This is a genomic window from Halorubrum rubrum, assembly GCF_024494685.1.
Lineage (GTDB): Archaea > Halobacteriota > Halobacteria > Halobacteriales > Haloferacaceae > Halorubrum > Halorubrum rubrum.
Map to the genome: position 1 here is coordinate 286,932 of NZ_JANHDM010000002.1, position 108,067 is coordinate 394,998.

Genomic DNA, 108,067 nt, shown 5'->3' on the forward strand with positions numbered 1-108,067 from the left:
AGGTCGCGATCGCCATCGGCGACGCGGCGAAGAGGACGGCCGCGGCGAGGCCAGCCCGCCGGCCGAACGTCAGCGACCCGAGCAGGTACACGAGCGCGGCGTTGCCGGCGGCGATCGCCGCGAGCGTCACGCGCGGCTCGCCGAACAGCCCCATCGAGACCGCGAACGTCGCCGCCGGAACGGGGTTGTACTTCGGGTAGAGCCGGCCGCCGTCCTCGACGAAGAACCACGGGTGGAAGGCGTCCGCGAGCGCGCCGGCGTGGAACTCCAGCTGGCCGCCGAGGAGGAGCGCGGCCTGCGTGAGGTAGACCCCCTCATCGTGGTTCGCGGAGTGGTGTGAAAAGACGGTGGCGGCGATCGCGAACGTCAGGACGCCGGCCGCGAGCGAGACGAGCGCCGCGGCCGCAGTGACCCGGTCTGCACGGGCGAGCCGCTCGCGGAGGCGGATCGCGAGGCGGCGCGGACGGAGACCGGAGAGAGAAGTAGACACGGGCGGTAGAGTGACCGTTCAGACCTGAACGCCGGCCTCGCGCATGAGGTCGATCGTCGGCTCGAGGTCGGACAGCTTCGTCAGGTCGATGTCCGGCACGTCGAGCTCGTCGATCGTCGGGAGGTCACCGATCGGCTCGACCTCGGGAATGAGCGGGTACTCGAACGTGGAGCGCGCGAAGTAGTCCTGTGCCTCCGCCGACAGCAGGTGGCGGACGAAGTTCGACGCGAGGTCGGCGTCGCTCGCGGTGTCGACGACCGCCGCGCCGGCGACGTTGAACATCGCCCCCGCGTCGCCCTCGGTGAACGCGGTGGCGATCGGCGCGTTCGGGTTGCCGTCGAGCACGCGCTGGATGTAGTAGTGGTTCGTGAACGCCGCGTCGATCGCGCCGTCGGCGATCTCCTGACAGGTCCGGAACTCGTCCGGGTACGCCGTGGCGCCGGACTCGACCATCGCCTCCAGCCACTCGAGCGTCTCTTCCTCGCCCTCGAGCAGCCGCATCGCGGTCACGAACGCCTGACAGGAGCCGTACGACGGGGCCCATCCCAGGTCGCCGTCGAACTCCTCGGGGTACGCCATGACGTCGTCCGGCACGTCGCTCTCGTCGTACTCGTCGGTGTTGTACGGGACCGTTCGGGCCCGTCCGGAGGTACCGACCCACTGTTCGGTGCGGAACTCGGATCGGACCTTCTCGGCCACGTCGGAAGGGAGCGCCTGCGTGCGTCCGGCGTCGGCGAGCGCGCCGAGCGCGCCCGAGTTGACAGAGTAGAACACGTCCGCCGGCGACCCCTGTCCCTCGTTGGCGATCTGGTTGACGAGGTCGGTCGAGCCGCCGTAGCGAACGGTCAACTCGAGGTCGTCGTAGAGGTCGTCGATGTAGCCGACCAGTTCGCCGACGAGGAACTCGCCGCGGCCGGAGTAGACGGTGAGCTCGCCCGACAGCTCCGGCATCTCGGCCATCGGCGTCCCGCCGGGAGCACCGCGACCCTCGCGACCCGAGCCGATCTGGCCGAGCGAGTCCTCGGCGTCGCCGCCGCCGTCTCCGCCACCGTTTCCGTCGCCGCCCTCGCCGTTACCGCCGTCGCCCGCGTCCTCGTCCTCGCTGCCGGAACAGCCCGCGATCCCGGCGACGCCGACCGAGCCGGCCGCGGCGAGGAACCGCCGTCGTCGCACGTTTCTTCCGTCGTCGTGTCCGTCGAGTTCGTGTCCGGTCATGTGTTTTAGGCTTACCTAAATACGTTTAATCGTGTCGATTCAGTCGTCCGCGGGCGCCGGCGTCCGCCGGATCGCGTCGAGGCAGTCGAGCCAGTCGCGCATGTACTCGCCACAGTGGTTGAGGAACGCGCCGTTGTTCCACTCGGAGAAGTCGCCCTCCGCGAGCGCGTCGGCCGTCTCGTCGAAGACGGCCGCGTACGAGTCGGCGTCGTCGCCCGCCCCGTCGACGACCTCCCAGACGTGTTCGTTCAGCTCCAGCCCCGCCACCTCGTTCGCGAGGTCGTCGAACGTCGACCGCGGGGCCTTGTTGTGCTCACAGAGCGGCCCGCCGTTGTAGATCCGCTTGCCCAGCACGTCGCAGGCGCGTTTTAAGAACAGCCCCGACCAGATGTCGTCGAAGCGGCCGACGTCCCACTCGTTGTCGTCCATCGGCAGCTGGTAGAACGCGGGGATCACCTCGCGGCGGAACGCGAGGTTCATCGAACAGACCGTGAGGTAGTTGCCGCGGGCGGCGACGAAGTCCTCGCCGAAGTCGTCGGCGGTCGTCCGGGTCTGCGCCTGCCCCTCCAGGTCCCCGTCCATCAGGATCCGGACGGCGTCGAGGTCGGGAACGTTCGTCCACAACCCCTGTGAGGCGACGACCTCGCCGGACTCGACGTCGGCGGTCCCCGTCTCGACCGTCTCGTCCATCGCGGAGTAGGGGTAGCCGCGCGGGTAGAGCCCGTGTTCGTCGGCGTTCTGGTAGAGGACGTTCACCCAGTGCTCGTCCGAACTGACGCGCTCGATCTCCCCCTCGAACGCGAGGTTCGCCATGTGACGGCCGAAGTAGTCCTCGTCGTCGTGCGGGAGCGTGTCGTCGTCGATGAAGACCCCGTACTCGAACTCGGGGTTCGCCCACATGTAGAGGAGGCCGAAGCTCGTCTCGGCGTGGCTGGCGGCGGGCACGACGTGGCCGTACTCCACGACCCCGTTGTCCGCGTACCACTCCTCGCGGCGCGCCCCGTCGAAGACCTCGCCGGAGACGCCCAGCTCGTCGAGCATCTCACGCATCTCCGCGACGTCACAGAAGTCCTCGGTGACGAGCACGAAGTGGAGCCGCGAGACGTCGAACCCGTGCGTGCGGGCGTTTTCGACGTACGCTCGAATACACTCGTACTCCCGGATCGTGGGGACGATCACGCAGATATCCCCGTTCGCGGCTGACGGTCTGTGTTCTGCCATACTCCACAATTTTTAGGCCAGCCTAAAATACTGACGATTCGTCGTCCGCCGCGGTACCCCCGCCGCCGGCGTTCACCACGAGTCGTCGGTGAGACTGCCGCCGTCGGCCTGCACCGAGGGGGTCGGCTCGCCGTCCGCGGCGGGGCCGGCGGTGGGTGAGAGACCGAGCGCGAGCGCCGCCACCCCGCCGCCCGCGAGCGTCACCGCGTTCTTCAGCGCGTGGTCGAGGATCGCCGCCGCGAGCGCCGTCTCGACGGGCAGCCCCGTAGCGCTCACGACGAGACCGGTGAACGCCGCCTCGTAGAGGCCGATCCCGCCCTGCGAGAGCGGGAGCACCTTCGCGAGGTTGCCGACGCTGACCGCGAGCGTCCCGACGACGAGCAGCGTCGGCGTCGGGACGACCCCCCCGACCCCGCCCGTGAGCGCGGCGAGCACGAGGACGGCCGTGAGGACGTCGAGCGCCCAGACGACGGCGCTCCAGAGGAACACCGTACCGAGGCGTCGGGGGTCGGCCGCGACGACCCGGACGGACGAGCCGAACCGGACGACCGCGTCGACGGCCCGCGAGAGACGCGGCCGCGAGACGCGGGCGCGGAGCGCGGGGCCGAACCGCCGGTCGCTCCGGGCGACCGCGACCGCCGCGACCGAGAGGGTTCCGGCGACGGCGGCGATACCGGCCGCGGCCGCGAGCGCGGTCGACGGCGCGACGGCGCCGATCGACTCGCCCGATCCGGGCGACCGACCGGTCAGGAGCAGGATGCCGAGCGCGACGCCGCCGAGGGCCCCGATCGCCACGAGGTCGAACGCGCGCTCGACCGCGAGCGACGCGACCCCCGTCGGGTACGGCACGTCCCGATGCTCCTTGAGCAGGTACGCGCGGACCGCGTCGCCGGCCCGCGCCGGGATCACGAGGTTCGCGGTCTGGCTCGCGAACACCGTCGCCGTGAGGAATCCGACCCGGTAGCGCCGCCCCATCGCCGCGAGCACGTCCCCGTACCGGCGGCCCCGGATCGGCCACGAGAGGAGGTAGGCGACGAGCGCCGCGACGAGGAGCGTCGGGTTCGCGGTCGCGGCCGCTTCGACGACGGCGTCGAGGTCGAGCGTCCGCGTCAACACCGCTCCGCCGATCCCGAGGACGAGGACGGTTCCTGCGATCGTGAGCCACCCCCGAGGGAGGCGGTCACGGAGTCGAGCGACGGCGAGGCGCGGATTCATACAATTGTTTAGGTCGACCTAAATGATTTAACGCTGGCGGTTCGCTGAGACGGACCGGCACGACGCGTTTGTTCATGGGAGCCGAACGACCACGCATGAACGAAGCCGCGACGGGCCGCGAGGACGAAGCGGAGCGCGACGGGTCTAACGGAGACGAACGGGCCGAGTTCGCCGGTTCGGAGCGGACTCGGATGTGGCTTGTCGAGCGAACCTACTCTGACGACGAGCAAAATATGGTGATCCTCACCTACGCGACACCGGACGGCGCACAATATTCCGAAAGGAACGCGCGCTGCCCTCGTTTGCGGACGTGCGCGACACGACCGCCGCCGTCGACGCCGACGATCTGAGTCGCGATCGGTGCGGGGGCGGTCGAGTGGGCTCGTCCCCTCCCGACGCACGCACCTTTTCACCGCGCGCACCCAAATCGACCCGATGCGTGCCACCCTGGAAACGCTCGGGATCGCCCTCCTCGTCGGCGCCGTACAGACCGTCCTCGGCGTCGTCGGCCTCGTCGGGCTGTTCGCGCTGTCGACGCCGCTCTCCGCCGCGCCGTGGACCGTCGTCACCAGCGTGTACGCGCACGGCTCGATCGGCCACCTGCTGGCGAACGCGCTCGCGCTGCTCCTCGTCGGACCCCTCGTCGAGCGCCGGACGGCCCGCCCCCGATTCCACGCGTTCGTGGTCGGAACCGGCGCGCTCGCCGGGATCGCACAGGTGACGCTCGGCGGCCTGCTCGGTCCCTCGCTGCCCGTGTTGGGACTCAGCGGTGCGGTGTTCGCGCTCGGCGGCTATCTGCTCGCGGGGAACGTCGTCAGCGCGACGCTGTTCGACCGGCTTCGGCTCTCCGCACGGGCACAGTTCGCCCTGTTCGGGCTCGCCGCCGTCGTCCTCACCGCGGCGACGGCGGCGCCCGGCGTCGCGCTGATCGCCCACGCGACCGGCGCGTTCTGCGGGCTCGTCGCCGGGCGCGTGCGGCTGCTCGACGTGCGGTGAACGCGTGGGTGGAACGGGTGGATACGGCCTCGGCTGGGCGCGTCGAAAAACGAAAGGGTGAAAGAGAAACGCCTTAGCGCTTAGTCCTCGAGAACGATCTCGATGCTGACGTCGTTTGGCACCTGAACGCGCATGAGCTGACGAAGCGCGCGTTCGTCGGCGTCGATGTCGATCAGCCGCTTGTGAACGCGCATCTCCCAGTGCTCCCACGTCGCCGTCCCCTCACCGTCCGGGGACTTCCGCGACGGGATCTCCAGCGTCTTCGTCGGCAGCGGGATCGGGCCCGACAGGGCGACTCCCGTCGAGTCCGCGATCTCGCGGACGTCGTCGCAGATGGCGTCGAGGTCCTCGGGGCTGGTACCGGCGAGGCGGACGCGTGCCTGCTGCATCGATTATCGCTCGTTGACTTCGAGCACTTTCCCGGCCGCGATGGTCTGACCCATGTCGCGGATGGCGAAGCTGCCGAGTTCCGGGATCTCGCCGGACGGCTCGATGCTCAGCGGCTTCTGCGGGCGGACGGTGACGACCGCGGCGTCGCCCGACTTGATGAAGTCCGGGTTCTCCTCGGCGACCTCGCCCGAGGAGGGGTCGATCTTCTGATCGATGGACTCGATCGTACAGGCGACCTGCGCGGTGTGCGCGTGGAAGACCGGAGTGTAGCCGGCCGTGATCACCGACGGGTGCTGCATGACGACGACCTGCGCCGTGAACGTCTCGGCGACGCTCGGCGGGTCGTCGGCGGGACCACACACGTCGCCGCGACGGATGTCGTCCTTACCGAGACCGCGGACGTTGAACCCGACGTTGTCGCCGGGCTCGGCCTTGGGCACCTCCTCGTGGTGCATCTCGACCGTCTTCACCTCGCCGCCCACGTCGGACGGCTGGAAGGAGACGTTGTCTCCCGTGTTGAGGATGCCGGTCTCGACGCGTCCGACGGGGACGGTCCCGATCCCGGAGATGGTGTAGACGTCCTGGATGGGGAGTCGGAGCGGCGCGTCCGTCGGCGGCTCGGACTCCGGCAGGTCGTTGAGCGACTCCAGCAGCGTGGGGCCGTCGTACCAAGGCGTGTTCTCGGACTCCTCGGCGATGTTGTCGCCCTCGAACGCCGAGATCGGCACGAACGTCGTGTCGTCCGTCGCGAAGCGGACCTGGTTGAGCAGGTTCTTGACCTCCTCGACGACCTCGTCGTAGGAGGACTCCTGGTAGTCGACCAGGTCCATCTTGTTGACGCCGATGATGAGCTCGTTGATGCCCAGCGTGCGGGCCAGGAATACGTGCTCTCGGGTCTGGGGCGCGACGCCGTCGTCGGCCGCGACGACGAGCACCGCGTTGTCGGCCTGCGAGGCGCCCGTGATCATGTTCTTCACGAAGTCACGGTGGCCCGGGCAGTCGACGATGGTGAAGTAGTAGGAATCCGTGTCGAACTCCTGGTGGGCGATGTCGATCGTGACGCCACGCTCGCGCTCCTCGGCGAGGTTGTCCATCACGTAGGCGAACTCGAAGCCGCCTTTGCCCTTCTCTTCTGCTTCCTCGCGGTGCTGCTCGATTACGTGCTCGGGGACGCTCCCCGTCTCGAAGAGGAGTCGACCCACGAGCGTACTCTTGCCGTGGTCGACGTGGCCGATAATGGCCAGATTCTGGTGCGGTTTGTCACTCATGGGGTAATCACGCGCTAAGGCGCTCTGTGAGTACGTTTTCGGTTGATTCCACTAAAACGGTTTCGATACGGCTTACGCTCGATCGCGACGCTGTCGCCTGATTCCTGTGATCGGGGAACACGGCAGGCCAACGCACGACGGGGGTCGATCGAGCTGCCTCGCTCGGGGGGCGCCCGCCCCGAGTCAGCGCAACCGACCCACGTCGCCGAGGATCGCGCTCGCCGTCTCGGGGCCGCCGGCGCCGCGCCCGGAGATGTTGAGCCTCCCCGCGTGCGTGGTCTCGATCTGAACGATGTTCTGCGTGCCCGAGACCGCGAGCGTCCCGTTCTCGTGGACGAGCCGCGGGGCGACGCGAACCGTCTCGCCGGTCGCCTCGCCGATCAGCCGGACCGTCCGGCCGTCCTCGGCGGCGAGCCGGAGGACCGATCCGGGCACGTCGCGGATCCCCTCGACGGACGCGTCCGCGAGCGAGAACTCCCGCGCGTCCGCCGGGTCGTCCGCCCCGCCGAACGAGAGCACGTTCGCGAGGATGACGCACTTGAGCGCCGCGTCGGTCCCGTCGACGTCGAAGGAGGGGTCCGCCTCCGCGACGCCGAGGTCCTGCGCCTCCGAGAGCACGTGGTCGTAGTCGAGCCCCTCCGCGGCCATCCGCGTGAGGATGAAGTTCGCGGTCCCGTTGAGCACGCCCCGCACCGCGGTGACGTGGCCCGGTTCGATGTCCTCGACCGTCGACACCGCCGGGATCGCTCCGCCGACGGTCGCCTCGAAGCGCACGTCGCCGGCGCTGTCGGCGGCGAGCGCCTGGACGTCGCCGTACCGCTCCGCGACCGGCCCCTTGTTCGCCAGTACGACGTGGCGGTCCCGCTCCAGGGCGGTCCGGACGTGTGAGAAGCCCGGCTCGGCGTCGCCGAGCGTCGTGGGCGTCGCCTCCACGAGGACGTCGTAGTCGGCCGCGAGCGCGTCCGCCGGGTCGGCGTCGCCGACGATCCCGCGTTCGGCCTTGCGGGTCACGACCGCTTCGGCGTCGACGCTGCCGGAAGAGTCCGCGACGACCGCGCTCGAGGAGTCCGCGACCGCGACGACCTCGTGGCCGTGCTCGCCGGCCAGCTCGACGACGGAGCGCCCGACCGCGCCCGCGCCGACGACGGCGAGTCTCACGCCTCCACCCCCGCGAGCGGCGCGACGACGCGAAGCTCCTTCTCGTCGGCGATCTCGCGGACCGCCGCGATCGCCTCCGCCGTCTCGCCCGAGCGCGCCTCCAGCCGAAGCCGAGCGCTCGAGACCTCCTCGGTCCCCTGCGGGGCCGCGAGCGACACGTCCGCGACCGACGCCGACGCGGACGCCTCGATCCGCGAGAGCGTGTCCGAGAGGTCGGTGTCGATGAGGTGGCCGAACAGAACGAGGGTGATCTCCTCGGCGTACCGCTCCGTGCCCGCCTGCATCACCGTGATCCCCTCCGCGCGGAGCGCGTCGACTATCCCCTCGAAGCGCTCGGTCGTCGCCTCGAAGTCGACCTCGACCGGGATCCGGCCGCGCGGGGTCTTGTTCCCCCGCTCGTGGTAGATCGACAGCAGGTTGCCGCCGTTGTTCGCGATCGGCTGGAGCGCCGCGAGCAGCTGTCCCGGCTCGTCGACGAGCTCGAGCCGGACCGTGTGGGTCGACGGCGAGGGGTCGTGACCGCCGTCGGCCGCCGGGTCCGTCTCGCCTTCCGCGTCCGCCGACTCGCCGTCGACCGCCTCCTCGGGCGCGCCGTCGCGGGTGTCGCTCACGCGATCACCCCCCGCGAACTCGCCGCCGTCAGGCACGTTCCTGTCGGCGCGGAGCGGCCGCTTGCTGGCTCCGTGCCGATGCGCCGAGCGGGAGTCGTGCCCGTCTGCATACCCGAAAGGAGTCGCCGGGATCGGTATAAGCCTTCGGCGATGGCAGTCGTTGCCTTCGAGACGTGTGAACACACGTGAACGTGCTCGATACAGGCGAAGGAGTGAGCGATCGCGGTGGCGCGCCGGTGAGCGGGCCGAAGGCTCGCGAACCCGACCGCGAGGGACGCCGCGAACGAAGTGAGCGGCAGCGAGGCGCTACGCGCCTCTGGCAGCCGGACGTAGTCCGGCGACGAGGCTGGGGAGGCGTGAGGTGCGGGGCTGTGCGGTCGAGTGGGGCTCAAAGGAGCAGCCGCGAGGACGAAGCACGGCGCAGTAAGCACCGCAGCGAAGGAGCAAAGCGACTGAGCGAGGCGCACAGCAAGCCGCACGAGTCCTCGCGGCTGGGGCTTTGGAGGTGTTCACCGCCCCAGCAACGATCCCGTTCTACTCACCCCGATCACCATCGAAACACCCGTTCTACAACCACTCTTCATCGATCAACCGTTTCGGACGGAGAGACATCTGAAGAGGAGGATTTCAACGAAGCCGAGAGAACGGAAACGGTCGAAAAGGGAGAGAGCGAAGAAAACGGAAAAACCGCGATCGGATCCGCCGACGTCAGCTCAGATGTAGTCGATAGAGCTGGGCAGTTCCAGTTTCATCCCCTTGCGCTCGCGGATCTCCATGATCTTCTCGCGCTGGAGGTTGTCCACGAGCACGCGGAAGCCCGCGTTCTCCGTGTTCCAGGAGGCGCGGCCCTCGGTGGCCGAGCGGATGTCGGAGGAGAACCCGATCATCTCCTCGACGGGCGCGATGCCCTCGACGACCATGAGGTCGCCCTCCTGATACATGTCGTCGACGCGGCCGCGGCGGCCCTGGATCTCGCCGGAGGCGGCACCCATGTGCTCGCTGGGCACGTCGATCCGGACGTCCTGGATCGGCTCCAGCAGGCGCACCTCGCCGTCGATCAGCGCGCGGTGGACCGCGTCGCGGACGGCGGGAATGACCTGTGCGGGACCGCGGTGGATGGTGTCCTCGTGGAGCTTCGCGTCGTGGAGGCGGAACAGCGACCCCTGGACCGGCTCGGCGGCCAGCGGGCCGTCGTCGAGCGCTTCCTGGAGCCCCTCCAAGACGAGCTCCATCGTCTCGTTGAGGTGCTGGATCCCCTTCGTGTCGTCGATGAGGATGTTCGTCCGGTGGATATCCTCGACGTTCTGGGAGGTGTCCTTGTCCATGCCGGCCTCCTGGAGCGCCTCGCGGCGCTCCAGCTCGGGCATGTCCATCGAGACCTCGCCGAGCTGGATGGCGTCGACGATCTCCTGGGCCATCGGCTCGACCGTGAGGTAGAACTTGTTGTGGCGGTTCGGCGAGACGCCCTCGACCTCGCGGGACGCCTCCTGGGGCTGCTCGCGGTAGACGACGATCGGCTCGCCGGTGATGACCGGAATGCCCTGGTTGTCGCGGATCCGCTGGGTGATCACTTCGAGGTGGAGCTCGCCCTGCCCGCTGATGAGGTGCTCGCCCGTGTCCTCGTTGATCTCGATCTGGATCGTCGGGTCCTCCTTGGCGACCTGCTGGAGCGTCTCGATGAGCTTCGGCAGGTCGTCCATGTTCTGCGCCTCGACGGACTTCGTGATGACCGGCTCGGAGATGTGCTCGATCGACTCGAACGGCGTCATCTCCACGGAGGAGACGGTGGAGCCCGCGATGGCGTCACGCAGCCCGGTGACCGAGGCGATGTTCCCGGCCGGGACGTGCTCCACCTCCTCGCGCTCCGATCCCATGAAGAGGCCGACGCTCTGAATGCGGTTCTTGCCCGCCGTGCCGGAGACGTACAGCTCCTGGCCCTTCTCGAGCGTGCCGGAGAAGACGCGGCCCGTCGCGATCTCGCCCGCGTGCGGGTCCATCGAGATGTCGGTGACCATGAAGACGACCTCGCCGTCCTCGTCGACCAGCTGCATCCCCTCGGCCAGGGAGGAGTCCGGGTCGCCGCGCCAGATGCGCGGGACGCGGCGGGGCTGGGCGTCCACGGGGTTCGGGAAGTGCTCACAGACCATGTCGAGCACGACGTCCGAGAGCGGCGTGCGCTCGTGGAGCTCGTCGCGCTCGTCGTTCCGCTCGAGCTCCATGATGTCGCCGAAGTCCATGCCGGTCCGCTGCATGGAGGGCATCGAGACGCCCCACTTGTACAGCGCGGAGCCGAACCCGACCGTCCCCTCCTCGACTGAGACGGTCCAGTCGGTGGGGATGTCGTCCATGTTCTCGGCCATCCCGCGGATGAGTTCGTTGACGTCGGCGATGACGGACATGAGCCGCTCCTGCATCTCCTGGGGCCCCTCCTGGAGCTCCGAGATGAGGCGGTCGACCTTGTTGATGAACAGCGTCGGCTTCACGCCCTCGCGGAGCGCCTGGCGGAGCACCGTCTCCGTCTGGGGCATCGCGCCCTCGACGGCGTCGACGACCACGAGCGCACCGTCGACCGCGCGCATCGCGCGGGTGACGTCGCCCCCGAAGTCGACGTGGCCCGGCGTGTCGATGAGGTTGATGAGGTGGTTGGTGTCCTCGTACTCGTGAGTCATCGAGACGTTCGCCGCGTCGATGGTGATTCCCCGCTCCTGCTCGTCCTCCTTCGTGTCCATCGCGAGCTGCTCGCCCGCGGTGTCCTGGGAGATCATGCCCGCACCCGCCAGCAGGTTGTCGGAGAGCGTCGTCTTCCCGTGGTCGACGTGGGCGGCGATGGCGATGTTCCGGATGTGCTCCGGATTGTCCATCAGCCGCTCGCACTCTTGAACGATCTTCTTGCGTCGGCCCATTATACCGCGTGTTACCGCCAGCAGGGTCAAAAGGGTAGTGTTTCTCCGCGACCGTTTCGCCGGGGATCACCCCGGATCGCCGCCGATTTCGTGTCGATCGGTCGCACGATCGATCGGGTCTCGACCCGCGGAGCCGGTCGCCGATCCACGGCGGACGGATTTAAGTAACAGGTCGGGAACGGAGACACATGAACGAGACGCTCTCACGGATCGTCGACAGCGGCGTCGTCGCGGTGTTGCGTGGAGTCCCGGCCGACCAGCTCATCGGGATCGCGGAGGCGCTCCGCGAGGGCGGCGTCACCGCCGTCGAGATCACCGCCGACACGCCGGGCGTCGCCGACCTGATCGAGGACGTCTCCGGCTCCTTCGACGACGACGAGGTGGTGATCGGCACCGGCACCGTCCTCGACAGCGAGACCGCCAGAACCACCCTGATGGCCGGCGCGGAGTTCGTCGTCTCGCCGAGCCTCCACGAGGACGTCATCGAGACGTGTAACCGCTACGGGGCCGTGAGCGCGCCCGGCGTCATGACGCCGACGGAGGCGGTCCGCGGCTACGAGGCCGGCGCGGACTTCGTGAAGGTGTTCCCCGCGAAGACCGTCGGTCCGGCCCACATCGGCGCGATGAAGGGGCCGCTCGGGCAGATCCCGATGATGCCGACCGGCGGCGTCGGCCCCGACAACGCCGCCGACTTCGTGGAGGCCGGCGCGTTCGCCGTCGGCGCGGGGGGCGCGCTCGTCGACTACGACGCGGCCGAACGCGGGGAGTACGAGGAGATCACGGAGGCGGCCCGCGAGTTCACGCGGATCGTCGAGGAGGCGCGCGCGGACGGGTAGAGAGCGGAAGAGAAGAGAGCGAGAGTCCCGATCGGCGCGTACCCGTGTGACTACCGCGACCGGAACGCTTTCGGAGCCGTCGCCGGACACCTCCATCCGTCGATGATCGTACTCCACGCGGTCTTCCCGATCGAGCAGGACCGGCTCGACGAGGCGCTCGATCACGCGAGGACCCTCGTCGAGGAGTCGAACCGGGAGGACGGGACGATAGAGTACCGGGCGGCGACCGACGTCGAGGACGGGACCACGCTCCGCTTCTTCGAGCAGTACGAGGACGCGGCGGCGTTCGAGGCCCACACGGAGACCGACCACTTCCGGGCGTTCGAGGCGGCGCTCCCGGACCTGCTCGCCGGCGAACCGGAGGTACGCCGGTTCGACGTGGAGTCAGCGGCGGAGCTCGACCTCTGAAGGACCGGCGAAACTGGTTTCAGGTAACTGTCGATCGAGTACCCTTCACACGACCTGCTCGCCGTCGTCGTCGTACACAGCGATGGCGTCGACGGGGCAGACCCGCGCAGCGAACTTCGCGTCGAGCTCCTCGCCCTCTGGGACGTCGACGACGAACACGTCCTCGTCCGCCTCCTCGCCCCCGACGAGGTCGGCCTTCCCGTCGTTCAGATCCTTCTCGAAGCCGTCCCACTCGGCGACACACTGGTACATCCCGATACAGGTGTCCCGATCGAACTCGACGCGCATACGCCGGCTACGCGAGGCGGGTACAAAGCGGTGGCGGCGGGCACACGGGACGGTCGCTCACCGGCGATCGGCTTCGCCGGTCGCGGCCGGTGGTTTAACTGCCCGACGTGCGGACCGATCGGTACATGACCGCAGTCTGGCTCGTCGACCGGCAGTTCGACTCGAAGGGGCTCGTCCGGCTGACGTACGCGACCGAGGACGGCGAGCGCGTCCACACCAAGGAGCTGGCCGAACAGCGGCTGGTCACGGGCGGCGGGGTGACCGCCGGCCGCGACGTCGACGAGGACGCGCTCGGGGAGGCTCCCGCCGACGAGGTGGAGCGGTTCGCCGCGGAGGCGTCGCGGATGGCCGCCGAACACGACCTCGACGACACGGTGTGAGCGGTCCGGCGGCGTCCGGTCGTGATCGGCCGGGTCACTCCCCGACCCGCCGACGCGGGGAACCTATTTCCGAACACCGGGCGACGAACGACCATGAGCGACGCGCGGGACGGAAGGACCATCCCCGTGAACCACGCGGTGTCGGTCGTCGTCTCGGCGGGCGCGGTCGGCGGGGCGGTCGGGTACCTGTTCACCGTTCACCTCCTCGAGCCGGCCGCGTCCGAACTCGAGGCCGTGTGGCTCACCACGGTCGCGTTCGCCGTCGTCGGGCTGTACGTGTGGGGCTTCCTTCGGTCGTAGGCCCCTGGTCCGTTCGCTCCGGCGAGCCGCCGGTTCATCCCGATGTCGGACCGAATATCGCGGAAGCCACGGATGCTGTCGTCGGCGACCGCATCCCGCCCCGCACCTCACGTCCCCAACCTCGCATCGACCGCGCCGCCGGAAACCGCTCGGCGGCGCGGCCGCTGCTCCCTCGCACGCGTTCCTCGGGACTCCGTCCCTCGTCTCACGCGCGCCGAGCCGCGTGTTCGGGGCGTCGTTCCCGCCCCTCCCGCCCCGTTCCGACGGTTTAAATCGCGTCGGCGACCAAGGGAGGCCAATGCAACCGACCGCCCTCTCCGGGCTCCCCGCGGGCGTCGGCGAGGCGCTCGAGGCCGAGGGCGTCGCCGACCTGTACCCGCCCCAGGAGGCCGCCGTCGAGGCGGGCGTCCTCGACGGCGAGAGCCTCGTCGCGGCCGTCCCCACCGCCTCCGGCAAGACGCTGATCGCCGAACTCGCCATGCTGTCGGCGATAGAACGCGGCGGCAAGGCGCTGTACATCGTCCCGCTTCGCGCGCTCGCCAGCGAGAAGAAGGCGGAGTTCGAGCGCTGGGAGGATCACGGCGTCACGGTGGGCGTCTCGACGGGCAACTACGACTCCGACGGCGAGTGGCTCGCGACCCGCGACGTCATCGTCGCCACCTCGGAGAAGGTGGACTCGCTGATCCGCAACGGCGCGCCGTGGATCGACGATTTGACCTGCGTCGTGAGCGACGAGGTTCACCTCGTCGACGACGCGAGCCGCGGCCCGACCCTCGAAGTGACGCTCGCGAAGCTCCGGCAGGTGAATCCCGGCCTCCAGACCGTCGCGCTGTCGGCGACCGTCGGCAACGCCGACGTCATCGCCGAGTGGCTCGACGCCGAACTCGTCGAGTCGGAGTGGCGGCCGATCGACCTCCGCGTCGGCGTCCACTTCGGCAACGCGATCAACTTCGACGACGGGAGCCAGCGGGAGGTGCCAGTCGACCGCGGCGAGGAGCAGACCGCGCGACTCGTCGCGGACGCGCTCGACACGGAGGAGGAGGGACAGGGCGGCTCCTCGCTCGTGTTCGTCAACTCCCGGCGGAACGCCGAGTCGTCGGCGCGGAAGCTCGCGGACGTGACCGGACCGCGGCTCACGGTCGACGAGCGCGACCGGCTCCGCGAGCTGGCCGCGGAGATTCGCGGCGTCTCCGACACCGACACCTCCGAGGACCTCGCCGACGCGGTCGAGGACGGGTCCGCCTTCCACCACGCCGGGCTCGCGGCCGAACACCGGAGTCTGATCGAGGGCGCGTTCCGCGACCGACTGATCAAGTGCGTCTCCGCGACGCCGACGCTCGCGGCCGGAGTCAACACCCCCGCACGGCGGGTCGTCGTCCGCGACTGGCGGCGCTACGACGGCGAGTTCGGCGGAATGAAGCCGCTCGACGTGCTCGAGGTCCACCAGATGTGCGGTCGCGCCGGCCGCCCCGGACTCGACCCGTACGGCGAGGCGGTGCTGCTCGCGAGCGACGCCGACACCATGGACGAGCTGTTCGACCGGTACGTCTGGGCCGACGCCGAGCCCGTGCGCTCGAAGCTCGCCGCCGAGCCCGCGCTGCGGACCCACGTGCTCGCGACGGTCGCCTCCGGCTTCGCCTCGACCCGCGGCGGCCTCCTCGAGTTCCTCGAGAACACGCTGTACGCGACCCAGACCGACGACGCGGGGCGGCTCGCCGCGGTCACGGACAGCGTCCTCGAGTACCTCGCGGCCAACGGCTTCCTCGAGCGCGACCGCGAGGGCGGAACGGAGTCGCTCTCGGCGACGGGGATCGGCCACACCGTCTCGCGACTCTACCTCGACCCGATGAGCGCGGCGACGATGATCGACGGGCTCCGGGACGTGTGTGCGGTCGACGACGCGGCGGTCGAGGGGGCGGCCGCCGGAGCGTACGAGCGGTCGGCCGCGGCGGACGCGGCGGACGACGGCGAGGATCCCGGCTTCGGGACGTACAGCCGGGTCGGTGGCGATGACGGCGGCGAGACCGACGCCGACGATGCCGACGTCGATGCCGCCGGCGATCCCGCATCCGACATCACCCCGCTCGGGCTGTATCACCTGGTGAGCAGAACGCCGGACATGTACGAGCTCTACCTGAAATCGGGGGACCGCGAGACGTACACCGAGATCTGCTACGAGCGCGAGGCGGAGTTCCTCGGCGACGTGCCCTCCGAGTACGAGGACGTCCGCTTCGAGGACTGGCTCGCGGCGCTGAAGACCGCCCGGCTGCTCGAGGACTGGGCCGACGAGGTCGACGAGGACCGGATCGCCGAGCGCTACGGCGTCGGTCCCGGCGACATCCGCGGGAAGGTCGACACCGCGGAGTGGCTGTTGCGCGCGGCCGAGACGCTCGCGGCCGACGTGGACGGTGTCGACGGCGACGCGGTCCTCGCGGTCCGACGGGCCAGAAAGCGGGTCGAGTACGGCGTCCGCGAGCAGCTGCTCGACCTGGCCGGCGTGCGCGACGTCGGTCGCAAGCGCGCTCGCCGGCTGTACGAGGCGGGCGTGGAGACCCGCGCCGACCTCCGAGAGGCGGACAAGGGCGTCGTGCTCGGCGCGCTCCGCGGCCGCGAGCGGACCGCGGAGCGGATCCTCGAACACGCCGGGCGCGAGGACCCCTCGATGGACGGGATCGACGCGGACCGGTCCGCCTCCGCGGCCGCGACCGCCGGGAGCGGCGACGGCGACGACGAGGGGCAGGCCAGCCTCGGTGACTTCCGATGACCGGCTCCGGCGATCCGGTCGACTCCGACGCTCCAACCGACTCCGGCGGCTCGGTCCGCGACCTCGACCCCGCGACGACGCCGAACCACCCCGCGCCGCGTCCGGAGACCCGCCTCGTCGAGGGGGTCCTCGTCGTCGACGACCTCGACGCGTTCCTGGCCGACCTCGAGGCGATCCGCGAGGAGACGGGCGCGGTCGTCCAGGCGTTCGACGCCGACCGCGTCGTCGACGCCGCGCACCTCCGGCTCGCGACGCGCCTCGCCGCCCGATCGATCGCGCGCGGCGAGGCGGTCGCGCGCGATCCCGCGGTCGAGATACTGGTGTACGCCGCGGGTCGGCGACAGATCGACCGCGCGCTCGACCTCGGCGTCTCGCCGGGCGAGCGACGGGCCGCCCTCGTGGTCGCCGACTTCGGCGACGTCACCGGCGCGGATGGCGAGGACGACGACGCCCACCCGCCAGCGGACCTCGAGTCGGCCGTCGCGTCGGTCGAGGATCTCCTCTCGGCGGGGCCGGAGCCGACGCTCGGCGCGTTCGACGAGGAGGCGGTCCGCGACTACTACGGGGTCACCGACCGCGAACTCGACGCGACCGTCGGCGACCTCCCCGACGTCGTCCGCGAACGCGTCGCGCTGCTCGACGTCGAGAAGTGACCGACGGACGGCGCGATGCCGCGGCTCTCGACCGCGAGGTGGGTCCGGTCGTCACGCCAAACGTACCCCCTTCCTTCAGCTGGAAACCGCAAGACTGGGTCGGTGTGTCGTTCCAGTAGAAGCGAAAGAAACGAAGGATCGAAAGCGGCGACGGGACGGGAAACGGAGAGCGACGCGGCGTGAACGGAGCGTCGGTCGGTCGCGGAGAAGACGGATAGTCCATCCTGGATTCGAACCAGGGTCGAAGCCCCCAGAAGGCTTCAGGATTGGCCACTACCCCAATGGACTGTGTGCACCACCGCTACTCAACGCGTGTTTGTAAGCGTTGCGCGTCGCGTGCTCCCTGTCACGCGCTCGCACACGACTCCGCTCTATCACCGCTCGTTCCCTCGATCGATCCGTCGCTGTCGTCGGACGTGGATCGATCGACGTTCTTTAACCGAGCGAATACCCACGGCCGTGTATGTACATCGGACGGTTCGTCGTCGTCGGTCCCGGAATCGGCGCGTATCGAGTCTCCTCGCGGTCGTTCCCGAACCGTCGAGTGGTCGATCGGGACGACACGCTGACCGTGGGGCCCACGCCGGACGCGCCCGAGACGGACAACCCGTACGTCTCGTACAACTGCGCGCGCCGCGTGGAGACGTCGACCGGTGGACCGCTCGCGGTCCTCGGGAACGGCTCGCACGTCGACCCGATAGCCGAAAAGCTCGAGGTCGGCTATCCCGCCCGCGACGCGCTCGCGACGTCGCTCCTCGCGCTCGACTTCGAGAAGGACGACTACGACACCCCGCGGGTCGCGGGCGTGGTCGGCGCGGAGACCGCGACGGTCGGCACGGTCCGGCGGGACGCGCTGCTCGTCGAGTCGGTCGACGCGCCGACGCTCGTGGCGACCTACGAGCGCGACGCGCCCGCCGCCTACGACCTCGCGGCCGCCGACGCCGACGCCGCCGCGAGCGAGGTCCTCGACGCCGACTTCGAGCATCCCGTGTGTGCCGCCGGCGCGGCCGTCGACGCCGACGGCGTCTCGCTGGCGTTCGACAACGGGGAGTGACCGCCCGACCGGCGGGTCCGCTCCCGTCGATCCCGACCGCGGCCCCGTCGGCCCCGGCTCCGGCGAGGACCGGCCGAGCCCCCTACGTCTCGTCGGGGTCGAACGCGTCGATCGACTCGTGGACTCCGGCGACCCACTCGTCGAGCGCGCCGTGGAGGAGCCGCTTCGCCTCGGGGACGGGGATCGCGGTGTACTGGTAGACGTACCCGCCCGAGTCCAGTAGGCGGCGACGACGCTCGACGAGCCCCTTCTCGCGGAGCGTCGACAGGGAGCGGTTCACGTTCGAGCGGTCGCGATCGAGCGTGTCCGCCAGCTCGGCGACGGTGCTACCCCGATGCTCGATGAGCGTCAGGTACGTCCGGCTCTCGTGGTCGCGGATGCCGAAGACGCACGAGAGCACGTGTTCGAACGACGGGGAGACGTCGCCGACGAGGTCCTCGATCTCTGCTTCGGCCATGGGAACGTGTCGTCCGCGACGGGATTAAAGGTCAGTTTTCGGCGGCGTACCCCATGCGGTCGAGGCAGGCGCGCATCTCCGCCTCCTCGGTGTGCCTGTGGAGGCTCGTCGGGGTGTCACAGTGGTACGTCTCGCCGTCGTACCGGAGCACCACCTCGTGGGCGCTTCCGGCCACCTCGACGTCGAGGACGACCCGTCGTCCCTCCCGTAACGCGGCGATGATCTCGTCGGCGGGGCGCTCGCCGGGCTCGATCCGGAGCGGAGGCGTCATGGACGCGATTTCGAGGGGTCGATGGATAAAACTCCCGTGCCGAGTCGATTCCGTCCTCGCGTCAGGTCATCGTCGACTCGGGGCCGCCCTCCTCCTCGGGCGGCTCGACCCCCTCGGCGGCCGCGACGTCCTCGGTCCGTTTCTCGGTCTCGACGTGCCAGCGGTCGATCTCGGACTCGTACTCCGCGAGAATGTCGCTCACCTCGGCTTTCAGCTCGTCGTCGTTGACGTTCACCTCGAACTCGAACGTCTCGCCGTCGTCGCCGCGAGCGACCTCGGTGACGTTGGCGCTGATGAGTTCGTTGTCGAAGTAGTACGGGGCCATCTGGGTCATCACCTTCCGGTACACCGTGTCCTCGACCTTCCGGATCGCCTTTCGGCCCGCCGAGTCGGCGGCGCGGGCGACGTGGTTTATCGACTCGCCCCAGCGCTCCACCGCGCCCTCCGTGTCGTCCTCCTCGACCTTCTCGTAGGACTCGGTGAGCTTCTCTCCGGCCGTCTGGAGGTCGTCTCCCGGCGTCTTGCCGGCCTTCTCGCCGTTGCCCTCGCTCACCGACGCCTGCTTCGCGGTCTTCTCCGAGACGTCCTCGTCGATCCGCTCGTGGGTCTTCGGCCGCCAGTCGTCGAACTCGTGGAATGCGTCGCCGTCCACGCCGGCCTCCCGGAGCGCGAGCGTGATCCGCTCGCCGTGCTCGACGACGTCTCCCCAGTCCCCGCGTTGTTTGAACCCGGAGATGCTCTCTTCCATTGGTTGTACTAACGAACGTGTCGAACGACTATAAGTCTCCCCGTCGGCGTCTCAGTGCTGATACGTGCGTGCGACGTGTCGACGGTGCTGCCGCCGCACGCGACGGTCTACTTCTCGTAGGCAAGCCGACGCGCGACGTCGTCGAGCCGCGATTTGAGATCGCCGAGGAACCCGGCGGGGGACACCCGGCGGATCGCGGACTCGTCGACCTCGATCCGCTCGCCCGCGAACGGGTCGCGCTCGGCGCGCTCCTCGGGCGACTCGTCGCCGTTCACCGCGTCGACGACGGTCGACATCGAACACCGGCCACACGCCTCGGTCCGTTTCGCGTTCGATTCGTCGGTCATGGCGCTGTCTGTTCCGATCGTGTGTTCGAGTTCACTAAACCGTGTCGGCGGTGCGCGCGGCACGCACGACCGGTTTCGGGCGGTTCGGAGGATCCGGTCCCCGTCGCGTCGCCCGACGCGCTTTTATGACGGGTGTGGAATCATCACGCATGGGATACCGCGTCGTCGACACGGCGTCGATCGAACCGGAGCCGGATCGCCCCTGCGAGTGCCGGAAGCTGACGGGCCCGGCGGGCCTCGAGGAGCTGGCGATGAACCGCTTCCGTGCCGATCCCGGCGAGCAGGTCCCGCTCGCGTACCACTACCACGAGACCCAGGAGGAGGCCTTCTACGTCCTCTCCGGTACGCTCGCGGTCGAAACGCCCGAACGGACCTTCGAGGTGGACGCCGGCGGGCTGTTCGCCGTCGACCCCGGAAGCCCCCAGCGTGCGCACAACCCCGCGGACGCCGACGGGGCGGTCGAACTGCTCGCGATCGGCGCGCCGCCGGCGTCCGGCGACGCGGTCGCGTACGATCCGACGACGGACGCGGACGCCGACGACGACGCCGGGGGCGACGAGTGACGATGGCCGGCCACGACGCGTCCGACGACGCGACGGAGTCGAAACCGGGGACGGCCTCGCGTCACGATCACGAGGAGTTGCCGGCCGAGATCCGCGAGCGCGTCCCCGACTACGACGACGAGTATCTGGATCGAGTCTCCGACCGACTCATGTACAGCTACGACCTCTCGGCCGACTACGCCGTCGACGGCGAGCGGTTCGAACTGTACGCCGAGATGCGGATGCGCAACCAGAAACAGTTCCTCCACCCCGCGTTGAGCTACGCGGACCACGAGACGAAGGAGTACCTGTTCGCCCGGCGGGTGTCGACCCCGACCGTCGGGGAGCTGGAGCGGCTCGTCGAACTCGGTCACGAGATCGCCGACGAGCGCGTCGAAGGCGACGAGCAGCACTACGGCACCGACGTCACCTTCGTGCTCGTCGGCGACCGCCTCCCCGAGGACGTCGCCGACTTCGTCGACGGCTTCCGCGACCGCACCCTCCTGAAGTTCGGCTACTACGGCCACTACGAGGTGAACCTGATCGTCGTCGCGCCCGAGACGGAGTCGATCGTCGCCAGCGAGGCGGCGGAAATCGCCGACGCCTTCCGGCTCTGGGAGCCGGTCGAGGAGCCCGACGAGGGGTTCCTCTCGCGGTTCGCAAAGCGGTTCTGGCGGTAGCGGTTCGGTCGAAAAAAACGGACCCCGCGAACCGGTTCGCGAGCGGTCGTCCGTCGCGGGCGGTCGGTCGTCCGCGGCTCGGTCGCTGCGAGTCAGTCGTCGCCGGGTTCGGCTGTCGGCCGGCTGCCGCCCCGAACCGACTTCAGGTTGCCGTACCCGAGCCGGAGGAGCGACAGCGCGAGCCCGACGAGCACGAGCGCGAGGACGATCTGGACGACCGAGGAGATCTGCGCGCCGAGGGTTCCGGCACCGCCCTGGATGAGGTTGAGATAGAGGTTCTGGAACACCGCCAGCCAGAGCAGCCCGAGCACCGTGATCGTCACCATCACCGCCATCGGGACGCCGGTGGAGACGAGCTGTTTGGAGTCGTCCCAGTTCGCGATCCAGACGGTCGCGGTCAGGAGCGCCAGGGCGGCGAGCAGCTGGTTCGCGCCGCCGAACAGCGCCCACAGCGTCGCCCACTGCCCGGAGATCACGAGGAGGTAGCCGAGCCCGATCTGGATCAGCGGGTTGGTGTACCGGCCGCGGGCGAACGAGCCGATGCCGCCCGAGAGGCCGGTGTCGGTGACGCCGCTCGGCGTGCCGACGATCTCCTCCATCATGTAGCGGCCGAGGCGGACGGCCGTGTCGGTGGAGGTGAGGAGGAAGCTCACGAGCACGAGCGCCATGAATACCGAGCCGATCGTCTGGGGGATGTTGAAGCTCGTGAGGATCATGCCGCCGCCGCTCGCGAAGTTCGGGAGCGCGCCGCCGATACCCCCGCCGGCCGCGTCACCGGCGAAGCCGGCGACCGCGAGCGTCGACAGCGCCAGCGCGGCGAGCAACCCCTCGCCGAGCATGCCGCCGTAGCCGATGAGCCGGGCGTCGCTCTCCTTGTTCAGCTGTTTCGCCGTCGTCCCCGAAGAGACGAGCGAGTGGAACCCGCTTATCGTCCCGCAGGCGATGGTGATGAAAAGCAGCGGGAACAGCGGGTACAGTCCCGCTGCCTCGACGCCCCAGAAGCCTTGGAACGCGGCGATCGACGAGTCGATGACCAGCGGCTCCGCCGAGGTCGCGAACAGCGTACCGACGATGATCGCGAGCACGCCGCCGCCGACGCCGGTGTACAGCAGGAACGACGAGAGGTAGTCCCGCGGCTGGAGGAGCACCCACACCGGGAGCGCGCTCGCGATGGCCCCGTACACCATGATCACCGGGACCCACGCGGCGGTGTTGCCGCCGAGCGCGGCCGCGCCCGGCACCCACGATCCGGTCCCGCCGAACAGCACGAACGTGCCGGCGGGGTGGCTCCCCTCGGCCAGCTCGAACAGCGCGAACGGGTACTGGATGCCGACCCAGACGCCGGCGAAGACGCCGGCGACGAAGAGCACGGTCCCCGGAACGAACGGTCCGTTGAGCTGGTAGAGGTACAGCCCGAACCCGATCGCGAGCAGGACGTACAGGAAGCTCGCGGTCGTCACCTGCGGGAACGCGTTGAAGACGATCCCCACCACGAGGGCGAACACCGCCACGACCAGGATGATCGTGAGGAACGCGAACCAGAGGAGGAGGTCCTTCCCCCGGTCGCCGACGTACTGGCCGACGATGTAGCCGATCGACCGCCCCTCGTGACGGATCGAGCCCGAAAGCGAGATGAAGTCGTGGACCGCGCCCATCAGCGGGTTGCCGATGGCGACCCACAGAAGCGCCGGGACCCATCCCCAGATCGCCCCCGCCGTGATCGGGCCGACGATAGGCGCGCCGCCCGCGATGCTCGAGAAGTGATGCCCCAGTAGCACCGGCTTCTTGGCCGGCACGTACTCCTGTCCGTCCTCGTATTTGTGTGCCGGCGTCTCCCGGTCGTCGTCGAGGTCGACGAACCGCGAGAGGTACCGCGAGTATCCCATGTACCCGACGGTGAACGTGGCCAGCACGGCAACTACGATCCAAATTACGTTTGTCATTGGGTAACTGCCTCGTGCTACGAATTTTCGAAGTACGTGTTAAATATTCCCATCATCCGTGATAGTTGCGGGGAGGACCGCCGCGTAATCGGGGTACCTGACGGCGTCTCAAATTGTTTTCTCTCAGTGAGATATTGTTTTCTTTTCGTGTGCTATGATATCAATCACGCGCGCTCGGGCGCCGCGGGATCGACGTCGAGCTCGGCGGCCACCTCGGCGAGGAGGTCCCCGCGGACCTCGCGGGTCCGCGACTCGATGGCGGCGAGAAGCGGGGGGTCGAACCCCTCCTCGACCTGCTCTATCCGCTCGCGTTCGGTCGCGACCTTCTCGCGCAGGTACCGGGCCCCGCGACCCTGCTCCTCGTCGTCGGGTTCGGGAGTGAGCTTGTTGGCCACGAGTCCGCGGACCGCGAGGTCACGCTCGGCGAACGCCTCGATCGCCCGGCCGGTCTCGTTGACCGACAGCTGGTCGGGATTCAACACGAGGAAGAAGGCGGCGTCCTCCCGAAGCGTCTCCCCGGCGTACTCGAAGAACTCCTTGCGGTCCTGAAGCCGGGCCAGAACCGGGTCGCCCTCCATCACGCGTCTGGCCTCCATGTCGCCTATCGCCGCCTTCTCGAAGAGGTCGATCGACTGCTTCCGTTTGTACATCAGCCGCTCGATCCAGTCGCCGAGGAACTCGGGGAGCCCGAGCAGACGGAGCGTCGATCCCGTGGGCGCCGTATCGAAGACGACCCGGTCGTACGGGTCGCTTTCCTCGCGCATCACGCCGACGAACGCGTCGAAGAGCGCCGCCTCGTACGCGCCGGGCGTCCCGTGGGACATCTCCAGCTGGCGGTTGATCTCCGAGACCATCGCGGCCGAGACCTGCTCGGAGAGCCCCTCGCGGATCTCGCCGAGGTGTCGTTGGACCTCGTCGTCCGGGTCGATCTCCATCGCGTCGAGTCCGTCGACGCCCTCGACCGGGGCCGGGTCGTCGTCGAACCGCTGGTCGAAGACGTCCGACACCGAGTGGGCGGGGTCCGTCGAGACGACGAGGGTCCGCAGGCCGGCGCCCGCACACTTGTAGCCGTACGCACACGAGACGGTCGTCTTGCCGACGCCGCCCTTCCCACCGAAGAAGACGAACGGCTCCATCAGAAGTGGTACTGCTGGCCCTTGCGCTCGATCAGGCTCTCACGGTCCCACAGCCGGCGCTCCCACGCCTCGAACTCGTCTTCGAGGTACGGCAACAGCTCGGCGGTGTAGTACGAGACGGGCGAGGGGATCCCGAACGCGTCGGGGAAACACGCCAGCATGAACGCGTCCTCGGCGTCCTCCGCCTCCTTTTCGATCTTCTCGTAGGCCGGATGGGTGATCATCCCGTGGTAGAGCCCGCGGAGCCACTCCTCGAGGGCGGCACGGAACGCCGCGATCCGGTCGGCGACTGTCATCGTCTTTCATCGCCGGGCGACCACCCTAAACCTGTCGCGGTCGTGAGCGGGACGTGCGGGAAGAACGAGGGCGGAGAGGGTAGCCGGGCGAGCGCGTCGTCGTCTCAGGCGGAGGTACCGTCCGTGACTTCCGGCTGGCTCTCCTCGGCGTCCCCGTCGTCGAGCTCCGGACGGTCGCCGTCGTCCGGGCTCGGCGCGTGTGTCCCGTCGCCCATCGAGAGCCAGACCAGGTACAACATGGCGAGGACCATCGATACCGTCGCGACGACCGCGGCGATCCCGGTGACGGGAACGAAACCGTTCATGCCGAGCGTTCGGTGGGGACGGCGTATCAACGTATCGGCTTTCATCGAGTCCGATCGCCGTTTGCCTCCGGGGGTCCCCGACTTCGGGGAGTTGAAGGGCCGGCGGGTCGGATGCACCCCCATGAGCGACCGGATCCCGGTGACCGTGCTGTCGGGCAGTCTCGGGGCGGGCAAGACGACCCTCCTCAACCACCTGCTCTCGAACGCGGGCGACCGCGAGATCGCCGTGCTCGTCAACGACATGGGCGACGTGAACGTCGACGCGGAGCTGATCGCGGAGGGGTCCGAACTCGACGTCGACGACGGGGTCACGGAGCTGTCGAACGGCTGTATCTGCTGTGAGCTACAGGACGACCTCGAGACCGCCGTGGTGCGGCTCGCGAACGAGCGCTCCTTCGATCACCTCGTCGTCGAGTCGTCGGGGATCTCCGAACCCGCGCCGGTGGCCCGGCTGTTCACGACCGAGTCGCGCGCGGCCGCCCGCTATCGCGTGGACGCGCTCGTGACCGTGCTCGACACCCGGCTGTTCCTCGACTCCTTTTCCGATCCCGGCGACCTCGAGCGCCGCGGCACCGACGCGGAGGGTCGCCCGCTCTCCGACCTCCTCGTCGAGCAGGTCGAAGTGTCGAACGTCGTCCTCCTCAACAAGGCCGACCTGTGTACCGACGCGGAGCTCGAGCGCGCCGAGGAGCTCGTGGCCGCGCTCCAGCCGGACGCGGAGACGATCCGCACAGAGTTCTCCGCCGTCGATCCCGGCCGGCTGCTCGCCGTCGACCTGTTCGACGAGCGGGGGGTGTCGACGCTACCGGGCTGGAAGCGCGCGCTCGAGGACGACGGGCACGGGGGAAACGAGGCGCGAGACGCCGGGGGTGAGGACCGTCACGCCCACGGCGACGGCCGCGCTCACGACGACCACCACCACGCACACCGCCATCCCGACGAGGTGTACGGCGTCACCTCGTTCACGTACCGCCGCCGCCGCCCGTTCCACCCCGAGCGGATCGCGGCGGTCCTGCGTGACCTCCCGGAGGGCGTCGTTCGCTCGAAGGGGACGCTGTGGGTCGCCGGCAACGAGGTTCGCCAGCAGGTGAGCCAGGCCGGGGCGTCGGTCCGGGTGACCGCGCCGGGCCCGTGGATCGCGAGCCGGCCGAAGGTCGAACGCGACATGCTCCGGTCGAACCGCCCGGAACTCGACTGGCACGAGGACCACGGCGACCGCGAGACGGCCTACGTCGTCATCGGGACCGACGTCGACGAAGCCGCGCTCGTCGACCGCCTCGACGACGCGCTCGTCACCGACGCGGAGTGGGAGCGGATCGAGACGGACGCGGGACTCGACGCGGTCGACCCGTTCCCGGTCGAGGGCGGCGGGGAGGTCGTCCTCCGGGAGCCGTAGGTCGACCGAGGTGTCGGTTCAACAGGCGCAGCCGGAGCCGCTCGCGCGCTCGAACCGCATCGCCTCCCCGCAGTCGGGACACAGCGGGGTTCCCTCCGCGTCGCGGTCGAGCCCCTCGGCGTCGACGTCGACGTCGCGAACGCGGGTCGTACAGTCGTCACACCAGTACGCCCCCGCCGAGCCGTCGTCGCCGCCCTCGCCCGGCGCGCGCTGCGTCGACGACGCGAGCGTCTCCGTGACGGTGTCGAGGATTCCCATGCCCTCCGGTCGGGACTCGACGCCCCTCATCCTGTTGGTGCTGTGTGAACGTTGCGCACAGCCGATCGACGATCGCGGGAGTTCCCCGCGGTCGCGACGACGGAGAGTTGGCGGCGAGATCGCGGAGACGGTCACAACAACGGGAGCGTCAGTCCCGCGAGGACCACGCCGAGCGCGAGCGCGGCGTACAACAGCCGTTCGAACCGCGGGGCGGTCGGGAGCGGACCGGCGTCGGCGGCGGGCGCGCCGCTGACGAACTGCGCGTACGCGACGGTCGCGATCCCGGCGAACGCGACCCCCGACGCCGCCAGCGACGTCGAAAGCGGGAGCCCGTACGCGATCCCGTATATCGGGCCGATCGAGAAGGCGAGCATGAACGCGAGGCCGACGCTCACGAGGAACGGCACCGGATCGATCGGCTCGCCCCGGCGGTTCCGCGCGAATCTCGGCCGACCCGACCGGCTCATACCTCCACGTCGGCCCACACGACCAAAAACGAGTGGTACGCGGCGGTTCACCCGAGTCGAATACGGTTCGATACCGTGGAGCTGGACGTGGCATCTCGAGTGGGTAGGGCCGGTCGGTCTCACTCGGCCAGTCCGAACACGTCGCGGGGGTTCTCGTACACGACGGTGCGGATGTCGTCGACGTCGATTCCGTAGCGGTACAGCTCGAAGATAGCCCGCTTCACCGCGTACGGGTCGGTCCGGAGCACGTTCGCGCAGTCGGTGTCGACGGTGATCCGCTCGGGCCCGTACTCGTCGACGGCGTCGGCCACGTCGGCGGCGTCGACCCCGATCAGCCACGAGTGACCGATGGTGAAACTCAGGTAGCAGTCCGTCTCCTCCATCAGGTACGCCGTGTTGTTCGCGTCCGCGTGCGAGGCCACGATCCGCTCCTCGTCGAGGCCCGCGTCCGCCGCCGCCTCGACGTCCCGCTTTACCGCCTCCAGCGCCGGGTTCTCGCCGTCGAGGACCGGCTCCGCGCCGAGCCCCGCGTTCTTCTCGTAGCCGGGGGTCACGCCGAGGTCGTCGCGGTACGCGCGTTTCGACTCGCCCGGCGTGTTCGGCGTGTGGAGGAGGACGGGGAGGTCGTGGTCGGCGGCGAGTTCCATCTGCGCTTGAACGACCGCCTGCTGTTCGTCGACGTCCCAGCGCTCGACGTGCTGGCTCGGCGTCACGCCCGTCTCGCCGACTGCGACGACCTCGTCGAGCGCGCAGTAGTCGTCCATCGCCGCCAGCAGCCCCTCGGGGTTCTCGATCCGGACGCCGGTGTGGACGCCGAGCCCGAGTTTCGCCTCGAAGAAGTGGTTGCGCTCGATGGCCTCCCGGCGGTTGATCGCGTCGTCCCACAGGAAGCGGACATCGCTCGCCTCCACGGGCTTGTACGGGGTCCAGTGGTACCCCGACGACACCATCAGCATGGATCGACATCCGGAAAGCGCGTACCGCTCGCGGTCCGACCACGAGAGCGTGTGGGCGTGGTTGTGCGGGTCGATCCACGGGAGGTTCAGGAGTTCGGAGGGGAGGTCGGGAGCCGACCCGTCGAGGTACGCGGCGTCGGTCGGTCGCCTCGTCGGATCGGATGCGGAGTCGGCGGCTGTGGACGGATCGGATGTGGGCGGGTCGGACGCGGGCATGACCGTCTCGTTGTGACCCCGGCCACTTAGCGTTTTACGGCTTGGTAAAAACTTTAGTATGCGTCCGGCTCACGTACCAACGTATGACACTTTTGATCGGGACAGACGAGGGCCTGTACCGAGCCGACGACGTACCGTTCGACCGCGACGAGCTCGAACCCGTTCTCGACTGCGGCGTGGTCACCGCCGTGAAGTCGTGGGACCACACCGAGGGCGTGTTCGTCGCCTCTTCGACGGGCGCGTACCGCTCGGTCGACGGCGGCGACACGTGGACGGACCTGGAGGTTCCCCTCGGCGACCGCTTCTGGCACGCCGGGCAGAGCGAGGTGTGGGCGATCCTCGCGACCGCGGACGGCGCGCTGTACGCCGGCACCAACGATCCCTACCTCTTCCGCTCGGTCGACGGCGGCGACACGTGGGCCGAACAGAAAGGGTTCCGTGAACTCCCCTCTCGAGGCCACTGGGAGTCGCCGATCGACCCGCACTACGCTCGCCTTCGCGCGCTCGAAACGGTCCCCGGCCGCCCGGACCACCTCATCGCGGGCGTCGAGGCCGGCGGGATCCACGTCAGCCGCGACGGCGGCCGCACCTGGTCCGACCACCGCGACGCCATCGTCGACGACGTTCACCAGGTGCTCCCGATCTCCGAGGACGTCTGGCTGGCGGCGACCGGCTACCTCGACCACGACCTGGAGAACCTCGGGCTCGGCCACGCGGTCGGCGAGGGCGGCCTCTGGCGGACGACGGACGCCGGCGAGTCCTGGACCCGGATCGACGCCGGCAACGACTTCTCGTACGTCCGGCGCGTGTTCGTCCACGACGGCCGGGTGATCTTCTGTGGCGGCGAGGAGGCACCCCCGGCGTGGGTGAACGACGACCACGAGGTCGCGCTGTTCGAGTCGACGAACTTCGGGCGCGACTTCGAGCGCGTCCCGTTCCCCGGCGAGCCCCACGAGATGATCGAGACGTGGGCGGTCCACGACGGCGACCTGGTCTGCGGCTCCGGGCTCTTCGACGTCCCCGACCAGCGCGACGACGTCGAGGGGCGGATCATGCGCCGCGTCGACGGCGAAGGCGACGGAGGGACCACCGACGGCGGGACGGACGGCGGCCCGACCTACGAGACGGTCGGCCGCGTCGACGCGAACGTCAGCCGGATCGAGGTGGTGTGAATGGCCGACGAGACGGACTCCGAGTCCGCCGACGTCGCCGGGGACGACCCCGGCCGCGACGCCCCCTCGCTCCTCGGGCGGTCGCTGTACGGCGGCGTCCTCGCGTACATGGCGATTGACGGGTTCAAGAACAACGACAAGCGCGTCGCGGTCGCCGAGGAGAAGGGGGTCCCGATGCCGGCGGTCACGGTCCCGTTCGTCACCGGGATGCTGTTCGTCGCCAACCTCGGGATCGTCCTCTGGCGGCTCCCGCGGGCGGCCGCCGGCGCGCTGGTCGTCTTCTTCCTGGGGACGACGCCCGCGATCCACGACTTCTGGAACATGGAGGGGAAGGAGCGTCAGAGCAACGAGATCAACTTCCTGAAGAACCTGGCGCTGCTCGGTGCCGCGTTCGTCTTCCTCGACGCCGCGAGCGAGGGCGACGAGGAGTGAGGTGACTCCGTTCCCGGCGAGGAGTGAGACGACTCCGTTCCCGGCGAGGAGTGAGGTGACTCCGTTCCCGGCCGACCTCCGCGGTCGCTTCCGATCGACTCCCTTCTCGATCCGCCTTCGAGTCGTCGAGTTCGCCGCCGTTCGGTGCCGACGCCTCCGATCGACGGCGTCTGACGCAGTTCTTAAGTGAGAGCGGCGTGGATGCTACCGTAATTCCCCGGACGGGCGTCGGGCGCTCGGATCGAGCGGCGTCGAGGAGGACGAACGCGGTGTTCGGGAGAGAACACAGGATCGGAGGTCAGGATGGGATTGTTAACGAGCCTCAAAGACAGCATATCACGGGTCACGGACGGACTGTTCGCGGCCGACGAGCCCAAGCGGATCGGGATCTACGGACCGCCGAACGCCGGAAAAACGACCCTCGCGAACCGTATCGCACGCGACTGGACCGGCGACGCCGTCGGTCCCGAGAGCCACATCCCGCACGAAACCAGGCGGGCCCGCCGGAAGGAGAACGTCGAGATCGAACGGAACGGCCGGAAGGTCACGATCGACATCGTCGACACGCCGGGCGTGACGACGAAGGTCGACTACAAGGAGTTCCTCGACCACGACATGGACAAGGAGGACGCCGTCCGCCGGTCCCGAGAGGCGACCGAGGGCGTCGCGGAGGCGATGCACTGGCTCCGCGAGGACGTCGACGGCGTCATCTACGTGCTCGATTCCACGACGGACCCGTTCACGCAGGTGAACACGATGCTCATCGGGATCATCGAGTCGCAGGACCTCCCGGCGCTCATCCTCGCGAACAAGACGGACCTCCCCGAATCGGACGTCCAGCAGATCGCCAACGCGTTCCCCCAACACGAGACGATCCCCCTGTCGGCGTTGGAGGGCGAGAACATGGACGAAGTGTACACGAAGATCGCGGAGTACTTCGGATAATGCCGGGTGCCACCCCAGACGTCGACGGAGGTGACGATCCCGCGGACGACGGCGTCCGAATCGACATGATAAGCGGGGCCCGGATGGAGGGGCTCACGAGCATGGAGAAGATCCGGCTCATCCTCGACGGGGTCCGCGAGGGAAACATCGTCATCTTAGAGGAAGGGCTCTCGCCGGACGAGGAGTCCAAGCTCATCGAGGTGACGATGACCGAGATCAGCCCGGACGACTTCACCGGCATCGAGATCGAGACGTACCCGAAGCCGGACTCCGGAAGCCAGAGCTTCCTCGACAAGCTGATGGGACGGGAATCCACACAGAAGCTCACCGTCATCGGTCCGGCCAACCGGATCGAGACGCTTCACAAGGACGAGAACCTGATCAGCACGCTCGTCTCCAGGAAATAATGCCCCACCAGTGTATCGAGTGTGGCCGGACGTTCCCCGACGGCTCCAAGGAGATGCTGTCGGGGTGTCCCGACTGCGGGGGCAACAAGTTCCAGTTCAAACCGGCCGGCGCGACCGAGTCCTCGGAGCCCGCTCGGTCCGCCGGTTCCGCGTCGTCAGCCGATCCCGAGGCGACCGCCGACCCTGCTCCGTCCGCCGGGTCCGGGACGACCGCAGAGTCCGAACCGGCCCCCGGTTTCGACTCGAGCGCGAAATCCGGCTCCAAGAGTCCATCGTCCGATCCGGGCGACCCGGCCGGACCAGCCGACACGAGCGGGTCATCCGACCCGACCGGCGATGCGGACACGACGGACCCGAACACGACGGACCCGGACACGACGGACCCCGTCGAGGGCGACGCCGAACGCATCGACGACGAGGAGGAGGAGGACACCGCGCAGGCGAGCGCCCGTTCCGACGTCGTCACCCCCGACGAACTGGACCGCGCGGCTCGGGAGGCGGGGGCCTCGGAGACCGATCCGGAGGTCGACGGCGAGTCGATGGAGCCGCCGGCGTCACAGCCGGGCGTCGACGAGCTCCGAGACGAGCTCAACGAGCAGTTCGAAAGCATCAAGATCGTGAGTCCCGGCCAGTACGAGCTCAACCTGATGGAGCTGTACGACCGCCAGGAGTACATCATCTCGCTCCAGGAGGACGGCCGGTACGTCATCGAGATGCCGGACGCCTGGGGCGTCACGGACGAGTAGGGGTCGGTTCGTCGCGAACACGTGACTCCGACGGATCCTATTTTCCGGCGATAGATAGTGTGAAACGACTGTCGTACCTTTATAGAACAGGTGTTTCGGTGGGAAATGGGATGGATAGAAGGGGATCGTTGCTGGGGCGGTGATGACCACCAAAGCCCCAGTCGCGAGGGCGAAGTCCGACGAAGCAAGCACTGAGGGAGCGAGCACCGCGAGCGACCGAAGCGCACAGCGAGTCGCACGAGTCCTCGCGACTGCCCCTTTGAGTCCCACCCACACAGTCCCGCACCTCACACCTCCCCAGCCTCGCGGCTCGCGCTCTTCGAGCGCTCACCGCGTCCCTCGCGTTCTGCTCGCGCCCTATCGGGCGCTCGCAGGCGCGCCACCACAATCGATCGCTCGCACCTTCGCCTGTGTCGAGCGTATCGGATCGATCCTCGTCGGGCGGCTTGGGGCGACCCTTGTCGAAGTGGACACAGTTATCCGGTCCCCTCCGTTACGGGGTCGCATGTTTAGTGACAGCCACGCTGTTTCGAGCCCCCGACCGGGGGAGGTCGCGGGCTCTTCGATCGCGCCGCGCGTTCGACGACGATCGGTAGACGAGTTCGATGGAATCGGCGATCTCGAGGGTCTCGCATGCGCGTAGTCGCGAAGTTCGGCGGGACGAGCCTCGGGAGCGGCGACCGGATCGACCGCGCCGCCGACTCGGTCGCCAACGCGGTCGAGGCCGGCCACGAGATCGCCGTCGTCGCGAGCGCGATGGGGTCGACCACCGACGACCTCCTCGACGACATCACCTTCGACACCAACGACGCGGATCGCGCGGAGATCGTCTCGATGGGCGAGCGGACCAGCGTCCGCATGCTGAAGGCTGCCCTCTCGGTCCGCGACATCGACGCGGTCTTCCTCGAGCCCGGCCACCCCGACTGGCCGGTCATCACGAACGAGCTCGGCGAGGTCGACGTGGAGGAGACGAAGCGGCGTGCCGAGGCGCTCGCCGCCCGCCTCGACGGCGTCGTTCCGATCATCACGGGCTTTCTCGCGGAGGACCACGACGGCAACGTCACCACGCTCGGCCGCGGGGGCTCGGACACCACGGCGGTCATGCTCGGCAACTACATGGACGCCGACGAGGTCGTCATCGTCACCGACGTCGAGGGCGTGATGACCGGCGACCCGCGAGTCGTCGAGGGCGCGCGAAACGTCGGCCGGATCACCGTCGACGAGCTTCGGAACCTCTCGTTCCGCGGTGCCGAGGTCGTCGCTCCGTCCGCGCTGTCGTACAAGAGCGAGGACCTCGCGGTTCGCGTCGTCCACTACCAGCACGGCGACCTCCTCAGGGGCGGGACGCGGATCGAGGGGCAGTTCGAGAACCTCATCGACATGCGCGAGACGCCGCTCGCGTGTCTCACCGTCGCCGGGAGGGCGATCCGGAACCGACCGGGGATCCTCTCGAACCTCTCGAACGGCCTCCGACGCGAGGAGATCAACATCGACGCGGTCGCCTCCGGGATGGATTCCGTCACCTTCTACGTCGACGTCGACGTCGCCGAGCGCGCGGAGGCGGTGTTACACGAGACCGTCGTCGACGACGAGACGCTCTCGTCGGTGACCGTCGACGACCCGATCGCGGTCATCCGCGTGACCGGCGGCGAGCTCCCGAACCAGTCCGGCGTCATTCAGGAGATCATCGGCCCGCTCGCCGAGGAGGGGATCAACATCATCGACCTCATCACGAGCGCGACCTCCGTCGCGGTGTTCGTCGCCTGGGACGACCGCGAGGCGGCCCTGGAGATCGTCCAGTCCTGTTTCGACTGAGCGACCCGATCCCGTTCCGAGCGAACTACCCGTTTAAGTGTTCGACGACCGCGTCGACGTCGTTGGGGACGGGTTCGGGGTCGCCGCCGGCCTCGTAGGCGGCGTCGGGGTCCTTCAGCAGGTGGCCGGTCGTGAGACAGACCACCCGCTCCTCGGCGTCGACGACGCCCTCGCGGCGGAGCTTCCTCAAGCCGGCGAGACTCGCCGCGGAGGCGGGCTCGACGCCGACGCCCTCGCCCGCGAGCTGGCGCTGCGCCTCGGTTATCTCCTCGTCGCTCACGGCGACGGCGGTACCGCCCGTGTTGTGAATGCCGGGGATGGCCTTCGGCGCGTTGACCGGGTTGCCGATGCGGATCGCGGTCGCGCGCGTCTCGACCTCCTCCCATCGCCGGACCTCGTCGTTGCCCGCCTCGATCGCCTCGACCATCGGGGCGGCCCCTTCGGCCTGAACGCCCGTCAGCTTGGGCACTTCCTCGACCGAGAGCGCGCCCGACTGGACCAGCTCGCGGAACCCCTTGTACAGCGCCGAGGTGTTGCCCGCGTTTCCGACGGGGAGGACGATCCGGTCGGGGAACGTCCCGTAGTCGGCGTAGAACTCCTCTAAGATCTCGAAGCCGATCGTCTTCTGTCCCTCCAGGCGGAACGGGTTCAGCGAGTTGAGCAGGTACGCCTCGCCGCGGGCGGCGAGCGCCTGGACGATGTCGAGACAGGCGTCGAAGTTGCCGTCGACCTCGAGGATGCGCGCGCCGTGGAGGCTCGCCTGGGCGACCTTCCCGGCGGCGACCTTCCCCTGCGGGAGCAACACGAGCGTCTCCATCCCGCCGCGGCCGCCGTAAGCCGCGAGCGCGGCCGAGGTGTTGCCGGTTGACGCGCAGGCGAGCGCGCCGACGCCGAGCTCCTCCGCGACGCGGACCCCGACGGTCATCCCGCGGTCCTTGAACGATCCGGTCGGGTTCATTCCCTCGTGTTTGATCCGGAGCGCGTCGACCCCTACGGACTTCTCGATCCGGGGAACCCGGTGAAGGGGGGTATCTCCCTCGGGAAGCGTGACGCCGAGGTCGAACGGGAGCCCCTCGCGGTAGCGCCACACCCCGCGGTCGGGGCCGTCTGTCGACGCGCCCGCGCCGAAGTCGTCGAACGTCGGCGGGTCGGCGTAGCGGACCTCGAGCAGACCGTCGCAGTCGTCGCAGGTGTAGCGGACCGCCTCGAACGGGGCGAACGTCTCTCCGCAGGCGATACAGGCGAGCCAGGTCCCGTCATCCGCACAGTCGGGCGCGTCGGGGGTCGCGGCGTCGATGGCGAGGCTCATTGTCCCACCGTCGGTCCCGCCGCGCCTTAAGCCGGCCGATGGGGACCGACGTTGCCGAGGGATGCGAGGGGACGAGGAGAGGGGAGGACCAGAGAGCGGATGAGGAGCGGGCAGACCGGATGAGAGCGGATGAAGAGACGAACAGAGGAGCGGAGGTCGACGCCCCCGGATTCAGTCGACGATGATCTCGGAATCGGAGCCGTCGGCCGAATCCCCTCCACCGCCCATCTCGGCCTGGTAGCGCTGGATCCAGTCGGCGAAACACTCGGGACAGAGCCGCTGGGTGTCGATGTTCGCCCGGTCGACGCTGAGTCGGACTGTCCGGGCGAGCGCGTCCGTCGTCGACTCCCCGCAGGCGTCACACGGTTCGGTCGTCGCGTCGCTCATACGGACCGCTCGCGGCGTGAGCCCTTAAAAACACGTCACGGGCAGCGGAGTCGACGGCGGAGCGCGGTTCGGCGCGCCGCGATCGGACCGTTCACGTCGTCCGGAACGCGCGGTCGCCGGCGTCGCCGAGACCGGGGACGATGAAGCCGTCGTCGTCGAGGCGGTCGTCGATGGCGACCGTCAACAGGTCCGCCTCGGGGAAGGTCTCAGCGACGCGGACCAGCCCGTCGGGCGCGGAGACCGCCGAGAGTACGAACAGGTCCTCGAAGTCGTCGGCCTCCGCGAGGATGTGCTCGAGGACGGCACACATCGTCGAGCCGGTCGCGAGCATCGGATCGGCGACGATCACGGTGTCGTCCGCGCCGATCTCCGGCAGCTTCACGTAGTCGATCGTGATCGGGAACTCGCCGTCCTCGTTCATCCCGGCGGTCTCGTCGCGGCCGGCGGAGATGATCCCCTGTTTCGCCCGCGGGAACGCCTTCAACAGCCCCTCGACGAACGGCGTCGCCGCCCGGAGCACGTTGATTATCACCACGTCGTCGAGGCCCTTCACGCGCTCGCCGGTCGTCTCCGCGAGCGGGGTCCGGACCGGGACGTACTCGGTTCCCATCGCGCCGTCGATGACCTCGTAGCCGCAGATCCGGCCGAGTTTCACCAGCCCCTTTCGGAAGGCGACCTGTTCGGTCTCGACGTCGCGGAGCCGCGAGAGGGTGTCCTTCGCCAGCGCGTGGGTGATGAGGTACGCGTTATCTCGGTCTTCGATGGTCATTACCGGAGGGTGGTCGCGTTCGGATTAAAAACTATCACTGTAGGACGACGATATCACTGTAGGACGACGACGTACGTCAGCGTGAACACCGCCAGCGAGACGCCCGCGACGGTTCCCGGCCCGTACTCCATCACCTCGAGGAGGTCGAGCCCCCAGACTATCGTCCACCCCAGCCACAGCGACAGGACGGCGTTCATCGCGAGCAGCACCCGCGGGTCGCCGCGCGACTCCTCGACGCCGTCCGAGAGGCCCTTGCGCTCCTCGCTCATACGTGGAGACGGGAGCGACCGGCACTTAGTCTTTGTTTGAAAGCGGTGGCGGATCTCCGGTTGAAAACGTGGGAGACGATCGATGGACCCGTCGAGCGCCCAGCGAAGGTGAAGCTACTCGGCCTCGAACTCGTGCGTCAGTTCGCCGACGCCCTCGACGCCGATCGTGACGCTGTCGCCGTCGCCGAGCAGCACCGGCGGATCGCGGTAGACGCCGACGCCGGGCGGCGTCCCGGTGAACACGAGGTCACCGGGTTCGAGCGTGAACGCCCGGCTACAGAAGGCGACCAACTCGTCGACTCCGAATATCAGGTTCGACGTCGACGACTCCTGGAGGCGCTCGCCGTTGATCTCGGCGAATATCGCGAGGTCGTGTGGGTCGTCAATCTCGTCGGTCGCGATGCCGCTCCAGGGGGTCCGTCCGTCGTTCAGTATTGTCCGATTCGCACGTGATGGTGGGTCGAGAGAGTAGATTCGGTCGCGCGTTACGGGTCGATCCCCGCCTCGTCGATGAGGCGCTCGCCGGAGGCGACGAACCGGTCGAACTCCTCGTGGACCTTCGGGTTCGTCAGCTCGCCGTCGCGTTTGACGACCTCGCCGTCGACGAGGACGGTATCGATGTGCGAGGGGTCCGACTGGAACACCACCGTCTGGACGGGCGAGTGCGAGGGGGCGGTCATGAAGTCGGAGGCGTCGAAGAGGACGAGGTCGGCCCGCTTGCCGGGCGTTATCGTGCCGATGTCGTCTTCCATGCCGAGCGCCTTCGCGCCCTCGATCGTCGCCATCTCGAGGGTGTCGCGGGCGGAGACGCTCACCTCGGTGACCTCCTCGTCGCCCTCCAGGACCGCCTGGTTGTCGAACATGCGCTGGAGTTGCATCCCGATCCGCATCTGGCTGCCCATGTCGCCGCTGACGTTCGAGCAGACGTCGACACCCCACGTCGGGCGGCCGCCCGCCTCGAGCACCTTCCCGGTGACGGGGATGCCGTGGCCCATCTGCATCTCGACCTCCGGCGTCGACGAGAAGGAGACTCCCTGCTCGACGGCGTGGTCGACGTCCTCCTGTGCGAAGTGGTTCCCGTGGGCGACGTTGACGTCGGGGCCGAGCACGTCCTCCAGACAGCCGAATCCCTGGTAGTCCCCGCCGTAGACCGAGGAGGGCCACAGCGCCGCCCCCATGTGGATCGTCGAGAGTACCCCCAGCTCCCGCGCCAGTTCCAGGTCGCCGCGGGCGGTCTCGTCCGTACAGAAGTCCGGTCCGCGGAGGCCGAGCGCCAGGCTGAGCAGGTCGTCGTCCCGAACGTGTTCGTCGTGGAGGTCGCGGATCTTCCCCTCCGGGAGGCCGACGTCGCTCTCGTACCACCACTTCGCCGCGTCGTCGCCCGGCGGGCCGTAGGCGTACACCGCGCGCAGCCCGGCGTCCTTCAGCGCGTCGACGGCGCGTTCGCCGTGTTCGAGCGTGTTGGGGTACGACCAGTCCAGGGCCGTGGTCGTTCCGGTGTGGAGCTTCTCGAACGCGCCGAAGAGGCCGCCGAGGTACATGTCCTCGGGTCGATAGAGCCCGGTGATGTTGCCGAGCATGTGATCGAAGTACTCGCCCATGAGCGACCAGTCCCCGGCGATTCCCCTGACCTGGGTCTGGGCGAGGTGGATGTGCGAGTCGACGAATCCGGGGACGACGACGTGATCGGACGCGTCGATCTCCTCGGCGTTCGACGCCGACAGTCCGGGACCCACCTCGACGATCTCGCCGTCCTCGATCAGGACGTCGGCCTCGTCGAACTCGCCTACGTCGGGGTCGAGCGAGACCACGGTCCCGTTTCGCACGATCGTTTGTGTCATGTTCGATAATAGGGTTCGGCCAGGAGAGTAAAAGTTTACCGGGCGGTAAAGAACGATCCTCGGGCGGTAACGAACGAGCGAACCTACCGGGGTGAAAGACAGCGATCGGAGCAATCGTATTATGTGTCCTACCCGTAGAATACCGGTATGAGCGAATCGTCTGGCGGATCGGCGGGCGAGTCCGAGGAGTCCGCCTCTGGGGGATCCGCGTCCGAGGAGTCCGCCTCTGGGGGATCCGCGTCCGAGGAGTCCGCCGCCGCCGCGGTTTCCTCCAAGGACACGAAGGAGGTGATCATGGAGGCGACCTTCCGTGCGCTGAGCAAGCACGGATACACGGACCTCCGGATGCGCGACATCGGCGAGGAGATGGATCTCACGCGGCAGGTGATCCACTACCACTTCGACGGGAAGTACGACCTCATGTCGTCGTTTCTCGAACACATCATCGACCAGTACGAGGGGAGCGTGGTCGTCGAACACGACGCCGACCCTCGGACCGAACTGCGCGCGCGTGTGGATCAGTGTCTCTTCGGCCCCGAGTTCGGGGCGTTCGACCACTGGGACCGGATGAAGGTGTACCACGAGCTGTACACGCAGGCACAGAACGACGGGGAGCACCGCGAGGTGTTCAACGATCACTACGATCGAATTCGCGGCAGCATCGTCGAGGTCGTCGAAGAGGGGATCGAGGAGGGCGTCTTCCGCGACGTCGACGCGGAGCGGATGGGCCAGCTGGTGACCGACGTGATCCACGCCGCCCGCGGCCGGCGGATCTCGCTCGGCCACGAGGACGCCCCCGAGGAGGCGCGGCAAGCGATAGACGAGTTCGTTCTCGAGTCGTTAGAGCGGACCGAGTAGGGAGTCGAGCAGAACGGGGCCGCTTACTCCCCGTCCTCGTCGGAGTCGGTGGAGTCGCCGAACACGCCCAGCTCGGCGAGCCGGTCGATCTCGGCCTCCGAATAGCCGTGCTCGCGGAACACCTCGCGGTTGTGCTCGCCGAGCAGCGGCGGCGGGAGATCGAAGCCGCTGTCGGCGTTGCGGAACTTGAGCGGGTGTTCGATCACCGGCACCTCGCCGAGTTCGGGGTGATCGATCTCGGTGATGGTCCCCCGAGCCTCGACCTGCGGGCTTTCGAGTGCCTCCTCGACGCTGTAGACGGGGCCGGCGGGCACGCCGGCGTCCTCCGCGATGACTTCGATCCACTCGTCCGTCGTCCCGTCGGCGAGGGTGGCTTCGATCTCCGCCTCCAGCTCGTCGAGGTGCTCGACGCGATCGGCGTTCATCTCGAAGCGGTCGTCCTCGGGAAGGTCCGGACGATCGAGCGCCTCACAGAGTTCGCCCCAGAGCTTCTCGTTGAGGATACAGATGTTGATGAACCCGTCTTTCGTCTCGAACGTCTGATACGGCGCGAGGACGGGGTCTTTCGTCCCCATCCGTTTCGTCTCCTCGCCCGCGAAGACCATCCCGGCCTGTTTGGTGAGCCACGGAAGCGTGGCCTCCAACATGCCGAGGTCGATGTACTCGCCCTCACCGGTCCGTTCCCGTCGATAGAGGGCGGTCGTCGCGCCGAAGGCCGCCCACATCGCCGTGATCAGGTCCGTCATCGGAAGGCCGACCTTCACCGGCTGGCGGTCCGCCTCGCCCGTGACGCTCATGATCCCGCTCATCCCCTGGATGAGGAGGTCGTAGCCGGATCGCTCGCGCCACGGTCCGGTCTGACCGAACGCCGAGATCGCGAGGTAGATCAGGTCTTCGTTGTGGTCGATGAGCGTGTCGTAGTCGACGTCGAGTCGCTCCGCGGTCCCCGGACGAAAGTTCTGGACGAAGACGTCCGTCTCCTCGACGAGTTCGTACAGCGCCTCCTTCGCGTCCGGATTCTTCAAGTCGAGTTCGAGGCTCTTCTTGCCGTAGCTCAACGTCCAGTAGTACGGCGATTCCCCTTTGATGAACGGCGGGCCGGAGTGCCGGACGGCGTCGCCGTATCCCGGTTGCTCGATCTTGACGACCTCCGCCCCCTGGTTCGCTAACATCGCCGAGCAGAACCCGCCGGTGACGAAGGTGGAGAGGTCGAGGACGGTGACACCCTCGAGGATCCTGTCGGAGCCAGAGGGAGCGGATCCATACCCTTCGGTCATCGTTTCATCTCCGCCGTCGGTTCTTCCTCGTTCGTCGATTCCTTCCCGTTCATCGAGACATCCCCTCCGATCCGTATCGTGTCATCACATTCTACGTGTGGACTCGTACCATAATGTATTCCACCGTTTGTTTACCGGTTGGTAAATCCATCGGCGACAGCCGTGATGAGTATCGGCTCATCCTCGTTCTCCACCTCGCCTCTCTCCATCTCGCTTCTCTCCACCTCGCCTCTCTCCATCTCGCTTCTCTCCACCTCGCCTCTCTCCATCTCGCTTCTCTCCACCTCGCCTCTCTCCATCTCGCTTCTCTCCACCTCGCCTCTCTCCATCTCGCCTCTCATTCACCCTCCCCCACCCCTTCGTTTCGAGTGGAACGGGGAGCGGGAGTGGCGGGGTCGGTGGCGATCTCGGGGGTGGTACCGTCGTGATCTGCTCGAGAAAGATAGTAACTATCCATATCAAATAAAATAAACCTGCTGGACAATAATATAATTTCTCAAAGATTGTCGAGGGTACTGTTTCGAATATAGTATAATAAAACTACTGCTATCAAATACCGCCCAACACCCACCCCCACCTATCGACAGTTCCACCCGAAATGAAGGGGTGGGGGGGTCGAGTGAAAGATACGAAAATGTTACTTCGAAGATGGAAGTGCGCGACGACACTAGTCCGACGAGAATACCGACGACGGGAACATCCATCAGACGATACGATGTGAACGCGACGTGACGGAGAAATGAGATAATTCGAGGGGATGAGTCGAGGAGACACGTCGAGGAACGGAACCAGATGCCGGTCGATCGCCGACCGTGTCCGTCAACTTCGGACCGTCAACTCCGAACCGTCAACTCCGGAACCCGATCGTCTCTGAAGTCGGCGGTCCGCGAGTCGTGGATACGGCCGGTGTATGATCAACCTTGACGCACTCGACGCGCACGAAGCGGACACGAAATCCGTACGAACCCCGTGCGAAGCGCCATCAACTGACCGTCGGTAGCCGTGACGGGGGACCGTTTCAACTCCAGAGAGGAACATTTTTGTACCTCCTCTTCGTCCGGTTCGACTGTATCAACTGGACGTGGTCGGCACCGAATCCGACCACGGGTTCGTGTTTCAGACTGGAGACGGCCTAAACCCGCATTTACGACGAAGGTTTCCACCTGAAACGGAGGGGTTCAATGGACGAAGGCGAGCACACGTCGGAGGTCAACGACGACACCACACCGGCCGAGAGCGACGGATCGGGCGACGACGCATCCGATGATAGCGACGGTCCGACGGAATCGCCATCACCGGCATCTCCATCGGCACCGTCGTTGGATCGAACCGAATCGGACCGAACCGAACCCAACTCCGACGCACACGACGAGAGCGGCTCCGAGTTCGCTTCCGGCAACGATGTCGACATGGACCCCGTCGCGTCCGACGATTCGGATCGAACTCCCGAAGCCGGATCCGAAACGTCGGGGCTCGGGAACGGCGGTCGCGACCGCTCGTCGCCCGACGTCGACTTCGACGGCGTCGTCCTCGACGACGGTGACGACGACAATCAGGGACTGTTCGACGACCTTCTCTCCGGCGAGCCGATATTCGAGAACAAGGAGGTCCTCCGTCCGTCGTACACTCCCCACGAGCTCCCCCACCGAAACGACCAGATCAACCGGATGGCGACGATCCTCGTCTCCGCGCTCCGCGGTGAGACTCCCTCCAACATCCTCATCTACGGGAAAACGGGCACCGGCAAGACCGCCTCGGCGAAGTTCGTCTCGCAAGAGCTCGAATCGACCTCTCAAAAATACGACGTTCCCTGCGAGGTCGAGTACATCAACTGCGAGGTGACCGACACGCAGTATCGTGTCCTCGCCCAGCTCGCGAACACGTTCATCGAGGAGAACCAGACCGTCATCGCCGACCGGCTCGCCCGGCTCGAGAAGCTCCGGGCGGACGCGCGGGAAAAGACGGCGGATGCGACCCAGGATGCCGCCGCGCTCGCCGACACCGAGTTCGATTCGATCGCCGAACTGGACGACCGAATCGACACGCTGGAAGCCGACGCCGAGGAGATGGAGGAGGTCCCGATGACGGGGTGGCCGACCGACCGCGTCTACTCGACGTTCTTCGAGGCGGTCGACTACCACGAGCGCGTGGTCGTGATCATGCTCGACGAGATCGACAAGCTCGTCGAGAAGAGCGGCGACGACACCCTGTATAACCTCTCGCGGATGAACTCCGAGCTCGACAACTCCCGCATCTCGATCATGGGGATCTCGAACGACCTGAAGTTCACCGACTTCCTCGATCCGCGGGTCAAATCCAGCCTCGGCGAGGAGGAGATCGTCTTCCCGCCGTACGACGCGAACCAGCTCCGGGACATCCTCCAGCACCGCGCCGACATCGCGTTCAAGGGAGACGCGCTCACCGACGACGTGATCCCGCTGTGTGCGGCCTTCGCCGCCCAGGAACACGGGGACGCGCGTCGCGCGCTCGATCTCCTCCGGACCGCTGGCGAACTCGCGGAGCGCTCTCAGGCCGAGATCGTCGCCGAGAAGCACGTCCGACAGGCCCAGGACAAGATCGAGCTCGACCGCGTCGTCGAGGTCGTCCGAACCCTGCCGACTCAGAGCAAGATCGTCCTGTTCGCCGTGATCCTCCTCGAGAAGAACGGCGTCCACAACATCAACACCGGCGAGGTGTTCAACATCTACAAGCGGCTCTGTGAGGAGATCGACGCCGACGTGCTCACCCAGCGGCGCGTCACCGACCTCATCAGCGAGCTCGACATGCTGGGGATCGTCAACGCGGTCGTCGTCTCGAAGGGACGGTACGGTCGAACCAAGGAGATGGGCCTCTCCGTCCCCGTCGAAGAGACCGAGGCGGTCCTCCTGTCAGACTCGCGGCTCGGCGACATCGAGAACGCACAGCCGTTCGTTCAGGCCCGCTTCGACAACTGACCCCGGCGCTCGAGGTCCGAACCCCGGCTCACGCGGCAACGGAAGGCTCACGTGGCAACGGAATCGATCGTCGGCGATCCGACCACCGGCGAACCGATCGCCGACGAACCGACCGTCACGCTCTGTGATCCGATCCCCTCGATCCCGAATCCGGTTCCCGGCGACACGACGATCGCGCCGAGTACGTCGCTCACTTCCGCTTGGCCGGTCGTGATCAGCCGAACGTATCCGAGGTACGGCACCCGGACCCTGGCGACCCCGGTCACCCACTCGGCGGCGACGGGTTCGGCGAGCCCGTTGGCCTGGTCGTACTGGCGGTTGTTGTCGCCGAGCGTGACGAACCCCGCGTGTGGCGCGGGACAGTTCCGGAGTTCCTCACAGTCGTCGGCGTCGTGGTATCGGTCGTCGGCCCGATCGTACCAGTTCTCGCCCTCCTCGACGTGAAACATCGCGCGGTGGATGATCGGCGACGCCTGTCTACCCGGCGGCTGATAGATCACGACCGATCCGTAGTCGCCGAAGGTTCGGTACCCGCTCTCCTCGCCGGTCTCGTGGGTCACGACGCCGAGGTCGTTGTCGGCGACGTCAGGGGCGAGCCGTCCGGGTTCGGTGACGAACACCAGGTCGCCGGTGTTCATGTTGGGCTCCATACTCGGCGACTCGACCGCGACCATCGGGGGCCACACGCCGCTGACCGCGAACAGGATCAATCCGATCAGGAGCACGACCGCGACGCTCGAGAGCATTTCCCGGAGCCACATGAGCGGCCCTTCCATGTCGTGACGAAACCGGTAGAACAGCCCCGGACCGTCGTCGACCTCGGTCTCCGTCGTCGGATCGTCATCGATCGGGCCGGTACCGTTCGGATCACCACCGACCGGATCGTCGTAGTGGTCCTCGTTACCGACGGGATCGTCCCCGTCCGAGCCGTCGACGGCCGGATCGTCGTCGATCGGGTCGTCCCCGTTCGACGCCGGCCGATCTTCGGAGTCCATCGTGCCGGGTTTGGCGGTTTCCGGTCATAAGCTTCCGGGTCATCGCCCGACAGTTCAGTTCACCTCCCCCTCGGGACGACGACGAACACCGATCGCGATAGAACGCGTCCGGAGAGCGTCGGTTCTCGTTTGAAACGTCGGTCGTTCGGAACGTCGGTTCTCGTTCGAAAGCGCCGATTCCCGGCCGAAGCCTCAGTCGTCGTCGACGATCACTTCGACGGGGCCGGAGTCCCCGCTCTCGGATTCGCTCGAACTCGTCTCGGGTCCGGCCGTTTCCGAGCCCTTCTGTTGCCAGTAGAGTCCGCCGGCGACCGCGAGGACGACCCACGAACGCCAGTTCGCGAGGTTCAGCGTGTAGCCGATCCCGAACGGCTTCTCCACCAACATCCCTTTCTCCGGTTGCCAGTACGACGAGAGGAGCCGACCGAGGCTCGGTCGATCGAAGTTGTACGGGATCCCGAGTATCTCTCCCGACGACGGTTTGTCTCCCATACCCGTACCTCACGCGCCGGGGATAAAAATCGTGTCGGCGGCGATCCGCTCAGCGGTACCGCCCACCGGTCCGCTCAGCGGTACCGCCCACGATCCCGCACCTCGCGGAGTCGACCGAGGACCGCCTCCGCTCCCTCCTCCCTGTATCCCTCCTCGAAGGCGTCCACGAGCCGATCGGACTCCGCCGCCGTCGCGGTCACTGACCCCTCGAACACGTGGAGGTCCATCGCGTGATCCTCGACGTGTCCGGTGTGGTAGCCCAACCCGAAGTCGATGAGGAACGTCCGATCGCGGGCTCCACCCCCGACGTCGCGGTCGCCACTGTGCCCGCCGTCACGTTCCTCACCATCACGTTCGCCGCCCTCGACTCTGACGTTTCGCGTCGTGGGGTCGCCGTGAACGAACCCCGAATCGTGGAGCCGCGCGAGATGACGACCGACGGCTCGGACCGATCGAACCGTCGGATCCGTCCGATCCGTTCGAGCCGCCCGAGCCGTCTGATCCGCACGTTCCCCGCCGCCTCCGCGGAGGACATCCGCCAGATCGCGATCCCCGACGTACTGGAGGGTCAGCGTCGCCTCCGGTACGTCGACGTCGTACACGAGCGGCGTCGGCACCCCGGCCTGCCGCGCCTCGCTCGTCAGCCGGGCCTCGGCGACCGTCCGATCCCGCCGGAGCGACCGATCCAGCGCCGGGTGCCGGTATTCCTTCGGGATCCGCCGTTTCCGGACGATCGGTGCGTTGCCCGGCCGATCGACCGTCGTTCCGACGGCGTCGTCGATGTCGTCGGCGTCGACGATCTCCACGACCGCCTCGGCTCCCCGGCGGTCGTGGTCGTCCCCGTCTCCCCCTTCGGACCCGAGCCGAGCGACGGACGGCTCGTCGTCCCGCCACGTCACCGGCACCTCGTCCGGCCGGAAGTTCGGGTCGATGTGCGACTCGCGGATCGCGAGGGTGTCGCCCGCCGCCGCCATCTTCGCACCGAGCACCGCGATCATCCCGGCGTTGTCGCGAAGGTACCGCGGATCGGGCGCGTGGAACGCCGCGCCGCGGGCCGCACACATCTCCGCGAGCATCCCGCGGAGCCGGTCGTTCTGGCCGACGCCCCCGCCCAACACGAGCTCGTCGGCCCCGGTCAACGAGAGCGCGCGCTCGGACACTTCGGTGAGCATCGCGAAGACGTGCTCTTGAAGCGAGAAGCAGATCTCCTCGACCGGCTCGCCGGCGTCGTACGCGTCGTTCGCCGCCGAGCTGATCCCCGAAAACGAGAAGTCCATCCCCTTGACGACGTACGGCAGCTCGAGGAGGTCGGCCGCGTCCGCCGGCCCCGTCGTCCCCGTCCGGACTCCCTCTCCCGCCGCCTCCGCGGCGGCGGCCTCGACCTTCGGTCCGCCGGGGTGGGTCCACCCGACGTGGCGGGTGAACTTGTCGATCGCGTTGCCGACGCCGGCGTCCATGGTCTCGCCGAGGACGCGGTACCGGTCGTCGTGGTAGCCGAGCAGGTGGGCGTTCGCACCCGAGGCGTTCAGACACACCGGGTTCGAGAACCCCGACTCGTGGCGGCCGATCTCGAGGTGTGCGACCATGTGGTTGACGCCGACGAGCGGGACGTCGAGCGCGCCCGCGAGCGAGCGCGCGGCCGTCCCGACCGTGCGGAGACACGGCCCCAGTCCGGGACCCCGAGAGAAGGCGACGGCGTCCACCGCGTCCGGGCCGTACTTCGCCTCCGCGTGGTCCAGGATCGTCCCGACCACTTCCGGGATGGCCTCGGACATGTGTTCTGCGGCCTCGCGCGGATGAATGCCGCCGCTATCGGGTTCGTACGGATCGGATTCGATGAGCGTCGAGCCGGCCTCGGCGTCGTGGAGCGCGGCGCTCGCACACCACGCCGTTCCCTCGATACCGAGAACCCGCATTCGGTTGCCGTCTCAGGCCTCTTCGCCGTCGTCGCCGTCGGCGCCGATCTTGTTCCGCTCGAGCATGTACTCCTGTTCGACGTCGAGCGCGTCAGCCGCGGAGTCGTACACCTTCGCGTAGCCGATCGTCTTGCGCATCCCGAACTTCGTGTCGAGCTCGTGGACCACGACCTCCTCGGAGGACTTATCGAGCTTGGCGGCGAGCGAGTCGCGGACCGAGAGGCGGGAGGGCGTCGCCTCGTCGTGGACCGTCTCGAAGCGGATGTCCGTCCGGTGCAACATGGGGTTTTCTTCCTCGGAGATGATGTCGACGTCCATGGTTCAGTTACGTGTACTACCCCCCGAACGCTGTAAAAGGATTTCGAAGCGGGTGGCGAGCCGTCCGCACGGTTCTGCCGCCGGTTCGGCCCCCGCGGATCCGGCCGTTCGGTTCGCGTCCCGTCGCGCGAATCCGAACCCCTTCCCTTCCACTGGAACTCCCGGCGTCAACCGGGTACGAACCGCTTCGGTACGGCGATCTCCGATCCGGCACGGGCCCGCTCGATCCGGTACGGACACTTCCGCTCCGGACCGGATCGGTCGTGCGGATCGTTACTCCACGTCGCCCGCCGAGTCCGATCCGGATAGCCCGAGCGCGCCGAGCGCGCCGTCGACGTCGCCGTCGAGCCCCTCGAACAGCTCGCGCGCCTCCCGCCGGCTCTCCGGGGTGACCGCGACCCGGACCATCCCCTCGCCGGGCTGGCCGTACACGACGCTCGCGCCCTCCGGAGCGGCGAGGATCGCCGGCAGCGCGGCCAGATCCTCCTCGCCGTCGACCTCGATCGTGACGGGATCCGGGTCCGCGAGCGCGTCGACCAGGGCCTCGAGGAGCGCGACGGTGAGCGTCGCGGCGGGGTTCTCGACGCGCACGCGTCTCCCCCCGCCGACCGCGAGCGCGTCCGAGACCTCCGTCCGGACCGCCTCCCGCTCGGTCTTCCCGTCGACGAGCGCGACGTCCGGGACCCGACCGGCCTCCCGGAGGTGGTAGGTGACGACGTCGCCGACGGCGACGACCGGCGCGTCGGGTGCGCCGTGCTCCTCGCGGCTCTCCGCCGCGGCCGCGAGCAGCGCGTCGGCGTCGGTCGTCACCGGGCCCATCGGCTCCTTGAACGCGTCGCGAAGCGAGTCGGGAAGGGTCACGATCGGGTTCGACATGCCGAGTCGTACGGCGTCGGCGTATGAAGAGTCGTGCGGTCGTTCGGGCGGCGTCCGATGGCGGCCACCGGATCGACGGCCATCCAGCCGACGGGTAGCGGACCGACGGCTACCGATCTATCCTACCGGACCTTCAGCGCGTACGATCCCGGCTTCGAGACGTTCATCTCCTCCGCGATCTGGCTCTCCTCGGGGTTCGTGACGATGACGTAGCCGGCCCAGTCCTCCGTCAGCGAGGAGGACCCGCAGAGCTCGCAGGTCTGTGCGTCCGGGTCGTTGACGTAGTGACACTCCCGGCAGGCGAGCCGATCCTCTGCCATCAGTCGTCCTCCCCGGTCGTACCGGTCTCGGCCCGCCGGCGGCGATCGCTCTCGAGCCACTCGTGTTTGCCGAGCCCCGGTTGCTTGGCGGTGAGCCCGATCTTCGAGTCGCGCGGGTTCCGCTCGTCGACGCTCTTCGTGACGACCCGCACCCGGACCGCGTCGTCGACGCCGAGGCTCTTATCGGAGTCCGAGGAGGCCAGCTGCTGGTTCGCCCCGTCGAAGGTGAGGTACTCGTCGGTGATCTGCGAGACGTGGAGCAGGCCGTCGACCGGGCCGATCCCGACGAACGCGCCGAACTCGACCGTCTCGACGACCGTCCCGTCGACGACCTCCTGCATGTCAGGGTCGAAGGTGAGCGCGTCGAACTCGGCCTCGTAGTAGACGCCGGGGCGGTTGTGGAGCACCGCGCCCTCGCCGATGTCGTGGACTTCGATGACGCTCACGACGCTGCCGACGTCCTCGTCCATTCGTCCTTCCAGCTTGTCCTGGAGCAGGGCTTTCACCCGCTCGTCGGTGACGTCCGCCAGGTGCTCCGGCGGGACCTCGACCGTGTCCTTGAGTCGAACTCGTTTGTACATGTGCGTGGGTTGTGTCTGTGATCGCGTGTGTCGTCCGCGGTCGTGCCTATCGTTCGATCGCCCGCGTCGCCTCCGCGTTCGTTCCGTCGCGTCCGCGGTCGTCCGATCGCGCCGCGCTCGTTCCGTCGTTTCTCCGCCGGTGCCTCTCCGCTACGGGTCCGTTACCGTGAGTGTGTTCCGCCCCCGTAAACAGATTACCGGTGTGTCCGCGTCCAGTACCCGTTCCACGAGCGGCCTGTCGAGCGTGACCACGTACGCGACCCGACCGCCTCGAGCGAGTTCGACGAGCGCGTCGTCCGCGTACGCCGCGTCGACGTCGACCGTCCGGGCTCGGTCCGCCAGATCCGCCCCGACGCTCGCCGCGGTCGCCGCCCTCCCCGCGCCCGATCCGAGCCCGTCGAGCTCCTCGAGCACCGCCGACGGAACGACCGGATCGTAGCTCCCGAGGAGCCGGTCGAGCTCCTCGAACAGCCGGACGTCCGCCTCGACCGGGGCCATCAGCGCGCTCGCGTCGAGCGCGACGGCGGGGCGGTCGTCGCCATCGTCCGGGCGGTCGTCGCGTCCCGCAGGGCGGTCGTCGCCTCCGGGGGCCTCGTCGGACACGTTACGACAGCGTCCCGACGCCGATCAGCCGCCACCGCGCGCCGACGCGGCGGTTGATCGCGATCTGTGCGCCCGCCTCGGCGCACACCGGTCGCTTGAGGCTGACCTCGCACTCGCCGTCGCGCGCGCTCGTCACGGCCCCGACGGTGGTCGCGGTGCCGACCGTCAACATGAGCGGCTCGCCGGTCGAGATCTCCTCGATGTCGCTCTCGCCGCTCTCGTCGTCCTCCTTGCCGACGACGCGGTCGAGGAGGTCGACCTGCATCTCGAACTCGTGTCGGGTCGGCGGGAGCGTTCCGGGCTCGCCGGCGACCTGTCCGGCGAGCGCGTCGCCCTTCGTCAGGCTCGGGTCGAGCCCCGTCCCGACGCCGAGCAGGCCGCCCGGACGGGCGCTCTCGACGTCGTTGCTGCCCGCCTGAAGCGACCGGACCGAGGTCTCGAGCGGTCGCCACTCGGTCTGCCCCTCCTCTTCGACCTCGCGGCCGGGGCGGATCTCGAGGCCGTCGCCCACCGACAGCTCCCCCTGGACGAGCGAGCCGCCGACGACGCCGCCCTTGAGCTCCTCGGCGGTCGCGCCCGGCCGGTTGATGTCGAACGAGCGGGCCGCGAACATCCGGGCGTCCTCGTCGGGGTCGCGCTCCGGCGTCGGGATCTCCGACTCGATGGCCTGGATGAGCAGATCGAGGTTGACCTCCTGGCCCGCCGAGACGGGGACGATCGGCGCGCCCTCCGCGACGGTGCCCTCGACGAACTCCCGGATCTGCTCGTAGTTGTCGACGGCGCGGTCGCGGTCGACGAGGTCGACCTTGTTCTGAGCGATGACGATGTTCTCGATCCCGATGAGATCGAGCGCCATCAGGTGTTCTTCGGTCTGCGCCTGCGGGACGTCCTCGGTCGCGCTCACGACGAGGACGGCCCCGTCCATGATCGACGCGCCCGAGAGCATCGTCGCCATCAGCGTCTCGTGGCCGGGGGCGTCCACGAACGAGACGGTCCGCAGCGGCTCGCTCTCGGAGCCGTCGGGACACTCCTCGTCGGTCGTGTAACACTCGGGCTCGTCGACGCCGGGACAGCGGCGGAACGTCGCGTCCGCGTACCCGAGCCGGATCGAGATCCCGCGTTTCATTTCCTCGCTGTGCTGGTCGGTCCACGAGCCGGACAACGCCTGTACGAGCGTCGTCTTCCCGTGGTCGACGTGACCGACGAGACCGATGTTCACCTCCGGTTGTGTGTTGGCTTGGGTCACTGTTGAACCTCCTAACGGAGCAGTCTTACCCGGATTTTCGCCCCGTGCGAGTGATAAAGTTGCTGTTATAGCGGCGTCACGGGTCCCCGTCCCCCCCGTTTCGAGTCGATCCGCGTCGGTCGGATCGAGATCGGATAGATCCCTGGCTGGTTCGGTGTCGCCCCCGCGGTTCCCACGTCCCGCCGTTCCGACGCCGATATACGGCTCACGCCCGTATCCGGGGCCACGATGGGATACGCGTGTCCGGTGTGTGCGACCCCGCAGCGCGACGGCGAGCACCTCGCTCACCACCTCGCGTTCACGGCGATGCTCCACGGCGACGACCACGAGGCGTGGCTCGACGAGTACGCTCCGGAGTGGGCCGCGGCCGAGCCGGCGGAGCTGGCGGCGGTCGTCGTCGACCACGCCGAGCCCGCGGAGTACCACGAGGTGTTCGAGGACACGACCGACCGCGGTCGACCCGCGGTGGACGCCGGGATGGGCGGTCACGGCGAGGGCGGGGGACACGACCACGGCTCGGGTCACGCGCACGGTCACGGCCACGCCCGCGGTCACGGCGGCTCCGGCGGGATGGACCCCGAGACGGCGGCCGCCGTCGAGGAGGCGCGCGAACTGACACGCGAGATGTACGAGGCGGAGGCCGGAGACGACGAAAGCGACCACGGGGGCGATGCCGACGGAGAGAGTGACGCCGGGCGCGGAGACGGCGACGGCAACTGAGCTCGACCCGTCGGACGGTGATTCCTTCCGGATCGTTTCAGAGCGTGAGTCGGCGATCTTCCCACTCGATCGAGCGTGCTGGTAGAACGGGTGTTTCGGGGGAGCGTTGGATGGATAGAAGGGGATCGTTGCTGGGGTGGTGATGACCACCAAAGCCCCAGTCGCGAGGACTCGTGCGACTCGCTGTGCGCTTCGGTCGCTCGCGGTGCTCGCTCCCTCAGTGCGTGCTTCGTCGGACTTCGCCCTCGCGACTGCCCCTTTGAGTCCCACCCCGCACAGCCCCGCAACCGCGCCTCACGCCTCCCCAGCCTCGCCGCTCGCTCGGGCTCCCTCCGGTCGCCCCGGTCGCTCGCGGCGTCCCTCGCGGTCGGGTTCGCGCCCTCCGGGCGCTCACCGGCACGCCACCGTACTGCAGATCGCTCGCTCCTTCGTCTGTATTGAGCATCCGCGAGCGAAGCGAGCGGTTCACCGCCGGCGAGGCGACCGCCGAGCCGGCGGCTTTTTCCCTCCAGGTTTTTCGAGGAGCGGTCCCCGAAGCGAACGAAGTGAGCGAGGGGACCCGACGAGAAAAAGGTGGAATCGAACGCCCTTTTCCCCTCGACGGCAACGGCCCCGTATGGAAACGAGGGGCGTGTTCGCGCTGGCGACCCGCGAGGAGGCGAGAGAGCGCTACGAGGCGGTCGGCCCGGCGGCGCGGGTGATCGTCCGGGAGACGGCCAAGGCGATGGAGTTCGACGCCGACGAGTACGACGAGCGCGTCACCTCGGCGGTGGTCGAGACCGCCCGCGACGCGACCTTCGCCGAACTGCTCGTCGTCCACCTCGCCGACCGGGACGAGTACGACGCGTGGCTCGCGGGGAGCGAGTTCGACCCCGACGACGTCGTCGAACTCGGCTCCGACCACGTCGACCGGGTCGCCTGGCACCCAGTCCCCTTCGCCGGGACCGTGATCGCGACCACGTTCCAGGAGGGCCCCGACGCGGCCGCGAGCACCCTCCGACGCAACGCGTTCGGCCGGGTGTACCGCGACGTATTCGAGGGCGGCGGCGGCAGCGAGGGTGACGGGTCAGACGTCGATGAGTCCGACGCCGACGCGGCCGATGTCGACACGGACGGCGACGAATAACACCGGCTCGCGGTCGTTCGCGGCGCGGATCCGACACACACCTTAGGTAGCTGTGGGGCGTAGGCGATTCATGCCCAACCGATCGACCGCGGTCGCCCTCCTCGCGGCGGTCGCGTCCCTGATCGCTATCGCCGTCCGGCCGGTCGCCGCGCACGTCGACTACGTCACCGAGGACTTCGGCGACCCGGTGGACGCGGTCGCGTTCCTCGTCGAGGTGCTCTCGGACCCGTTCAACGCCGCGGTGTTCGGCGGCTCCGGTCTCGCCGTCGTCGCCGGGATCGCGACGTACCTGTGGGTGCGGCCGACGATCCGCGACGTGGTCGTCCTCCGGGAGACGCTCGTCGGGTACGGCGACCTGGTTCCGTGGATGCTGCGGCTGTCGATCGGCCTCCCGCTCGTCGGGGCGGGCTTCCAGGGGTACCTGTTCGCCCCGACGCTGACGTTCGATCCCGCCTCGAGCCCCCTCCTCCGGGTGCTCTTCATCGGGATCGGCTTCTGCGTCCTCTTCGGCCTCGCGACCCGGATCGTCTCCGCGGTCGGCCTGCTGACGTTCGCGTGGGTCCTCCTGGCGGTCGATCCGGGCGTCGTCATCGCGATGGAGTACGTCCCCGTCCTGCTCGCGCTGCTCGTCCTCGGCGGCGGCCGGCCGAGCGCGGACGACATGCTCCTGGAGGTCGCGAGCACGCCCGGCACCTACTACGGCCGGATCGACCCGGTCCACCACCTGAAGGCGTTCCTCGACGAGTCGGCGGCCCCCCTTCGCGAGTACGTCCCGACGCTCCTCCGGGTCGGCATGGGCGTCACGTTCGTCTACCTCGGCCTGATCCAGAAGCTGGCGGACCCCGCGAGCGGCCTGCTCGTCGTCGAGAAGTACGACCTGACCGCGGTCGTCCCCGTCGACGCCGGCCTCTGGGTCGTCGGCGCGGGCGTGACCGAGATCGCGGTCGGGCTCGCGCTGATCGCGGGCTTCTTCACCCGCGGCGCGGCCGCGGTCTCGTTCGTCCTCTTCACGACCACGCTGTTCGGACTCCCGGACGACCCCGTGTTGGCCCACGTCGCGCTCTTCGGGCTGGCGTCGGCCGTCTTCACGCTGGGATCGGGGCCGCTCTCGTTCGACCGGTGGTTCGGTCGCCCCGCCCTCGCCGACGGCGAGTCCGTGATCCCCGCGGACTGAGCGATCGGGATCGGCCGACTCCACCGCCGACCTCACCCGAACTCTCCTCCGCCCCCCGAGCCCCCTCGGCCCACGCTTATGACCCGGCGGGTCGTGTCCCGCGTATGGACGTAGACATCGGCAACGCCCTGGACGCCCGGCCGGGGCTCACGGAGGGGACGCTCGACCGGCTCGACGGCCGGGTCGCGGCCGCCCACGACCGGATCGCGCGCGGAATGGCGGACGACGAGTTCGGCTACGCCTCGCTTAATTTGCCCGAGACGGCCGACTCGGCGGCGATCCGAGCCGCGGTCGAGCCGTTCGGCGAGCCGGAGGCGGTCCTCACGGTCGGGATCGGCGGGAGCGCGCTCGGCGCGGCGACGCTCGCGGACGCCCTCGAGAGCGACGTGGACGCGTACTTCCTCGACAACGTCGACCCCGACGCCGTCGACGCGCTGCTCGCCGACCTCCCGCTCGCTGACGTCGTTCTCAACGTGGTCTCGCGATCGGGGACCACGGCGGAGACGCTCGCGAACTTCCTCGTCGTCCGCGAGGCGATGGACGCGGCGGGCGTCGACTGGACCGATCGCACCCTCGTCACGACCGGCGAGGAGGGGAACCTCCGACGGCTGGCGGAGACCCACGACCTCCCCGCGCTCGACGTGCCCGAGGGGGTTCCCGGCCGGTTCTCCGTCCTCTCGACGGTCGGGCTCGCGGTCGCGGCGCTCCAGGGTCACGACGTCGAGGCGGTGCTTGCGGGGGGAAGCGACGGGATGGACGCGCTCGCGGGGTCGCTGTTCGAGTCGCCCGCCTACGCCTACGGCGCGACGACGTACGCGCTCGCGGAGCGGGGCGCGCTCACGAACGCGTTCATGCCGTACGCGGAGTCGCTGGAGACGTTCGCGGAGTGGTTCGCCCAGCTGTGGGCCGAGAGCCTCGGCAAGGACGGACTGGGGCAGACGCCCGCCCGCGCGCTCGGCGCGACCGACCAGCACTCCCAGCTTCAGCTCTACCGCGCCGGTCCGGCCGACAAACTCGTGACGCTCGTCCGGCCGACCGAGCGCGCCGACGCGCCGATCCCCGAGACCGACCTCGACGGGCTCTCCTACCTCGGCGGCTCCTCGCTCGGCGACCTGCTCGACGCGGAGTTCGCGGCGACGGAGGCGAGCCTCGCGGCCGCGGACGTTCCCAACGTTCGGATCGAGATCGACCGCGTCGACGAGCGAAGCCTCGGCGAGCTGCTGTACGGGATGGAGGCCGCCTGCGTACTCTACGGCGAACTCGCGAGCGTCTCGACGTTCACCCAGCCGGCGGTCGAGTGGGGCAAGAAGGCGGCTCGCGGCCTGCTCGGCGGCGGCGACTTCGCCGAGGCCGAAGCGGTCGCCGACAAGCGGGAGTTCCGGATCGACGGGGCTTGAAGCTCCCGTCCGGGGTCGGCACGACGAAGCTCCCTCGAACGCGAGCCGGTTCCGGTGTGCCTAAAGGCACGTCCCCCCTACGCCCGGCGATGACAGTCGATCGGGCGACGCTGATCGAGCGGGGGGTCCACGTCGCCAGCGCGGTCCTCGCGCTCCTGTTCACGCTGGTCATCGCCGGCCTGCTGACGGAACTGGCCACCTCCCTCGCACTGCGGAGCGGCGTCGTCGCCGAGGACACCAACGCGTTCACGCTCCTCCGGACGGTCGTGAGCTTCGCGGGCTTTCTTCCCGGCGTGGTGGGGTACCTCGCCATCACCGACCAACGGACTCTCGTTTCGATCTCCCAGCCTTCAGTACGGGAGATCGGGATCGTCGCGGTGGCCGCGATCGTCCTCTACGGGATCCAGATCGCCCTCCTGTTCGCACTCCAAGCGCTCGGGCTCGGGACCGGACGGAACTCGGCGACGGTGGCCGCCGGCGACCCGGTCGCCTACTACGCCGCGATGATCGCCGTCTCGATCCTGCTCGTCGGCCCCGCCGAGGAGCTGCTGCTCCGCGGCGTCGTCCAAGGCGGGCTGCGCCGGTCGTTCGACGCCGCCCCGGCGATCCTGATCGCGGCCGTCCTGTTCGGCGCGCTCCACGGGAACGTCGACGGGACCCTCACCGAACAGGTCGCGTACATGGGCGTGACGGTGATCCTCGGGTCGCTACTCGGCCTGCTCTACGAGCGAACGGAGAACGTGCTCGTGCCGGGACTCGCCCACGGGCTGTACAACGCGATCATCTTCGCGGGGCTCCTCGGGGGCGCGCTCTGAGATCGGCGTCGGTCCGGCTCGCGCGTCGGTCGCTTCCGGCTCCGGATCACTCGCCGTCCGAACGCTCCGTGACGGTGACCTCGCCCGAGAGCGACTGCGCGGACGGGGGCGCGATCGTGATCCCCTCCTCGTCGAACCGGCGTTTCACCAGCCGGCGGAAGTCCGACCGGAGCGTCACGACGTCCCTGTCGCCGGGGTCGTCGACCCACAGCTCCGCCTGTACCGTGATCGCGTTCTCCCCGAGTTCGCAGACGCGCGCGTTCGGCGCCGGCTCCTCGAGGATCGACTCCTGCTCGGTCGCGACCGCTCGAAGCTCCATCAGCGCCAGTTCGACGTCCTCGTCGTAGGCGACGTACACCGTCTCCGTGATCCGATAGGTGTCCCGTCCGTAGGGTCGGGTGAGCGCGTTGCTCGTGAGCTCGGTGTTCGGCACCGCGATCGTCTCGTTGTTCGGCGTCCGGACCCGCGTCACGCGGAAGTCGACCGCCTCGACGGTGCCCTCCCCGCCCGGCCACGCGATCCAGTCGCCGACGTTGAAGTCGGGGTCGGCCACGAGGAAGATCCCGCTGATGAGCGACCCGAACACCTGCTGGCCGGCGATGCCGAAGACGAACGTGACGGCCGCGATGACGATCGCCGAGTCGGTGAGCACGCTCCCGTAGCCGGCGGCGATCACGCCCGTCAGCGTCGCGAACCCGATCAGCGCCACCCGGAGGTACGTCTTCACCGCGGACTCGATCGTGGGGTTGTTGCGGTTGCGCGCCCGCACGATCCGGATCACGGACGGCACGACGACGACTTGGCCAACGAGGTAGACGACCCCGAGCGCGAAGAAGAACCAGAACAGCTCCGAGAACACGCGATCGTACGCCGACACGAGTTCGGTGACCCATCTCGGCAGCGACGTCCCGCCGGTCGCGCTCTGGCCGATCATACCGACGCGTCGCGGCGCACCGACAAAAAGCCCGGATCGGCGGGAGATCGAGAGCCGATCGACGCCTCGACGTTCCACGCGGCCGATCGAGGCGTGTCGTCGCTCTCGCCGCCGGGACGTCACTCCGGACGTCTACGTACCGATTCGTACGGCTATGGAGCGTCGAGGAACGTCTCCTCTCACACGGTGTGATATATATCCCTCACTACCTGTATGTGATCATCCGTGTGGTACGATCCGATCAGATACCTCGTACCTCCTCGATTCGGCGCTATAATCCTATTATAAACGGCTTTTATCCGGTTTCGCGACGGTCCACGTGATGGCACAAGAAGAGCGTCTGGCGGACCTGGTGTCGCGTCGCAAGATCCTCGTGACGACCGGTGCGGTCGGAGCCGCGGGCTTGGCCGGCTGTAGCGGCTCGTCGGGCGGCAGCGGGAGCGGCGACGGGGAGAGCGGTGACGACGGGAGCGGCGACGGGGGAAGCGGTGACGACGGGAGCGGAGACGGGGGAAGCGGTGACGACGGGAGCGGGGACGGCGGCGACGGCGAGGACGAGGAGGGAAGCGCGGACGTCTCGCCCCTGACCGCGGACGGGTCCTCGACGGTGTACCCGATCACGAGCCTCGCGGGGTCGCTCTGGAACGGGAACGCCCCGGCGGACGACGAGGAGTACTGGGGTCCGGACCAGTACGGCATCGACACGGACCAGAACATGGCCGACTACTGGGCGGGCCTCTACGGGTTCGAGCCCAGCGGCGAGGAGGGGACGCCGCCGTTCTTCACCAGTATCGGCCTCAACCACACCGGGGTCGGGCTCGAGAAGTTAGAGCGCGGCCAGGTCGACATCGGCGACGCGTCCGCGCCCGTCAGCGCGGAGTTCCCCGACCGGAGCGAGGAGGAGCTCGAACCGTTCACGGACCACGTCGTCGCGGTCGACGCCCAGCCCATCGTCGTCAGTCGGGAGATCTACGACGCCGGCGTCACGGAGCTCACCCTCGAGGACGTCCAGGGCATCTACCAGGGGGAGATCACCAACTGGTCCGAGCTCGACGGCCCCGACCGCGAGATCAACGCCGTCGGCCGCGCCGAGGGCTCCGGGACCGACACGTCGTTCCGCGTCAACGTCCTCGGCGACCCGGACGCGTCGATGGACGGCGTCGACGTCCGCCAGGGCCAGAACCAGCAGGTCGCGTCGACGATCGGCAACACGGACAACTCCATCGCGTACATCGCGCTGGCGTTCCTCGAACCCGACGGCGACGTGCCGCCGGTCGCGCTCACCATCGAGGGCACCACGTACGAGTACGGTGAGAACCTCGGCACGCTCGATTACCCGCTCTCTCGCGCGCTCCACACGTACACCTGGGACGGCACCTCCGACAAGGAGGCGGCGTTCATCCGGATGATCCTCAGCGAGTACGGACAGACGATGTTCGTCGAGCCGAACAACTACCTCCCGCTCGAGGAGGAGTTCCGCCAGGAGCAGATCGACGCGCTTCCGGAGCCGTCGGCGTAACGCCGAGGTCTCGCGGTGCGCCGTTCTGGGGCGCGCCGGTCTCCGGCGGTTCCGCGCCGACGTCCGACCGACGCGGCGATCCATCTTTCGGACTACGAGAAGGCCATTCATGATTCAGTATACGAACGAGCCGTTCACCGATCCAACAGAGACGAACGAATGAGAATTAGCAACACTAGCATCGCCGGCTTCGAGGGACGTAGCGTCGCGGACGCGGACCGTGGGGTCCTCCTCACCGGTCTCGTGGGCGGGGGGTGTCTCCTCGTCGCGTTCGGGCTCTTCCTCTCGAACTCGACGCTGACCGTCGTCCCCGTCGTCGGATTCCTCGGAGCGACGACGTACGGGTGGTTCAACCACCAGGCGGCCACCGTCAAGTCCGTGACCTTCCTCGCGACGGTCGCGACGACCGTCGTGCTCGGTCTCATCTCGGTGTTCCTGATCGCGCGCGCGGTACCGGTGTTCCAGCACATGGGGGTCCGGATCTTCGGACTCACCGACCCGGTCCGCGTGTTCGGTATCACCCTCCTTCCCGGAGTCGGGGAGCTCTGGAGCACGAGCGGGGACGTCTACTCGCTGACGCCGATGGTCTGGGGAACGCTGATGACGACGGTCATCGCGATGCTCGTCGCCGGTCCGCTCGGGGTCGCGGGAGCGATCTTCATCGCGGAGATCGCCCCGCCGGTCGTGCGGGAATCGGTGAAACCCGGCATCGAGATACTCGCGGGCATCCCCTCGATCGTGTACGGGTGGCTCGGGTTCGTCCTGATCTCGCCGTTCGTCTACGAGCACCTCGGCACTCCCGGACTCGGGAACATGGCCATCGTCGGCGTGGTCATCGGCCTGATGGCGCTGCCGACCGTCGTCTCCGTGGCCGAGGACGCCCTCACGAGCGTCCCGAACTCCATGAAGGACGGCTCGTTGGCGCTCGGCGCGACCGACTGGCAGACGATCAAGGGGATCACGATGCCGGCGTCGTTCTCGGGCGTCTCGGCGGCGGTCCTGCTGGGCGTGGGGCGGGCCGTCGGCGAGACGATGGCCGCCACCGTGATCTTATCGAACGTGGTCAAGCTGCCGGAGCCGCTGTACAACGTCTTCGGGAACACCATCTCGCTGACCAGTCTCATCGCGAGTCAGTACGGTAACGCCGACGGGATGCACATGCAGGCGCTGTTCGCGGCCGGCGTGGTCCTCTTCGTCTCCGTGATGGTCCTCAGCGTCGTCTCACAGACCATCGAAGCGCGAATGAAGCGAAAGCTGGAGGGCCAGGCGTGAGCACCGCTACTCGCCACTCGCTCCGGAGCGACCAGAGCGAGGCGTTCACCCGGCTGACCGACGGCGTCGTCGGCGTCGGAATCACCGTCATCAGCCTGTCGGTCCTCGCCGTCGGCCGCGTCGTCACCGGCGACACCGCCGCCTTCGGTCTCGGCGCGTTCGAGTGGATCGCGCTCGCGCTCGCCGCGATGGGATCGACGGTCGTCGCCCTCGGCGTCGGCTCGTTCGTCGGCACCTTCGAGACCAACCCCGAAGAGCGCGGGACCGTCGGCCCCGCGCTCGGATTCGGCGGGATCGCGTTCGCCGCGGGCGGCCTGACGGCGTCACAGACGCTCGGTCTCCCGCTCGTCGCCTCGCTGGCGGCCGCACTGGTCGCGGGGCTGGCCGTCGGCGGGTTCGTCACGCTCGCTCGCGAGGACCTCGGGACGACGCTCCCCGCGGGCGGGTTCGCACTGTTCGTCGGGGCGCTCGTCCTCACCGACGTCTTGGCCGCCGGCTGGACCTGGGCTCCCGAGGGGTTCTCGGTGACGTTCCCCGGGTACATGGTCGTCCCGGTGCTCGCGGGACTGGCGGCGCTCGTCGCCTGCTGGGCGGCGGTGTCGGCCCGGAGCGGGTTCGGCGCCGCGGGGCGTCAGTCGGCGGCGTACTTCCTCGTCGGACTCAACGCGATCGGCATGCTCGTCGTCCTGGCCACGCTGATACTTTTCATCGGCGTGAAGGGATTCGGCCGGGCGACCCAGGGGATCGCCTTCGACCCGCTCGCCCTCGAGTTCCGCTGGCCGTTCGTCATGGACGGGTACAACTTCCGGCCGGACCAGCCCAACGGCGTCTTCCCCGCCGTCGTCGGGACGGTGTGGCTCGTGATCGGCGCCGTCCTCGTCGGCGTCCCGCTGGCCGTCGGCGCGGCCGTCTTCCTCTCGGAGTACGCCGAGCGCGGTCGGTTCACGCAGCTGGTCGAGGTCGCGACGAACGGTCTCTGGAGCACGCCGAGCGTCGTCTTCGGCCTGTTCGGCTACGCGTTCCTCGTCCCCCGGTTCGGCAACACGACGTCGCTGCTCGCGGGGATGATGGTTCTCGGGTTCATGCTCCTCCCGCTGGTGACGATCACCAGTCGGGAGGCGATCAAGGCCGTCCCCGACGAGTACCGCGACGCCAGCGCCGCGCTCGGGGTGAGCCAGTGGGAGACCATCCGGAGCGTCGTCGTCCCGACGGCGCTCCCTGGCATCGTCACCGGCGTCATCCTCGGCGTCGGCAGGATCGCGGGGGAGACGGCGCCGATCCTGCTCGTGATGGCCGGCGGCCTGCGCGACGACGCGCCGAGCGTGCTGGGATCGTTCCAGTTCGTCGCGCGCCCCCCGTTCGTCGTCAACGACGCGCTCCTCCAGAGCGCGCCGGCGCTGCCGTATCAGCTCTACGCGACGATCACGGCGGGCGTGAGCGGAAACGAGGAGTTCGGCTGGGCGACCGCGTTCGTCCTTCTGGCCGTCGTCTTGAGCTTCTACGCGATCGGCGTCGGCACCCGTATCTACTTCCGGCGGAGGTTACAGCATGAGTAAGGCAACGAGCGAATCCACGACGACGGCGGAACGGACCACCACCGGGGAGACCGACGAGCGCGTCGATCCCGAGTGGTCGAACTACGAGTTCGAGGGCACGCCCAAGATGGCGGTCGAGGACCTCGACGTCTACTACGGCGACGACCACGCCCTCGACGGGATCTCGATGGAGATCCCGGAACGCAGCGTGACGGCGCTCATCGGCCCGTCGGGCTGTGGCAAGTCCACGTTCCTGCGTTCGCTCAACCGCATGAACGACCGCATCCGGAGCGCGCGCGTCGAGGGGTCGATCAGGCTCGACGGCGAGGAGGTGTACGCCGACGGCGTCGACCTCGTCGAGCTGCGGAAGCGGGTGGGGATGGTGTTCCAGAACCCCAACCCGTTCCCGAAGTCGATCCGCGACAACGTCTCCTACGGCCCGCGGAAGCACGGGGACCTCGAAACGGGCCTGTTGGCCCGCGCGCTGGGCCGCGACGACGGCGACGAGCTCGACGAGCTCGTCGAGCGATCGCTCCGCCGGGCGGCCATCTGGGAGGAGGTGAACGACCGGCTCGACGACAACGCGCTCGGGCTCTCCGGCGGCCAACAACAGCGGCTCTGTATCGCCCGCTGTCTCGCGACGGACCCCGAGGTCATCCTGATGGACGAGCCGGCCTCGGCGCTCGATCCGATCGCCACCGCCAAGATCGAGGACCTGATCGCGGAGCTCGCCGAGCAGTACACGGTCGTGATCGTCACCCACAACATGCAGCAGGCGGCGCGCATCTCCGAACAGACCGCCGTGTTCCTCACCGGCGGCGAGCTCGTCGAGTACGACGACACGGAGAAGATCTTCGAGGACCCGGAGAGCCAGCGGGTCGAAGACTACGTCACCGGCAAGTTCGGGTGACCCTCATGCCGAGGGACCGATACCGGTCGGCGCTGGACGACCTCCGGGACGCCGTCGTCGGGCTGGGCGAGGACGTGGTGGTTCAACTCGAGACCGGACTCGCAGCCTTGGAGTCCGGCGACCCGGAGCTCGCCCGTGCGGTCATCGACGGCGACGACGCGATCAACGAGGCGTACCTGGCCGTCGAGTCGGACTGTATCGACCTCTTCGCGCTCCAACAGCCCGTCGCGGGCGACCTGCGGTTCGTGGCCGCCTCGTTCAAGATCCTGACCGATCTCGAACGGATCGGCGACCTGGCGACGAACCTCGGTCGGTACGCGCTCGCCGAGTCCTCCGAATCCTCCCCGGAGGTCGACGTCGTGGCGATCGGCCGCGAGGCGCGCGACGCGGTCGAGGACGCGCTGACGGCCTACCGGACGCGGGACGTCGAGCTGTGTCGCGAGATCCACGCCCGCGACGACCGGATCGACGCCCTCTGTCAGCGGGCCAGCGAGCGCGTCGTCCGCGACCTCGTCGAGCGCGAGACGGGGAACGACGCCTGGGCCGTCGAGCGACTCCTCGACGACGTCTCCCGGCTGTTGCTGACCGTCCGCGACGTCGAGCGCGTCGCCGACCACGCCGTCAACGTCGCGGCCAGAACGCTGTACGTGGTCGAACACGACTCGGAGCTCCTCTACTGAGACGATGGAGACGCGCAAACTCCAGCGGGTCGGCGGCGGGACGTACACGGTCTCGATCCCGAAGCGGTGGGCCGTCCAACACGACCTCGACGCCAGCTCAGAGGTCCACCTCTACGCGCACGCCGACGGGTCCATCGTCGTGCGGAGCTCCGAGCGCGACGGCGCGGCGCTAGATCGGATCGAACTCGGCGTCGACGGGGACGACTCGGCGCTGGTGCGTCGCCTGCTTCGGTCGGCCTACGGGACCGGCTACGAGACGGTGACGCTCCGCCCCCGCGAGTCGTTCGCGGACGAAACGCGTCGTGCCGCGCGGCGGACGAAGCGCGGCCTCGTCGGCGCGGAGCTCGTCGCCGACGCCGCCGACGAACTCACGCTCCGCAACCTCCTCGCGACCGGGGATGTGTCAGTTCGACAGACTGTCGTCCAGCTCCAGTTCGTCGCCTGTTCGGCCCTCCGGCAGGCCGCCGTCGCGTTCGACGAGGATCGGGCTGCGGACCTCGACCGTCTTCGCGAGCGCGCCGACGAGGCCGACCGGCTGTTCGAGATGATCGCCCGTCACTTCAACCGGTCGCTGGTCTCCATGGCCGAGATCGATCGTCTCGGCGTCCGCCGCCCGACGCTTTTCGACTACTACGCGGCCGCCGGGGAGCTCGCGGCGATCGCCGAGTCGAGCGTCACGATCGGACGCGTGGCCGACGGGTTCTCGGGAGCGATCGGCGAGCGGCTCGCCGCCGACGTCGAGGCGGCGGCCGACGCCGCCGAGGAGCTGGTCGCGTCGGCCGCCGCGGCGGTTCTCGAGGGAGCGGATCCCACCGACGCGAACGAGGTGTTGGCGGATCGCGATGACGTGACCGCCGCCCTCGACCGGATCGAACGGGCCGTCTTCGACGATCCCGACGCGCCCTTCGAGGGAACGGCGGCCGACGCGCGGGCGCTGACGCGGCTACTCGACGCGCTCGCTCGGACCGTGGACCACGCGGGTGCCGTCGCCGCGGTCGCGATGCGGGCGGCGGTTCGGGAGGGACCCGACTGACGGTCGGTCAGTACCGCTCTTTCCCCCAGCGGTGGTCGTCGTAGGTCGCCTGCTGGGCGCTGTCGAACCGCTCCTCGAACTTCCGGCGCAGGGCGGCCTTCTCGGTGGCGTCGATCCGCGCGAGCGCGTCGGCCTTCCCGACCGCCGCGGGCGGTCCTCGCGTCGTCGCCACGTCCGCGAGCACCTGGCGGGTCAGCCGGTCGCGCGTCCCCGCGTCGCGGGTGAACGCGTAGGGGGCCTCGAGCTTGTAGGTCACGTCGGTCCGCGGGTCGTACAACACCATGAACGTCGGCTCGTACAGTTCGGGACCGAGTTCGCGCTTGATCCCGAGCGCGTCGGCGTCGGCCGCCATCGTCCCGTCCGCGCCGCCGCGGCTGTGGAACCAGGTGGTGAACGTGAGGTCGTCGTCGAGGCGGGCGTCGCCCCCGCCGCTCCCGCCTCGCCCGGTGCCTCCGCTTCCGCCGCTTCCAGCCGTCCTTCCGCCCTTCTCCCGTCGCTCCAGGAGCCGGGTGAAGAGCGCGGTGTCGTCGGGCCAGGGGGACTCGAACCCCTTCCGGGCGAGCGTCCGGACGATCGTCCGGCTCGAGGGGTTCTTCACGAAGCCGGCGAGGGGCACGTCGCGCTCGACGAACCGCTCGACGAGCCGGACGTACTTCTCGACGACTGCGCGCGGTTTCGCCTCGCGCGCGAGCTCGCCGAGCTCCGGGTCGCGGTCCTCCCAGGTGAACAGCTCCTTGGGGTAGATCGGGCCGTCGAGGACGAGCAGCTCCTCGACCTCGTCAGCGTGATCGAGCGCGTGGGTCCCCTCCGCGAGGTAGAGCGCGAGCGCGTGGACGACTCCCTCGGCGTACCGGTTCACCCGCGGCGCGTGGAGCACGCGCTGACGGGTGTGGCCGTCGTCCCGTCTCGTCCACTCGCCGTCGAAGTCGGCGGTCGAGTCGCCCGCGTGGACCGTCGCGACGATGGTGCGGTCGCGGTGGAGGTCGAGGTCGGTCGGCTCCGCGGCCATCGCCGCGTGCGCCACGTCGACGACGAGCCCGTTCTTGAACGTCGTCGGGTTGATCGTCCCGGAGTCGAGCCCGTGGACCGTCCCGAAGGGCCGCTCCGCCAGCGCCACGTCGTCGATCGGGGTCCGTCGACGCTCGTGGCCGGCGACCGGCTCAATGACGGCCCGGCCGTCCCGCCGGAGGCCGGTCAGCCAGTCGTCCCACACCCGTCTCGCGAGGTCCTCGTGGTCCGTCGTGTCCACGTCGCCCGCGATCCCGTACGCGAGCCGCGCGATGTTCTCGACGTGGATCGGATCGAGGGTCACGCCAGTACTGCGATCCGGACCCGTATAAAGTGCGTCGCCCGCGCGGTCGATGGCGAGCCGGCGTCCGCGTCGGCATTCGCGTCGGGAGTCGGGTTCGCGGCCTCGCCGGACCCGAACTCGACCGCATTCGACTTTCATCGAAGACCCAGCAAAACCGACCGCCGGACCGGTATGGTGCGTTCTCTGACAACCGTCGGTAGGGAACGGTCACCTCCGACTCCGGGAGTATCAGCGATAATATTCGGAGGCGGAAATATTTGACGTCATACGACGATCGACGTACATGGCTGACTCAACGGTCGGATCGACGTCGGGGGACCGCGGTTCATCTGGCGGGGCGAGTGGGGGTGTCGCCGGGCCGCTCGCCGGGATCCGGGACGTTCTCGGATACGTGCCGGACGGCACCTCGATGCCCGAGGAGATGTGGCGGGCGCGCCACCGCAACATCCTGATCCTCATCGCGACACACCTCCCGATCCTGGTCGCGCTCGGTCTGTACTCCGGGACCGAGTCGTTCACCGGGGCGCGGATCCCGGCCACGCCGACGTGGATGCTCGGCGGGATGCTCGCGGCCGTCGTCGGGACCGGACTGCTCGCGGCGTGGTCCGGGTTCGACCGGCGGACTCGAACGCTGCTCGCGACCTTCAGCGGGCTCACGATCTCGATGGCCCTGGTGAAGCTGTCGGGCGGGTACATCGAGGCGCACTTCCACTTCTTCGTGTTCATCGCCGTGGTCGCGGTGTACGAGGACTGGCTCCCCTTCGGGCTCGGCATGGCGTACGTCGCGGCCGGCCACGGGCTGTTCGGGCTGATCGACTCGAGTCTCGTCTACAACCACCCGGCCGCCATCGCCAATCCGATCGTGTGGGGCGGGATCCACGCCGTCTTCGTCACGGGGCTCGCGGGCGCGCTCGTGGTCAACTGGTACTCGATCGAGAAGTCCCGCGAGGAGGCGCGGCGACAGCTCGAGTTGGTCGGGACACAGAAGACTGAGATCGAGGACGTCGAGGCGGCCAAAGCGAGAGCCGAGGAGCGACGCGAGGAGGTCGAGCACCTCAATCGACACCTCGAGACGAAGGCGGACGACTACCGCGCGACCATGGCCGAGGCGGCCGACGGCGACCTCACGGTCCGGCTCGACGCCGAGAGCGAGAGCGAGCCGATGGAGCGGATCGCCGTCGCCTTCAACGGGATGATAGACGACCTCGAGTCCACCGTGCGGGAGGTCCAGTCGTTCGCCGGCGAGGTGTCGGAGGCGAGCAAGGAGACGACGGCCAGCGTCGACACGGCCGAGGAGCTGAGCGAGGACCTGGGTCGATCCATCGCGGAGATCGCCTCGGGAGCGGACGGGCAACGCGAGATGCTCGAGGAGGTCTCGAGCGAGATGAACGACCTCTCGGCCGCGATCGAGGAGGTCGCCGCCTCGACCGAGACGGTCGCGGACGCGGCCCGGCGGACGGCGTCGATCGCGGACGAGGGCGAGGACACCGCGAGCGAGGCGATAGCAAGCGTCCGGGAGTCGCGCCGCGCGCTCGACTCGACCGCGGAGACGGTCAGGGACCTCGACGAGCGGATGACCGACATCGGCGACATCGTCGACCTGATCGGCGACATCGCCGATCAGACGAACCTGCTCGCGCTCAACGCCAACATCGAGGCCGCACGGGCGGGCGGCGGGGGCGGGTCCGGATCGAGCGACGGCTTCGCCGTCGTCGCCGACGAGGTCAAACAGCTCGCCGAGGAGACGAAGGTGGCCGCGGGCGACATCGAGGAGCTCATCGCCGGGACGCAGGCCCGGACCGAGGCGGCCGTCGACGAGGTCCGGACCGCCGAAGAGCACATGCAGACCGGTGCCGACGCCGTCCGCGACGCCGCGGACGCGTTCACGCGGGTGGCCGGGAACGCGGAGGAGACCGACGACGGGATCCGCGAGATCGGCCAGGCGACCGACGACCAGGCGGCGAGCACGGAGGAGGCGGTGGCGATGGCCGAGGAGGTCGCGGAGATCAGCCGGGCGGTCGCCGAGGAGACCGACGACGCCTCCGTCGCGGCCGACGAACAGCTCTCGGCGATGACGACGGCCGCGACGGAGGCCGGAACGCTCACCGACCGCGCCGAGCGACTCCGGCGGCTGCTCCGGAAGTTCGAGGTCGACGGGGGGTCGGCGACGGAGGGCCCCTCCCCCGGCTCCCGTCCGGTCGCGATGGGCGACGGCGGCTCGGAGTGAGGGTCGGTCTCGACCTCACTCCGAGCCGCTTCCGGCGACCGCCTCCAGCGCCGGCAACACCCGTTTCACGTCCGCGCCGTCCTCGAGGAACACCAGCGTCCGCGGCGGTCGAACCGCCTTCGGCCTGACGCGCAGCCCCGCCTCGCCGGCGGCGTCGGCGACTCTCTCCGGCGCGCGGCGGAACTCGACCCTGGCGCGGTCCGGCTGGACGTACACGTCCGCGACGGCGGCTCCCTCGATCGATCCGCCGTCGTTGTCGTCGCGGTCGTTCTGGTCTCCCTCGCCGACGGTCTCCACCAGCCGGAACGCCAGCGCCCCGTCGGCGGTCGGCTCGGCGTCGGGGTCGGCGTCGGTCACGTCGAGGTCGCGGAGGCGGCCGCGGTCGCCGGTCACCTCGGAGGCGAAGAGCTGGGCGATCCGGACCCCGTCGGTCAGGCGGTCCTCGACCATCACTCGCCCCCCGAGAGCTCCGCGCGGACGTCCTCGACGAGGTGGTCGACGCGCGCCCCCCGCTCCTTCGCGTAGAGGACGGCGGCCGCCTCGATCGTCACCGCGAGCGCGCGCTGGCGCTCGTTGATCCCGGCGACCGCCCGCTGTTTCTCGACGCCCGCCGAGACGACCGCGTCGAGGGCGGTCTCGAAGGTGGACTGCTCGCGCAACACGTCCTCGTCGGGCCGGAAGTCCTCCGGGACGGCGACCTCGTCGGGGTCGAAGCGCGCGACCAGCTCGCCGTCCTCCTCGTCGACGAGGCCGCGCCCCACGGCCACGTCGACGAGCCGCTTCGCCTGGTCCGGCGAGAACCACTCGCGCTCCAGCGAGAGCGCGACGACGAACTCGCCCTCGCCCAGCCGCTCCGTGGCGTGTCGCTTGAACGGGGCGGCGACGGTGGCTTCGAGGCTCATGTCCCACCCGCGGCCGGCGACCGGCGTAAACGTACCGGGTCGCCTCGTCGGTTTGCGCGGCGGCGTCGACTCATTCGTCGTCGCCCCGCTCGTCGCCGTCGACGTCCGCAACCAGCCGCGTCGCGGTCGCCTTCCAGGCGATCCACACGTCCCGTTCCGGCCGGATCCCGAGCCGCTCGGCGCTCCCGTCGGTGACGAGCGCCCGGACCGTCGCGTCGTCGACGCGGACCCGGACGGCGTGGACCGTCTCGCCGCGGTCGACGCCCTCGATCCGTCCGTGCCGCCGGTTCCGCTCGCTCGTCGCGGTCGGTTCGCCGTCGTCCTCGGCCGTTCGAACCGTCACGGCGTCCGCGCCGATCCGCACCTGGACGCGGTCGTCGACGCCGAGTCCGTCGTGGAGACCCCACACCGTGCCGATCGGCGTCTCCACCGCGGCCAACTCGCCGTCGACCGCCTCGACCGCGCCCGCGAGGACCGTCTCGGGCACGCCCGCGGTCGCCTCGATCGCCGCCGACAGCCGGTCGTAGCGGCCGAGGATCCGGCTCCCGCGGTCGGTCAGCCGGCTCCCGCCGCCGCCGCTTCCGCCCCGGTTGCGCTCCACGAGGTCGCCGAAGGCGGCCTCCAGGGCGTCGATCCGCGAGAGCGCGCGCGCTCGCGAGCGCCCCAGATCGGCGGAGGCCCGCGCGACCGATCCCGTTCGAGCTATCGCGCGGAGCAGGGCCGCGTCGCGACCGTCGAACTCGACGTCGCCCTCGACGAGCGTCGCGCGGCCCCTCCCGGTCGCGTCTCCCATCACACGGGAGTACCCGCGGCCGGCGAGTTAATCCCTCCGGCGGTACGCCGAGGGAGACTCGCCGTTCGAGTCGACACGTCGTTCCCCCCGAGGATCAGTACACCAACTCGCCGTCGATGAACCGTCGGGTCCGCGGGTCCCGCGGGTTCTCGAACACCCGTTCGGTCGGGCCGACCTCCGATATCCCCCCGTCGAGAAGCACCGCGACGCGGTCCGCGACCCGCTCGGCCTGGTGCATGTCGTGGGTCGCGACGACGACGCCGATGTTCCGGTCCCGCGCCTCGGCGATCGCGTCCTCGATGACCGCGGTGTTCCGCGGGTCCAGGTCCGATGTGGGCTCGTCGAGCAGCAGGACGTCCGGCTCGTACGCCAGCGCGCGGGCGAACGAGACGCGCTGCGCCTCGCCGCCCGAGAGCGACGCCGCGTGCTGGCCCGTCTTCTCCGTCAGCCCGACGACCTCGAGCGCCTCGGTGACGGCCTCGTGGGTGCCGTTCGCCCCCACGATCGCCCGCAGTTCGTCGCGGAGCCGCTCGCCCCAGGACCGCCGGACGCGTAACCCGTACTCGACGTTGCGGGCGACCGGCGCGTCGAAGAGGCTCGCCTCCTGGAACACCATCCCGATCTGCCGTCGCAGGGCGAGCCGTTTCGCCTCGTCCACGCCCCACACGTCCGTGCCGTCGAAGGTCACCGTGCCCTCGTCGGGCTCGAGCGAGAGCGCGAGCATCCGGAGCAGCGTCGTCTTTCCGACGCCCGACGGCCCGATGATCGCGACCACCTCCCCGGTCCCGACGTCGATCGCGAGGTCCTCGAACACGCGGTCGTCCCCGTACGACTGGCAGACGTCGGTCGCGCGGAGCATCAGCGCTGTACCCCCTGGTCGCCGAAGCGGACGACCACGGCGTTGACCGCCAACACGAGCGCGACCAGGACCGCCCCGAGCACCATCGCCGTCTCGTACTGGCCCTTGCGGGCCTCGAGCTGGATCGCGGTCGTCAGCGTCCGCGTCTTCGATATCCCGTCCGCGCTCGTGATGTTGCCACCGACGATGAGCACGGAGCCGACCTCGCTGATTGCGCGGCCGAACCCCGCCAGGATCGCCGTCGCGATCCCGTAGCGCGCCTCCTTGAGCACGACCAGCGCGGCGTCGAGGCGCGTCCCGCCGAGGACGCGCGCGGCGTCGCGGACGTCGTCGTCCACGCCGGTGATCGCCGCGAGGCTGATGGCGGTGATCGGCGGCGTCGCGAGCACGAACTGCGACATGATCATCGCCTCCGTGGTGAATATCAGCTCCAGCGACCCGAGCGGTCCCTGGTTGGAGACGGCGAACAACACGATCAGTCCGACGACCACGCTCGGGAACCCCATCCCCGTGTTGATCACCGACTTGACGAGTCCCTTTCCGGGGAAGTCGGTGAAGCCCAGGAAGATGGCCACCGGGACGCTGAACAGCGTGCTCAGGGTGACGGCGATGAGGCTCACGTACAGCGAGACGTAGATGATGCTCGAGACGTACCCCTCCCTGAACGGGAGGTCGACGAGAGCCACCGCCGACTCGGTGAGGACCACCGCCGGCTCGACGAGGGCCGCCGCCGGCTGTACGATCGGTTCGGCTGGCACGCTTACGCGTCGGACGACTCGCTACTCCAGCCTTCCGGAACGTACTGCTGGAAGTCCGAGTCCTCCGAGACGGCCTCGGGGAAGAACAGCTGTTCCCCGTTCATCTGGTACTCCGAGATGGCCTCCTGGGCCTCGGGGCTCGTGATCCACCCGATGTACGCCATCGCGAGGTCGTAGTTGACGTTCTCGTGGACGCCGGGGTTGACCGCCATGATCCCGTAGGGGTTCGAGAGGATCTCCGGGCCGTCTTCGATCGGACCCTGAACCAGAATGACGAGGTCGATCTCCGAGCGCTGGGAGATGAACGTGCCGCGGTCCGAGAGCGTGTACGCGCCCTGCTGGGTGGCGTTGTTCAGCGCCTCGCCCATCCCGGTGCCCGTCTCTTGGTACCAGTCGCCGCCGGGGTCGACGCCCGCCTCCTCCCAGAGGTTGAGCTCCTTCGTGTGCGTCCCGGAGTTGTCGCCGCGCGAGACGAACGTCGCCTCCGCGTCGGCGATGGCGGCGAGCGCCTCCGTCGCCGACCCCGTCCCCTCGATCCCCGCCGGGTCGTCCTCCGGTCCGACGATGACGAAGTCGTTGAACATCAGATCGCGGCGGTTGACCCCGTACCCGTCGCGCATGAACTCGTCCTCGAGCCCGCGGGCGTGGACCATCACCACGTCGGCGTCGCCGTTGCGCGCCGACTCGAGCGCCGCGCCCGTTCCCTGGGCGACCGCGTCGACGGTCACGCCGTACATCTCCTCGAAACTCCCGTGGATCTCGTCGAGCAGCCCGGTGTCGTAGGTGCTCGTCGTCGTGGTCAGCGTGAGCGTCTCGCCCGTCACGCCGGCGGTCGGTTCCTCCTCGCCGCCACCGCCGCCCATCCCCGAACAGCCGGCGAGCCCGGCGAGCGTTCCCGTACCCAGCGCCGTGAGTACCTCACGTCGTTGTATCGGCATGGACACATCGACGACGGCGACACGAAAATAGGTTGTGGTCGCGAACGAAACCGGATCCGGACACGCCGTCTCGGAACCGTCGGGAACGGAACCTCGCGAGATGCGGTTCGGGACGCGCGTGAGACGTGGACGAGCCGGCACTCGACGCCCTCGATCGCCGGCGACGCCCTCGAACACCGTCGACGTCCGCCGAACCGTCGTCGACCGTCGTCGGCAGACAGAAACCGAAACGGGTTACCCGATCGACGGCGCGTCCGGCCGGTTCGACGCGTTCCTCGTGCGCCGCGGAACGGTCGGCGTCGTCGCGGGATCGGTTCCGTCGAGGGCGGCCGACCCTCCGATCCGCGCCGCGGGGGACGATCCGTGTCCCGCGATGTCGTGGAGTCCCGAAACGGACGCGCTTATACGCCTCGGCGGGGAATACCGGGTCATGATATTCGAGGGCCTCCCGACGACCCCCCGTTCGGAGGAACTCGTCGACAAGGCGTTCTCGCGGGCGGCCCGCGCCGGTCGCGCCAAGCGCGGCCACGAGGCCCAGGAGTCGATGCTGCGGACGGCCGGCAACGTGCTCTCGGACAACCTCGAGAACGTGGTCGTCTCCTGGCCCGACTTCGGCTTCGACGTCGACCCGTTCTACTACGAGCTCGCCGACGCCATCGTCGACGTCGACCGCCTCCGGCAGGCGCTCGCGCAGGTGATGTGGGCGAGCCGACAGATCGAGTCGCTGCGCGACGAGTACACGACGAAGATCCGTAACTCCGATGTCGACGCCGCGCGGAAGCACCGGAAGCAGGCGTTCGCCCGCATGGCGGACGTGATGGACCAGATCGAAGACGACCTCCGATACATCGGCGACTCCCGCGACGACCTCCGCGACCTGCCCGACATCCGGCCGGACGAGCCCGCGATCGTCGTCGCCGGCTACCCCAACGTCGGCAAGTCGTCGTTCGTCAACCGGGTCACGCGCGCGTCCAACGAGATCGCGGAGTACCCGTTCACGACCCGCGGCGTTCAGGTCGGCCACTTCGAGCGTGACCGCGTCCGCTACCAGATCGTCGACACGCCGGGGCTCTTGGACCGCCCGGAGGCCGACCGCAACGACATCGAGCGGCAGGCGGTGAGCGCGCTCGAACACCTCGCCGACGTCGTCCTCTTCGTGCTCGACCCCTCCGGCGACTGCGGCTACCCCCTCGACGTACAACTCGAGCTCCGCGAGGAGGTCAGAGCGCTCTTCGACGAGTCGATCCCGATGCTCACCGTCGCGAACAAACACGACCGCTTCGACGCCGTGCGCGCCGAGGCCGTCGACGCGACGATGAGCGTCACCGAAGGGGAGAACGTCGAGCGCGTTCTCGACATGGCCGTCGAGGCTGCCGCCTTCGAGCCGGACCTCCCGACCCGCGACCGCGAGGAGTAGTCGTTTCTCGAGGCGACGCGGCGTCGGCGTCGATCACCGCGCGTCCGGGTCGTCGTTCTCGTCGTCGTCGGGGTCGTCGTTCTCGTCGTCGTCGGGGTCGTCGTTCTCGTCGTCGTCGGGGTCGTCGTTCTCGTCGTCGTCGGGGTCGTCGTTCTCGTCGTCGTCGGGGTCGTCGTGATCCGTTATCACCGCCGGCTCGGGCGGGCGGCCGTCCTCCCCGTCGTCCTCGTCGGCCGCGTCGTGGTCGGTGATGACCGCCGGCTCCGGCGGCTCGTCGTCCTCCCCCCCGCCGGCCACCCCATCCGGGCCGTCGGCCGCCTCGTCGGGAACGGCGGCGGCGTCGGATTCGTCCTCCCCCCTTCTTCGGACGTCCGTCCCGCTCGACTCCTCCGGGTCGCGCTCGACGCTCCCGTTCGGCGGCCCGGCCTCCCGCCGCCCCGAGCCGAACAGTCGATCGCGGAACGAGCGACGGCTCGGGCGTTCCGCGAGCAGCACCGAGCAGTCCACGTCGTGGATCACGTCGAGGTGGAGCGAGTTGGAGACGAGCCGCGAGAGCAGCCCCTTCTCCGTCGCGCCGATGACGACGAGCGTGTGGTCTTTCGCCTCCCGGACGATCGCGGCCTCGACGTCGCCGCCGTCGTCGACGACCCGGTCGGCGTCGTCCACGTCGTTCTCCTCGGCCCACGCCGCGAGGAAGCTCTCGCCCCGCTCGCGGTCCGCCGGACCGTCGACGACGTGTAACAGCGTCACCTCGGAGCCGGCGGTTCGCGAGAGCATGCTCGCCACCTCCGCGCCCAGCCGGGAGTCGGGACCGCCGGAGGTGGGTAACAGGACCCGCGAGGTGTCCAGGTCGGCCTCGTTCAGGATGAGGAAGTCACACGGGAGCTGGTTGGTGAGTTCGTCGATCGGCCGCTCGGCGCGGGCGGCGTTCCACAGCTGGTCCTCGCCCCACCCCATCACCACCGCCTCCGGGCGGGTCCGCCGGGCCATGTTGAACACCTCCTCGAAGGAGCGGTGGGTGACGACCGTCGACGTGGAGACGTCGACGTCGTACCCCTCCGCGGTCTCGCGTAACCCCGCCATCCCCTCCTCGGAGACGTCGGCGATCCGGCCCGCCCCTGCCGACAGCGACATGCGCTCGGGTGCCTGGACGACGTGGACGATGTGGACGATCCCGTCCTCGTGGTCGCTCGCGATCCGGCTCGCGAGCTCGACTATCGGCCCGTCCGTTCGCGGGTTCGAGATCGGGACCATGATCCGGTGGCCCTCGCTCGCGAACAGCGTCGCCTCCGTGGCGTCGAGGATGGGGACGTACGACCGTCCCGCGGCCCGGCCGAGCAGCCACTCCGGCACGGTGAGACGACGGTTCATCCCCTCGAAACGAGCCTCCTCGAGCCGCTCCTCGCTGGTCTGGAAGTAGTTCACCAGCGTGACGAGCACCACGCCCCCGATCGTGTTGCCGAGGAGCACCGGGAGCACGAACCCGAACAGCCCGTCGTACAGGGTTGTCCCGCCGCCGTAGAGCCCTATCGAGCCGACGAAGAGCAGATACAACACCTCGGTGAAGGAGACGACGACGTGGTAGAGATTTCCGAGCGGGATCGCGAGGAACGCGAGGTAGACGACGAGCAGCCGGGTGACGGAGTTCGTGGAGGCGAACCCGACCCAGACCACGCCGGCGACGATCAGTCCCGCCACGGCGGCTTTGAAGAAGAGCGGCCAGAAGCCGACGTCGAACCCGCTACTGGAGACGTAGAGGGCCGCGTCGACGCTGTCGCCGGAGAAGACGCCGCCGTACGAGAGAACGAGCGCGCCGACCGCGCCGCCGGTGAAGTTGCCCGCGAGCACGGTCCCCCAGTGGCGAAGCAGCGTCGGGACGCTGGCGAGCCGCTCGAGCGTCAGCGCCACCGGCGGCAGCGTGTTCTCCGTGTACAGCTGGTAGCCGCCGATGATGATGTAGATGAACCCCAGCGGGTACAACGCGACGCTCAGGATCGGATGGCCGTCGGTCGCGGCGGTCAGCGAGACGTACAACAGGAAGGTGATCGTGATCGCCAACCCGGCGGCGACGCCGCTGAAGAACAGCTCGCGTCGCCCCGAGGTCACCTCCTCGTCGGCCGCGGCGACGATCCGCTGGAACACCTCGTCCGAGGAGAACCGGTCCCGAACCGCCTCGCCGACGGCGGGTGCGCCGCTGCGCGACCGCTCGACCACCTCCCGCATCGAATCGTCGTCCGAACCCGTGGGGTCTGTCACTGCCATACACAGGGCGATGCGTATAAAAAGTAGTTGCTCTTCCCGCCGGTCGTCTCGGTCGCCGTCGCGCACGGTCGATCGAAACCGCCGGGCGGGGCACCGCTGCTGACCGGACGCCCCGCAGAACGCGACCCGTGGAATCGTCCCCGCGATCCCGATGCCGACCACGACCGCCGGCGGGGCCGCCGCGCCCGTAGAAACGGAACTTTAATGCGAGAATCGCTCCCATCTCCCGATGAGATGCTCTCGCCGCTGTTCATCGACACGTTCCTGCTCGATTATCACCTCGGGCACGTCCTGTTGCTCGCGTTCGTGGCCTCGCTGCTCGGCGTGCTCCCGCTGAAGTCACAGAAGGTGATCGCCGCGGTGCTCGTCACCTTCGGGCTGATATTCTCGATGTCCCCGTACACGACCATGCCGGCGACGTACATCCTTCTCGGGATCGGGTTGGTGATAGTCGGGCCGCTCCTGTGGACGACCGCCGACTCCTGATCGTTCCCGTCCTTCGATCCGCTCCTCTCGTCCCCGTTCTCTCCGCCCCGGCGTTCCCGTTCTCGTCCCCGTTTTCCGTCCGCTACGTTCGCGTCCGTCCCCTCCCGCGTTCTCGCGTCGGTCGCGATCCCGCTCCTTTTTGACGCCCCGGAGCAACGCCTCCGCATGGTAACGGTACGGGCACCCGCGACCAGCGCGAACCTCGGGAGCGGCTTCGACGTCTTCGGGGCGGCGCTCTCGCGGCCCGCCGACGTCGTCACGGTCGAGCGGGCCGACCGGACCACCATCGAGGTGACCGGCGTCGGAGCCCAATACATCCCGGAGGATCCCGAGGGCAACACCGTCGGGGCGGTCGTCGAGGCGCTCGACGCGCCCGCACACATCCACATCGACAAGGGCGTCCGCCCGGCGTCCGGGCTCGGTTCCTCGGCGGCCAGCGCCGCCGGGGCCGCGGTCGCGCTCAACCGCCTCTACGATCGGGGGTACTCCCGCGAGGAGCTCGTCCCCATCGCGGCCGAGGGCGAGGCGGTCGTCTCCGGCGTCGCCCACTCCGACAACGTCGCCCCCTCGCTTCTCGGCGGGTTCACGATATCGACGACCGACGGGACCAACAGCGTCGACGCGCGCGTCCCGCTCGTGGTGTGTCTCCCCGACGTGGCGGTCTCGACGCGGGACGCCCGCCGGGTCGTCCCCGAGACCGCCTCCATGGAGGACCTCGTCGAGACGGTCGGCAACGCTGCCACGCTCGCGGTCGGGATGTGCCGCTCGGACCCGGCGCTCGTCGGCGCGGGGATGAGCGACCCGGTCGTCACCCCGGAGCGCGCCCGGCTCATCACGGGGTACGACGCGGTCCACGACGCCGCGCTCGAGGCCGGCGCGACCGGCGTCACGGTGAGCGGGGCCGGCCCCGCGCTCGTCGCCGCCTGCCGCGAGGGGGACCGGCAGGCGATCGCGGCCGCCATGCTCGACGCCTTCGCCGACGCCGACATCGACGCCCGCGCCTACCAGACCCGGATCGGCAAGGGCGCGACGATCATCGAGGAGTAGGGGGGCTACGCCCGCCGGATCGGCGAGGTCATACAGTGGATCCCGCCGCCACCGTTCGTGAGGTGGTGCGGGTCGAGCCCCTCGCCGTCCGGCAACACCTCGACGCCCTCGCGTTTCAACCGCTCGATGGTGCGGTTCTCCTCCGGATCGTACTCGCCGTCGTCGGTCTCGTAGATGGGGAGGACGACCCCGTCCGCGACCGTGAGGAAGTTCGTCGCCCACCGCTCCGGGTACGGCGCGTCTATCACCTCGTAGCCGTGGCGGGCGAGGAGCTCGGCGACCGTCTCCTCGCCCCGGCGCTCGTACGTCTCTCCGACTCGCTCGAACACCTCGACGGTCGCCGCCTCGATCAGCGGCTCGCGCGCGACCGCCAGCCCCTCGGCGGCGACGTTGAGCCAGCCGTCGAGGTGGAGCAGCCGCGAGGAGGTGCCGTGTTCGGCGGCGAGCCGCTCGTCCGCCGACAGCGGCGGCCGGACCAGTCCGACCTCGTCGTAGCCGACCGCGCCCGCCTCGAGGAGTTCCCGCCCGCCGTCGTAGGTGGTCCGGAAGACGGTCTCCTCGCCCTCTTCGAGCGCCGAGACGCCCACGAGCGCGAACTCGCCGAGCGGGAGGAAGTCGCCGCCTTCGAGGGTCTCGCTCGCGCTCGTCCGGTGGGCGATCTCCGCCCCGCGGGCGTGCCATGCCGCCTCGATTAGAGACTGCTCCCGCCGCCGCGTCGCGGTCCCGAGCCGCGGCAGGATCGGTCCGCGGTCGCCGACGAGCTGGCAGTCGCGCTGGAAGTAGAGGTTCGTGATCGCTCGCTCGACGCGGACGCTCGTGTCGAGGGTCCCCGAATCGAGCGATCCCGGATCGGGATCGTCGTCGTCGCCGTCACCGGGATCGATGTCGGCGGTCCGCCCGACCGTCGGCCCCAGCAGGACGGTCTGGAGCCGCTCGTAGACCGTCGCGTCGGCGAGGTTCCCGGCGAGGTCCGCCCGCGTCGGCGGCGAGGTGCCGTCCTCGTCGACCCCGATCGCCTCCTCCACGAGCCCGTCGAGGACGCCGCCGTCGGCGAGGTCTTCGTGAATGTGACGGACCTCGACGCCGGCGTCCTCCAGCACCTCGACCATCCGCCGGTGTTCGCGTTTCGCCTCGCGCACCGAGAAGGGGCGCGCGAAGTGGTTCGGACCGGGGTCCATCGCGCCGATCGCCGCCTCGATCCCCGGCTCGTGGACCCGTACCGTCCGCAGCGTGTCGTACTCGGCCTTGACGGTCGGTTTCGGCATGTGACGGTGTCGCGTACCGAACTCGCACGAATAAACGGATCGGGATCGGTCGATCAGTGTATAGCGAACAGATAGCGGAACGAAATTTGATCTATTCAAGTGTTGTCCCGAAACAGACTTAAGTCAGGTTTCAAACCAAAATAAGAGATATGCCCTCTGTTTCTGGAGACATAGAACTTTTCGAAGAAGTACTTCATCAGTTACATCACGACTTCCAAAATCATCCGTTCCACTACGGAAATGAAAATCCGGTTATGCCGGAGCTGTATCGCCAGCTTCGAATACGACTTTCTCCAGAAACTGTCCCCCTGACATATCGTCAAGATCATAGCAATATGGATGACTGGAGAAATCGGGAAATGTTCGAACGGTTAGAACAGGAGAACCAGGAAATCCCGCGTGTCCGTCCAGAGGTAAGATTCTATGACGACGAGATCTGGGGTGGAACGAAGACTGATTTTGATCTCGTTGTGTTTCCTGAGAAAGACGAAGTTGTGATGCAGGGTAAAAAGGAAGGGATTGGGAATTTTGTCGATATTCAGAGAACACAACTGTCGGTACTTTGTGAGATCAAGCATTCGATGAATATGAGTGGACAGTTCCGAAGCGGTGGCGAAAAAGACATTCAAGCACTCGCTGAATATCCCGGTGATGTCGGTAGACGATATTTCTTGTTCTTGGATTGGTGGCCCCAAGACGGATACGGAAAAGTCACTTTTGAGAAAGATATACGGCAATTAAAAGAGAGGATCGGCGATGTCTCTTCTCGTGTTGATGTCGCATACCTTCCGCGTACAGGCGATCTTAAGTTTGTACGGGGAATATGCCAGTGATTTTTGATGAACAAATCCTGTTTGATGTACGCCCGGCTCTAACAGTTGATTCACTAAATCACGAATTGGGCTATGTTGAAATCTCATCTCTCAGGCAAATTTCAGATGAAACCGTCGTTTACTGACGATCACTAGTAGTACGATCATCTCGAATGAACTCGGATCGTTGCTGGCGCGGTGAACATGTCCAAAGCCCCAGCCGCGAGGACTCGGGGGCCTCGTTGCGCTCCTCGTCACTCGCGTTGCTCGCTCCTGCGGTGCTTACTTCGGCCACCGTCGCCCTCGCAGCTGCCCCTTTGAATCCCTCCCGGCCCGCACAGCACCGCACCTCACGCCTCCCCAGCCTCGCTGCTCACTGCTCGCGGTTTCACCGCTCGCTGCCGAGGTGCTCACTTCGTTCGCACCTCGCACCGTTCGCAGCGTCCCTCGCGGTCTGCTCGCGCCCTCTTGGGCGCTCGCAGGCGCGCCACCACAACTCGGTCATTGACTCGCTATCTTGTTCGTAAAAACACGAAGTGAAACCCCTCTAAGAATAGTTCTACGGCACTTCTCGCGTACGGCGCCCGCCTCCCGATCTAGACGCCGCGGCCCTGGAGCTTCTCCTCCTCGGGCAGCGACTCGTTCGACTGCCCCTTCATCCCCTTGCCGATCCCGGTCGCGATCCGGGCGAGCTCGTCCGGGTCGTCCCAGTTGTTGACGGCCTCGACGATGGCGGTGCCCATCGCCTCGGGGTCCTCCGCGCCGAAGATCCCGGAGCCGACGAAGATGCCGTCACAGCCGTGATACATCATGAGCGCGGCGTCCGCGGGCGTCGCGATCCCGCCCGCCGCGAAGTTGACGACCGGGAGCCGGCCGAGGTCGGCGGTCTCGTGGACCAACTCGCGGGGCGCGCCGTGCTCGCGGGCCCACTTCTCGCGCTCCTCGTGGTTGAGCCCCGTGAGCGTTCGGATCTGGTTTTTGATGGTGCGCTGGTGTTTGACGGCCTGGTTGACGTCGCCGGTGCCGGCCTCGCCCTTCGTCCGGATCATGGCCGCGCCCTCGCGGATCCGGCGAAGCGCCTCGGGGAGGTTCCGCGCGCCGCAGACGAACGGCGAGGTGAAGTCGCGCTTGTCGGTGTGGTACTCGTCGTCCGCGGGGGTGAGCACCTCCGACTCGTCGATCATGTCGACGCCGAGCGATTCGAGGATCTCCGCCTCCTTGCGGTGACCGATCCGCGACTTCCCCATCACCGGGATGGAGACTTCGTCGATGATCTCGGTGACGTTCGCGGGGTCGGGCATCCGGGCGACGCCGCCGCGCTTCCGGATGTCGGCGGGGACGGCCTCGAGCGCCATCACCGCGACCGCGCCGGTGTCCTCCGCGATCCGCGCCTGCTCGCGGGTGACGACGTCCATGATGACGCCGCCCTTCTGCATCCGCGCGAAGCCGCGCTTGACGAGTTCAGTTCCCCGCTTCAGATCCTCCAGATCGGTCGCCTCGGGCATGTTCGAAGGTACGGCCGCGGGCCACTTAACGGGTCGCTTTCGGCGGGCTGACGCCCGCCGCCGCGTCGTTCCGCCCTCGACTCGATCGCCGCCTTCGGACGCCGGGTTCGACCCTCCAACGGCTCCACCGACCGCAAACACGAAGGGCGTCGGTCGCGAGGAGTCTCGCATGCCGACCGGTGCCATCATCGCGGGCGGGCGGTCGACGCGCTTCGGCGACGCCGACAAGTCGGTCGCCGAGCTCGCGGGGGTTCCGATGATCCGCCGGGTCGCGGACCGGCTCGCGGGCGCGGACGCCCCGGTCCCGCCGGGCGCGGCGCGGGCCAGCGGCGGCGACCCGGTCGTCGACGACCTCGTGGTGAACTGTCGGCCGGACCAACGCGAGGCCATCGCCGAGGCCCTGGAGGAGTATCCGCTTCCGATCCGGTGGGCGCTCGACGACGAGCCGGACCGCGGACCGCTCGCGGGGATCCGCAACGCGTGCCGGGCCGCCGCCGGCGAGTACGCGCTCGTCGTCGCCTGCGACGTCCCGTTCGTCGACCCCTCGTTCGCGGAGACGCTCCTTTCGGACGCGGTCGACGCCGACGCCGACGCCGCGATCCCGCGGCTCGAGGACCGGTGGTTCCAGACGACGCAGGCGGTCTACCGCGCCGACGCGACGGCGGCCGCCTGCGACCGCGCGCTCGACCGCGGCGACGGGAAGATCCTCGCCGCGGTCGAGGAGCTGTCGGTGGTCCGAATCGAGGACGCGGCCATCCGCGAGCGGACGACGGAGCACACCTTCACGAACGTCAACACGCGCGAGGAGTTCGAGGCGGCGGAGGCGCGCCTCGCCGAGCACGTCTGAATCAACGAGTCAGAATCAGCGAGCAGAATCAGTCCGTCAGGACCTCGTAGGCGCGGTTCAACTCCTTGAACGCCTCCTCGTCTCCCTCCGCCGCGTCGGGGTGGAGCCGCTTCGCGCGCTCGCGGTAGGTCGACCGGACGGTCTCGCCGTCGGCGCTCGGATCGAGGTCCAGCGTCGCGTACGCCTCCCGCTCCGACATCCCGCGCGGCGAGGGCGCTCGATCGCGGGGGTCGCGGGAGCCGCGGCCGTCGCGAGGGCCGGCTCCGAACCCTCCGCGAGACGCGCCCGTTCCGGCGCGACCGGCGCGTTCGCCGGCCGTCGATCGACCGGACCCCGCCGCGCCGGTTCCGGCGCTTCGATACGCGTCGCGGCGGTTCTCCGCGGCGCGGGCGCGCTGTCTGGCGCGCTCACGCTCCGTCGGTCCGATCCGGTCGGCCTCGCGGCGCACCCGCTCTCGGAGCCGGCCGCTGGCGTGGAACCACATGAGGTACGCCGCGGCCCCGAAGGGGATGGCGACGGCCAACAGCACGGGATTGACGACGACGCCGGCGACGACGAGAAGCGCCGTCAGCCCGACGAACGTCGCCGCCATCCCCACGAGGATCGTTCGGTTCGCCACGTCGGATCGTTGGGAGTTCCAGAACCGTAAGAGTCTCGGGGGCGACGATGACGACGCTGCCGGCGACGGACCGGGATCGGCGGCCCGCCGGTCCGGGTCGGTTCCGGGTGCTCGGCGAACGTCGAGTCGGAGCGCTCGCTGAGCGTGTCGTTTATACTCGCGGGCGACCCGCTTGCGGGTATGTCAACGGCGGACCGGGAGACGGTCACGGGGATACCCCCCGGGATCGCGGCGGCCCGCGAGGAGCTCACGCCGATGCTCTCACAGTACGCGGAGCTGTGTGCGGACCACGAGGACGCCCTCGTCCTCTTCCAAGTCGGCGACTTCTACGAGGCGTTCTGCGAGGCCGCCGAGGCGGTCGCGCGCGTGTGCGAGGTGACGCTCACCGAGCGCTCGGACTCGACCGGCGACTACCCGATGGCCGGGATCCCGATCGACAACGCCGCCTCCTACCTCGAATCGCTGCTCGACGCGGGCTACCGGGTCGCGGTCGGCGACCAGGTCGAGGACGCCGAGGCGGCCTCCGGGCTCGTCGACCGCGCCGTGACCGAGGTGATAACGCCGGGGACCGTCGTCGAGGACGACCTGCTCGAGTCGGGGACGACCAACTACGTCGCCGCGGTGACGCACGAGTCGGAGGCGCCGGCCGACGTCGATCCGGGACCGGGGCCGACCCTCGGACTCGCCGCCGTCGACGTCGCCACCGGCGAGTGTCTCGTCACCGCCGGCGAGCCGGGAACGGTCGCCGAGGAGCTCGATCGGATCGCCCCCGCGGAGGTGATCGTCGGGCCGGGGCTGGCCGGCGGCGACGCGACGTGTGACGGCCCCGAACGCGGTTCGACGGAGTCCGAACCCGCCCCCGTCGAGTTCGACCCCGCCGCCGGCGACCCGGACCGGACGGTCCACGACCACGACCCCGCCGCCTTCGAGCGCAGCGCAGCGGTCGACCGGCTGGAGTCGTACGTTCCCGTCCCGGAGCGCCGGTTCGACGGCGACGCGGAGCTGCGCGCCGCGGGCGCGGTGTTGGCGTACGCGGAGTACACCCAGGGCGGCGACGGCCCGCTCGCGTACGTCTCGCGGATCCGACGGTACGACCCGCGCGACCGGCTGCGGCTCGACGCGGCGGCCCAGCGCAGCCTCGAGCTCTTCGAGAACCGCGGGATCGGCGCGAGCGACACGCTGTTCGACGCCCTCGACTCGACGAACTGCGCGCTCGGGCGGCGATGTCTCGAACGGTGGCTCCGCCGGCCGCTCGTCGACGCCGCCGAGATCGCCTCGCGCCACGACGCGGTCGGCGAGCTCGCGGACCGGACCCTCGTTCGGGAGGGGATCGCGGACGCGCTCGCGACCGCCTACGACCTCGAGCGGCTCGTCGGCCGGGTCTCACGCGGCCGCGCCGACGCCCGCGACCTCCGGTCGCTGTACGCCACGCTCGCGGTCGTCCCCGAGTTGAAGGCGACGCTGGCTGAGGGAGAGGGCGGACGGCGTTCCGGGGGGGAGGTCTCCGGAGCAGAGGGATCCGGGGCAGGGGGTCCCGAGACCCTCCCCCGAACCGACCACCTTCGCGCCCTCCGCGACCGGCTCGACGAGCTGGAGGAGGTCCGCGAGCTGATCGACGCGGCGATCGCGACCGACCCGCCCCAGGAGATCACGGAGGGCGGCGTGATCCGCGAGGGGTTCGACGACGACCTCGACGCCCTCCGCGCGACGGAGCGCGAGGGCCGCGAGTGGGTCGCGGACCTGGAAGCCAGGGAACGCGAACGCACCGGGATCGACTCGCTGTCGGTCGGGCACAACCAGGTCCACGGCTACTACATCGAGGTGACCGACGCCAACCTCGACCGGGTGCCCGACGACTACCGCCGTCGCCAGACGCTGAAGAACAGCGAGCGCTACTACACCCCGGCGTTGAAGGAGCGCGAGGAGGAGATCGTGGGGGCCGCAGAGCGTGCCGACGCCCTGGAGTACGAGCTGTTCGCCGACGTCCGCGACCGGGTCGCGGCGGAGACCGAGCGGATCCAGGCGCTCGCGGACGCGCTCGCCGAACTGGACGCGTTGGCGTCGCTGGCGGCGGTCGCCGTCGCGCACGACTACGTCCGCCCCGAGGTCGTCGACGACCCCGACGCGGGCATCGAGATCGAGGGGGGCCGTCACCCCGTCGTCGAGCGGACCGAGGACGCGTTCGTCCCGAACGACGCGGACCTCCCGCGCGGGTCGATCGCGGTGATCACGGGGCCGAACATGAGCGGGAAGTCGACGTACATGCGGGCGGTGGCGCTCGCGGTCGTGCTCGCCCAGACCGGCTCGTTCGTCCCCGCGCAGGCCGCCCGGCTTCCGGTCTTCTCCCGCCTCTTCACTCGCGTCGGGGCCTCCGACGACATCGCGGGCGGCCAGTCGACGTTCATGCGCGAGATGAGCGAGCTGACGGAGATCCTCCACGACGCCGGCCCGGACTCGCTCGTCCTCCTCGACGAGGTCGGCCGCGGCACCGCCACCACCGACGGGCGGGCGATCGCCCGCGCGGCCGCGGAGTTCGTCCACGACGAACTGGGGGCGACCGCGCTCTTCGCCACGCACTACCACGACCTCACCGACCTCGCCGCCGAGCGCGAGCGCGCGTTCAACCTCCATTTCACCGCCACCCGCGAGGACGGCGAGGTGACGTTCCTCCACCGGGTCGTCCCCGGCGCGTCCTCGTCGTCGTACGGCGTCGAGGTGGCCGAGCTCGCCGGCGTGCCTGCGGCCGTCGTCGAGCGCTCTCGCGAACTCGTCGCCGAGACCGAGGCGGGAGCCGGCGCGCCCCTCGGTCCGGGGCGGACGGACGACGAGATCGCCCCCGATCGCGGGACGGATCCCGACGCGGAGGACGTCTCGCTCCGCGAGTTCCTCGCCGAGGAGGAGGCCGATGACCTCCCCGCCATCGAACCGGCCGACGACCCCGCCGCTGGCGACGAGGCGGACCCCGACGTCGACGCGGACCCCGTCACCGACGCGGACTCCGGCACCGGTTCGACTGCCGACGCGGCGGGCGACGTTCCGCCCTCGGTCGCCGCGGAGCTGCGCGATCTGGACCTCGCGCGCACGACCCCGATAGAGGCGCTGAACGCCCTTTACGACCTCCAGAACCGACTCGAGGACGATGACGACTGAACGACACCGTGAGGGCGGGGACGGGGGGCGCGAAGGGGGGATCGCCGACCGCGTCCGCCGGCTCGACCCCGCCACCGTCGACCGGATCGCCGCCGGCGAGGTGATCACCCGTCCCGCGCGGGTCGTCGCCGAGCTGGTCGACAACGCGCTCGACGCCGGGGCGACCCGGATCGACGTCGGCGTCGACGGCGACGGCACCGACCGGATCCGGGTGGCCGACGACGGCCGCGGGATGGACCGCGCGGACGCCCGGCTCGCGGTCGAGCGCCACGCGACGAGCAAGCTCGCGCCCGACGCGGACCCGGTCGGCGTCGCCTCGCTCGGGTTCCGCGGGGAGGCGCTCGCGGCCATCGCCGACGCCGCCCGCCTCGAGGTGACGACCAACGACGGCGACGCGGGCGACGTCGCCGGCGGGGTCGGGACGCGGGTCGTCGTCGGCCCGCGGAGCGACGCGGACGCGGACGACGAGCTCGAGGTGAGAGACGCCGGCCGCGCCCGCGGAACGACCGTCGTCGTCCGCGACCTCTTCTCGACGCGGCCCGCCAGACGGGAGTCGCTCGCCGGGGCGCGCGCGGAGTTCGCGCGGATCTCGACGCTCGTCGCCGACTACGCGCTCGCGAACCCGGAGGTCGCGTTCGCGCTCGAACACGACGGGTCGACGACGCTGTCGACGCCCGGAACCGGCGTCACGGACGCGCTGTTCGGCGTCTACGACCGCGAGACGACGAGCCGATCGACCGAGGTGGCCGCGAGCGCCGATGTCGACGTCGCGGACGGGGCCGGAGACGACGGCCGCGAGATCGGCGTTGACGTCGCCGGCGCGCTCGCGTACCCCTCCGTCACCCGCGCCGCGAGCGACCACCTCCGCGTCTCCGTGAACGGCCGACCCGTGCGCGACGACCGGCTCGCGGGCGCGGTCCGGGCGGGGTACGGCCGGCTGCTGCCGGACGGCCGCGAACCCGTGGCCGCCGTCGACGTCGCGGTCCCGCCGGAGCGCGTCGACCCGAACGTCCACCCGGCGAAACGCGAGGTGGGGCTCCGCGACGCCGACGCGGTCGCGGACGCGGTCGAGTCCGTCGTCGCCGACGCGCTCACCGGCGCGGACCTCCGGCGGAAGGCCGACGTCGACACCGACCTCGAGACCGCGCTCGAGCCGGTCGGCGAGGCCGACGGGTCGCGGGCGACGTTCGCCGACGCGGAGCCGATCGGGACGTTCCGCGACCTCTACGGGCTGGTCGAGTCGGGCGACGAGCTGCTCGTGATCGACGCCCACGCCGCCCACGAGCGCGTGAACTACGAGCGGCTCGCCCGCGCGTTCGCTGACGACCCCGTCCCGACAGCCGCCGTCGGCCCGCCGGCGACGCTGTCGCTGTCGGCGGGCGAGGCCGCCGCCGCGGAGGCGCACGCCGACACGCTCGCCGATCTCGGCTTCGAGACTGAACCGTTCGGCGGCGGGACGGTCCGGGTGCGGAGCGTCCCCGCGCCGTTCGGTCGGACCGCCGACCCGGAGGCGCTACGCGACGCGCTCGCGGCGCTCTCCGATGGCGAGTCCCCGCGCGACGCTCGCGAACGACTCCTGGCCGACCTGGCGTGTCACCCGTCGCTGAAGCGGGGCGACGCGATCGACCGGTCGGCGATCCGCGCGCTGCTCGACCGGCTCGGGGAGTGTGAGCGGCCGTTCGCGTGCCCGCACGGTCGCCCGACGGTGCTCTCGGTGGCGGAGGCGACGTTCGCCGCCGGCTTCGAGCGGGAGCGGTAGCCGGAACCGTTTTGACTCGTTCCCCCCTCCGTCGGTCCGTGCCGCTGGAGTCGAACGCGCGGATCGTGAGCGAACTCGCCAGCCGCGGCTACAACGCCGAGCGCGAGGCCGTGACCCTCCTGGCGGGTGCCGACGACGTTGCCGCGGTGCTCGAGGCCGCCGTCGAGGCCGCTCCCGACGACGCGCTCCGGATCACGACCGACCACGTCCGCGCCGCCCTCGACGGTCGCGCGGTCGCTTCGGGTGACGCTTCGACCGATGCCTCGTCCGGACGATCGTCCGCTGTGCCAGCCAGCGACGGCAGATCTCCAGTTGAAACGAAGGGGTTAGGGGTCGAAGACTCGGCCGACCCGGCCGCGGGGGTCGTCGCTGACGACCGATCCGGCGGCCGCGATGGCTCCGGAAGCGACGAGGGCCACGACGACGCCACCCACGACCGGGACCCGTCGCGCCGCGAACTCGAGGTCGGCAACGACATGACCGGCCACAGCACGGGAACCGGCGAGTACGCCGACTTCGTCCGGACGTTTCGCGACCGCTACGAGCGGCTCTCCGGCCTCCTGCGCGGCCGCGTCAACCACCGGCCGGCCGAGGCGATCGCCGACATGCCCGGCGGCAGCGACGCCGCGATGATCGGCTTAGTCAACGACGTGCGCTCCACCAAGTCGGGCCACTGGCTGATCGAACTCGAGGACACCACGGGAACGTTCCCCGCGCTGGTGATGAAGGACAGGGGGCTCGCGGACGTCGTCGACGAGATCCTCATGGACGAGTGTCTCGCGATCGAGGGGACGCTCGCGGACGACTCGGGGATCCTCTTCGCGGACTCGCTCCACTTCCCCGACGTCCCGCGAACCCGCGTCACCGGCGGGGCGGACCGCCACGTCCAGGCCGCGCTGATCTCCGACGTTCACGTCGGCAGCGAGGAGTTCGTCGCCGACGCCTGGAGCCGGTTCACCGACTGGCTCCACACGCCCGAGGCCGCGCCCGTCGAGTACCTGCTCGTCGCCGGCGACATGGTCGAGGGGGTGGGCGTCTACCCGGACCAGGACGAGGAGCTGGATGTCGTCGACATCTACGAGCAGTACGAGCTGTTCGCGGAGTACCTGAAGGAGGTCCCCGGCGACACCGAGATCGTGATGATCCCCGGCAACCACGACGCCGTCCGGCTCGCGGAGCCCCAGCCGGGATTCAACGACGAGATCCGCGGGATCATGGACGTCCACGACGCACGGATCGTCTCGAACCCCGCGACGGTCTCCGTGGAGGGCGTCGAGGTGTTGATGTACCACGGCGTCTCGCTCGACGAGGTCATCGCCGAGCTGCCCGAGGAGAAGGCCAGCTACGACGAGCCGCACAAGGCGATGTACCAACTGCTCAAGAAGCGCCACGTCGCCCCCCAGTTCGGCGGTCACACCCGCGTGGCCCCCGAGGAGCGCGACTACCTCGTGATAGAGGACGTGCCGGACGTGTTCCACACCGGCCACGTCCACAAGCTCGGCTGGGGGAAGTACCACGACGTGCTCGCGGTCAACTCCGGCTGCTGGCAGGCGCAGACCGACTTCCAGAAGTCCGTCAACATCGACCCGGACGCCGGCTACGCGCCGATCCTCGACCTCGACACCCTCGAGATGACCGTCCGGAAGTTCACCTGACCGGTCGGCGTCGCCCGCGCAGTTCACCAGACCGGTCCGCGTCGCCCGCGCGGTCGCGGATCGTCGTCCGCACATTTATCACCGGAAACGAGGCCAGACACCGCGTGATCCGACCGCCGCCCGCGGCGCACTGGACGGGAGCGCGACGCCCCGCCGCGGAGCCCACCCGATCCGCGTCGCCTGTCAAGCCCCTCTCTTCCCTCGTTGCCTGTCCGCCCCCTCCTCACCGCTCTCCGTTCGACGCTCGACGCCTCACTCGATCTCGACCCGGCCGCTCGTCGCGTCGTTGAGCCGCTCGACCAGGTCGTTGACCTCGACCAGCGGGACGCGCAGCTCGAAGCGGACCCGCTCGTCGTAGTCGGCCTCGAACTCGACGCCAGACGACTCGATCACGCCGCGGATCGTTCCCGAGTCGTCGTAGTCGGTCGACACGACCAGCCGGCGGTGCGGCCGCTCCTCGACGACGCCCGCCTCGTCGACGGCGTCCTTGACGGCCCGTGAGTACGCGCGGGCGAGCCCGCCCACCCCGAGGTTCGTTCCGCCGTAGTACCGCGTGACGACGGCGACGACGTTCCGGAGGTCCCGCTTCTCGAGGACGTTCAGCGCCGGCTTCCCGGCGGAGCCGCTCGGCTCGCCGTCGTCGTCGCCGTACTCGCGGAGCATGACGTCGGATCCGGGCGTCCGCTCGGACGCCTCGCCGGCTGGCACCCGATAGGCCGGGACGTTGTGGGTCGCGTCCGCGTACTCGGCCCCGACGGCCTCGACGAACGCTTCGGCCTCCTCGACGGTGTCGGCGGGCGCGACGTGGCCGAGGAACTCCGATCCGCGGACCTCGAACGTCGCCGTCGCGCGCTCGGCGACCGTGCGGTAGGTGTCGCTCACTACCCGTCGATCCGGGACTCGACTAATAAGGCGTGTCGGTCAGTTCGCCTCCGACCCGCCGTCCGCCGACTCGCCGCCGTTCGACCCGCCTCCCGAGCGACCCACGACGACGCTCGTCGGCGGCGCGAGCCGGTAGAGCGCGACGAACGCGACCGCGCCGACGACCTCGGCCGCCTTCCCGACGATCGCCAGCGGGTCGGTCGAGAGTGCCGCGACCGTCGTTCCGCCGTGCCAGGCGACGTAGCCGACGAGGTACGCGGCGAGCGTGCCCGCGCCGAGCGCGTACAGCCGTCGGTACTCGTCGGCCCGCAGCGTCCCGGCGGCGACGACGGCGGTGAAGACGGCCGCGAGGACGAAGAGGTACGGTCGCGGGTCGGCCGGGTCGGCCAGCCGGGGCCACGCCCACAGCAGGTGGGTCGCCGCGCTCACCGTCGCAGCCTGGACGGCCACGATCCGGAGGACGCGTTTCCGGGTACTCTCAGTCGAGCGTTCGGATCCGCCGACTCGGGCTCCGTCTTCTCCCATCCGATCACTCCCAGGGGTGTCGTCCGGGGGCGTCGGGCCACAGTGGGTACCAGTAGGACTCGTCGTCCTCGAGCCCGAGCTCCCCGTCGAGGACCGACTGGAGCTTGAACTCGACGCGCTGGTTTCGGTCGCCGGTCCCGTCGGGCGCGAACGGGTAGTACGCCCCGCGGCGGAACGAGTAGATCCAGTAGGCGCGACCGGCGTCGTTCTCGAAGCCGAAGACGGCGGCGAGGAGCCGCGAGCCGAACCCCTCTTCGATGAACTGGTCCGCGGCGAAGTGGACGCTCGTCACGAGGTCCTCGGGGTCGTCGTCCTCGAGGACGAACCAGTGGTAGCCGTGGTCGTCCTCGTGGCGATGGAACCCGGTTCCGGTCTCGATCTCGCCGGCCTCGAGGATCTCCTCGACCATCGAGACGGCGTCGTCGAAGCGGGTGCTGTCGACTCCGGAGAAACACAGCGCGGCCTCGCCGACGTGGTCGTAGCCGAGGTCCGCCTCCATCGTCATGTACGCCGTCGACATCCCGAAGAGGTCCTCGGGGTCTGCCGCTCGGGTCGCGTCCGTCTCGGCGCTCGTCCCGAGCACGGCGCGGATCGTATCGAAGATGCCCATCGGTTGGATCCCCCTAGGCGGCGGGGGGTTTAGGGCGTTTCTCCCCGGTCTAAGAACGCCAGGACGCCGCGGGCGTTCAGGCTCGCGTCGGCGCGGGCCCGTTCGGAGTTCCAGAACTCGACGTCGCGGCTCGTCTCCTCGAAGTGTTCGACGACCGCCTCGTCGTCGCCCAGCTCCTCGCGTTTCGCGCGGACCGCCTCCACCCACTCGACGTACGTTCGCTTCGCCTCCTCGATCAGGTCGGGGTCGTACTCGCGCGGGCCGAAGTGGCCGAAACAGAGGTGGTCCGGCTCGAGGTCGGCTATCGTCCCGAGGTCGCGGAGACACTGGTTGAGGTCGAACTGCGGCGGCGGCGTCGTCTGGCGGATCGAATCCACTTCGGGGACGTAGATTCCGGCGGCGTCCGCGGTGAAGACCACGCCGGCGTCCGGGTCGTGATACACCGCGTGGTGGGGGGCGTGTCCCGGCGCGGAGTGAACGACGAGCTCGCGGCCACCCAGGTCGATCCGGTCGCCGTCCGCGAGCCCCGTGATCCGGTCCTCGGGGACGGGTTCGGGGTCGTCGTAGTACTGCCACTGGTCGCGCACCGCCGACTTCGTCCCGTCGACGAGCCTCTCCGGATCGACGAGGTGTCGCACGCCTCGCTCCGGGACGGCGACCTCGGCGTTCGGATACCGCGCGGCCAGGTGACCCGCGCCGCCGGCGTGGTCGAGGTGGGCGTGCGTCGGAACGATCCACGCGAGTTCGTCGACTTCGATCCCGATCTTCCCGATCGTCTCGAACAGCGCCTCCCGGTTCGCGCCCGTACCGGTGTCGATCACGGCGGGGCGCTCGGCGTCGTACACGTACACCGACCCGTACTCGTCGGTGTCGAACATTCCCGTGTCGTGAACGTACAGGTCCGGCACGCCGCGCACCGGCTCGAACTCGCCAGCGTTCATACGGGTCCGCCGACGGCCAGGGCCTTTTACCGATCGGTCGCCGTCGTCGTCGCCGGCGGCCTCCGATCCGCGTTTCGCGCCCGATCCGCGTTCCGGTCCCGCCTCGCGTTCCGTTCTCGCGCCGTGCGGAGGCTTATGGTCGCGCCGCTCTTCCGTCCGGGTATGCGCGTGCTCGTCACCGGCGCGACCGGGTTCGTCGGGCGTCGGCTCGTTCCGGCGCTTCTCGACCGTGGCCACGAGGTCGTCTCGCTCGTCCGGGACGCCGACGGCTACGCCCCGCCGGCGGGCGTCCGCGTCGTCGAGGGTGACCTGCTGGAGCCGGGGAGCCTCCCGCCGGCGTTCCGGGTCGACGGCGAGGTCGTCGACGCCGCCTACTACCTCGTCCACTCGATGGACGGCGGCCCCGGCTACGAGGAGCGCGACCGGAACTGCGCGCGGAACTTCGCGGAGGCCGCCTCCGCCGCCGGCGTCTCTCGGGTCGTCTACCTCGGTGGCCTCGGCGAGGACCGCGACGGCCTCTCCGAACACCTCCGATCGCGACGCGAGGTCGAGCGCGTCCTCGCGGAGGGGTCGTACGCGCTGACGACGCTGCGGGCCGCGATCGTGATCGGCGCGGGAAGCGCCAGCTTCGAGGTGATCCGCGGGCTCGCGGGCCGGCTCCCGCTCATGATCACTCCGAAGTGGGTCGACACGCTCTGTCAGCCGATCGCGATCGACGACGTGGTCGCGTACCTCGCGGGCGTCCTTGAGGTCCCCGAGACCGCCGGCGAAACCTACGAGATCGGCGGCCCCGAGGTGTTGACGTACGCGGAGATCCTCCGGCGGACCCGCCGGCAGTTCGGCCGCGGTCTGTACATCCTCCGCGCGCCCGTCTTGAGCCCGGAGCTATCCGCCCGGTGGCTTCGGCTCGTCACCGACGTGAACCCCTACCTCGCGCGTTCGCTCGTCGAGGGGCTCCGAAACACGGTGATCGTCGAGGACGACCGGATCCGCGAGCTGGTCCCCGTCGAGGCGACGCCCTTCGACCTCGCGGTCGCCCGCGCGCTCGACGCCGAACGGGCGGCGGGATCGGTCGAGTCCGGGTCGGGGGCGACCTCGTGAGCCGGAGCTACGGCGAGACGTGGGTGTACGAGAGCCTCGTCGGCGGGATCCCCGGCTTGGCGGTCCCGCGGCGGGTCGCCGTCGCCGTCCAGTTCCTCCTCTTCGAGGTCGCGGTCCTCGTCCTCGGCTGGTACTACGGGCTGTGGAACGCGGTCCTCGCGGGGACGGTCGCGGTCTTCGTGGCCGCGGTCGGCAGCGTCGAGATGCACCGGCTCGGCGCGAACAACCGGCTGCTGTCGACGCCGCCGGAGCACAAGCGGCTGCTGTTCGGGTCGAGCATCGAGATCGTCTTGGGCGTGCTCGCGTTCATCGCGCTCGTGACGTACCTCTTCGTCTGGGACGGGGCGCTGCTCGAACGGCTCTTCGGTCCGCGTCCGCCCGCGCCGGTCGTGTACGTCACCCTCCTCGTCCTCTGGGATCTCACCTACCGGATCGGCACCTCCTGGTGGAGCGCGGTCGTCGCGCTCTGGCGGGCGGTCCACGTCGACCTCTCCCCGGAAGACGCCGCGATCGCTCGCCGCCTCGACGCGGAGAACGTCGCGTTCTCGGCGGTACAGCTGGCGTTGACCCCGTTTCTCCTCGAGGAACCGATCCTGCTCGGCGCCGTCGTCGGCCACGTGCTCGCCGTCGCGCTCGTCTGTTCGGCCGCGATCCTCCTCACCGGTCGCTGATCGTCGAACGGATCGCCGAAAACCGCCGAACGACTCGGATCCCTGTTACTCTCCTTTCATCTCCTGGAACTTGTCGAGGAGTGCCTCCGCGGAGTCGCCGGAGTCGTACGTGAGCGAGCCCGAATACTCCGGCCGCTCGGCGTCGAAATCGGCGTCGACAGCACTCGTCTTCGCTTCCCGCCTTTCGTGCTCGGCCTCGTCATAGGCACCCATTGACATGGTACGATCTCACTTAGCAACTCTTGTACATATACCTGTCGGCGGATCCGCATTCGTTTCTCAGACGCGATAGTTACCCGATCGCCGAGGCCTCGGTCGGAGCGGCGTTCCGGTCGGGCCACCGGAAGCCCTTAGCCGAGTCGTGCGGTAGCGGACGCGTGGCACAACCGCTCCGATTCAGGCGCGCGCCCGGCCGGTGGGACACGGATCGGGTCCGCTCGCGGATCGAACGCCCGCTCGACGAGAACCTCGGCGCGACCGCGAGCGACCCGTGGTTCAAGCCGCCCCCCCGGTACGAGGCGCGGCGGTTCGACATGGACGACGGCTCGTGGGCGCTGTTCTGTTGGACCGACGACGACGCCGACCCGCCGGAGGGTGCGGGCGGCGGCCCCGTCGGCTACTGGCTCGGCAACACGGAGACGCCGAGCGACCTCTGGCGCACGGACAAGTACGGCTTCGAGGAGGTCCCCTATCCCGTCTCGCGGTGGGCCCAGCGGGAGCTGCTCGCGGGGCTTCACGACGACGAGCCGTGGCTCGCGGACTACCCGCACGTCTCGTGGTTCTTCCTCCCGGTGTTCTGCTCGAAGGACGGCGCGGCGACGACCAGGGCGTTCTTCCGCGACCACGCCGCCGGCTTCCCCGACGCGACCCGCGAGGAGGGGACCGGCTACGTCGAGCGTCTCCTGCGGCCCGGCATCCTCGACGAGTACCGCGAGACGATGGCGGGCAAGCTCGGCACCTCCACCTCGATGGACCTCGTTCGCATGAGCGCGACCGTCGCGGAGTTCACGGCCGCGAAGCTCATCTCGGATTCGGGGTACGCGTTGACCCCCGAGATCGAGGTGACGACCGGCCACTCGCTCGACTTCCGCGCGACCGACCCCGACACGGGGACCGGCTCGCTCGTCGAGGTCACCCGACCGCAGCCGGTCGCGACCCGGTCGGCGTCCGGCCCGGTCGCGGCCGTCCGCGACACCGTCGAGACGAAGACCAGCGGCCAGTTGGAGGCGCACGGCGGCGGAGCGACGCTGTTCGTCGACTGCTCGTCGTTCCCCGACGACGACTGGGACGCGGTCCGCGCCGCGCGCCCGGACGTCCGCCACCGGCCCGCGGTCGTCCTCCGCGCTCGCCCGAACGGCCGGATCGAGGCCTACCGGAAGGGGTCGGTCCCGATCGATCTCTCGCCGGCCGTCGAGTGGATCGACTGAGGCCGGTGGAGTGGTTGCGTACCGGTGAAAGAGACTACGATCTGTTAGTGTGGCTGACGCAACGATCGGTCTTCGATGCGGTGGCGCGCCTCCGAGCGCCCGACAGGGCGTGAGGAGCCCGCGAGGGACGCGGTGAGCACTCGGAGAGTGCGAGCCGCGAGGCTGGGGAGGCGTGAGGTGCGGGGCGGTTGCGGTGCGGGTGGACTCTCAAAGGGGCAGTCGCCGGCGGCTCAGCCGCCGGCTGTCAGAGGCGCGGAGCGCCTCGCGACTGGGGCTTTGACGGTGTACGCCGTAGTCGTGTTTCTCACTTCGTACTGCCGCGGCTCGCCGGAAAACGCCTCGAAAAACGAGAACCGCTACCGCCGCCTCAGAACGAGACCGGCTGCGGCCCGTTCTCGCCGTCCGTCGTCGGGTCGCGGTCCGAGTAGAACCGTCGGCCGACGCCGCGGTGACAGACGCCGGCTCGCAGCGTGTCGAAGACCTCCTCGGGCGCGTCGAACGTCTGCTCGCCGAACCGTTCGAGCACGTCCCCGATCCGCTCCGAGCCGTCGGCGAGCTGTACGGTCGCGTTTCCGTGAGCCGCGATCAGCTCTTCGGAGGTGGTCGGGAACTGGTGCCGTTCGATCCGGTCGTCGACGCCGTTCAAGCGCATCAACTACGCCGAGTCGCCGGAGGTTCTTAATGATTGTCCATGAACGTCCTTAGTCGGGGGTTACCTCCTTATACGTCATAATACCGCGTGCGGTATACGTCATGATTCCGCACGGATCGGCACCGTCGTTGCTTAGTGGGGTCGGCGGAAACGAGGGGTATGGACGCTGACAGCCGAGATTCCGAACACGGCGACCGTCGTTCCGGTCTCGTCGCCGACCTCCATACCCACACGACCGTCTCCGACGGGACGTTGACGATCGACGAGGTCCCGGCGGCCGCCCGCGAGGCCGGACTCGACTGGGTCGCGGTCACCGACCACGACCGCGTCCACCCCGGGATCGACGCACCCGTCGTCGAGCGCGACGGGGTCCGGATCGTTCGAGGGATCGAGCTCCGCGTCGACGCCGGCTTCGAGCGGCTCGACCTGCTCGGGTACGCCGTCGAGCACACCCCCGCGCTCGACGCCGAGATCGACCGGCTCCAGACCGACCGCCGCGAGCGCGGCGCGGCGATCCTCCGGCGCGTCGAGGAGCGCCTCGGCGTCGACCTCGACGTGGAGCCCCGCCCCGGCCTCGGTCGGCCGCACGTCGCCCGCGCGATCGAGGCGTCGGCCGCGCCGTACGACTACGCCGACGCCTTCGACGAGCTGATCGGGAACGACGGGCCGTGTTACGTCGCCCGCGACGTGACCGACCTCGACCGCGGCGTCGACCTACTCCGGGGGTCGTGCGCGCTCGTCGGGCTCGCACACCCGTTCCGCTACGCCGACGTCGACGCGGCGCTCGAGGTCGCCCGCGACCTCGACGCGATCGAGCGCTTCTACCCGTACGGTCGCCCGGTCGACACCGGTCGGATCGACGCGATCGTCGCCGACGCGGATCTGCTCGCGACGGGCGGGAGCGACGCCCACGAGCGGACCCTCGGCGCGGCCGGACTGACCGAGGCCGCGTTCGCGCCGGTCCGCAAGCGACTGTCGGCCCCGCGCTGAGCGGCCTCCGTTGAGTCCGGTCGAGGGGCGGGGAACCCCGGCCGGGGAGGGGAGACTCCGGCGAGGAACAGGGTTAACTCTCGGCGCGACCGAGGGATCGACATGCGGTGTCACTACTGCGACAGCGAGGCCGCCTACGAGGCCGAACGGGCCGGCGTCGTCGTCGGGCTCTGTGCCGAGCACTTCCGCGAACGCGTCGAGGAGCTGGCCGACGACGAGGGGTTGGCGGCGCTCTCGGACCGGCTCGACGTCGAGTCGCGAGAGGGCGAGTGACGCGTCCATCGACCGCTTTTCCGATCCGCCCGCGCGCGAACGAACGCTAAAAGACGGTCCGCGACCAAGCGGCAGGTATGTACCCCACCGACCGCCCGCGACGGCTCCGAACCGACGGGATCCGCCCGCTCGTCAGCGAGTCGTCGCTGTCGGCGTCCGACCTCGTCGCGCCCGTCTTCGTCGACGCGACGACCGACGAGCGCGTGCCGATCGAGTCGATGCCGGGCCACGAGCGCGTCCCTCACGACGAGGCGGTCGCGCGCGTCGAGGAGGTCCGCGAGACCGGCGTCGAGGCGGTCATCCTCTTCGGGATCCCCGAGACCAAGGACCCGACTGGGAGCCGGGCGTACGCCGACGACGGCGTCGTCCAACGGGCGATCCGCCGGATCTCGGGCGCGACTGACGCGTACGTGATCGGCGACGTCTGTCTGTGTGAGTACACCGACCACGGCCACTGCGGGGTGATCGAGCCGGCGGCCGAGAGCGACCCGACGCTCACGGTGAGAAACGACGAGACGCTGGACCTGCTCGCGGAGACCGCGGTCTCGCAGGCCGACGCCGGCGCGGACATGGTCGCGCCCTCGGCGATGGCGGACGGGCAGGTGGGGGCGATCCGCTCGGCGCTCGACGACGCGGGCCACGAGGACGTGGCGCTCATGAGCTACGCCGCGAAGTACGAGTCGGCCTTCTACGGCCCGTTCCGGGACGCCGCCGACGGCGCGCCCGCCTTCGGTGACCGCCGGCACTACCAGATGGACCCCGCCAACCGCCGGGAGGCGCTCCGGGAGGCCCGACTCGACGCCGAGGCGGGCGCGGACGTGTTGATGGTGAAGCCGGGACTCCCGTACCTCGACGTCGTCTCGGACCTCCGCCGGGAGTTCGACCGCCCGATCGCCGCCTACAACGTCTCCGGCGAGTACGCCATGCTCCACGCCGCCGCGGAAAAGGGGTGGCTCGACCTCGAGGCGGTCGCCCACGAGTCGCTCGTCTCGCTCAAGCGCGCGGGCGCGGACCTGATCGTGACCTACTTCGCGGAGGACCTGGCCGACCGGCTGTAGCTCGGCCCTTGCGGTGATCTCATCGACCGGTCCGGTCACTCGTCGCGTTCGAGCCGAAACCGCGTGGTCGATCTCCCCTCGAAGCGCGGTCCCGATCCCGCCGCCGCGAACCCGGCGTCCTCGAGCGCGTCGCTACGACGTTTCTCGCCGTCGACGACGACCGCCTCGACGTCCATCCCCTCGCGTTTCGCGAACCGCTTCGGCTCCTCGATCAGCCGCTCGAGCGCCGGGGGCGTCCCGGCGAGGTCGGTCACGTGAACGGTCCCCGCGCGGACGTCGAACGCGACGAAGCCGTCGATCTCGTCCCCGTCTCGACCGTCGGTCGCGACTCTGACCGTCCGGTCGTGTATCGTGTCCACGAGCACGTCCGCCGGGCGGCCGGTCACGTCGGCGAGCGCCTCGGCGTCCGACTCGAGCGCGTCACGGATCCGCATACCCGTCGTCTCTCGGCCGGCCGGTTAAGTCCGCGGGCGGAAGCCACCTCTCCACCTCGACGGGACACCGCGGTCGCCGGTCGAGCGGGTCACCGTGGTCGCCGACCGAATGAATTTAACACGCCGGGGCGCACGTCTCCACCATGAGCAAATCCACCAAGATCGTCCTCGGCACGGTCGGGATATCCGCCGCGCTCGCGGTGCTTATCATCCTCTCGTACGTCTTCGGAACGGCCGGGTGATGTTCTCGGCTCGCGATCTCGACGCCGACCTGGCGGCGGTTCGAGACCGTCACGCGCCCGGATCGCCCGTCCTCGACGTCGACGCCGAGTTCGAGACGCTGCCGCCCGCGGCCGCGGAGGACCTCGGGCTGTTCGTCGACGGGCTCGACCCGTTCTCGTGTCCCGACGAGTGGCTTCCGTCTGACGCTCCGGAGGCCCTTCGACGGTACGCGGGACCGACGTTCACGGTGGGGCTCCCCGGCGCGGGGACCGTGGTCCGTACGACGCAGACGGACCCGCAGGCCGTCCTCCTCAAGCGCCGCGCCGAGGGGACGCCCGAGGACTTCCTCGCCTTTCTGATCGCCGACCGACTGGTTCAGGTCGGGGTCGAACCGGCCGCGGGGACGGTCGCCTCCTCCGAGGAGCCCGGCGACCGGCTTCCGGAGACGTTCCTCCCGTTCTTCGGGCCGCGATACCGCGACCTCGACGCGGCGATCCGGCGACCGTATCCGAGCGGCGACGGGGCCGACACCCCCTCCGACGCGACCCACCGGTTCGACGCCGCGGACGTCTTCCAGGTCGCGGCCGCGCTGTACGACGCGTGGGTCGGCCTCCACACTCGAGAGGTATTCGCCTCGTTGGAGGAGGAGTCCCCCCGGCTGTACGACGCTTGGGTCGACGCCGGCGAACGTCTGGAGGGGCGGCTCTCGGACCTCCCGACCGAGGTCGCCCGCGGGGAGACCGACTTCGCGAGCGCGACCGAGTACGCCTGCTCCGCAGTTCGACACGACCTCGACCTCCCCGCGCCGTTCGCCGCGCTGGACACCGCGGCGTACCGCGATCGGGGCGCTCCCTACGCGGTGAAGTGGGCGGAGAAGACGTTCGCGGCGCTCGGCGAGGAGTAGCCCTTCAGAACTCGACCGAGGCGTTGCCGTCGCCGTCGAGGGAGATGACCCCGTCGAAGAGCTCCCGGAACCGGTCGAGCGTCGCCACCTCGTGGACCTCCTCGGAGAGGTGGAAGATGCCGACTGCGTCGTGTTCTTTCAGCAACTCGAGGACCTCCGCGGCCGCCTCGTAGACGGCCTCGTCGTCCGCGTAGTACGCCATCTCGGTGAGCGAGTCGACGGAAACGCGGCGTTTCCCCTCCGTCTCCTCCAGGAACCGCTCGACGCGGTCGACCACGCCGTCGAGGTCGTCGGGGGCGGAGACGTAGTAGACGTCGTCGGAGGAGCGTCGCGAGTAGCCCCGCTCGACGGAGAGGGTGTCGAGGATCGTCGCCTTCTCCTCGTCGACGTCGTAGTACTCGAGTTTCTGTTCGACTTCGCGCGCGGTCGTCCGCGTCGAGACGACGAGGAACGCGTCGGTGTCGGTCTTCAGGAAGTCGGTGTCGATCCGATCCGTCTCGCCGATGCTCGGGTGGACGAGCAGGAGTCCCGTCCCCCCTGGGATCGTTTCGGGTCCGTTCTCGACGGCGAGCGCGTACTCCATACACGGGGAACCGGCCGGACCGACTTAACGGTGCGGTCCGGAACCGATCCGTCCGACCGCTCCCCGACGCGCCCGCCGCCGGACGGCTTTTCACGGCCCCCGCCGTCGGTACGTCCGCATGGACGGTCACGAAAGCGCACGGGAGATCTACCGCCAGGCGCTCCCCGTCGTGCTCGTCAGTCTCGTCGCCGGGCTGTTCGCGGGCACGATCCTCGGCTCCGAGACCATGCGCTCCGGCATCGAGAGCGTCCCCGGAATCCTGCTTCTCCTCCCGGCGTTTCTCGCGACCCGCGGCGGCGTCTACGGCTCGCTCGGCGCTCGGCTCTCGACGGGTCTCCATCAGGGGGTGATCGAGCCGACGTTCGCGCTCGACCGACGGCTCACGAACGCCATCGTCGCCTCCTTCATCAACGGGATGACGGTCTCCGTGTTCATCGCGGTCATCACCTACCTCACCTTGGTCATCCTCGGCGGTCGGGGGAGCCTGCTCGAGCTCGTCGGCATCATGCTCGTCGCCGGCTTCCTCTCGGCGGCGCTCATGCTCTCGGTGTTGATAACCGTCATCTTCGTGGGGTACCGCCGCGGACTCAATCCCGACAACGTGATCGGTCCGGTCGTGACGACGCTGGGTGACGTCTTCGGCGTCTTCTTCCTGCTCGTCGGGATCTACGTCGTGGGGGTGATCACGTGACCGACGCTCCCGGAGAACCTCGATCGTCCACGGAACCCGCGACCTCCGACGGCCTCGATGACCCCGGCGGCTCGACCGCCATCGACGAGTGGTCGGTCCAACGCATCGTCCGGACGATGATCCCGCTTCTGGCGGCCCTGTCGGTTCTCCAGCTGGTCTCGGGCACCGTCCTCGAGAGCTTCGAGCGGACCCTGCTCCAGTACCCCGCGCTCCTCGTTCTGCTCCCGGTTCAGATCGGCACGGCAGGGAACCTCGCGTCGATCACCTGCTCGCGGCTCACCACGCAGCTGTACCTCGGGACCTACGAGCCGCGGCTCTCGAACCCGGACGTTCGCGCCAACGTGATCGCCGTCTTCGCGCTCGCGGGGACCGTCTTCGGGCTCGTCGGCGTCGCGGCGTGGGCCATCGGCGTCGCGCTCGGCGGGTCGCTCGCGCTCGCTCGCGTGCTCCTGATCGCGCTCGTCTCCGGGATGCTCCTCGCGGTGCTCGTCGTGGTCGCGAGCGTCGTCGCCGTCGAGGTCTCCTATCGGGTCGGGCTCAATCCGGACGACACGACGATCCCGATCGTGACGAACCTGTGTGACGTCGCGGGCGTGTTGATCCTGTTCGCGGTCGTCGGCGTCGTCGTGTGACCGCGTCCGATTCGAGAGGGCAGGCCGGATCAGAACACGCTGTCGGCGGTCGCGGCCCCGACGACGCTGAAGACCGCGCCGACGGAGACCGCCTTGGCGGTCGTCACCCACAGATCCGTTCCCGTCACTCCCCGGTCGATGAGAAACGTGTCGGGTGCGTCGAAGAGGACGGCCAGAACGATCACCGACCCGAACGCGACGATCATCAACGAGAGGAACCTGACCGGGACCCCGACGATCTCCGGTTCGGCGTCGGGATCGCGTCCGGTGTCCGCGCGGTACAGCGTGGCGTACCCGATCGCGGCCACCATGGCGGCCGTGAGGACCGCCTGGATCCCGTTCATTCCGCTCGCGAGCACCCACACCTCCTCGGTGACCACGAACGGGCCGGCCAGGAGGAATCCGCCGACCATCTGCTGGGCGGAGTCGGCGACCCGGAACCGCGGCCGTCGGAGGTTCGGGCGTTTCATATCTCGACCATCCGGGCTCGGGAGAAAAGCGCGTCGCTCGCGCGGTCCCCTACCGACCGGGGTGACTCCGGTGCGCCGACGGTTCGGTTCCGCGCCCCGTCGCGTCGATTCCGCGATCGCCGCACGCGATCCGCCGCACGCGATCCGCCGTCGATCCGGTTTTGACCCCTCCCGCCGTCCTCCGCGTATGAGCGTCAGAGACGAGTTCGACGCGTGGGCGGCCGCCGGCAGGGACCGCGGAATGGAGGACCGCCACTGGCACACCGCGAAACACGTCCTCGCACGCATGCCGATCGAGTCGGGCGACGCCGTCCTCGATCTGGGAACCGGCTCCGGCTACGCGCTCCGCGCGCTCCGGGAGCGTGACGTCGGCCGCGGCTACGGCCTCGACGGCGCGCCGGAGATGGCCCGGAACGCCCGCGGCTACACCGACGACGACGCGGTCGGCTTTCTCGTGGGGGACTTCGACGCGCTCCCGTTCGCCGACGACTCGGTCGACCACGTGTTTTCGATGGAGGCGTTCTACTACGCCGCGAACCCGCACGACACCCTCGCCGAGGTCCGTCGCGCGTTGAAGCCCGGCGGGACGTTCTACTGTGCGGTCAACTACTTCGCCGAGAGCGAACAGACCCACGCGTGGCAGGAGCACATCTCGATCGACATGACGCTGTGGAGCCGCGCGGAGTACCGCGAGGCGTTCCGCGAGGCCGGGCTGTACGTCGCCGAGCAGGACGCGATCCCCGACCGCGAGACCGAGATCCCGCCGGAGTCGGCGTTCCCGACCGACGACTGGGAGAGCCGCGACGCGATGGTCGACCGCTACCGGACGTGGGGAACGCTGCTGACGGTCGGCGTCGCACCCTGATCGGAACGTTGGTTTCGAAGAACTGACCAGTTCCAAAGTCCCCACTGGTCGGCTACCCGAACTGGGTGCGATAACTGTGGAGAACATCCACAAAGCCCCAGCCGCGAGGGCTCGCGCGGCTCGTTGCGCTCCTCAGTCGTTCGCTCCACTCACTCCTTTCGGTGCTTACGTCGCCGGGCTTCGCCCTCGCGACTGCCCCTTTGAGTCCCACCCGACCGCACAGCCCCGCACCTCACGCCTCCCCAGCCTCGTCGGTCGCCAGAGGCGACCGACTCCCTCGCGCGCGTTGCTCGCGCGCGCCGGATCACTTCGACTCGATCGACCGCCGCGGTTCCGGCGTAACCGAGGCCGTTAAGAGGGAACCGCGGGAAATCCCACCCGATAATGCCCAGCGGAGAGTACGACCCCGACACCGCCGAGCCGCACTGGCAGCGGCGATGGGTCGACGAGGAGACGTACGCGTACCCCGACGACCCCGTCGATCCGAACACCGCGTTCTCCATCGACACCCCCCCGCCGACCGTCTCCGGCAGCCTCCACTGGGGCCACGTGTACGGCTCGATCCTCCAGGACGTCGTCGCCCGGTTCCACCGGATGTACGACAGCGAGGTGTTCTACCCGTTCGGCTACGACGACAACGGCATCGCCTCCGAGCGACTCACCGAGCGCGAGATCGACGTCCGCCACCAGGACTTCGAGCGTCGGGAGTTCCAGCGGAAGTGTCGGGAGGTGTGTCTGGAGTACGAAGAGGAGTTCACGGAGAAGATGCAGGGCGTCGGCCTCTCCATCGACTGGAACAACACCTACCGAACCATCTCTCCCGAGGTCCAGCGCGTCTCCCAGCTCTCCTTTCTCGACCTCTACGAGAAGGGCCGCGAGTACCGCCAGGAGGCCCCGGCGATCTGGTGTCCCGAGTGCGAGACCGCCATCTCGCAGGTGGAGACCGAGGACGACGAACGCGACTCGCACTTCCACGACATCGAGTTCGGGGTCGCCGGAACCGAGGACGTTTTCACCATCTCCACCACGCGACCCGAACTGCTCCCCGCCTGCGTCGCCGTCTTCGTCCACCCCGACGACGAGGAGAACGCGGACCTCGTCGGCCGCGAGGCGGAGGTGCCGCTGTTCGGCCACGAGGTGCCGATCATCGCGGACGACCGCGTCGACATGGAGACGGGCTCGGGGATCGTGATGTGTTGTACCTTCGGCGACCAGAACGACATCGAGTGGTACCAGGCGCACGACCTGGACCTCCGGGTCGCCATCGACGAGTCCGCCCACATGACCGACGTCGCCGGCGAGTACGAGGGGCTCCACTCCGCCGAGGCCCGCGAGGCCATCGTCTCCGACCTTGAGGAGGCCGGCGCGCTCACCGACCGCTGGGAGATCACCCACACCGTCAACGTCCACGAGCGCTGTGAGACGAGCGTCGAGTTCCTCGTGACCGAGCAGTGGTACGTCGAGGTGCTGGACAAACGCGAGGAGTACCTCGAGGCCGGCCGCGAGATGGAGTGGTTCCCCGAGAAGATGTTCACCCGGTATCAACACTGGGTCGAGGGGCTCCAGTGGGACTGGCTCATCTCCCGGCAGCGCTCCTCGGGGATCCCGTTCCCGGTGTGGTACTGCGCGGACTGCGACGACGAGGTCGTCGCCGAGAAGGCCGACCTGCCAGTCGATCCCCTCTCCGACGACCCGCCGATCGACGCCTGCTCGGAGTGCGGGTGCGAGGAGTTCGTCCCCGAGGACGACGTGCTCGACACGTGGGCCACTTCCTCTCTCACCCCGCTTATCAACGCCGGCTGGGACTACGACGAGGACGCCGGCGAGTTCGCGATGGACCGCCCGGAGATCTACCCGATGGACGTCCGGCCGCAGGGCCACGACATCATCTCCTTCTGGCTGTTCCACACCGTGATCAAGTGTTACGAACACACCGGCGAGGTGCCCTTCGAGTCGACGATGATCAACGGGATGGTGCTCGACGAGAACCGCGAGAAGATGTCGAAATCCAAGGGGAACGTGGTCGACCCCGACGCGGTGTTGGAGGAGTACCCCGTCGACGCCGCACGCTACTGGGCGTCCGGCTCCGCGATCGGCGACGACCTGCCGTACCAGGAGAAGGGGCTCCGCGCGGGCGAGAAGCTCATCCGGAAGCTCTGGAACGCCTCGAAGCTGGTCGAATCACTCGCGCCGGAGCCGTATCCCGCCGAGCCCGAGGGTGGCCTCCGCGAGCTCGACCGGTGGCTCCTCGCGGAACTCGACCGAGAGATCGAGACGCTCACCGCCAGACTCGAGAACCGCGAGTTCTCGAAGGCGCGGGACGGGCTCCGGAGCTTCTTCTGGAACACGTTCTGTGACGACTACCTCGAGATCGCCAAACAGCGTGAGGACGCCTCGGCGGCGTACACGCTCCGTACCGCCCACCGACGGTTCCTGAAGCTGTTCGCGCCCGTGCTCGCACACGTCACGGAGGAGCTGTGGCAGGACATGTACGCGGACGCGGCCCGCGGAGAAGGGAGCGACTCTATCCATCTCGCCGACTGGCCCGAGCCGCTCGGGCTCGACGCCGACGCCGACGCGGGCCGCGCCGCGATGGCGGTCGTGGGCGCGCTCCGCCGGTACAAAAGCGAGAACCAGCTCCCGCTCAACGCGGACCTCGACGCGGTCGAGGTGTACGCCGACATCCGCGGGTTCGAGGACGACGTCACCGGCGTGATGCACGTCGAGGACCTCGCGGTCCACCCGGACGCGGAGGCCCCCGTCGAGACGGTCGTCACGGGGATCGATCTCGACTACGCCACGGTCGGCCCGAAACACGGGGACCGGGTCGGCGACATCGACGCCGCGCTCGCGGACGACGAGTACGAGATCGACGGCGACGAGCTCCACGTCGCGGGCGTGACGCTTGCGGACGGCGAGTTCTCGATCGAGGAGGACAGACGGTACGCGGGCGAGGGCGAGCTCCTGGACGCGGAGGACGTCGTCGTCATCGTCCGGAACGCCGTCGAGGCCTGACCGATCGAGGCGAGTCCGATCACTCGAGGTCCGCGCCGACCGCGTCCTCGACCGTCTCGAACCCGTCGCGGTCGAGGAGATCGAGCAGTCCGCGATTGATCGAGCGGGCGAGCCCCGGACCCTCGTAGACGAGCGCGGTGTACAGCTGGACCACCGACGCGCCGGCGCGGATCTTCTCGTAGGCGCCCGCCGCGTCGGAGACGCCACCGACCCCGACGACCGGCACGTCCGTCCGCTCCGCGACGAACCGGACCATCTCGGTTGCGACGTCCTCGATCGGTTTTCCCGACAGTCCCCCTCGCTCGGCGCGGTTCGGACTCTCCAGCGTGTCCGGACGGGAGACGGTCGTGTTCGTCGCGATCACGCCGTCGAGGCCGAGATCGTCGACGACGGCGAGCGCCTCCGCGATCGCTTCCCGCGGGAGATCGGGCGAGAGCTTGACGAGAAGCGGCGAGGCGCCCGCCTCCGAGAGCGTTCCGAGGATCGCCTCGAGCGCCTCGCGGTTCTGTAGCTCTCGAAGGCCCGGCGTGTTGGGACTCGAGACGTTGACCACGAAGTAGTCGCCCGCGTCCGCGACGCGCTCGTAGGTGTACCGGTAGTCGCCGGCCGCCTCCGACAGCGGCGTCGACTTCGATTTCCCGACGTTGACGCCGACCGGTACGTCCGGCATCGGTTCGCGATCGAGGCGCTCGCCGACGACGTCCGCACCCTCGTTGTTGAACCCCATTCGGTTGATCAACGCGTCGTCCTCGCGGAGCCGGAACAGTCGTGGTCGGGGGTTCCCCGGCTGTCCCTCTGCGGTCACCCCCCCGACCTCGACGTGGCCGAATCCGAGCGCGGCGAGCGCCCGCGGTACCTCGGCGTTCTTGTCGAAGCCGGCGGCCACGCCGACCGGGTTCGGAAACGCGGTGTCGAACGCGTCGATCCGCAGCCGCTCGTCCTCCACCGCGTACCGCCCCCGGAGCGCCGGCTCGATCGGAGTACCCTGTACGCCGCGAAGGAAACGGTGTCCCGCGGTGTGTGCCGTCTCGGCCGGCAGCGCGAACAACGCCGGCTTCACGAGGTCGTAGAGCCCCATCGGTCGGTTCTCGTCGTCGACGGGTATCAATCCGCCGACCCACGGTACCGGTGGTACGAGCGATCCCGATCCGGACGCGAGAAGCGGTTTCGTTCCGAGTGGCGACGGACCGCGATGGCCTCAGAAGTCGTGTTCGAGCTGTTCGGGGTTCGAGTCGGCCTTCTGGATGATGATCTTGCCGTCACGGACGCGAACGAACACCTCGTCGCCGATCTCCATTCCGGCGACGGCGAGCTCGTCCTCGTGGAGGTTCACGTGGACGTTGTGGTACTCCCCGTCGTCGTCTTTGGCGCCACTCGGGCTGAGCTTCTTTTTGCGGACCATCGCGGGTGTATGGCTCGCACTTCGCCACAGCAGACATATAAGTGTTGTTTACGCGTCGGATCCCTTGACTGCGGCCGATCCAGCCCGCCGACCGGCTTCTCCGCTCGGTCGTCTCCCCGGCCGACCGACCTTCGGGATCGGGAGACCGCCCCGGTGTATTTATAAGTAATGTACCGATCAGTTTTCATTTCGCCGATATATTTATTACGGGTTGTGTGTTGGGTTGACATGGAGGTAAAACCATGGTACGTGAAGACGGTAAGCGAAACTTCGCCCTCCGAGAGGAGGACGGGTCGGAACCGAGCGAGTTCTCCGGGAACATGCCGAGACAGGCCGCGCTCAAGGCGGCTCGAACCCTCGAGCCCGCCCCTTCCGAAGACGAGGCGGAACGGACCACTATCAGGCTTCGCGAGAAAGGGACGAAGAAGGTACACGAGTACGAGGGATGGGCGTGGAAGGCGGGTGCTCCCGAAGTCGACGAGGCCGACGAGGACTTCTGGCTCAACGACCTCGACGACATCACGAAAGCCAACGTCTCGAAACAGGGTATCGAGTACCTCGACGAGGAGTGACTCGCCGGTTCCGTTCGTTCCACCCGATCCGTGTTTCTTTGACGCATCGGCTCCGTCAGCCACGCACCGGGATCGGGGGTGGCCGCCGCCCCGATCGGTTTTTCGCGGCATGAAACCGCATGACGTGGCGGGTTCGGTTCGACGGGGTTAAGTGTACACCGCGATTCGAATGGAATGCGAAGGCCCCCGCGGTGGGGGCAGCGGCCGGCCGCCGACGGCGGCCGGTCGACGCGTTCCGACGGGGTTAAATGTATACCCCGGTTCGAACCGAACGCGAAGAACGCATCGCGAACTCGGGCCGTTCAACTCGGCCCGGTTTCGCTGAGTCGGGACATCTCGACTCGACGTCATGAGGATTTCGCCCCCTGCGCTCCGGCGTAAGAGGAGATCTGATGTGAGCCGTGGACGTTCGGTGTCATCCGGGTCGCCGGTGAGACCGGACTCCACATTGGACCATGCAATGGTGTGTTGACAACGAGTCAACACCCGCCAACATAACCCCCTCGTGCCGGGAATCAGGCGCGAGGGTAGTCATTCCGGTTGATCCTGCCGGAGGCCATTGCTATTGGGATCCGATTTAGCCATGCTAGTTGTACGAGTTTATACTCGTAGCGAATAGCTCAGTAACACGTGGCCAAACTACCCTTCGGAGCACCATACCCTCGGGAAACTGAGGCTAATAGTGCATACCACAGTTCACCTGGAATGAGAACTGTGTCAAAC

The 108,067-nt window shown here is 69.1% G+C and carries 113 protein-coding genes, 1 tRNA gene, 1 rRNA gene and 1 pseudogene (1 of these 116 running past the window's edge); 54 read left to right on the top strand and 62 right to left on the bottom strand.

Annotated features, from left to right (window positions below):
• From NO889_RS03575 to NO889_RS03590, 4 genes are all read right to left on the bottom strand, one after another.
• A protein-coding gene (locus NO889_RS03575; protein WP_256410882.1) for an ArnT family glycosyltransferase crosses the window boundary here: on the bottom strand, positions 1 to 490 show its start. Its footprint begins 1,793 nt before the window's first position; 490 of the gene's 2,283 nt are visible here — the first part of the coding sequence; its start codon is at positions 488 to 490; the stop codon falls past the left edge of the window.
• A gap of 18 nt (positions 491 to 508) precedes the next feature.
• Positions 509 to 1,705 (bottom strand): extracellular solute-binding protein, encoded by a 1,197-nt coding sequence (locus tag NO889_RS03580; protein WP_256410883.1) that lies wholly within the window; start codon positions 1,703 to 1,705, stop codon positions 509 to 511.
• Positions 1,706 to 1,744: 39 nt separating this feature from the next.
• Positions 1,745 to 2,926 (bottom strand): alpha-1 4-glucan-protein synthase, encoded by a 1,182-nt coding sequence (locus NO889_RS03585; RefSeq protein WP_256410884.1) that lies wholly within the window; start codon positions 2,924 to 2,926, stop codon positions 1,745 to 1,747.
• A gap of 72 nt (positions 2,927 to 2,998) precedes the next feature.
• Positions 2,999 to 4,141: a lysylphosphatidylglycerol synthase transmembrane domain-containing protein gene (locus tag NO889_RS03590; protein ID WP_256410885.1), complete on the bottom strand. Its 1,143-nt coding sequence runs from the start codon at positions 4,139 to 4,141 to the stop codon at positions 2,999 to 3,001.
• A 191-nt stretch (positions 4,142 to 4,332) separates the two neighbouring features.
• Here NO889_RS03590 and NO889_RS16570 point away from each other — a divergent pair.
• Both NO889_RS16570 and NO889_RS03600 read left to right on the top strand, forming a co-directional pair.
• Positions 4,333 to 4,484, top strand: a pseudogene (locus tag NO889_RS16570) (DUF7967 family protein); the annotation flags it as partial.
• A 92-nt stretch (positions 4,485 to 4,576) separates the two neighbouring features.
• Positions 4,577 to 5,137 (top strand): rhomboid family intramembrane serine protease, encoded by a 561-nt coding sequence (locus NO889_RS03600; protein WP_256410886.1) that lies wholly within the window; start codon positions 4,577 to 4,579, stop codon positions 5,135 to 5,137.
• 80 nt (positions 5,138 to 5,217) lie between these two features.
• Here the strand turns inward: NO889_RS03600 and rpsJ are convergent, their stop codons facing one another.
• The 5 genes from rpsJ to NO889_RS03625 form a co-directional block, all read right to left on the bottom strand.
• Positions 5,218 to 5,526, bottom strand: a complete 309-nt coding sequence (gene rpsJ / locus NO889_RS03605) for a 30S ribosomal protein S10 (RefSeq protein WP_023497061.1) — start codon at positions 5,524 to 5,526, stop codon at positions 5,218 to 5,220.
• A gap of 3 nt (positions 5,527 to 5,529) precedes the next feature.
• Positions 5,530 to 6,795: a translation elongation factor EF-1 subunit alpha gene (gene tuf / locus NO889_RS03610; protein WP_256410887.1), complete on the bottom strand. Its 1,266-nt coding sequence runs from the start codon at positions 6,793 to 6,795 to the stop codon at positions 5,530 to 5,532.
• A gap of 183 nt (positions 6,796 to 6,978) precedes the next feature.
• Entirely contained in the window at positions 6,979 to 7,953 is a 975-nt protein-coding gene (locus NO889_RS03615; RefSeq protein WP_256410888.1) for a homoserine dehydrogenase, read from the bottom strand.
• On the bottom strand, positions 7,950 to 8,564 hold the full coding sequence (locus tag NO889_RS03620) for an amino acid-binding protein (RefSeq protein ID WP_256410889.1): 615 nt from the start codon (positions 8,562 to 8,564) through the stop codon (positions 7,950 to 7,952). Before NO889_RS03620 ends, NO889_RS03615 begins: the two co-directional genes overlap by 4 nt.
• A gap of 713 nt (positions 8,565 to 9,277) precedes the next feature.
• Positions 9,278 to 11,467, bottom strand: coding sequence for an elongation factor EF-2 (locus NO889_RS03625; protein ID WP_256410890.1), 2,190 nt, complete (start codon positions 11,465 to 11,467; stop codon positions 9,278 to 9,280).
• Positions 11,468 to 11,655: 188 nt separating this feature from the next.
• Here NO889_RS03625 and NO889_RS03630 point away from each other — a divergent pair, with 188 nt between their 5' ends.
• Both NO889_RS03630 and NO889_RS03635 read left to right on the top strand, forming a co-directional pair.
• Complete coding sequence (locus NO889_RS03630) at positions 11,656 to 12,303, top strand: bifunctional 4-hydroxy-2-oxoglutarate aldolase/2-dehydro-3-deoxy-phosphogluconate aldolase (protein ID WP_256410891.1); 648 nt, start codon at positions 11,656 to 11,658, stop codon at positions 12,301 to 12,303.
• A 102-nt stretch (positions 12,304 to 12,405) separates the two neighbouring features.
• Entirely contained in the window at positions 12,406 to 12,711 is a 306-nt protein-coding gene (locus tag NO889_RS03635; RefSeq protein ID WP_256410892.1) for a putative quinol monooxygenase, read from the top strand.
• Positions 12,712 to 12,756: 45 nt separating this feature from the next.
• On the opposite strand, the gene NO889_RS03640 is transcribed toward NO889_RS03635, so the two are convergent.
• The gene (locus tag NO889_RS03640) at positions 12,757 to 12,999 is read right to left on the bottom strand and encodes a ferredoxin (protein ID WP_256410893.1); all 243 of its coding nucleotides are present in this window, start codon (positions 12,997 to 12,999) and stop codon (positions 12,757 to 12,759) included.
• A gap of 125 nt (positions 13,000 to 13,124) precedes the next feature.
• Between NO889_RS03640 and NO889_RS03645 the strand changes: the two genes are divergently transcribed.
• From NO889_RS03645 to cgi121, 4 genes are all read left to right on the top strand, one after another.
• The gene (locus NO889_RS03645) at positions 13,125 to 13,379 is read left to right on the top strand and encodes a DUF7967 family protein (protein ID WP_256410895.1); all 255 of its coding nucleotides are present in this window, start codon (positions 13,125 to 13,127) and stop codon (positions 13,377 to 13,379) included.
• Between the two features lie 93 nt (positions 13,380 to 13,472).
• The gene (locus tag NO889_RS03650) at positions 13,473 to 13,679 is read left to right on the top strand and encodes a hypothetical protein (protein WP_256410896.1); all 207 of its coding nucleotides are present in this window, start codon (positions 13,473 to 13,475) and stop codon (positions 13,677 to 13,679) included.
• 298 nt (positions 13,680 to 13,977) lie between these two features.
• Complete coding sequence (locus NO889_RS03655; RefSeq protein ID WP_256410897.1) at positions 13,978 to 16,443, top strand: ATP-dependent DNA helicase; 2,466 nt, start codon at positions 13,978 to 13,980, stop codon at positions 16,441 to 16,443.
• Entirely contained in the window at positions 16,440 to 17,096 is a 657-nt protein-coding gene (cgi121, locus tag NO889_RS03660; protein WP_256410898.1) for a KEOPS complex subunit Cgi121, read from the top strand. The genes NO889_RS03655 and cgi121 overlap by 4 nt, the downstream gene beginning before the upstream one ends.
• 215 nt (positions 17,097 to 17,311) lie before the next feature.
• On the opposite strand, the gene NO889_RS03665 is transcribed toward cgi121, so the two are convergent.
• A tRNA-Gln gene (locus tag NO889_RS03665) sits at positions 17,312 to 17,384 on the bottom strand.
• A gap of 175 nt (positions 17,385 to 17,559) precedes the next feature.
• Between NO889_RS03665 and NO889_RS03670 the strand changes: the two genes are divergently transcribed.
• The gene (locus NO889_RS03670; RefSeq protein ID WP_256410899.1) at positions 17,560 to 18,150 is read left to right on the top strand and encodes an IMP cyclohydrolase; all 591 of its coding nucleotides are present in this window, start codon (positions 17,560 to 17,562) and stop codon (positions 18,148 to 18,150) included.
• 82 nt (positions 18,151 to 18,232) lie between these two features.
• Here the strand turns inward: NO889_RS03670 and NO889_RS03675 are convergent, their stop codons facing one another.
• The 4 genes from NO889_RS03675 to NO889_RS03690 form a co-directional block, all read right to left on the bottom strand.
• A complete protein-coding gene (locus NO889_RS03675) occupies positions 18,233 to 18,607 on the bottom strand; it encodes a helix-turn-helix domain-containing protein (RefSeq protein ID WP_256410900.1) in 375 nt (124 codons plus the stop codon).
• Positions 18,608 to 18,638: 31 nt separating this feature from the next.
• Positions 18,639 to 18,878: a DUF8001 family protein gene (locus NO889_RS03680; protein WP_256410901.1), complete on the bottom strand. Its 240-nt coding sequence runs from the start codon at positions 18,876 to 18,878 to the stop codon at positions 18,639 to 18,641.
• Between the two features lie 61 nt (positions 18,879 to 18,939).
• Complete coding sequence (locus NO889_RS03685; protein WP_256410902.1) at positions 18,940 to 19,626, bottom strand: DUF5828 family protein; 687 nt, start codon at positions 19,624 to 19,626, stop codon at positions 18,940 to 18,942.
• A 107-nt stretch (positions 19,627 to 19,733) separates the two neighbouring features.
• Positions 19,734 to 19,973 (bottom strand): DUF8007 family protein, encoded by a 240-nt coding sequence (locus NO889_RS03690; RefSeq protein WP_256410903.1) that lies wholly within the window; start codon positions 19,971 to 19,973, stop codon positions 19,734 to 19,736.
• Between the two features lie 149 nt (positions 19,974 to 20,122).
• On the opposite strand from NO889_RS03690, the gene NO889_RS03695 reads away from it, so the two are divergent.
• A complete protein-coding gene (locus NO889_RS03695; RefSeq protein ID WP_256410904.1) occupies positions 20,123 to 20,536 on the top strand; it encodes a cupin domain-containing protein in 414 nt (137 codons plus the stop codon).
• A 2-nt stretch (positions 20,537 to 20,538) separates the two neighbouring features.
• Positions 20,539 to 21,195 (top strand): DUF8052 family protein, encoded by a 657-nt coding sequence (locus tag NO889_RS03700; protein WP_256410905.1) that lies wholly within the window; start codon positions 20,539 to 20,541, stop codon positions 21,193 to 21,195.
• A 92-nt stretch (positions 21,196 to 21,287) separates the two neighbouring features.
• On the opposite strand, the gene NO889_RS03705 is transcribed toward NO889_RS03700, so the two are convergent.
• The 4 genes from NO889_RS03705 to NO889_RS03720 form a co-directional block, all read right to left on the bottom strand.
• A complete protein-coding gene (locus NO889_RS03705; RefSeq protein WP_256410906.1) occupies positions 21,288 to 23,138 on the bottom strand; it encodes a carbon starvation CstA family protein in 1,851 nt (616 codons plus the stop codon).
• 164 nt (positions 23,139 to 23,302) lie between these two features.
• Positions 23,303 to 24,274: an ArsA family ATPase gene (locus tag NO889_RS03710; RefSeq protein ID WP_256410907.1), complete on the bottom strand. Its 972-nt coding sequence runs from the start codon at positions 24,272 to 24,274 to the stop codon at positions 23,303 to 23,305.
• Positions 24,274 to 24,570 carry a DUF7990 family protein gene (locus NO889_RS03715; RefSeq protein ID WP_094534864.1) on the bottom strand — a complete coding sequence of 99 codons (297 nt, stop codon included), beginning with the start codon at positions 24,568 to 24,570 and terminating at the stop codon, positions 24,274 to 24,276. The genes NO889_RS03710 and NO889_RS03715 overlap by 1 nt, the downstream gene beginning before the upstream one ends.
• A 104-nt stretch (positions 24,571 to 24,674) precedes the next feature.
• Positions 24,675 to 24,875 carry a hypothetical protein gene (locus NO889_RS03720; protein ID WP_256410908.1) on the bottom strand — a complete coding sequence of 67 codons (201 nt, stop codon included), beginning with the start codon at positions 24,873 to 24,875 and terminating at the stop codon, positions 24,675 to 24,677.
• Between the two features lie 121 nt (positions 24,876 to 24,996).
• On the opposite strand from NO889_RS03720, the gene NO889_RS03725 reads away from it, so the two are divergent.
• The gene (locus NO889_RS03725) at positions 24,997 to 26,271 is read left to right on the top strand and encodes a CobW family GTP-binding protein (protein WP_256410909.1); all 1,275 of its coding nucleotides are present in this window, start codon (positions 24,997 to 24,999) and stop codon (positions 26,269 to 26,271) included.
• An 18-nt stretch (positions 26,272 to 26,289) separates the two neighbouring features.
• On the opposite strand, the gene NO889_RS03730 is transcribed toward NO889_RS03725, so the two are convergent.
• The 3 genes from NO889_RS03730 to NO889_RS03740 all read right to left on the bottom strand — a co-directional run bounded on the left by NO889_RS03730 (position 26,290) and on the right by NO889_RS03740 (position 28,168).
• Positions 26,290 to 26,529: a hypothetical protein gene (locus NO889_RS03730; RefSeq protein ID WP_256410910.1), complete on the bottom strand. Its 240-nt coding sequence runs from the start codon at positions 26,527 to 26,529 to the stop codon at positions 26,290 to 26,292.
• 131 nt (positions 26,530 to 26,660) lie between these two features.
• The gene (locus NO889_RS03735; protein WP_256410911.1) at positions 26,661 to 26,996 is read right to left on the bottom strand and encodes a hypothetical protein; all 336 of its coding nucleotides are present in this window, start codon (positions 26,994 to 26,996) and stop codon (positions 26,661 to 26,663) included.
• 119 nt (positions 26,997 to 27,115) lie between these two features.
• Positions 27,116 to 28,168, bottom strand: a complete 1,053-nt coding sequence (locus NO889_RS03740) for a TatD family hydrolase (protein WP_256410912.1) — start codon at positions 28,166 to 28,168, stop codon at positions 27,116 to 27,118.
• 83 nt (positions 28,169 to 28,251) lie between these two features.
• Between NO889_RS03740 and NO889_RS03745 the strand changes: the two genes are divergently transcribed.
• From NO889_RS03745 to NO889_RS03770, 6 genes are all read left to right on the top strand, one after another.
• A complete protein-coding gene (locus NO889_RS03745; protein ID WP_256410913.1) occupies positions 28,252 to 29,340 on the top strand; it encodes a WD40/YVTN/BNR-like repeat-containing protein in 1,089 nt (362 codons plus the stop codon).
• On the top strand, positions 29,341 to 29,772 hold the full coding sequence (locus NO889_RS03750) for a DoxX family protein (protein ID WP_256410914.1): 432 nt from the start codon (positions 29,341 to 29,343) through the stop codon (positions 29,770 to 29,772).
• Between the two features lie 303 nt (positions 29,773 to 30,075).
• Positions 30,076 to 30,717 (top strand): Era-like GTP-binding protein, encoded by a 642-nt coding sequence (locus tag NO889_RS03755; RefSeq protein WP_066412679.1) that lies wholly within the window; start codon positions 30,076 to 30,078, stop codon positions 30,715 to 30,717.
• Positions 30,717 to 31,124: a DUF2073 domain-containing protein gene (locus NO889_RS03760; RefSeq protein WP_256410915.1), complete on the top strand. Its 408-nt coding sequence runs from the start codon at positions 30,717 to 30,719 to the stop codon at positions 31,122 to 31,124. The genes NO889_RS03755 and NO889_RS03760 overlap by 1 nt, the downstream gene beginning before the upstream one ends.
• Positions 31,124 to 31,870: an OapC/ArvC family zinc-ribbon domain-containing protein gene (locus tag NO889_RS03765; RefSeq protein WP_256410917.1), complete on the top strand. Its 747-nt coding sequence runs from the start codon at positions 31,124 to 31,126 to the stop codon at positions 31,868 to 31,870. Before NO889_RS03760 ends, NO889_RS03765 begins: the two co-directional genes overlap by 1 nt.
• Positions 31,871 to 32,503: 633 nt before the next feature.
• Entirely contained in the window at positions 32,504 to 33,685 is a 1,182-nt protein-coding gene (locus NO889_RS03770; RefSeq protein ID WP_256410918.1) for an aspartate kinase, read from the top strand.
• 25 nt (positions 33,686 to 33,710) lie between these two features.
• Here the strand turns inward: NO889_RS03770 and thrC are convergent, their stop codons facing one another.
• From thrC to NO889_RS03800, 6 genes are all read right to left on the bottom strand, one after another.
• Entirely contained in the window at positions 33,711 to 34,994 is a 1,284-nt protein-coding gene (gene thrC, locus NO889_RS03775; protein WP_256410919.1) for a threonine synthase, read from the bottom strand.
• Positions 34,995 to 35,165: 171 nt separating this feature from the next.
• Positions 35,166 to 35,381 (bottom strand): DUF7569 family protein, encoded by a 216-nt coding sequence (locus NO889_RS03780; RefSeq protein ID WP_256410920.1) that lies wholly within the window; start codon positions 35,379 to 35,381, stop codon positions 35,166 to 35,168.
• A gap of 91 nt (positions 35,382 to 35,472) precedes the next feature.
• The gene (upp, locus tag NO889_RS03785) at positions 35,473 to 36,150 is read right to left on the bottom strand and encodes a uracil phosphoribosyltransferase (RefSeq protein WP_256410921.1); all 678 of its coding nucleotides are present in this window, start codon (positions 36,148 to 36,150) and stop codon (positions 35,473 to 35,475) included.
• 53 nt (positions 36,151 to 36,203) lie between these two features.
• The gene (locus tag NO889_RS03790; RefSeq protein ID WP_256410922.1) at positions 36,204 to 36,419 is read right to left on the bottom strand and encodes a DUF8107 family protein; all 216 of its coding nucleotides are present in this window, start codon (positions 36,417 to 36,419) and stop codon (positions 36,204 to 36,206) included.
• A 114-nt stretch (positions 36,420 to 36,533) separates the two neighbouring features.
• Positions 36,534 to 36,854 (bottom strand): fumarylacetoacetate hydrolase family protein, encoded by a 321-nt coding sequence (locus NO889_RS03795; RefSeq protein ID WP_256410996.1) that lies wholly within the window; start codon positions 36,852 to 36,854, stop codon positions 36,534 to 36,536.
• 50 nt (positions 36,855 to 36,904) lie between these two features.
• Positions 36,905 to 38,260, bottom strand: a complete 1,356-nt coding sequence (locus NO889_RS03800; RefSeq protein WP_256410923.1) for an amidohydrolase family protein — start codon at positions 38,258 to 38,260, stop codon at positions 36,905 to 36,907.
• Positions 38,261 to 38,407: 147 nt separating this feature from the next.
• Between NO889_RS03800 and NO889_RS03805 the strand changes: the two genes are divergently transcribed.
• On the top strand, positions 38,408 to 39,118 hold the full coding sequence (locus NO889_RS03805; protein ID WP_256410924.1) for a TetR/AcrR family transcriptional regulator: 711 nt from the start codon (positions 38,408 to 38,410) through the stop codon (positions 39,116 to 39,118).
• Between the two features lie 23 nt (positions 39,119 to 39,141).
• Here NO889_RS03805 and NO889_RS03810 read toward each other — a convergent pair whose 3' ends face one another.
• Together NO889_RS03810 and NO889_RS03815 are read right to left on the bottom strand one after the other, a co-directional pair.
• Positions 39,142 to 40,395, bottom strand: coding sequence for a CaiB/BaiF CoA transferase family protein (locus tag NO889_RS03810; RefSeq protein ID WP_256410925.1), 1,254 nt, complete (start codon positions 40,393 to 40,395; stop codon positions 39,142 to 39,144).
• A gap of 131 nt (positions 40,396 to 40,526) precedes the next feature.
• On the bottom strand, positions 40,527 to 40,736 hold the full coding sequence (locus NO889_RS03815) for a hypothetical protein (protein WP_256410926.1): 210 nt from the start codon (positions 40,734 to 40,736) through the stop codon (positions 40,527 to 40,529).
• Positions 40,737 to 41,576: 840 nt separating this feature from the next.
• On the opposite strand from NO889_RS03815, the gene NO889_RS03820 reads away from it, so the two are divergent.
• On the top strand, positions 41,577 to 43,349 hold the full coding sequence (locus NO889_RS03820; RefSeq protein WP_256410927.1) for a Cdc6/Cdc18 family protein: 1,773 nt from the start codon (positions 41,577 to 41,579) through the stop codon (positions 43,347 to 43,349).
• 47 nt (positions 43,350 to 43,396) lie between these two features.
• Here NO889_RS03820 and NO889_RS03825 read toward each other — a convergent pair whose 3' ends face one another.
• The 9 genes from NO889_RS03825 to NO889_RS03865 form a co-directional block, all read right to left on the bottom strand.
• Positions 43,397 to 44,344, bottom strand: coding sequence for a S26 family signal peptidase (locus NO889_RS03825; protein ID WP_256410928.1), 948 nt, complete (start codon positions 44,342 to 44,344; stop codon positions 43,397 to 43,399).
• Between the two features lie 192 nt (positions 44,345 to 44,536).
• Complete coding sequence (locus NO889_RS03830) at positions 44,537 to 44,836, bottom strand: DUF5808 domain-containing protein (RefSeq protein WP_256410929.1); 300 nt, start codon at positions 44,834 to 44,836, stop codon at positions 44,537 to 44,539.
• A gap of 74 nt (positions 44,837 to 44,910) precedes the next feature.
• Positions 44,911 to 46,752: a bifunctional N(6)-L-threonylcarbamoyladenine synthase/serine/threonine protein kinase gene (locus tag NO889_RS03835; protein WP_256410930.1), complete on the bottom strand. Its 1,842-nt coding sequence runs from the start codon at positions 46,750 to 46,752 to the stop codon at positions 44,911 to 44,913.
• Between the two features lie 12 nt (positions 46,753 to 46,764).
• Positions 46,765 to 47,070 carry a 30S ribosomal protein S24e gene (locus NO889_RS03840; protein WP_256410931.1) on the bottom strand — a complete coding sequence of 102 codons (306 nt, stop codon included), beginning with the start codon at positions 47,068 to 47,070 and terminating at the stop codon, positions 46,765 to 46,767.
• A 273-nt stretch (positions 47,071 to 47,343) separates the two neighbouring features.
• Entirely contained in the window at positions 47,344 to 47,934 is a 591-nt protein-coding gene (locus NO889_RS03845; RefSeq protein ID WP_256410997.1) for a GTP-dependent dephospho-CoA kinase family protein, read from the bottom strand.
• A 134-nt stretch (positions 47,935 to 48,068) separates the two neighbouring features.
• Positions 48,069 to 48,266, bottom strand: a complete 198-nt coding sequence (gene spt4, locus NO889_RS03850) for a transcription elongation factor subunit Spt4 (protein WP_066412722.1) — start codon at positions 48,264 to 48,266, stop codon at positions 48,069 to 48,071.
• On the bottom strand, positions 48,266 to 48,847 hold the full coding sequence (locus tag NO889_RS03855; RefSeq protein ID WP_256410932.1) for a DNA-directed RNA polymerase: 582 nt from the start codon (positions 48,845 to 48,847) through the stop codon (positions 48,266 to 48,268). The genes spt4 and NO889_RS03855 overlap by 1 nt, the downstream gene beginning before the upstream one ends.
• Positions 48,848 to 48,997: 150 nt before the next feature.
• Positions 48,998 to 49,345, bottom strand: a complete 348-nt coding sequence (locus NO889_RS03860) for a twitching motility protein PilT (RefSeq protein WP_379786989.1) — start codon at positions 49,343 to 49,345, stop codon at positions 48,998 to 49,000.
• Between the two features lie 106 nt (positions 49,346 to 49,451).
• On the bottom strand, positions 49,452 to 50,696 hold the full coding sequence (locus NO889_RS03865; protein ID WP_256410934.1) for a translation initiation factor IF-2 subunit gamma: 1,245 nt from the start codon (positions 50,694 to 50,696) through the stop codon (positions 49,452 to 49,454).
• A 228-nt stretch (positions 50,697 to 50,924) separates the two neighbouring features.
• On the opposite strand from NO889_RS03865, the gene NO889_RS03870 reads away from it, so the two are divergent.
• From NO889_RS03870 to NO889_RS03890, 5 genes are all read left to right on the top strand, one after another.
• Positions 50,925 to 51,416 carry a DUF5810 domain-containing protein gene (locus NO889_RS03870; RefSeq protein ID WP_256410935.1) on the top strand — a complete coding sequence of 164 codons (492 nt, stop codon included), beginning with the start codon at positions 50,925 to 50,927 and terminating at the stop codon, positions 51,414 to 51,416.
• A gap of 616 nt (positions 51,417 to 52,032) precedes the next feature.
• Complete coding sequence (locus NO889_RS03875; protein WP_256410936.1) at positions 52,033 to 52,542, top strand: DUF5809 family protein; 510 nt, start codon at positions 52,033 to 52,035, stop codon at positions 52,540 to 52,542.
• 70 nt (positions 52,543 to 52,612) lie between these two features.
• Positions 52,613 to 53,716, top strand: a complete 1,104-nt coding sequence (locus NO889_RS03880) for a DoxX family protein (RefSeq protein ID WP_256410937.1) — start codon at positions 52,613 to 52,615, stop codon at positions 53,714 to 53,716.
• A gap of 104 nt (positions 53,717 to 53,820) precedes the next feature.
• On the top strand, positions 53,821 to 55,113 hold the full coding sequence (locus tag NO889_RS03885) for a glucose-6-phosphate isomerase (RefSeq protein WP_256410938.1): 1,293 nt from the start codon (positions 53,821 to 53,823) through the stop codon (positions 55,111 to 55,113).
• Between the two features lie 89 nt (positions 55,114 to 55,202).
• Positions 55,203 to 55,928, top strand: a complete 726-nt coding sequence (locus NO889_RS03890; protein ID WP_256410939.1) for a CPBP family intramembrane glutamic endopeptidase — start codon at positions 55,203 to 55,205, stop codon at positions 55,926 to 55,928.
• Between the two features lie 46 nt (positions 55,929 to 55,974).
• Here NO889_RS03890 and NO889_RS03895 read toward each other — a convergent pair whose 3' ends face one another.
• Positions 55,975 to 56,862, bottom strand: coding sequence for a mechanosensitive ion channel family protein (locus tag NO889_RS03895; protein WP_256410940.1), 888 nt, complete (start codon positions 56,860 to 56,862; stop codon positions 55,975 to 55,977).
• A gap of 322 nt (positions 56,863 to 57,184) precedes the next feature.
• Here NO889_RS03895 and NO889_RS03900 point away from each other — a divergent pair, with 322 nt between their 5' ends.
• From NO889_RS03900 to NO889_RS03925, 6 genes are all read left to right on the top strand, one after another.
• Positions 57,185 to 58,381, top strand: a complete 1,197-nt coding sequence (locus NO889_RS03900) for a PstS family phosphate ABC transporter substrate-binding protein (RefSeq protein WP_256410941.1) — start codon at positions 57,185 to 57,187, stop codon at positions 58,379 to 58,381.
• A 159-nt stretch (positions 58,382 to 58,540) separates the two neighbouring features.
• Positions 58,541 to 59,653, top strand: coding sequence for a phosphate ABC transporter permease subunit PstC (gene pstC, locus NO889_RS03905; protein WP_256410942.1), 1,113 nt, complete (start codon positions 58,541 to 58,543; stop codon positions 59,651 to 59,653).
• Positions 59,650 to 61,209, top strand: coding sequence for a phosphate ABC transporter permease PstA (gene pstA, locus NO889_RS03910; RefSeq protein WP_256410943.1), 1,560 nt, complete (start codon positions 59,650 to 59,652; stop codon positions 61,207 to 61,209). The genes pstC and pstA overlap by 4 nt, the downstream gene beginning before the upstream one ends.
• The gene (gene pstB / locus NO889_RS03915) at positions 61,202 to 62,098 is read left to right on the top strand and encodes a phosphate ABC transporter ATP-binding protein PstB (RefSeq protein WP_256410944.1); all 897 of its coding nucleotides are present in this window, start codon (positions 61,202 to 61,204) and stop codon (positions 62,096 to 62,098) included. Before pstA ends, pstB begins: the two co-directional genes overlap by 8 nt.
• Positions 62,099 to 62,103: 5 nt before the next feature.
• Positions 62,104 to 62,778, top strand: coding sequence for a phosphate signaling complex protein PhoU (gene phoU, locus NO889_RS03920; protein WP_256410945.1), 675 nt, complete (start codon positions 62,104 to 62,106; stop codon positions 62,776 to 62,778).
• A gap of 4 nt (positions 62,779 to 62,782) precedes the next feature.
• Complete coding sequence (locus NO889_RS03925; RefSeq protein WP_256410946.1) at positions 62,783 to 63,811, top strand: AbrB/MazE/SpoVT family DNA-binding domain-containing protein; 1,029 nt, start codon at positions 62,783 to 62,785, stop codon at positions 63,809 to 63,811.
• A gap of 7 nt (positions 63,812 to 63,818) precedes the next feature.
• On the opposite strand, the gene NO889_RS03930 is transcribed toward NO889_RS03925, so the two are convergent.
• The gene (locus NO889_RS03930; RefSeq protein WP_256410947.1) at positions 63,819 to 65,123 is read right to left on the bottom strand and encodes a DNA double-strand break repair nuclease NurA; all 1,305 of its coding nucleotides are present in this window, start codon (positions 65,121 to 65,123) and stop codon (positions 63,819 to 63,821) included.
• A gap of 409 nt (positions 65,124 to 65,532) precedes the next feature.
• Here NO889_RS03930 and NO889_RS03935 point away from each other — a divergent pair, with 409 nt between their 5' ends.
• Positions 65,533 to 67,350, top strand: coding sequence for a methyl-accepting chemotaxis protein (locus NO889_RS03935; RefSeq protein ID WP_256410998.1), 1,818 nt, complete (start codon positions 65,533 to 65,535; stop codon positions 67,348 to 67,350).
• A gap of 15 nt (positions 67,351 to 67,365) precedes the next feature.
• Here the strand turns inward: NO889_RS03935 and NO889_RS03940 are convergent, their stop codons facing one another.
• From NO889_RS03940 to NO889_RS03965, 6 genes are all read right to left on the bottom strand, one after another.
• A complete protein-coding gene (locus tag NO889_RS03940; RefSeq protein WP_256410948.1) occupies positions 67,366 to 67,800 on the bottom strand; it encodes a DUF7993 family protein in 435 nt (144 codons plus the stop codon).
• A complete protein-coding gene (locus NO889_RS03945; protein WP_256410949.1) occupies positions 67,800 to 68,252 on the bottom strand; it encodes a DUF2240 family protein in 453 nt (150 codons plus the stop codon). Before NO889_RS03945 ends, NO889_RS03940 begins: the two co-directional genes overlap by 1 nt.
• Before the next feature lie 70 nt (positions 68,253 to 68,322).
• A complete protein-coding gene (locus NO889_RS03950; RefSeq protein ID WP_256410950.1) occupies positions 68,323 to 69,045 on the bottom strand; it encodes a LysR family transcriptional regulator in 723 nt (240 codons plus the stop codon).
• 94 nt (positions 69,046 to 69,139) lie between these two features.
• Positions 69,140 to 69,904 (bottom strand): amino acid ABC transporter ATP-binding protein, encoded by a 765-nt coding sequence (locus tag NO889_RS03955; RefSeq protein ID WP_256410951.1) that lies wholly within the window; start codon positions 69,902 to 69,904, stop codon positions 69,140 to 69,142.
• Entirely contained in the window at positions 69,904 to 70,590 is a 687-nt protein-coding gene (locus NO889_RS03960) for an ABC transporter permease (RefSeq protein WP_379786987.1), read from the bottom strand. Before NO889_RS03960 ends, NO889_RS03955 begins: the two co-directional genes overlap by 1 nt.
• Before the next feature lie 74 nt (positions 70,591 to 70,664).
• A complete protein-coding gene (locus tag NO889_RS03965; protein ID WP_256410952.1) occupies positions 70,665 to 71,600 on the bottom strand; it encodes an ABC transporter substrate-binding protein in 936 nt (311 codons plus the stop codon).
• Between the two features lie 430 nt (positions 71,601 to 72,030).
• On the opposite strand from NO889_RS03965, the gene NO889_RS03970 reads away from it, so the two are divergent.
• Entirely contained in the window at positions 72,031 to 73,017 is a 987-nt protein-coding gene (locus NO889_RS03970; protein ID WP_256410953.1) for an NOG1 family protein, read from the top strand.
• A 33-nt stretch (positions 73,018 to 73,050) separates the two neighbouring features.
• Here the strand turns inward: NO889_RS03970 and NO889_RS03975 are convergent, their stop codons facing one another.
• Positions 73,051 to 75,240: a formate/nitrite transporter family protein gene (locus NO889_RS03975; protein ID WP_256411000.1), complete on the bottom strand. Its 2,190-nt coding sequence runs from the start codon at positions 75,238 to 75,240 to the stop codon at positions 73,051 to 73,053.
• 273 nt (positions 75,241 to 75,513) lie between these two features.
• Here NO889_RS03975 and NO889_RS03980 point away from each other — a divergent pair, with 273 nt between their 5' ends.
• Entirely contained in the window at positions 75,514 to 75,765 is a 252-nt protein-coding gene (locus NO889_RS03980) for a DUF8006 family protein (RefSeq protein WP_256410954.1), read from the top strand.
• A gap of 165 nt (positions 75,766 to 75,930) precedes the next feature.
• Positions 75,931 to 76,812, top strand: a complete 882-nt coding sequence (locus NO889_RS03985) for a homoserine kinase (RefSeq protein WP_256410955.1) — start codon at positions 75,931 to 75,933, stop codon at positions 76,810 to 76,812.
• Positions 76,813 to 76,817: 5 nt separating this feature from the next.
• Here NO889_RS03985 and NO889_RS03990 read toward each other — a convergent pair whose 3' ends face one another.
• Positions 76,818 to 78,077: an arginine deiminase family protein gene (locus NO889_RS03990; RefSeq protein WP_256410956.1), complete on the bottom strand. Its 1,260-nt coding sequence runs from the start codon at positions 78,075 to 78,077 to the stop codon at positions 76,818 to 76,820.
• 149 nt (positions 78,078 to 78,226) lie between these two features.
• Between NO889_RS03990 and NO889_RS03995 the strand changes: the two genes are divergently transcribed.
• A complete protein-coding gene (locus tag NO889_RS03995) occupies positions 78,227 to 78,910 on the top strand; it encodes a hypothetical protein (RefSeq protein WP_256410957.1) in 684 nt (227 codons plus the stop codon).
• A 575-nt stretch (positions 78,911 to 79,485) separates the two neighbouring features.
• On the opposite strand, the gene pdxS is transcribed toward NO889_RS03995, so the two are convergent.
• The gene (pdxS, locus tag NO889_RS04000) at positions 79,486 to 80,394 is read right to left on the bottom strand and encodes a pyridoxal 5'-phosphate synthase lyase subunit PdxS (RefSeq protein WP_256410958.1); all 909 of its coding nucleotides are present in this window, start codon (positions 80,392 to 80,394) and stop codon (positions 79,486 to 79,488) included.
• Positions 80,395 to 80,563: 169 nt separating this feature from the next.
• Here pdxS and mobA point away from each other — a divergent pair, with 169 nt between their 5' ends.
• Entirely contained in the window at positions 80,564 to 81,241 is a 678-nt protein-coding gene (mobA, locus tag NO889_RS04005; protein WP_256410959.1) for a molybdenum cofactor guanylyltransferase, read from the top strand.
• A gap of 28 nt (positions 81,242 to 81,269) precedes the next feature.
• Here mobA and NO889_RS04010 read toward each other — a convergent pair whose 3' ends face one another.
• Positions 81,270 to 81,860, bottom strand: a complete 591-nt coding sequence (locus NO889_RS04010) for a J domain-containing protein (RefSeq protein ID WP_256410960.1) — start codon at positions 81,858 to 81,860, stop codon at positions 81,270 to 81,272.
• 180 nt (positions 81,861 to 82,040) lie between these two features.
• Here NO889_RS04010 and mutS point away from each other — a divergent pair, with 180 nt between their 5' ends.
• The 3 genes from mutS to NO889_RS04025 are packed head-to-tail and all read left to right on the top strand — an operon-like array spanning position 82,041 to position 88,424.
• On the top strand, positions 82,041 to 85,010 hold the full coding sequence (gene mutS, locus NO889_RS04015; protein WP_256410961.1) for a DNA mismatch repair protein MutS: 2,970 nt from the start codon (positions 82,041 to 82,043) through the stop codon (positions 85,008 to 85,010).
• On the top strand, positions 85,000 to 86,769 hold the full coding sequence (mutL, locus tag NO889_RS04020; RefSeq protein WP_256410962.1) for a DNA mismatch repair endonuclease MutL: 1,770 nt from the start codon (positions 85,000 to 85,002) through the stop codon (positions 86,767 to 86,769). Before mutS ends, mutL begins: the two co-directional genes overlap by 11 nt.
• Before the next feature lie 38 nt (positions 86,770 to 86,807).
• Complete coding sequence (locus tag NO889_RS04025) at positions 86,808 to 88,424, top strand: DNA-directed DNA polymerase II small subunit (protein WP_256410963.1); 1,617 nt, start codon at positions 86,808 to 86,810, stop codon at positions 88,422 to 88,424.
• A 252-nt stretch (positions 88,425 to 88,676) separates the two neighbouring features.
• Here NO889_RS04025 and NO889_RS04030 read toward each other — a convergent pair whose 3' ends face one another.
• From NO889_RS04030 to NO889_RS04045, 4 genes are read right to left on the bottom strand one after another with little or no spacing between them, the layout of a single operon-like run.
• Positions 88,677 to 89,306 (bottom strand): IMPACT family protein, encoded by a 630-nt coding sequence (locus tag NO889_RS04030; protein WP_256410964.1) that lies wholly within the window; start codon positions 89,304 to 89,306, stop codon positions 88,677 to 88,679.
• Between the two features lie 39 nt (positions 89,307 to 89,345).
• Positions 89,346 to 89,831: a hypothetical protein gene (locus NO889_RS04035; RefSeq protein WP_256410965.1), complete on the bottom strand. Its 486-nt coding sequence runs from the start codon at positions 89,829 to 89,831 to the stop codon at positions 89,346 to 89,348.
• Positions 89,832 to 89,835: 4 nt separating this feature from the next.
• A complete protein-coding gene (pspAB, locus tag NO889_RS04040) occupies positions 89,836 to 90,441 on the bottom strand; it encodes a PspA-associated protein PspAB (RefSeq protein WP_256410966.1) in 606 nt (201 codons plus the stop codon).
• A 29-nt stretch (positions 90,442 to 90,470) separates the two neighbouring features.
• Positions 90,471 to 91,382 carry an MBL fold metallo-hydrolase gene (locus tag NO889_RS04045; RefSeq protein WP_256410967.1) on the bottom strand — a complete coding sequence of 304 codons (912 nt, stop codon included), beginning with the start codon at positions 91,380 to 91,382 and terminating at the stop codon, positions 90,471 to 90,473.
• A 162-nt stretch (positions 91,383 to 91,544) separates the two neighbouring features.
• Between NO889_RS04045 and NO889_RS04050 the strand changes: the two genes are divergently transcribed.
• Positions 91,545 to 92,483, top strand: a complete 939-nt coding sequence (locus NO889_RS04050; RefSeq protein ID WP_256410968.1) for an NAD(P)H-binding protein — start codon at positions 91,545 to 91,547, stop codon at positions 92,481 to 92,483.
• Positions 92,480 to 93,154 carry a DUF7530 family protein gene (locus NO889_RS04055; protein ID WP_256410969.1) on the top strand — a complete coding sequence of 225 codons (675 nt, stop codon included), beginning with the start codon at positions 92,480 to 92,482 and terminating at the stop codon, positions 93,152 to 93,154. The genes NO889_RS04050 and NO889_RS04055 overlap by 4 nt, the downstream gene beginning before the upstream one ends.
• A 45-nt stretch (positions 93,155 to 93,199) precedes the next feature.
• On the opposite strand, the gene NO889_RS04060 is transcribed toward NO889_RS04055, so the two are convergent.
• Entirely contained in the window at positions 93,200 to 93,367 is a 168-nt protein-coding gene (locus tag NO889_RS04060; RefSeq protein WP_256410970.1) for a DUF5786 family protein, read from the bottom strand.
• Between the two features lie 164 nt (positions 93,368 to 93,531).
• Here NO889_RS04060 and NO889_RS04065 point away from each other — a divergent pair, with 164 nt between their 5' ends.
• Positions 93,532 to 94,581 (top strand): DUF5784 family protein, encoded by a 1,050-nt coding sequence (locus NO889_RS04065; RefSeq protein WP_256410971.1) that lies wholly within the window; start codon positions 93,532 to 93,534, stop codon positions 94,579 to 94,581.
• 367 nt (positions 94,582 to 94,948) lie between these two features.
• On the opposite strand, the gene NO889_RS04070 is transcribed toward NO889_RS04065, so the two are convergent.
• On the bottom strand, positions 94,949 to 95,233 hold the full coding sequence (locus NO889_RS04070) for a DUF5789 family protein (protein ID WP_256410972.1): 285 nt from the start codon (positions 95,231 to 95,233) through the stop codon (positions 94,949 to 94,951).
• A 159-nt stretch (positions 95,234 to 95,392) separates the two neighbouring features.
• Here NO889_RS04070 and NO889_RS04075 point away from each other — a divergent pair, with 159 nt between their 5' ends.
• From NO889_RS04075 to hemB, 3 genes are all read left to right on the top strand, one after another.
• Entirely contained in the window at positions 95,393 to 96,223 is an 831-nt protein-coding gene (locus tag NO889_RS04075; protein ID WP_256410973.1) for a PHP domain-containing protein, read from the top strand.
• A gap of 102 nt (positions 96,224 to 96,325) precedes the next feature.
• Positions 96,326 to 96,496, top strand: a complete 171-nt coding sequence (locus NO889_RS04080; RefSeq protein WP_256410974.1) for a DUF6757 family protein — start codon at positions 96,326 to 96,328, stop codon at positions 96,494 to 96,496.
• A gap of 77 nt (positions 96,497 to 96,573) precedes the next feature.
• Complete coding sequence (hemB, locus tag NO889_RS04085; RefSeq protein ID WP_256410975.1) at positions 96,574 to 97,554, top strand: porphobilinogen synthase; 981 nt, start codon at positions 96,574 to 96,576, stop codon at positions 97,552 to 97,554.
• A 35-nt stretch (positions 97,555 to 97,589) separates the two neighbouring features.
• Here hemB and NO889_RS04090 read toward each other — a convergent pair whose 3' ends face one another.
• A complete protein-coding gene (locus NO889_RS04090; RefSeq protein ID WP_256410976.1) occupies positions 97,590 to 97,988 on the bottom strand; it encodes a hypothetical protein in 399 nt (132 codons plus the stop codon).
• A 143-nt stretch (positions 97,989 to 98,131) separates the two neighbouring features.
• Here NO889_RS04090 and NO889_RS16500 point away from each other — a divergent pair, with 143 nt between their 5' ends.
• Positions 98,132 to 98,230: a hypothetical protein gene (locus NO889_RS16500; protein ID WP_425498812.1), complete on the top strand. Its 99-nt coding sequence runs from the start codon at positions 98,132 to 98,134 to the stop codon at positions 98,228 to 98,230.
• The gene (locus NO889_RS04095) at positions 98,230 to 99,114 is read left to right on the top strand and encodes a DUF7089 family protein (RefSeq protein WP_256410977.1); all 885 of its coding nucleotides are present in this window, start codon (positions 98,230 to 98,232) and stop codon (positions 99,112 to 99,114) included. The genes NO889_RS16500 and NO889_RS04095 overlap by 1 nt, the downstream gene beginning before the upstream one ends.
• Positions 99,115 to 99,118: 4 nt before the next feature.
• Here NO889_RS04095 and NO889_RS04100 read toward each other — a convergent pair whose 3' ends face one another.
• A complete protein-coding gene (locus NO889_RS04100) occupies positions 99,119 to 99,697 on the bottom strand; it encodes a DUF7090 family protein (RefSeq protein WP_256410978.1) in 579 nt (192 codons plus the stop codon).
• Positions 99,698 to 99,815: 118 nt separating this feature from the next.
• Here NO889_RS04100 and NO889_RS04105 point away from each other — a divergent pair, with 118 nt between their 5' ends.
• Together NO889_RS04105 and NO889_RS04110 are read left to right on the top strand one after the other, a co-directional pair.
• A complete protein-coding gene (locus tag NO889_RS04105) occupies positions 99,816 to 100,388 on the top strand; it encodes a magnesium transporter (protein WP_256410979.1) in 573 nt (190 codons plus the stop codon).
• Positions 100,389 to 100,504: 116 nt separating this feature from the next.
• Positions 100,505 to 101,020 carry a magnesium transporter gene (locus NO889_RS04110; RefSeq protein WP_256411001.1) on the top strand — a complete coding sequence of 172 codons (516 nt, stop codon included), beginning with the start codon at positions 100,505 to 100,507 and terminating at the stop codon, positions 101,018 to 101,020.
• A 29-nt stretch (positions 101,021 to 101,049) separates the two neighbouring features.
• On the opposite strand, the gene NO889_RS04115 is transcribed toward NO889_RS04110, so the two are convergent.
• Positions 101,050 to 101,490, bottom strand: a complete 441-nt coding sequence (locus NO889_RS04115; RefSeq protein WP_256410980.1) for a DUF2391 domain-containing protein — start codon at positions 101,488 to 101,490, stop codon at positions 101,050 to 101,052.
• 187 nt (positions 101,491 to 101,677) lie between these two features.
• Here NO889_RS04115 and NO889_RS04120 point away from each other — a divergent pair, with 187 nt between their 5' ends.
• Both NO889_RS04120 and NO889_RS04125 read left to right on the top strand, forming a co-directional pair.
• Positions 101,678 to 102,355 (top strand): class I SAM-dependent methyltransferase, encoded by a 678-nt coding sequence (locus NO889_RS04120; protein ID WP_256410981.1) that lies wholly within the window; start codon positions 101,678 to 101,680, stop codon positions 102,353 to 102,355.
• Between the two features lie 384 nt (positions 102,356 to 102,739).
• Positions 102,740 to 105,370 (top strand): valine--tRNA ligase, encoded by a 2,631-nt coding sequence (locus tag NO889_RS04125; RefSeq protein WP_256410982.1) that lies wholly within the window; start codon positions 102,740 to 102,742, stop codon positions 105,368 to 105,370.
• A gap of 19 nt (positions 105,371 to 105,389) precedes the next feature.
• On the opposite strand, the gene NO889_RS04130 is transcribed toward NO889_RS04125, so the two are convergent.
• Both NO889_RS04130 and NO889_RS04135 read right to left on the bottom strand, forming a co-directional pair.
• Positions 105,390 to 106,448: a quinone-dependent dihydroorotate dehydrogenase gene (locus NO889_RS04130; protein ID WP_256410983.1), complete on the bottom strand. Its 1,059-nt coding sequence runs from the start codon at positions 106,446 to 106,448 to the stop codon at positions 105,390 to 105,392.
• A gap of 120 nt (positions 106,449 to 106,568) precedes the next feature.
• Entirely contained in the window at positions 106,569 to 106,772 is a 204-nt protein-coding gene (locus NO889_RS04135) for an AbrB/MazE/SpoVT family DNA-binding domain-containing protein (protein ID WP_256410984.1), read from the bottom strand.
• 242 nt (positions 106,773 to 107,014) lie between these two features.
• Here NO889_RS04135 and NO889_RS04140 point away from each other — a divergent pair, with 242 nt between their 5' ends.
• Both NO889_RS04140 and NO889_RS04145 read left to right on the top strand, forming a co-directional pair.
• Entirely contained in the window at positions 107,015 to 107,344 is a 330-nt protein-coding gene (locus NO889_RS04140; RefSeq protein WP_256410985.1) for a non-histone chromosomal MC1 family protein, read from the top strand.
• Positions 107,345 to 107,877: 533 nt separating this feature from the next.
• Positions 107,878 to 108,067: ribosomal RNA gene (locus tag NO889_RS04145) — 16S ribosomal RNA — on the top strand; the annotation flags it as partial.

What these genes read in the sequence shown, in the direction of transcription:
- NO889_RS03580 (WP_256410883.1), bottom strand. Translation starts at nt 1,705, where the DNA reads ATGACCGGACACGAACTCGACGGACACGACGACGGAAGAAACGTGCGA.
- NO889_RS03585 (WP_256410884.1), bottom strand. Translation starts at nt 2,926, where the DNA reads ATGGCAGAACACAGACCGTCAGCCGCGAACGGGGATATCTGCGTGATC.
- NO889_RS03590 (WP_256410885.1), bottom strand. Translation starts at nt 4,141, where the DNA reads ATGAATCCGCGCCTCGCCGTCGCTCGACTCCGTGACCGCCTCCCTCGG.
- NO889_RS03600 (WP_256410886.1), top strand. Translation starts at nt 4,577, where the DNA reads ATGCGTGCCACCCTGGAAACGCTCGGGATCGCCCTCCTCGTCGGCGCC.
- rpsJ (WP_023497061.1), bottom strand. Translation starts at nt 5,526, where the DNA reads ATGCAGCAGGCACGCGTCCGCCTCGCCGGTACCAGCCCCGAGGACCTC.
- tuf (WP_256410887.1), bottom strand. Translation starts at nt 6,795, where the DNA reads ATGAGTGACAAACCGCACCAGAATCTGGCCATTATCGGCCACGTCGAC.
- NO889_RS03625 (WP_256410890.1), bottom strand. Translation starts at nt 11,467, where the DNA reads ATGGGCCGACGCAAGAAGATCGTTCAAGAGTGCGAGCGGCTGATGGAC.
- NO889_RS03630 (WP_256410891.1), top strand. Translation starts at nt 11,656, where the DNA reads ATGAACGAGACGCTCTCACGGATCGTCGACAGCGGCGTCGTCGCGGTG.
- NO889_RS03635 (WP_256410892.1), top strand. Translation starts at nt 12,406, where the DNA reads ATGATCGTACTCCACGCGGTCTTCCCGATCGAGCAGGACCGGCTCGAC.
- NO889_RS03640 (WP_256410893.1), bottom strand. Translation starts at nt 12,999, where the DNA reads ATGCGCGTCGAGTTCGATCGGGACACCTGTATCGGGATGTACCAGTGT.
- NO889_RS03645 (WP_256410895.1), top strand. Translation starts at nt 13,125, where the DNA reads ATGACCGCAGTCTGGCTCGTCGACCGGCAGTTCGACTCGAAGGGGCTC.
- NO889_RS03650 (WP_256410896.1), top strand. Translation starts at nt 13,473, where the DNA reads ATGAGCGACGCGCGGGACGGAAGGACCATCCCCGTGAACCACGCGGTG.
- NO889_RS03655 (WP_256410897.1), top strand. Translation starts at nt 13,978, where the DNA reads ATGCAACCGACCGCCCTCTCCGGGCTCCCCGCGGGCGTCGGCGAGGCG.
- cgi121 (WP_256410898.1), top strand. Translation starts at nt 16,440, where the DNA reads ATGACCGGCTCCGGCGATCCGGTCGACTCCGACGCTCCAACCGACTCC.
- NO889_RS03670 (WP_256410899.1), top strand. Translation starts at nt 17,560, where the DNA reads ATGTACATCGGACGGTTCGTCGTCGTCGGTCCCGGAATCGGCGCGTAT.
- NO889_RS03675 (WP_256410900.1), bottom strand. Translation starts at nt 18,607, where the DNA reads ATGGCCGAAGCAGAGATCGAGGACCTCGTCGGCGACGTCTCCCCGTCG.
- NO889_RS03680 (WP_256410901.1), bottom strand. Translation starts at nt 18,878, where the DNA reads ATGACGCCTCCGCTCCGGATCGAGCCCGGCGAGCGCCCCGCCGACGAG.
- NO889_RS03685 (WP_256410902.1), bottom strand. Translation starts at nt 19,626, where the DNA reads ATGGAAGAGAGCATCTCCGGGTTCAAACAACGCGGGGACTGGGGAGAC.
- NO889_RS03690 (WP_256410903.1), bottom strand. Translation starts at nt 19,973, where the DNA reads ATGACCGACGAATCGAACGCGAAACGGACCGAGGCGTGTGGCCGGTGT.
- NO889_RS03695 (WP_256410904.1), top strand. Translation starts at nt 20,123, where the DNA reads ATGGGATACCGCGTCGTCGACACGGCGTCGATCGAACCGGAGCCGGAT.
- NO889_RS03700 (WP_256410905.1), top strand. Translation starts at nt 20,539, where the DNA reads ATGGCCGGCCACGACGCGTCCGACGACGCGACGGAGTCGAAACCGGGG.
- NO889_RS03705 (WP_256410906.1), bottom strand. Translation starts at nt 23,138, where the DNA reads ATGACAAACGTAATTTGGATCGTAGTTGCCGTGCTGGCCACGTTCACC.
- NO889_RS03710 (WP_256410907.1), bottom strand. Translation starts at nt 24,274, where the DNA reads ATGGAGCCGTTCGTCTTCTTCGGTGGGAAGGGCGGCGTCGGCAAGACG.
- NO889_RS03715 (WP_094534864.1), bottom strand. Translation starts at nt 24,570, where the DNA reads ATGACAGTCGCCGACCGGATCGCGGCGTTCCGTGCCGCCCTCGAGGAG.
- NO889_RS03720 (WP_256410908.1), bottom strand. Translation starts at nt 24,875, where the DNA reads ATGAACGGTTTCGTTCCCGTCACCGGGATCGCCGCGGTCGTCGCGACG.
- NO889_RS03725 (WP_256410909.1), top strand. Translation starts at nt 24,997, where the DNA reads ATGAGCGACCGGATCCCGGTGACCGTGCTGTCGGGCAGTCTCGGGGCG.
- NO889_RS03730 (WP_256410910.1), bottom strand. Translation starts at nt 26,529, where the DNA reads ATGGGAATCCTCGACACCGTCACGGAGACGCTCGCGTCGTCGACGCAG.
- NO889_RS03735 (WP_256410911.1), bottom strand. Translation starts at nt 26,996, where the DNA reads ATGAGCCGGTCGGGTCGGCCGAGATTCGCGCGGAACCGCCGGGGCGAG.
- NO889_RS03740 (WP_256410912.1), bottom strand. Translation starts at nt 28,168, where the DNA reads ATGCCCGCGTCCGACCCGCCCACATCCGATCCGTCCACAGCCGCCGAC.
- NO889_RS03745 (WP_256410913.1), top strand. Translation starts at nt 28,252, where the DNA reads ATGACACTTTTGATCGGGACAGACGAGGGCCTGTACCGAGCCGACGAC.
- NO889_RS03750 (WP_256410914.1), top strand. Translation starts at nt 29,341, where the DNA reads ATGGCCGACGAGACGGACTCCGAGTCCGCCGACGTCGCCGGGGACGAC.
- NO889_RS03755 (WP_066412679.1), top strand. Translation starts at nt 30,076, where the DNA reads ATGGGATTGTTAACGAGCCTCAAAGACAGCATATCACGGGTCACGGAC.
- NO889_RS03760 (WP_256410915.1), top strand. Translation starts at nt 30,717, where the DNA reads ATGCCGGGTGCCACCCCAGACGTCGACGGAGGTGACGATCCCGCGGAC.
- NO889_RS03765 (WP_256410917.1), top strand. Translation starts at nt 31,124, where the DNA reads ATGCCCCACCAGTGTATCGAGTGTGGCCGGACGTTCCCCGACGGCTCC.
- NO889_RS03770 (WP_256410918.1), top strand. Translation starts at nt 32,504, where the DNA reads ATGCGCGTAGTCGCGAAGTTCGGCGGGACGAGCCTCGGGAGCGGCGAC.
- thrC (WP_256410919.1), bottom strand. Translation starts at nt 34,994, where the DNA reads ATGAGCCTCGCCATCGACGCCGCGACCCCCGACGCGCCCGACTGTGCG.
- NO889_RS03780 (WP_256410920.1), bottom strand. Translation starts at nt 35,381, where the DNA reads ATGAGCGACGCGACGACCGAACCGTGTGACGCCTGCGGGGAGTCGACG.
- upp (WP_256410921.1), bottom strand. Translation starts at nt 36,150, where the DNA reads ATGACCATCGAAGACCGAGATAACGCGTACCTCATCACCCACGCGCTG.
- NO889_RS03790 (WP_256410922.1), bottom strand. Translation starts at nt 36,419, where the DNA reads ATGAGCGAGGAGCGCAAGGGCCTCTCGGACGGCGTCGAGGAGTCGCGC.
- NO889_RS03800 (WP_256410923.1), bottom strand. Translation starts at nt 38,260, where the DNA reads ATGACACAAACGATCGTGCGAAACGGGACCGTGGTCTCGCTCGACCCC.
- NO889_RS03805 (WP_256410924.1), top strand. Translation starts at nt 38,408, where the DNA reads ATGAGCGAATCGTCTGGCGGATCGGCGGGCGAGTCCGAGGAGTCCGCC.
- NO889_RS03810 (WP_256410925.1), bottom strand. Translation starts at nt 40,395, where the DNA reads ATGACCGAAGGGTATGGATCCGCTCCCTCTGGCTCCGACAGGATCCTC.
- NO889_RS03815 (WP_256410926.1), bottom strand. Translation starts at nt 40,736, where the DNA reads ATGAGAGGCGAGATGGAGAGAGGCGAGGTGGAGAGAAGCGAGATGGAG.
- NO889_RS03820 (WP_256410927.1), top strand. Translation starts at nt 41,577, where the DNA reads ATGGACGAAGGCGAGCACACGTCGGAGGTCAACGACGACACCACACCG.
- NO889_RS03825 (WP_256410928.1), bottom strand. Translation starts at nt 44,344, where the DNA reads ATGGACTCCGAAGATCGGCCGGCGTCGAACGGGGACGACCCGATCGAC.
- NO889_RS03830 (WP_256410929.1), bottom strand. Translation starts at nt 44,836, where the DNA reads ATGGGAGACAAACCGTCGTCGGGAGAGATACTCGGGATCCCGTACAAC.
- NO889_RS03835 (WP_256410930.1), bottom strand. Translation starts at nt 46,752, where the DNA reads ATGCGGGTTCTCGGTATCGAGGGAACGGCGTGGTGTGCGAGCGCCGCG.
- NO889_RS03840 (WP_256410931.1), bottom strand. Translation starts at nt 47,070, where the DNA reads ATGGACGTCGACATCATCTCCGAGGAAGAAAACCCCATGTTGCACCGG.
- spt4 (WP_066412722.1), bottom strand. Translation starts at nt 48,266, where the DNA reads ATGGCAGAGGATCGGCTCGCCTGCCGGGAGTGTCACTACGTCAACGAC.
- NO889_RS03855 (WP_256410932.1), bottom strand. Translation starts at nt 48,847, where the DNA reads ATGTACAAACGAGTTCGACTCAAGGACACGGTCGAGGTCCCGCCGGAG.
- NO889_RS03860 (WP_379786989.1), bottom strand. Translation starts at nt 49,345, where the DNA reads ATGGCCCCGGTCGAGGCGGACGTCCGGCTGTTCGAGGAGCTCGACCGG.
- NO889_RS03870 (WP_256410935.1), top strand. Translation starts at nt 50,925, where the DNA reads ATGGGATACGCGTGTCCGGTGTGTGCGACCCCGCAGCGCGACGGCGAG.
- NO889_RS03875 (WP_256410936.1), top strand. Translation starts at nt 52,033, where the DNA reads ATGGAAACGAGGGGCGTGTTCGCGCTGGCGACCCGCGAGGAGGCGAGA.
- NO889_RS03880 (WP_256410937.1), top strand. Translation starts at nt 52,613, where the DNA reads ATGCCCAACCGATCGACCGCGGTCGCCCTCCTCGCGGCGGTCGCGTCC.
- NO889_RS03885 (WP_256410938.1), top strand. Translation starts at nt 53,821, where the DNA reads ATGGACGTAGACATCGGCAACGCCCTGGACGCCCGGCCGGGGCTCACG.
- NO889_RS03890 (WP_256410939.1), top strand. Translation starts at nt 55,203, where the DNA reads ATGACAGTCGATCGGGCGACGCTGATCGAGCGGGGGGTCCACGTCGCC.
- NO889_RS03895 (WP_256410940.1), bottom strand. Translation starts at nt 56,862, where the DNA reads ATGATCGGCCAGAGCGCGACCGGCGGGACGTCGCTGCCGAGATGGGTC.
- NO889_RS03900 (WP_256410941.1), top strand. Translation starts at nt 57,185, where the DNA reads ATGGCACAAGAAGAGCGTCTGGCGGACCTGGTGTCGCGTCGCAAGATC.
- pstC (WP_256410942.1), top strand. Translation starts at nt 58,541, where the DNA reads ATGAGAATTAGCAACACTAGCATCGCCGGCTTCGAGGGACGTAGCGTC.
- pstB (WP_256410944.1), top strand. Translation starts at nt 61,202, where the DNA reads ATGAGTAAGGCAACGAGCGAATCCACGACGACGGCGGAACGGACCACC.
- phoU (WP_256410945.1), top strand. Translation starts at nt 62,104, where the DNA reads ATGCCGAGGGACCGATACCGGTCGGCGCTGGACGACCTCCGGGACGCC.
- NO889_RS03925 (WP_256410946.1), top strand. Translation starts at nt 62,783, where the DNA reads ATGGAGACGCGCAAACTCCAGCGGGTCGGCGGCGGGACGTACACGGTC.
- NO889_RS03935 (WP_256410998.1), top strand. Translation starts at nt 65,533, where the DNA reads ATGCCCGAGGAGATGTGGCGGGCGCGCCACCGCAACATCCTGATCCTC.
- NO889_RS03940 (WP_256410948.1), bottom strand. Translation starts at nt 67,800, where the DNA reads ATGGTCGAGGACCGCCTGACCGACGGGGTCCGGATCGCCCAGCTCTTC.
- NO889_RS03945 (WP_256410949.1), bottom strand. Translation starts at nt 68,252, where the DNA reads ATGAGCCTCGAAGCCACCGTCGCCGCCCCGTTCAAGCGACACGCCACG.
- NO889_RS03950 (WP_256410950.1), bottom strand. Translation starts at nt 69,045, where the DNA reads ATGGGAGACGCGACCGGGAGGGGCCGCGCGACGCTCGTCGAGGGCGAC.
- NO889_RS03955 (WP_256410951.1), bottom strand. Translation starts at nt 69,904, where the DNA reads ATGCTCCGCGCGACCGACGTCTGCCAGTCGTACGGGGACGACCGCGTG.
- NO889_RS03965 (WP_256410952.1), bottom strand. Translation starts at nt 71,600, where the DNA reads ATGCCGATACAACGACGTGAGGTACTCACGGCGCTGGGTACGGGAACG.
- NO889_RS03970 (WP_256410953.1), top strand. Translation starts at nt 72,031, where the DNA reads ATGATATTCGAGGGCCTCCCGACGACCCCCCGTTCGGAGGAACTCGTC.
- NO889_RS03975 (WP_256411000.1), bottom strand. Translation starts at nt 75,240, where the DNA reads ATGCGGGAGGTGGTCGAGCGGTCGCGCAGCGGCGCACCCGCCGTCGGC.
- NO889_RS03980 (WP_256410954.1), top strand. Translation starts at nt 75,514, where the DNA reads ATGCTCTCGCCGCTGTTCATCGACACGTTCCTGCTCGATTATCACCTC.
- NO889_RS03985 (WP_256410955.1), top strand. Translation starts at nt 75,931, where the DNA reads ATGGTAACGGTACGGGCACCCGCGACCAGCGCGAACCTCGGGAGCGGC.
- NO889_RS03990 (WP_256410956.1), bottom strand. Translation starts at nt 78,077, where the DNA reads ATGCCGAAACCGACCGTCAAGGCCGAGTACGACACGCTGCGGACGGTA.
- NO889_RS03995 (WP_256410957.1), top strand. Translation starts at nt 78,227, where the DNA reads ATGCCCTCTGTTTCTGGAGACATAGAACTTTTCGAAGAAGTACTTCAT.
- pdxS (WP_256410958.1), bottom strand. Translation starts at nt 80,394, where the DNA reads ATGCCCGAGGCGACCGATCTGGAGGATCTGAAGCGGGGAACTGAACTC.
- mobA (WP_256410959.1), top strand. Translation starts at nt 80,564, where the DNA reads ATGCCGACCGGTGCCATCATCGCGGGCGGGCGGTCGACGCGCTTCGGC.
- mutS (WP_256410961.1), top strand. Translation starts at nt 82,041, where the DNA reads ATGTCAACGGCGGACCGGGAGACGGTCACGGGGATACCCCCCGGGATC.
- mutL (WP_256410962.1), top strand. Translation starts at nt 85,000, where the DNA reads ATGACGACTGAACGACACCGTGAGGGCGGGGACGGGGGGCGCGAAGGG.
- NO889_RS04035 (WP_256410965.1), bottom strand. Translation starts at nt 89,831, where the DNA reads ATGGGAGAAGACGGAGCCCGAGTCGGCGGATCCGAACGCTCGACTGAG.
- pspAB (WP_256410966.1), bottom strand. Translation starts at nt 90,441, where the DNA reads ATGGGCATCTTCGATACGATCCGCGCCGTGCTCGGGACGAGCGCCGAG.
- NO889_RS04045 (WP_256410967.1), bottom strand. Translation starts at nt 91,382, where the DNA reads ATGAACGCTGGCGAGTTCGAGCCGGTGCGCGGCGTGCCGGACCTGTAC.
- NO889_RS04050 (WP_256410968.1), top strand. Translation starts at nt 91,545, where the DNA reads ATGCGCGTGCTCGTCACCGGCGCGACCGGGTTCGTCGGGCGTCGGCTC.
- NO889_RS04060 (WP_256410970.1), bottom strand. Translation starts at nt 93,367, where the DNA reads ATGGGTGCCTATGACGAGGCCGAGCACGAAAGGCGGGAAGCGAAGACG.
- NO889_RS04070 (WP_256410972.1), bottom strand. Translation starts at nt 95,233, where the DNA reads ATGCGCTTGAACGGCGTCGACGACCGGATCGAACGGCACCAGTTCCCG.
- NO889_RS04075 (WP_256410973.1), top strand. Translation starts at nt 95,393, where the DNA reads ATGGACGCTGACAGCCGAGATTCCGAACACGGCGACCGTCGTTCCGGT.
- NO889_RS04080 (WP_256410974.1), top strand. Translation starts at nt 96,326, where the DNA reads ATGCGGTGTCACTACTGCGACAGCGAGGCCGCCTACGAGGCCGAACGG.
- hemB (WP_256410975.1), top strand. Translation starts at nt 96,574, where the DNA reads ATGTACCCCACCGACCGCCCGCGACGGCTCCGAACCGACGGGATCCGC.
- NO889_RS04090 (WP_256410976.1), bottom strand. Translation starts at nt 97,988, where the DNA reads ATGCGGATCCGTGACGCGCTCGAGTCGGACGCCGAGGCGCTCGCCGAC.
- NO889_RS16500 (WP_425498812.1), top strand. Translation starts at nt 98,132, where the DNA reads ATGAGCAAATCCACCAAGATCGTCCTCGGCACGGTCGGGATATCCGCC.
- NO889_RS04095 (WP_256410977.1), top strand. Translation starts at nt 98,230, where the DNA reads ATGTTCTCGGCTCGCGATCTCGACGCCGACCTGGCGGCGGTTCGAGAC.
- NO889_RS04100 (WP_256410978.1), bottom strand. Translation starts at nt 99,697, where the DNA reads ATGGAGTACGCGCTCGCCGTCGAGAACGGACCCGAAACGATCCCAGGG.
- NO889_RS04105 (WP_256410979.1), top strand. Translation starts at nt 99,816, where the DNA reads ATGGACGGTCACGAAAGCGCACGGGAGATCTACCGCCAGGCGCTCCCC.
- NO889_RS04110 (WP_256411001.1), top strand. Translation starts at nt 100,505, where the DNA reads ATGATCCCGCTTCTGGCGGCCCTGTCGGTTCTCCAGCTGGTCTCGGGC.
- NO889_RS04115 (WP_256410980.1), bottom strand. Translation starts at nt 101,490, where the DNA reads ATGAAACGCCCGAACCTCCGACGGCCGCGGTTCCGGGTCGCCGACTCC.
- NO889_RS04120 (WP_256410981.1), top strand. Translation starts at nt 101,678, where the DNA reads ATGAGCGTCAGAGACGAGTTCGACGCGTGGGCGGCCGCCGGCAGGGAC.
- NO889_RS04125 (WP_256410982.1), top strand. Translation starts at nt 102,740, where the DNA reads ATGCCCAGCGGAGAGTACGACCCCGACACCGCCGAGCCGCACTGGCAG.
- NO889_RS04130 (WP_256410983.1), bottom strand. Translation starts at nt 106,448, where the DNA reads ATGGGGCTCTACGACCTCGTGAAGCCGGCGTTGTTCGCGCTGCCGGCC.
- NO889_RS04135 (WP_256410984.1), bottom strand. Translation starts at nt 106,772, where the DNA reads ATGGTCCGCAAAAAGAAGCTCAGCCCGAGTGGCGCCAAAGACGACGAC.
- NO889_RS04140 (WP_256410985.1), top strand. Translation starts at nt 107,015, where the DNA reads ATGGTACGTGAAGACGGTAAGCGAAACTTCGCCCTCCGAGAGGAGGAC.